This is a genomic window from Sinorhizobium sp. RAC02, from assembly GCF_001713395.1.
Classification (GTDB): domain Bacteria; phylum Pseudomonadota; class Alphaproteobacteria; order Rhizobiales; family Rhizobiaceae; genus Shinella.
Genome location: NZ_CP016450.1, coordinates 2,660,466 through 2,775,211, shown reverse-complemented (window position 1 = coordinate 2,775,211; position 114,746 = coordinate 2,660,466). Strand labels below are relative to the sequence as shown.

Below are 114,746 nucleotides of genomic sequence, written 5' to 3'. Positions count from 1 at the left end.
TCGAGCACCGTGCCGAGGATCATCGCACCCGTGGCGCCGAGCGGATGGCCCATGGCGATGGCGCCGCCGTTGACGTTAATCTTGTCGTGCGGGATGTCGAAGGCCTGCATGTAGCGCAGAACCACGGCGGCGAAGGCTTCGTTGAGCTCGAAGAGGTCGATGTCGGAAAGCGTCATGCCGGCGCGGGCGAGCAGCTTTTCCGTGACGTCGACCGGGCCGGTCAGCATGAGGGCCGGATCGGAACCAATATTGGCGAAAGCCTTGATGCGGCCGCGCGCCTTCTTGCCGAGGATGTTGCCACCCTCTTTCGAGCCGAGCAGCACGGCGGCAGCGCCATCGACGATGCCCGACGAATTGCCGGCGTGGTGGACGTAGTTGATGCCTTCGATTTCCGGATGGGCCTGGATGGCGACGGCTTCGAAGCCGCCCATCTCGCCGGGCATCTGGAAGGAGGGGTTGAGCGAGGCGAGCGCCTGCATGTCGGTGCCGGGGCGCATGTGCTCGTCATGGGCAAGGATCGTCAGGCCGTTGATGTCCTTCACCGGCACGACGGCGTTCTTGAAGTAGCCTTTCTCCCAGGCGTGCGCCGCCCGCTTCTGGCTCTCGACGGCATAGGCGTCGACGTCGTCGCGGGTAAACCCGTATTTGGTGGCGATGAGGTCGGCCGAGACGCCCTGCGGCATGAAATAGGCGGGGAAGTTGACCGAGGGGTCCATGAACCACGAGCCGCCCGACATGCCGAGGCCGACGCGGGACATGCTTTCAACACCGCCGGCGATCACGATATCATCAGCGCCCTGGGCGATCTTCGCCGCACCAAGGTTGACGGCGTCGAGGCCGGAGGCGCAGAAACGCGACAGCTGAATGCCCGGCGCCTTGGTCGAATAGCCGGCTTCGAAGGCGGCGGCCTTCGGGATGACAGAGCCCGCATCCATGACGGGATCGACGCAGCCCATCACGATATCGTCGACCTTGGCCGTATCGAGCCCGTTGCGGTCACGCACCGCTTCCAGAACCTTGGCGGCGAGACGGACGGACGGCACTTCGTGCAGCGAACCATCCTTCTTGCCGCGCCCGCGCGGGGTGCGCACATGATCGTAGATGAAGACGTCGGTCATTGATTTCTTCTCCCTAGCGGCGCGAAGCGCCTTAGAATTCGTGGCTCGCGGCTTGCGACTTTAGCCCCTCGCCCCGCAATGGGGGAGAGGGCGAAGCATCAGAATGCTTCGGCAGCCAGTTCCATCGTCGTGTCTGCGCCGGCCTCGATGCGGGTCTTGCGCAGCGTGGTTTCCGGCATCAGACGCTCCATGAAGAATCTTGCCGTGATCAGCTTGTTCTTCAGGAAATCCTTGTGCTCGCCAGCACCATTGGCAAGGCCTGCTTCGGCAGCCTTGGCGATCTTGGCCCACATGTAGCCGACGACGACGAGGCCGAAGAGGTGCATGTAGTCGGTCGAGCCGGCACCGGCATTGTCGGGCTTGGCCATGGCATTCTGCATGAACCACATGGTTCCGGCCTGCAGGTCGTTCAAGCCCTTCTTGAGGCTCTTTGTGAACGTTGCGAGCTTCTCGTCATTGCGATTCTCCTCGCAGAAATCGCCGATTTCCTTGAAGAGGGTCATGACGGCGCGGCCGCCGTTCATGCCGAGCTTGCGGCCGACGAGGTCGAGTGCCTGAATGCCGTTGGCGCCCTCGTAGATCATGGCGATGCGCGCATCGCGCACATACTGGCTCATGCCGTGTTCTTCGATATAGCCGTGGCCGCCGAAGACCTGCTGGGCCATGACGGCGTGGTCGAAGCCCTTGTCGGTGAGCACGCCCTTGAGGATCGGGGTCATCAGGCCGAGGATGTCGTCGGCGGCCTGGCGTTCCGCCTCGTCGGTGGAGCGGTGGGCGATGTCGGATTTCAGCGCGGTCCACAGCGTGAAGGCGCGGCCGCCCTCGGTCCAGGCCTTGATGGTCATCAGCGTGCGGCGGATGTCCGGGTGCACGATGAGAGGATCGGCCTTGCCATTGGGGTTCTTCACGCCGGAGAGCGAGCGGCCCTGCAGGCGTTCGCGGGCATAGCTCGCGGCGTTCTGGTAGGCGACTTCGGCAATCGACAGGCCTTGCAGGCCGACGCCGAGGCGGGCCTCGTTCATCATGACGAACATGGCGTTGAGGCCCTTGTTCTCCGCGCCGATGAGGAAGCCGGTCGCCTCGTCATAGTTCATGACGCAGGTGGCGTTGCCGTGGATGCCCATCTTGTGTTCGATCGCGCCGCAGGAGACGCCATTCTTGTCGCCCGGCGTGCCATCGTCCTTGAGCATGAACTTCGGCACGATGAAGAGTGAGATGCCCTTGGTGCCCTCAGGTGCGCCCTCGATGCGGGCAAGCACGAGGTGCACGATATTTTCCGACATGTCGTGGTCGCCGGCGGAGATGAAGATCTTCTGGCCGGAAATCTTGTAGGAGCCGTCGCCCTGCGGCACGGCCTTGGTGCGGAGCAGGCCGAGGTCGGTGCCGCAATGGGGCTCCGTCAGGTTCATCGTGCCGGTCCAGGTGCCTTCCACCATCTTCGGGAGATAGGCGGCCTTCTGCTCGTCGGAGCCGTGCACGAGGATCGCGGCGATCGCGCCCTGCGTCAGGCCCGGATACATGGTGAGCGCCATGTTGGCTGACGACATGTATTCGCCGACGGCGGTGTGCAGCACATAGGGCAGGCCCTGGCCGCCGAATTCTTCCGGAACGGCAAGACCCATCCAGCCGCCCTGGCGGTAGAGGTCGTAGGCCTCCTTGAAACCCTTGGGCGTCGTCACCGTGGCGTCGTCTTTGCGCACGCAACCTTCCTGGTCGCCCGAGAGATTGACCGGGAACAGCACTTCCTCGGCGACCTTTGCGGCCTCGCCGGCAATTGCCTCCACCATGTCTCCCGTCGCGTCGGCAAAGCCAGGCAGGTTGTTGTACCGCTCGAGCGCCAGAACGTCGTTCAGGATGAAAAGCGTGTCATTCACGGGGGCCTTGTAGATCGGCATTTTTCGCGTTCCTCACCTATCCCACGGACATGAGTCCGGTCCTTGGCGAGGGATACTATAAAACTTTGACGTTTGCGTAAACGTCAAAACGCAAAGAGCGGCGACTTTTTCATCGGAAGCGCGAAACGCGAGGGGGAGCGACGGGCGCCAGCGCGCCGGATGTACCTCCCATCAACGACGGCTGCTGTGCCGCAACCGGCCGTCTTCCCCTCCAAAGAGCACTCTATGAGTAAATCGTTAAAAAATTTCCGGGATAGTTAACCCCTTGTTTACCACGTTTCATGAATTGTGGCGCTTGAGGGCGTGGGATCGGGAATCATTCGTTTCCCTCTGTGAACCCCGGGCGGCAAGTCCGGATTTGACAGGGACGATACTGTTTCCAACTGCGCATGCGGTGTTTGACGGCGGCGACGAACCTCCCGCTGAAAATGGAATAAGGGCGCAGCCGGGCGGCAGTGCCTTCAAGGGTATCTCCCGGCAGCCGGACGGCCGCCAAAGTGAGGCAAAAGATGAACGGATAGCGAAACCCGCAACGCCCAGGCGAAAGATCCTCGCTGGATGCGCTCAATCGCACGATCGAAGGGCTCGAGGCCCGCATCGAGGGACTGATGGCAAACGGCCGCGACACGCGCGGACGGGGCGAGGAGCGTCTTGCACCGCGCGGTGAACCAGCGCGTTACGAACCCTCGCGCACCATTCCGCTACGCGAAGACCCGGTCTCCGAAATCATGCAGCGCCAGCGCGCCATCGAAGGCGGCCGCGAGCGTGTCGCCCAGCGTGTCGAGCGCCGCCCGGTTTCCGGCGACCACTACGCTGCAGCCCAGCAGGCCCATGCCGCCTATGGTAGCCACCAGACCGCCGCGCCCGCCCGCGCTGAAGGCTCTGTCGAGGACATCGCCAAGGCGCTCGTTTCGCTGCGCCAGGACCTGAAGAAGGACATTGCCGACGGCCTTGAGCGCGAGATGCAGTCACTGCGCTCGGAAATCCGCGGCATCCGCCAGAGTGCCGAAGGCCGTGGCAACAATGACGACCTGCGCGAGGAGCTGCTCAGGCTCTCCACCGGCATCAACCAGCTCGGCCGCCAGTCGGGCCAGACGGAAGGGCTGCGCGTCGAATTCGACGAACTGCGCTCCGTGCTCGACGGGCTTGCCCGCGAGGATTCCGTGCGCCGCATGGAAGATCGCTGGACCGGCGTCGAAAAGAAGCTCTCGGCCTTCGACCAGACCCGCGACGACGAACTGGTGGCGCTTGCCTATCGGCTCGATGAACTGAAGAACCAGATCGGCGCGGTCAGCGCCACTCCGGCGATCCATGCGCTGGAAGGCAAGATGGAGACCATCGCCCGCGCCATCGACATGCTGGCGCGCCAGGCCAAGCCGGACGACGGCCGTTTCGCCTCCGCCGTCACGACGCAGTTCGAGGGGCTGGATATGCGCCTCGACGAGATCAGCCGCGCGATTGCCGCCGCAGGCCGCATGCAGCAGTCGTCGGTTACCGACAATCCGATGATGCAGCGCCTCGAAAGCCGCATCGCCGACCTCGCCAGCCAGCTCGACGTGATGGCGCACCGCCCGGCGCCCGTGCAGGAACAGGGCCTTGGCCTGCGCCTGGATGCGCTCGCCGGCCGTATCGAGGAACTGTCGAACGAGCGTGCAGCGTTGCGTCTCGAAGAGCGCATCGAGCAGCTTTCGCTGATGCTGGAACAGAGCCAGCAAGCTGCCCCGGTTCGCGAGAACGAAGACCTCGCCTTCTATCTCTCCGACATTTCCCGCAAGATCGACGCGCTCGACCAGGGCAGCGTCAACGACCTGCTGGCCGAGCGCCTGGACGCACTCGCCCGCCGCATCGATGGCCTCGATACGCCCGTCGGCACGCCATTCCAGGAAGACCGCTTCTCGCATATCGAAGGCCGGCTCTCGGCAATCGCCGACCGGCTGGATGCGACCCGCGTCGCCCCCGTCGGCGATCATGAAGCGCTGCGTGGCCTCGAAGCACAGATCGCGCATCTCTCCACGCTGATCAGCACGCCGTCTTCCACGGTCGCAGCCATGCCCGCCGAGGTCGAGAACCGTCTTGCGACGATCGAGGACTATATGGCGACCAACGACGAATATATCGTCGAGGCCGCCCGCCAGGCCGCGGAAGCGGTTATGGAAGCCTACCGCCATGCCGGCCCCGCGGCCTCCGCTTCGACCGACATGGACGCGATCGCCGGCCTTGCCGACGACCTGCGCGCTCTGGAAGAGCTGACCCGGTCGAGCGAGGACCGCACCGCCCGCACGTTCGATGCACTGCACGACACGCTGGTGCAGATCGCCAGCCGCCTGGAACAGCTCGACGCGCCGCGCGAAACCTTCGGCCGCCGCGAGGCCATCCAACCCCGTGCAGAAATGCCGCGCGCCGAAATGCCGGCCATGGATTTCGGCCGCGACGACGAGCGCGCCTCCAACCCATACGGTAACGACTACCCTTTTGACGATGACGGCTTCGGCACGCGCGAGATCCGCCAGGCCGAAGTCGAGGAGCCGCGCGAGGAAAGCCGCTACGCCGAGATCGAGGTCGAGAACATCCCGGTTCCCGAGCGTGCCGCGCCGGCCGAGGAAATCGCGGGACAGGCTGTTGTGCCGACCGGTGACGAGACGGCAAACGTGCAGCCCAAGGTCGGCCTGCTGGCCGGCTTGAAGCGCCGCCTCGTGCCGGGTCGCAAGGACGCCACGGTGCCGACCGAGCGCCGACAGATCGATCCGACGCCGTCGATCGACCCCACTGACGAGCTGGCGCCTGAAGAAGCCAACCAGCTGCTGGAGCCGGGCTCCGGCGTGCCCGACGTCCGCCGTATCCTGGAGCGCGTGCGCGCCGGCCAGGCTTCGGGCAACCGCCCGGCAACCGGCGTCGACGGCGACAAGGCGGCCCAGCAGATCGCGGCCGCCCGCCGTGCCGCTAAGGTTGCCGCCGAGGAAACCGACGCGATCTCCCGCGTTGCCCCGGCCAAGAAGGACGATAAGGTGGCAAAGGGCGAAAAGCCGGCCTCCGCCCTGTCGCGTCACCGCCGTCCGATCCTGCTTGCCGTCGGCGCCGTGCTTTTGGCGATCATGTCCTATCCGCTGGTCAGCACGCTGGTGACGGGTGACGAGGCACCGGTCGTCGTTGAGCAGACCGCGATCAATACGAACGAGGCCGCACCGGTCGAAACCACGACGGGCTCGGGCGAAGCCGTGACGGCCAACACCGCCGCTGCACCTGTTGTGGGCAATGAGGCGGTGACCGATCCGGCACCTGTCGAGAGCGCCGACGAGCGCGGCCTTGCTGGCAACGAGATGGAGCAAAGCGCTGACACGGACCCCGTTATCGAGACCCCGCCGACGCACACCTCCGCGACCGGCTCTGATGCGCTGACGGCTCCGGCCACGACCGACGACAATGCGACCGCAGGCTTCGAGCCGGTCACCACGCCGGAAGCCGAGCCGCTTACGGACGCCAAGGACACCAGCGCTGCTACGGAGACCGCGCCGGTCGACCAGACCCAGACGGCGGCGATCGTCGTTCCCGACGTCATCACCCCGGCCTCGCTCTCCAAGGCGGCGACGGAGGGCGACCCGCTGGCGCTGTTCGAAATCGGCGCGCGCTACACGGACGGCCGTGGCGTTGCCACGGATCTCGCGGAAGCCGCCCGCTGGTACGAGCTTTCCGCCGCTCGCGGCTTTGCGCCGGCTGAATACCGCCTTGCCAACCTCTATGAAAAGGGCCAGGGCATCGAGCGCGACCTTGCCCGCGCTCGTGAACTGTACGAAGTCGCCGCCAACAAGGGCAATGCGAGCGCCATGCACAACCTCGCGGTTCTGCTCGCGACCGGCATCGGCACGGCGCAGCCCGACTTCGACGGCGCGGCAAAGTGGTTCCAGAAGGCATCCGAGTTCGGTGTGCGCGACAGCCAGTTCAACCTTGCCATCCTCTATGCACGTGGCAACGGCGTGAAGCAGGACCTGGAAGAATCCTACAAGTGGTTCGCCATCGCCGCCCGCGACGGCGACAAGGACGCGGCCGAGAAGCGCGACGAGGTGGCGAACGCCATGCGTCCGGAACAGCTGACGAGCGCCAAGGCGAAGATGGAACTGTGGAAGCCGCAGCCGCTCGACGAAAAGACCAATTCCGCCGACCTGCCGGACGAATGGGTCGGCAAGCCGACGAAGACCGCCAGCGTCGACATGAAGAAGGCGATCCGCAACATCCAGGCGATCCTCAACAACAATGGCTTCAATGCCGGCACGCCGGATGGCGCGATGGGAAAGAAGACGGTTGCCGCGATCAAGTCCTTCCAGAAGTCGGTCGGCCAGAAGGAAACCGGCGAGATCGACGATGCGCTGGTGACGGAATTGCTGAAGCGCAACAAGCAGCCGAGCTGATCGGTCACATGCCGGGAACCCGCGCAAGCGGGTTCTCCGGTTGACTTGACCATACCCTCACGGGCATGACGCTCACCACAGCACCGCGCGTCGTTAATGATGCGCAAAGGTCGCTGTGGCATTTTGTATGCGCTGCACGTCTTATCCTTAAATCGGCCCTGATTTCAGGAATTATGCAGTAGAAAAATTATGTGTCGCTCCAAGATGATACGCGTCCGTCAGACGTCTTATCCTAGAGGGCGGCAACGGCACGCCGCATTGGCTGCGCCGACAGGACCGATCCTTGCGCGATGCAAGGCGCGACCGGCCGATGGAGGGGGCCTCCCTTCCCGCGGCGCGGCGCTTCCGTGCATCCGCAGCTTGCCGATGGCGTGTCTCGTCGGGAGGTAACGAAGGTGAATGCGACTGCGAGAATAAGCCCGCTCGTGCGGGGAAAATTGCCGATCGGGGTATCGTTGTGACTGTTTATCTGCCCATCGCAGAGCTCTCGGTGAATATCTTCATTATTCTCGGCATGGGCGCGGCCGTCGGTTTTCTGTCCGGCATGTTCGGCGTCGGCGGCGGCTTCCTGATCACGCCGCTGCTGATCTTCTACAACATCCCCCCAATCGTCGCGGTTGCGACCGGCGCCAACCAGGTCGTCGCCTCGTCGGTATCCGGCGCGCTCTCGCATTTCCGGCGCGGCACGCTCGACATCAAGCTCGGCACGGTGCTGCTTGCCGGTGGTCTTGCGGGTGCGACCGTCGGCATATGGATCTTCGCGGCCCTGCGCAGCGTCGGCCAGCTCGACCTCGTCATCTCGCTGCTCTACGTCGTGCTGCTCGGCACCGTCGGCACACTGATGCTGCTCGAAAGCATCCGGGCGCTGCGCCGCGCGGCCACCAATCAGCCGGTCTCGCTGCGCCGCCCCGGCCAGCACAGCTGGGTACACCGCCTGCCGCTGAAGATGCGTTTCAAGAAGTCGAAGATCTATCTCAGCGTCATTCCGGTGATCGGGCTCGGCTTCGGCATCGGCATCCTCACCTCCATCATGGGTGTCGGCGGCGGCTTCATCATGGTGCCGGCGATGATCTATCTGCTGCGCATCCCGACCAATGTCGTCGTCGGCACCTCGCTGTTCCAGATCATCTTCGTCACCGCCTACACGACGATCGTGCAGGCGACGACGAACTATTCGGTCGATATCGTTCTGGCCTTCATCCTGATGGTGGCGGGCGTGATCGGCGCGCAATATGGCGTGCGGGTCGGCCAGAGGCTGCGCGGCGAACAGCTGCGCGCGCTGCTGGCGCTGCTGGTTCTGGCCGTCGGCGCCCGTCTGGCGGTCGATCTCGTCGTCACCCCGCGGGATCTCTACTCCGTCGTCAGCGAGGGGGTCTATCGATGAGAGCGATAGCAGCCCTCCTGCTGGCGCTTGGTCTTGCTTTTCCCGCCGCCGCGCAGGTGCTGGAAGACAGGCCGGTGGAGTTTCCCGAAAAGCTCGAGATCGGCATTTCGACGGACGAGATCGCGATTTCCTCGGATTTCCGCGGTGCCGACCTGACGATCTTCGGGGCGATCGAAAACTATGATCCCGCCCTGCTGGCTCAAGGCAAGTACGACATCGTCGTGGCGCTCGAAGGGCCGAAGGACAACAATACGGTGCGCGTGAAGGAGCGCATCTTCGGCATCTGGGTCAACCGCCGCTCGATGACCTTCGAGCTGGTACCGGAATCCTATTCGCTGTCGAGCACGCGCGATGTCGAGACGATCGCCGAGCCCGCTATGCTGAACGGCGTCGGTGTCGGCATCCAGCATATCCGCCTGTCGCCCGTCGGCTATCTCGGCGACGGCAGCAACCTCACCGAGTTCCGTGACGCGTTCCGGCGGCTGAAGGAGAGCGGCGGGTTCTACCAGAAGGATCCGGGTGGCGTGCAGTTCATCAGCGCCAGTCTGTTCAAGGCGACGGTGCGGCTGCCGGCGAGCGTGCCGAACGGCACCCATGTCGTGCGTGCGCATCTCTTCCGTGATGGCGTGTTCATCGCCGAGAAGGCGCTGCCCCTGCGCGTGATGAAGACCGGCATCGAGCAGATGATCTCCAATGCCGCTTACAACAATTCGCTCGCCTATGGCGCCTTTTCCGTCTTTCTCGCCCTTCTTACAGGCTGGCTCGCCAGCGTCGTCTACCGCAAGGATTGAGGTCAGGAACGGTAGACGAGCACCGGGATGGTCGAGTGGCTGAGCACCTTGGTGGTGACGCTGCCCATCAGGAAGGCGCCGATGCCCCGCCGGCCGTGCGAGGCCATGGCGATGAGGTCGCAGCCGCGCTCCGTGGCCGTATCGATGATCGCCTGCCAGGCATCACCCGCCGTCACCTGCACCGTCGCCGCCGAAACGCCCACTGTAACGGCCCTGTCTTCCGCCGAGCCAAGAATGCGCAGGCCCTCCTGGCGCACCTGTTCCTCGTATTCCGCCCGCACGTTGATCACCTTGTCGGGCGTAATCGGCAGGATGTGCAGCGGCTCGGCCACCGTCATGACCGACACTTTCGCACCAAGCGCCTTGGCAAGCTGAAGCGCCTGCTCGACGGCGGCCGAGGACAGTTCCGAACCGTCCGTCGGAACGAGAATATGCTTGTACATGACGCGATCTCCTTTTTGCCCAATCTAGGGTGCGAACCGGCTGTGGCCTTGATGGAAATCAACAGGCCGGCATCCGTCAAGCCGGCGCTGTCGATTTGACGCTGCGCGCGACCGTCGCCGCGTAGGCGGCCTGCAATTCTCCGAAGACCGAGCGGGCCGGCGGCGGGCTGCCCATATGGATGGCACGCAGCTCCTCCATGAAGGCGTCCCACATCTCCGGGCCGCCATCCTCCAGCAGCTCCGCGCGGATCGACAGGTCCTCCGTCACCGACAGGAAGCGCCGGCCCCAGGCGCCCATCATGGCGAAGACCGGCACCAGCGCGATGCCCATTTCGGTGAGGCTGTAGAGCGCCTTCTGCTTGTGGCTCGGATCGTCTGCCTTGCTGATCAGGCCTTCATCGACAAGACGGCGGAGTCGGTCCGCGAGAATGTTCGAAGCAATACCTTCTTCCGATTTCGTCAGCAGTTCGCGAAAATGCCGGCGGTTGCCGAACATCATGTCGCGCAGAATGATCAGGCTCCAGCGGTCGCCGAGGATTTCAAGTGTCAGGTTGATCGGGCAGCCGGAACGATGGGTGTCTTTCATCAGGATCTCCAAAACTGCTTGCAGAGTACAATCGGTTTTGCTATCTATCAACCAGTTGCAAATCGCAACTGGTTAGAAAAGCGGCACCACCACGGAGGAAATGGAGATGGCAAAGGTAATCGTCTGGAACCTCGTGACGCTCGACGGCTTCTTCGAGGGCGAGAAGAAATGGGACCTCGACTTTCATAACCGAGCCTGGGGACCGGAGCTGGAAAAGCTCAGCAGCGACTTCGGCGCTTCCGCCGGTCTGCTCGTCTTCGGCCGTGTCACCTATGAGGGCATGAAGGCCTACTGGACGACGGCGGAGGACGAGGGCGAGGGCGAGGTGAAGGCCTACATGAATGCCCTGCCGAAACTTGTTGCCTCGCGCACGATCACATCGTCCGACTGGAACAACACCGAAATGACGGCCGACATTGTCGGCGAGATCACGAGGCGCAAGCAGGCGCTCGACAAGACGATCTACGTCTTCGGCAGCGCCGACCTGACGGATTCGCTCCTGAAGGCCGGTCTCGTCGACGAGGTGATGCTGGCGATCGTGCCGGTACAGCTCGGCAAGGGCACGCCCTTCTTCAAGGAAGGCGCGCGGCGCGATTTCGATCTGGTCGAAGCCAAGCCGCTTTCGAATGGTGCAATTCTCGCGCGCTATGCACCGGCTACGGCCTGATAAACATTTCTTGAAGAGATGTGTTGAAACAAACCACGGTGTTGACCCCTTGCGGCGCTAGGGTGGGTTGCGGACGCGGCCCGCCGTCTCGTTTGCGATCGAACAAGGGAAACCACCATGCGCACGAACGCACTTCTCGCTGGAACCATGCTCGCCGCCACACTTCTGGCTGCTCCGACTTTCGCCCAGACGGCAAAGACGGCCGAAACCGAAAATGCCAACGCGCCTGACCAGAAGCCGGCCTTCGAAAATCAGACCCGCGCGGCTCTTCCCGATGCGGTGCCTGAGATCAGCGTCGATGTCGTGGCGGAAGGCCTGCCGCATCTCTGGGCCATGGAATTCCTGCCCGACGGGCGCATCCTTGTGACGACGAAGGAAGGCGCCATGCATGTCGTCTCGCAGGAAAACGGCGAGGCAAGCCCGCCGATCGAGGGCGTTCCAGCGGTCATGTCCGAAGGGCAGGGCGGCCTGCTCGACGTGGCGCTGGCCCCCGATTTTGAAAGCTCCAACCGCATCTACTTCTCCTTCTCTGAACCGCGCGAGGGCGGCAACGGCACGTCGGTCGCCTCAGCGCGGCTGACAGAAGAGGATGGCAAGCTGGCACTCCAGGACCTGAAGGTGATCTTCCAGCAGATGCCGACCTATGACGGCGACAAGCACTTTGGCTCACGGCTGGTTTTCGGCCCGGAAGGTCAGCTCTACGTGACCGTCGGCGAGCGCTCGGACCGCGAGACGCGTGTCGGAGCACAGGATCTCGGCAGCGGCTTCGGCAAGGTTTTCCGCATCGACGCGGAGGGCAAGGCGCTTTCCGACAATCCCTTTGCCAAGCAGGACGGCGCGTTGCCGGAAATCTGGAGCTATGGTCGCCGTAACCTGCAGGCCGCCACGCTGGATGGCCAGGGCCGCCTGTGGACCGTCGAGCATGGGCCGAAGGGTGGCGACGAGTTGAACCGCCCGGAGGCGGGCAAGAACTACGGCTGGCCGAAGGTGACCTATGGCATCGAATATAGCGGCAGCCCGGTCGGCGAAGGCATCACCACGCTGCAGGGCACGGAACAGCCGGTCTATTACTGGGATCCGGTAATCGGCCCCTCCGGCATGGCCTTCTACAACGGCGACGCCATTCCGGAATGGAAGGGCGCCTTCCTGATCGGCGGCCTCGTCAGCCAGGGCCTCGTCGTCTTGCACATGGAGGGCGACAAGGTGGCCCGCGAGGAACGCGTGCCGCTCGACGCCCGCATCCGCGACGTGAAGGTCGCGCCGGACGGCACCGTCTTTGCGTTGACGGAAGGGCGAGGCGGCGGGGAATCGACGATCCTCAGGCTGGTGAAGGCAAGTTAGCGCCGGGAAGCAATCAACCGCGCAGGTTCGCGAAGCGCACCGAATAGATGCGGTCGCGACCGAGCATATGGGCGATGAGGTTTGGCCGGTCGAAGAGACCGATCATCGCCTTGTGGCGCAGATCGAGGCCGCCGGTCATCAGACCGAAGGCGGGCATCAGCATCCGCTTCCCATCGGTTGCAAAGCAGGGGCGGCGCACCGCCTTCTCGCGGCGGACGACGGTGGCGGCCGGATGTAGGTGTCCGGCGATCTCGCCCGCGGGGGAAATCAGCGACGGCTCGTGGCGGAAGGCAAGGCCGGCATAGTGCAGTTCGTCGGCGGATTGGCCGGGCAGGTCGACAGTGCCGTCCGGATCATGGTTGCCGTTGATCCAGATCCAGTCGCGCCCGCGTGCAAGGTCCGTGATCTTGCTGCGGAAAATCTCCGGAAGATGGGCGGAGCCGATACGATCGTGGAAATTGTCGCCTAGGCTGACGACGATTGCCGGATCGTGCCGGGTGATGACGGCTTCCAGCACCTTGAGCGTTGCCAGCGTATCGTAGGGCGGCAGCATCATGCCGCGGCGCGCGAAGGCCGCGCCCTTTTCGAGATGCAGGTCCGAGACGACGAGCAGGCGGGTTTCCGGCAGGTAGAGCGCGCCGAGCGGATCGCACACGGCTTCCACGCCCGCGACGACGGTGCGCGCCGAGACGGCGTCGAAATCCTGTATGCCCATCGATGCCAGAGCCAACCTCTGCATGCGCGTTCTATTCCTAAATCTGCGTCTCGCCCATCGCCTCGGCGATCAGGTCTTCGGCTGCTTCTGCCAGCAGCGAATCCTGCGCCTCGCCCGCCACCGGTTCCTTGCCGATTTCCAGCATGATCGGCAAGGCGAGCGGTGAAATGCGGTCGAGCCGCCGGTGCGTGATGTGGCCCTTGATTCGCATCAGCATATCGCCCAATCGCTGAATATCCAAAAGCCCCGCCGCTGCATCGCTGCGCGTAGCTTCAAGCAGGATATGGTCCGGCTCATGGCTGCGCAGCACGTCGTAGATCAGGTCGGCGGAAACGGTGACCTGCCGCCCGGTCTTTTCCTTGCCCGGATGGCGTTGCTCGATCAAACCCGCAATCACGGCGCAATTGCGGAAGGTGCGCTTGAGCATAAAACTTTCGTCGAGCCAGGCCTCCAGGTCGTCGCCCAGCATGTCCTCGTCGAAGAGGTTTTCGAGCGACGGGCGTTCGACTGCGAATGTGTAGCCGAGATCGTCGAGCGCCCAGATGGCGAGCGAATAGTCGGTCGCGACGAAACCGAGCGGCCGGCGGCCGGCGCGCTCCAGCCGGCGCGTCAAAAGCATGCCGAGCGTCTGATGCGCCAGCCGTCCCTCGAAAGGATAGGCGACCATGTAGTGGCGGCTGCCGCGCGGGAAGGTTTCGATGAGCAGTTCGTCGCGCTTCGGCAGGGCTGAAACATCCCGTTGCAGGGCGAGCCAGTCGCGCACCTGCTCGGGCAGTGCGCCCCAGCGCTGCGGGTCGTCCAGCATGCTGCGCACCTGATCGGCGAGGTAGGTAGAGAGCGGGAATTTGCCGCCGGCGTAGGCCGGAACCTTCGGGTCGAGCGAGAAGGCCTGGGAAACGAGACATTCGTTTTCGCGGATACCCTCGAAACGCAGCACCTTTCCGGAAAACAGGAACGTGTCGCCGGGCGCCAGCATTTCGAGAAAATATTCCTCCACCTTGCCGAGTGAGGCGCCGCCGCGGCCGATGGTGCCCTTTGCGCCGCGTTTGACCATGCGCACGTTCAGCATCGGCATTTCGACGATCGTGCCGAGGTTCAGGCGGTATTGCTGGGCAACGCCCGGATTGGAGACGCGCCAGAGCCCGTCCACCGTCTTGCGGATGCGGGCATAGCGCTCGTAGGTTTTTAGCGCATAGCCGCCGGTCGCGACGAACTGCACGATCCGGCCGAACTTTTCGCGGGGCAGATCGGTATAGGGCGAGGCGGAGGTGATTTCGGCAAACAGCACGTCTTCGTCGAAGGGCGCGGCGCAGGCCATGCCGAGCACGTGCTGGGCGAGCACGTCGAGCGTGCCCTGGCCGACCGGCGGCGTATCCTGCGCGCCGAGGTAATTGGCGTCGAGGGCCGCCTGGCATTCCATCACCTCGAAACGATTGGCGGGAACCAGGATCGCGCGGCTCGGCTCGTCCATGCGATGGTTGGCGCGGCCGATGCGCTGCGCCAGCCGCGAGGCACCCTTTGGCGCGCCGACATGGATGACGAGATCGACGTCGCCCCAGTCGATGCCGAGATCGAGCGTCGAGGTGGCGACGACGGCGCGCAGCTTGTTTTCCGCCATGGCCGCCTCCACCCTCCGGCGCTGGCCGACATCCAGCGAGCCGTGGTGCAGTGCGATCGGCAGCGTGTCCTCGTTGATGCTCCAGAGCGCCTGGAAGAGAATTTCCGCCTGGCTGCGCGTGTTGACGAAGAGCAGCGACGTCCTGTGCGCCTTGATCGCCTCATAGACCTCCGGCATGGCGTACTTCGCCGAATGGCCGGACCACGGCACGCGATCCTCGCTCTTGAGGATGGTGATGATCGGCTTCGCGCCAGAGGGTGCGGTGACGAGGCCGGCATGGGTTTCCCTGTCCGGCTGCTGCGCGACCAGCCAGCGGCGAAGGTCCATCGGCTCGGCGACCGTCGCCGAAAGCCCGATGGTGCGCAGCCCCGGCGCAAGACGGCGCAGCCGGGCGAGGCCAAGCGACAGCAGATGGCCGCGTTTGGAGGTGACGAGCGAATGCAGCTCGTCGAAGATGACGTATTTCAGGTCCTTGAAGAACCGCTCCGCCTCGCCGTTGGCGATCAGCAGCGCCACCTGTTCCGGTGTCGTCAGCAGGATGTCCGGCGGGCTGAGCCGCTGGCGCTGGCGCTTGGCCTGCGGCGTGTCGCCGGTGCGGGTCTCGACCGAGATCGGCAGGCCCATCTCGGAAACGGGCTTCATCAGGTTGCGCTCGATATCGACGGCAAGCGCCTTCAAAGGCGAGATGTAGAGCGTGTGAATGCCGGTGAAGGGACTGCCTGGCGGGATTTTTCCGCGACGCGTGAGATCGGTCAGGGCAGGGAGGAAACCCGCCAGCGTCTTGCCCGCGCCGGTCGGAGCGATGAGGAGAAGGCTTTCACCGCCCGACGCCCGCGCGAGCAGCTCCAGCTGATGCGCACGCGGCTGCCAGCCCTTGGCCGAAAACCAGTCGGTGAAGGGTTTTGGCAAAAGAGCAAGGCCGGCGGCAGAATCGAATGTGTTCACGCGCCTAAGCTAGTGACGGGCAACCGAATGTGAAGCGGCTTCGGCAAAAATAGGTTCACATGGCGATGTAGCGGTCGGCGCGGTGGTTGACGGTAAGGAACAGGTTCAGCACCACGGCGCCGACGACCGAGCAGAGCACGATGAAGGGCGGGGCGACCAGGAAGGCGGCGGCCAGCACGAAAAGATCGAAGGCAAGTTGGACGAGACCGGCGCGGATGCCGAAACGCTCCTGCAGGTAGACCGCGAGTACCCCGACGCCGCCAAGGCTGGCGCGGTGGCGGTAGAGGCCGAGCAGGCCGAAGCCGAGCAGGATGCCGGCCAGCACCGCCGTCCACATCGGATCGATGCTCTCGATGCGCACGAAATGGGGTTGCAGCTCGGTGATGACGGAGGTGAGCGAGACGGCGATGATGGTCTTGATCGTAAAGGCCCAGCCGAGGCGCTTCAGCGCCAGCACGTAGAAGGGGATGTTCACGACGGTGTAGAAGAGGCCGAAGCTGTAGCCGGTGAGATAGTGCAGGATGAAGGCGACGCCGGCCGTGCCGCTTGCCACCAGCCCGGCGCTACTCATCAAGGCGAGGCCGAGTGCGGCGATCATGCTGCTCGCAAACAGGCCCTGCGCATCTTCCAGCGGGGTATGGCGGGTCGGGGTGGGGTTCCAGAAGCCGTAACGCCGCTTGTCAACGTCCATGCCTGATCTCCGATGGTCTTTGTGTTGTATAGGGCGCCGCCGCCCGTGCAAGCTTATCCCTGCCGCCGCGCGAGGAAGAGCAGGCCATGCACCGGCTGGCCGGCATCCCGCCGGATCACGCTCTTTTCCAGCGCGACGAGGTCGAAGCCGTTTTCCACCATCCGTCGGCGGATGAAGGCTTCCGGATGGGCGTAGCGCAGCGACGGGCGCAGCAGGGGCGCATCGCCCTCGCCGCCGTCCTCGACGGAAAAGGCGAAGAGGCCGCCGGGTTTGACAAGCCGGGCGACGCTCGGGAAAACCTCTGCGAGATCGCCGAGATACATCAGCACGTCGGCAGCGCTGACGAGGTCGGCGCGCGCGTCCACTGCCGCGGCAAAGAGGCCACTTGTTTGCGCCGGCAGCGACAGGTCGACCTGCGCCAGATGATCGTAGACCGCCTTTTCCCCTGCTTTCGCCAGCATGCCGGCGGACAGGTCGAAACCTTCGAGACTGCCGGCATGGGCACGGATTTCCACGCCGAACAGGCCGGTGCCGCAGCCGATATCCGAAACGAGGTCGAACCGTGCGTCTTCGTCGGCATGCTTGCGCACGAGGCGGGCGAGCGTCTGCGGCACGGTGTAGTCCAGCCGCTCGACGAGAGCCGTGTCGAAGCGGTTGGCATAGTCGTCGAAGAGGCGTTCCACATAGGAGCTCGGGGGCGCGGCGGGGGCTTCTGCGGCGCCCAGCACGGCAAGTTTCAGGCCGGCGCCGAAAATGTCGGTCGGGTCGAGGGCCACGACTTTTTCGAGTGCGGCGGTCGCCGCCTCCTTGCGGCCCGATTTCTCGGCATATTCGGCGAGCCGGAACCAGCCGGCGGCCCAGGTCGGTACCTGTTCGAGCGCCTGTTCCATGACCTCGTATGCCTCCGCGAACTCGCCCGATTCCGCAAACATGCGGGCATAGTCGGCGCGACGGTCGGCGATGAGATCGCCGGAGGAAAAATGCGGGCTCGTCATCGGTGCTTGTCGGGGGGCTCGGAAACGGGGAACTGCGACGCTACATGGCAGGGCCGCGGCAAAAGGCAAGCGAATTCTCGGACCGGCGACCATTGCTTGCGGCGCAAGGGTTGAGCGCTTATCTGAAGGACACGAATTTTTGGAGAATCAGCGGATGTCGAATGGCGTGAACGGGTTTCTTGGCGACAGCCCCCTGCGCGTGCTCATCAAGCTCCTGATCCTGTCGGTGGCGGTGGGCTTCCTGATGTCGATCTTCGGGCTTTACCCGGACGATATTCTGTTTGCGGTGCGCGATTTCTTCCTCGACCTGTGGAACACCGGCTTCAAGACGCTCGGGCGCCTCGGTGATTACCTGCTGCTCGGTGCCGTCATCGTCATACCGGTCTTCATCCTCATCCGCCTCGTGAGCTATCGCCGCTGATCATGCTGTCCCGCCGTTCTTTTCTCACCGCCTCCGCCGTGGCCGCCGCAGCGCTTGCCGCGGGCTGCTCCACCACCAGCGTTTTGAGCCCGTCGGCCGGCACTGGCAGCGACCAGACGCCGACCTCGCTTGCTCTCGTCAACAAACTGAGGGCCGACCGCGGCCTGCCGGCGCTTTCTATCGACAAGGCGGCGCAGCGTGCGGCGATGGACCAGGCAAGCCGCATGGCCTCTGCCGGCAAGATGGAGCACAATATCGGCTTCGGCGCCAATTTCGCCAAGCGCATGAAGGGCATGGAGGTGGCGCTGCCGGCGGCGGAAAACATCGCCGCGGGGCAGGATAGTGCGACAGAAGCCTTCGATGCCTGGTATCGTTCACCAAAACATCTGGAAAACATGTTGGGGAAGAGTTTTCAGGGCCTCGGCGTTGCGGTGGTGTCCAATCCCTCGTCCGGCAACCGGCCTTACTGGGCGATGGTGCTTTCGGGCTGAGTTTCCATATTCGTAGCAATTGGAGCGGCGCGTGGACCGAAATCGAGATCAGCAGATCGTCCGGATTGCCGAGCTTGAAATCGATCCCGCGCAGCTCGATGCGTACAAAGCCTTGCTTGCGGAAGAAATCGAAGCATCCGTTCGGCTCGAACCGGGCGTCCTGATGCTGCATGCGGTTTCCCTTGTCGAAGCGCCGGAGAAGATCCGGCTGCTGGAAGTCTATGCCGATGAAAGCGCGTATCAGGCCCACCTCGCCACGCCGCATTTTCAGAAGTACAAGATGCTCACGGCCTCCATGGTTCGCGCGCTCCGCCTCGTGCCGGTGACGCCGATCCTGATGAGTGCCAAGTAGAGGGCAGGGCATGAGCGCGACGGCAGCAAGCGAAAACGAGGGCGCAGGTCCCTTCAAGGTGACGCACCGGCTGGTGCTGGCGATCGCCATTCCCATGACGCTCGGTTTCCTGACGACGCCGCTGATCGGGCTGACCGACACGGCGGTTGCCGGCCGGCTCGGCTCGGCGGATGCGCTTGCCGGCATGGCCATCGGCGCGGTGATCTTCGATCTTCTGCTCGGCAGCTTCAATTTTCTGCGCGCCTCCACCACCGGCCTCGTGGCGCAGGCCTTCGGCCGCGGCGATCGGCGCGAGGAACAGGCGGTCTACTGGCGCTCTCTGATCATCGCGCTCTGTTGCGGGCTTGGAATCGCATTGCTCTCGCCGTTGCTGCTGTCTGCCGGGCTCTTCCTGATGGCGCCGTCGCCGGGTGTCGCGGAGGTCACGTCCACCTATTTCACGATCCGCGTGCTGGCCGCCCCCATGGCACTTGCCAACTATGCGCTGCTCGGTTTCGTGCTGGGGCGCGGACAGGGCATGACGGGACTGTTGCTGCAGGCGATCATCAACGGCATCAATATCGTGCTGTCGATCACGCTTGGCCTCGGGCTCGGCTGGGGCATTGCCGGCATCGCCTGGGGTACCTTTGCCGGCGAGACGATCGGCATGCTGGCGGGGCTCCTCATCGTCGTGTCGCGCTTCGACCGGGCTCATCGTCCCGCGCGGGCCGAAATTTTCGCACGCGAACGGCTGCGGGCGCTGTTCTCGCTCAACCGGGACATCATGATCCGCACCTTCGTGCTGATCGGCGCCTTCGCCATCATGACGCGCATCGGCTCGTCGATGGGTCCGCTGGTGCTTGCCGCCAATGCGGTGCTGATGAACATTTTTCTCGTCGCCGGCTATTATCTCGACGGCATCGCCAATGCGGCCGAACAGCTGGTTGGCCGGGCCTTCGGCGCGAATTTCCGGCCGGCCTTCGACCGCGCGGTGAAGCTCACCATGCTCTGGTCGTTCGGGCTCGGCGCGATCACGACGGCGCTCTTCCTCGCCTTCGGTACGGATGTGATTGGCCTGTTGACGACGACGGAAAGTGTCAGGGCGGAGGCGGCAAAATACCTGCCCTGGGCGGCGCTGACGGCGATCACCGGGGCACTTGCCTTCCAGATGGACGGCGTGTTCATCGGCGCGACCTGGTCGTCGGCGATGCGCAACATGATGCTCGCAGCCTTCGCCGGCTATCTGATCGCGCTTGCCCTCTTCGTGCCGCTCTTCGGCAATCACGGGCTCTGGCTGGCGCTCAATCTGTTCCTGGCGTTTCGGGGGATTTTTCTTGCGCTGCGCCTGCCGGTGCTGACGGCGCGGCAGTTTTCCGGGGTGGGCCGGAGCTAGGCTCCGACCCCTGCCATTCAGAACGGCTCGTCAAGCTGGGCGTCGATGTCCCGGGCATCCAGCGGCTTTTTCACCTGTTTCGGCTTCAGCCGGACGATGCGGTCGGGATTTTCCGCCGTCGGATTTTCCGGCACGGTGCCTGGCGGAAGCGCATTGAGGGCGATATCGGCTTTGCTGGTCCGCTCGATGGCCTCGCCCGAAGGTTGGTCCCGGCGCTGGACAAGACCGCTGACCTTGCCGTCTTCTTCTTGAATTTCCGCACGGGCGCGCAGCCAGTGCGAATATTCCCGGCCCTCCGGACGGCCTTCTTCCTCCCAGATGTCATGGGCTTTTTGGCGGATTCGTTCGTCGTGATCATCCATCGTATCGTCCCTTCCCGGCTTTTTTGGCCGTTTCGGCGGGATCGGTGCAGGCTACCGTCGATGCGAATCGGCTTTTGCCGGACACTCCACCCGCAGGGACGTAACCCGGAGGGAGGCCTTTGGTTCCCGTGGGATCAGAGGGGACGGTCCGCCCAATGGGCGGTGCGCGTGCCGCGAAGCGCGGAAATCGAGGCGATCTGCTCGCGATCACAAAGGCGCGATAAGCCGCTCACGATCTCGCCCGGCAAGGTAGGACCTGCATAGACCATGCAGGAATAGAGCTGCACGAGGTTCGCACCGGCGCGGATCTTTTCCGCCGCCGTCTCTGCCGAGGAAACGCCGCCGACGCCGATGATCGGCAGGCTTTCGCCGACGCGCTTGCGCATCTTGGCAAGCACGATCGTCGATTTTTCGAACAGCGGCTTGCCGGAAAGGCCGCCCGCCTCGCCGGCCTGGCTGGTATTGCGAAGGCCGGCACGCGACAGCGTCGTGTTGGAGACGATGAGGCCGTCCAGCGGATGGGCAAGCGTCACTTCCGCGATGTCGTCGAGGCCTTCTTCCGTCAAGTCCGGTGCGATCTTCAGGAAGATCGGCACATGGCGACCACTGCGGGCCGCCTCCTCCGCACGGGCAGCCAGAACGGCGGACAACAGCGCATGGAGACTGTCTTTTGCCTGAAGGTCGCGCAGGCCCGGTGTGTTGGGCGAGGAAATGTTGGCGGTGAAATAGCGGGCGACGTCGTAGAAGGTGTGGATGCCCGCAACATAGTCCGCGACGCGATCGGTGCTGTCCTTGTTGGCGCCGATATTGACGCCGATCAGCGCATCGCGTCGGCAGGCCTTCAGCCGTTCGAGTGCTGCTGCATGGCCGGCATTGTTGAAGCCGAGGCGGTTGATGACGGCATCGTCCTCCACGAGGCGGAAGATGCGCGGCTTCGGATTGCCCTCCTGGGCGCGCGGCGTCACCGTGCCGATTTCCGTGAAGCCGAAGCCGAGACGCAGCAGGGCTTCCGGCACCTCGGCATTCTTGTCGTATCCCGCGGCCAGGCCGAGCGGGTTGGGAAAGGTGAGGCCGGCAATGGTCTGTGCAAGGCGCGGATCGGGCTTTGCCGGGCAGGCCGGCACGATACCGGTCTTCAGCGCGGCGATCGACATGCCGTGCGCGGTTTCCGGGTCGAACAGGAAGAGGCCCTTGCGGCCAAGGGTCGAAAGCAGCGACATCAGAGGGACATCTCCGGAAACTGGTGGGTGCCGTCGGGGCCAAGCGGCAGGGGCTTTTCCCAGAGCACGGCGAACAGCGGCAGGGTGGCATAAAGGTGCGGGAAGAGATCGCCGCCACGCGATGGCTCGTAGACGAGTTTTTCGCCAAGGGAGCCGCCATCAACGGCGATGAGGAGAAGATCGCTCTGCCCGGCGAAATGACGGGCCGCTGTCTCCCGCGCCTGGGTCGCGGTGGAGAAATGGATGAAGCCGTCAGCGAGGTCGATCGCGGCGCCCTCGAAAATCCCGGTCTCCCTGGTTTTTTGCCACAGACTTGCCGGAACGATCTTGTAGATTGTTTTGGCCATCTCGCCCGTTTCTCCCAAGGCTACCGCATTCAACGGTAGCGCTTGCCGCAAAGAACGGCGAATGTCCACCGGCGACAGGCCCGGAAACCGGCTCTTGGAGGATTTTGCATGCGAATCTGCTCTCTGCCAGTGATTGTCGCCGCCACCCTTCTGGCGGGGTCCGCCCATGCCGAGGGCGAGGGGCGTTATCGCATGGAGAAGACCGAGGGCGGTTTTGTCCGCCTCGACACCACGACCGGCGAGGTTTCGCTGTGCCGCGAGCAGGATGGCCAGATCGTCTGCCGCATGGCCGCCGACGAGCGCGCGGCGTTCGAAAAAGAACTCGATCTGCTCACCAAGCGCGTCGAAGCCCTCGAAAAAGGGGGTGCAACCGCACTGAGCGATGCAAAACCCGCACTACCGACGGATGAAGAGATTGACCGGACGATGAGCATCATGGAAAAGATGATGCAAAGGTTCATGGGCATCGTGAAAAACCTGGAGGACGGCGAGGAGGAAACCGCCCCCGGGAAAGACACGATCCCGCAGAAGACCTGACGGAGTATTCCGCGCCGGCTGAGACCGTGCCGCCTCCGTCACGAGGTCCATATACTCTTGGGAGGGAGCGCATGGCATCGGCACTCACGATCATCATCGCGGATGACCATCCGCTGTTCCGCGGCGCGCTGAAACAGGCGCTGACCGGAATGGACGGCAATCCCGATATCGTCGAGGCGGGGGATTTCGAGGCGGCGCGCAAGTCGGCCGAGAGCAATCCCAATGCCGATCTGCTGCTGCTCGACCTCGCTATGCCGGGCGTCAGTGGCCTTTCCGGCCTCATCTCGCTCAGGGCCGAATTCCAGAGCCTGCCGGTCGTCATCGTTTCGGCAAGCGACGACCCGGCCACCATCCGCCGCGCGCTCGATCTCGGTGCCTCCGGCTTCATCTCCAAGTCGGCCTCCATCGAAGACATCCGCGAGGGCATCAGCCTAGTGCTGGAGGGCAATATCTATACGCCTGGCGGTTATGTGCGCGGGCCGGAGCAGGACAGCGAGGTGGCAGACCTCATCGCGCGGCTGCGCACGCTGACCCCGCAGCAGTCCCGCGTGCTTGCCATGCTCGCCGAGGGCCTGCTCAACAAGCAGATCGCCTATGAACTCAGCGTCTCCGAGGCGACCATCAAGGCGCATGTCTCGGCAATTCTCCTGAAACTCAATGTCGACAGCCGCACCCAGGCGGTTATCCAGCTCGGCAAGATCGGCGCCGCACAGGCGGCGGCCTGATCCTACTATTCCGCGGCCTCGCGCTGTATCGTTGAAAGCTGCGTCAGCCAGGCCCGCATGGAGGCGGGGCGGACGGGCTTGTTCTGCACGATGATATTGTCGCGTTCGGCTTCGGCGCGCACATCCGGTGTGCGGTCGGCGGTGACGAGCAGGGCCGGCACCTCGCGGCCGCGCGCCGCGCGCAATTTCCCGATCGCCGCAATGCCCGTGCCGTCGCCGAGATGGTAGTCGGCAATGACGGCATCGACTGGGGGTGCGCCACCCGCAACCATCGCCTCGACCGCCGCCATTGATTCGGCGAGCGTGACCGTGCAGCCCCAGCCGGAGAGCAACAACCGCATGCCGTCGAGGATTTTTGGTTCGTTGTCGATGCACAGCACCCGCAGGCCCTTCAACGGCTCGTCGCTTGCCGGCACCTCCGCGGGTTTGTCGGCCACGTGGCGGCTGGCGGCGGCGTCGATCGGCGCGCGCACCTTGAAACTGGTGCCGCGGCCGGGCGTCGATTGCAGTTCGACCGGGTGGGAGAGCACGCGCGAGATGCGGTCGACGATCGAAAGGCCGAGCCCGAGTCCGGGGGCGGTGCGCGCGCCCTCGTCGAGACGGGCGAACTCCTTGAAGACGGTGCGGAATTTCGAGGCGGGAATGCCGATGCCGGAATCAAGCACCTGGATGATGGCATGGCCGCCCTTGCGCCGCACACCGACCAGCACTTTGCCGGAGTTGGTGTATTTGATGGCGTTGGAGACCAGATTCTGCACGACACGGCGCAGCAGGTTCGGGTCCGTGCGTATGGCAAGCGACGAGGACAGCACGGTGAACTTGAGGTTCTTTGCGCGTGCCATCGGCGCGAAGTCGGTCTCGATGCGCTTCAGGAGATCCTTGAGCGGGACCGTCTGCACGCGCGGCTTCATCGCGCCCGTGTCGAGGCGGGAAATATCGAGCACTGCGCCGAGGATGGCTTCCACCGATTCGAGCGAGGAATCGATATTGTGGATCATCTCGCGGTTCTCCGTCTCACCGAGCCGTTCCACGAGGGTGGACGAGTAGAGGCGCGCCGCATTGAGCGGCTGGAGAATGTCGTGGCCGGCAGCGGCGAAGAAGCGCGTCTTGCCGATATTGGCCTCTTCGGCGGCCGCGCGGGCCTCGGCAAGCTCTGTGTTGACGCGGGTGAGTTCGACGGTGCGTTGTGCGACGCGCTGCTCCAGCGTTTCGTTGACCTGTTTCAGCGCCCGGTCGGCGGCCACCCGATCGGTGATGTCGGTATAGGTGGAAACAAAACCCTTTTCCGGCATGGCGTTGGTGCGGATTTCGACGATGCGCTCGCCGCCGCCCAGCACCAGCGCGAAAGGCTCGTCAAACGTCATGGTGCGGGTGATCGCCGCCTCGCGATCGGTCTCCGCGATATCGCCGCGTTCGACGAGGATTTCGACGATATCGGAGAGCGGAAAGCCGACCTGGCCGACATATTCCGGCAAATCGAGCAGATGGCGAAAGCGGCGGTTCCAGACGGTGAGGTTACCGGCGCTGTCGAAGACGGCGATGCCCTGGTCCATCTGGCCAAGTGCCGTCTGCAGCATGTCCTGATTGTATTGCAGGGCTTCGCTGGCCTGGTCGAGCAGCCAGTCCGTATCCGTCGGCGTGTCGTCGATGCGCTGCAGCACGAGCGAGAGCACGAGGCGGGCGGAAGAGGAGCCGATGGCGCTGCCGAGCAGCTGTTCGGAAAAATGCACGATGGCGGCATCCGCCGGTGCATTGTCCTCCAGCCAGCGGCCGACCTGTCGCTCATAGGTGTGGAAGGAGCGCTGCATGCGCTCCTCCCCGAGATACTTGGCAATGGTGGTCTTGAGGTCGCGCACGGTCACTTTCGTGCGGCGACCACGAAAGGCGCGTTCGAGGCGTGGTTTCGAGCGAATGAAGGTGCCGGCCTGAAGGCGCTCCAGCGAGGTCGGGTTGCGCGTCAGCGAGCCGATCACATAGGCGCCGATATTGACCATCATGGAAAGCAGCGTCGCGTTGACCAGCGGATCGGCTGCCTCACCGGTAAAGATGGTGGAGCCGGGAAACAGGAAGCCGAGCACGGTTTCGGCGACATAGGCATTGTCCGCAACGCCGATGCTCGGCAGAAAGAGCAGATAGGCCCAAATGACGAGGCCGCAGATCATGCCGGCCATGGCGCCGCGCGCATTGGCATTGCGCCAGAACAGGCCGCCGAGCAGTGCAGGCGCCACCTGCGCTACGGCGGCAAAGGCCAGGAGGCCCATCGAGGCAAGCCCCGCATTCGCCGTCGCCGCGCGATAATAGGCATAGCCGAGCAGCAGCACGAAGAAGATGGCAAGGCGCCGGATGCGCAGCAGGATGCGTGAAAGATCGTCCTGCTGCTCGACGCCGCCGATGAGGTTGCGGCGCAGCACCACCGGAATGACGATGTCGTTCGACACCATGATGGAAAGCGCCACCGATGCGACGATGACCATGGCGGTGGCGGCGGAGAAGCCGCCGATGAAGGCGATGAGCGTCAATAGCGGCTGGTCGAGCGCGAAGGGCAGGGTCAGCACGTAAAGGTCGGGATCGCCCGTGCCGTTGAAGGTCAGCACGCCACCGATGGCGACGGGCAGCACGAAGAGGTTGATGGCGATCAGATAGAGCGGGAAGAGAATGCCGGCTGTGCGCAATTCGCCGGCCGTGCGGTTTTCCACCACCGTGACGTGAAACTGGCGCGGCAGCATGACGATAGCGAAAGCGGAGAGCGTGATCAGCAGGATCCACCGCGCGATCGGCGTCTCATAGGACAGCGCCTGCATCATACGCTCGTTTTCGGATGCGCGCTGCCACAGGTCGCCCGGTCCGTCGAACATCACATAGATGACGTAGAGGCCGACCGAGGCGATGGCGATGAGCTTGACCAGCGATTCCATCGAGATGGCGAGGATGAGGCCGTCCTGGTGCTCGGTCGCGTCGGTGTGGCGTGTGCCGAAGACGATGGCGAAGCAGGCAAGGAATAACGTCACGACGAGTGGCAGATCGATGAGCCCGCCCGAGGCGGCGATGCCGAAGCCCGTCGTGTCGACCATGGCCGAGACGGAGCTGGAGACCGCCTTCAATTGCAGCGCGATATAGGGAATGTAGCCGATCAGCGAAATGAGGGCGACGACAGCGGCGACACCAGGATTCTTGCCGTAACGTGCGGCGACGAAGTCGGCAATCGAGGTGAGGCGTTCGGATTTGGCGAGTGTGACGATGCGGCGGAGAAGCGGCATGCCGAGGGTGAACATCACGATCGGGCCGATATAGATGCCGAGAAACTCAAGGCCATGTGTGGTGGCGAGACCGACTCCGCCGAAATAGGTCCAGGAGGTGCAGTAGATGGCCAGGCTCAAGGCATAGACGAGCGGCCGGCCCTTCGACGTGTGCCCGGCGCGTTTGGCCTTCCGGTCGCCGTAACTTGCTACCGCGAAGAGCAGGAGCAGATAGGCGAGTGCCAAGGCGAATATCAGTGAGCCCGGCATGCTTCCCCCCCGCAGTCCTTCGGCCGTCTTTCGGCAGAATAGGCCAAAGCGTTGCGGAAGGAAATTGCAGCTAAGGTCGGGGGTGAAAAGTCCCCCTGTGTAAACCCCTAAATATTGATGGATCGCAGTTTCCTAACGCGAAAAACTAAACTAGGTTGCTTCTGCGTCGCAGCAAAAGGAGACCCGTATGCTCAATGAGTTCAAGGCGTTCATCGCCCGCGGTAATGTTATGGACCTCGCCGTGGGTGTCATCATTGGTGCAGCTTTCAGCAAGATCGTCGAATCGGTCGTCAACGACCTCGTTATGCCGATTGTCGGTGCTCTGACGGGCGGCGGTTTCGACTTTTCCAACTACTTCATTGCGCTGTCGGGCAATGTGACGGCGACGTCGCTTGCGGCGGCTCGCGAACAGGGTGCAGTCTTTGCCTATGGCAGCTTCATCACCGTCCTGATCAACTTTCTGATCCTCGCCTGGATCATCTTCCTGATGATCAAGGGTGTGAACCGTATGCGCGCGTCGCTGGAGAAGGAAAAGGCTGCCGGTGCCGCCGAACCTGCACCGCCGCCGGAAGATGTGCTGCTTCTCACCGAAATTCGCGATCTTCTGAAGAGCCGCCCGGCCGCCTGAGGCGCTGCTCTCCCGTTTTCGAACGAAAGGCCCGGCTCGTCGGGCCTTTTATTTTATCGCCCAGCCCTTCAGGCGGGCGCGTTCGATTGTTGCAAGCAGGGCTTCTTCCGGAGAAAGTCCCAGGCGCTCGGACCGCCGCAGCAACCAGCCGGCGTGAACGAGGCGGATTTCGACGGGAACACTATCGATGCCTAGGGCAAGTGCTGCCGCCATGCGGTGCTTGCCGCTCGTGTGGCGCACAAGACGCCCGCTGGCATTGATCGCAACGCCGATATCGCGTTCGGCCAGATCCTGCCACAGCGAACGTGTCCAGCGGTGCCATTGCCCGGTCTGGTCCTTCAGGCCAAGATCGCCACGCGACACGATCCCGTTCTCCTCGATGTTCTCGATGAGGGCGAGATAGTACTCGAAGTAGCTGTCCAGCTTGTCGATCGTATCGATAGCCACGCGATTTCGCTGCACCGCAACGCCGTTGTTGATACTGCTGGCGTAGTGACGGTAGTGACGACCTTCGCGAAAACGCCGCCGCAGCTGGCAGATTTCCACGATCTCGCCGTGGGAGAAGGATCTGTCGATCGGCTGCAGGATCGGTCTCCAGTCGCCGCCATCGAGAAAATGTCGACCGATCCACCGTGGACGATTGCCGTCCAGAAAGTTGTCGCGCAGCCGCGTGCGCACGATTTTCGGATTGATCGTCAGGAACAGGGCATCGCCGAAATGGAAGTGGCTCTGCGTGGTGGAAAGCCCCGATCCGCCCTCCGTGGCAAGGTGCGCGACGGTTCGATTGAAGCGGCTGGTAAAACCGAACTTCGCCGCCAGAAAATCATGCACCGGGATCCAGTCGAGAAAACGCCGGGCAAGCGACGGCGCTGGCGGCCGCATGTCGGGCGGCAGCCGTTGGTAGACGGGTCCTGGAAACGTGTACCGGTTGGCCAACCCTGTATCCGACTTGCTTTCGATCACCGCGCGCGCGGTTGGGCGGCAGACAGTGCCGCATCCATGACAAATAAAACACGGTTTGCAAAGGCTCAGGTGAAGTCGCCAACAGGGTTTACCGCCTTCACGGGGTATTCCTGGCGGGTTCATGCCCTCTTATACAGATGGCAGCCGTGGGCCGCCGGCTGTATAAGGGGTTGCAGACTACGCCGTCGCTCCGACTGTTTTTGTCTGGTGGATTTCGACCAAACTCGGCCCCGTTCGAGCCGCGGCCCGCTCCAGTGAGGCCGGGAGATCGCGCACGTCGGCGAGGCGTTCGGAGGGCAGGCCATAAGCGGTGCCGATGGCGATGAAATCCGGCGCCGAGGGTTTTACGCCCTCCGGCGTGATGCCGGCATCGACCATGAAATTCTCGATCTCCTGGTAGCCGTCATTGTTCCAGACGAGGAAGACGACACGGGCATTCGCATCCGCTGCCGAGCCGATTTCCGACAGGGAGAATTGCAGGCCGCCATCGCCGACCAGGCAGATGATCGGCGCATCGGGTTCGGCAAGTGCCGCGCCCACGGCCGCAGGCGGCGCGAAGCCGAGTGCACCGTAACCCGTCGCGGCATTGAACCAGCTGCGTACGCGCGGCGCATCGCAATAGTAGTTGCCGGCATAGACGGCCTGCGTGGAATCGCCAACGATGATCGCCTTCGGCAGCGTCTTCCAGATCGCATCGATGATGCGGACTTCCGTCTGCATCTTCGGCGTCAGCTCGTTCCAGGCATTTTTGCGTACAGTCTCGGCGCGTGCTGCACCGTTGCTGATCGGCTTGTGGCCTTCCAGAAAGCCCAGCATGCCGGCCGCTGCCGTCTTGGCGCTGGAGAAGATCGACAGGCCAGACTGTGGCGTGCGAGCGAGCTGGGCCGCGTCGATATCGATGCGGATCAGCGTCTTGAGGCGCGGGAAGCCGCCATCGACATTGATGTCATAGTCCGTCGGGCCGAATTCGGTACCGAAAGCGACAACGAGATCGGCATCGGAGAGTAGCCGCCGCACGGCCTTGAGGCTGGGGCTTGCCGGAATGCGCAGCGGATGGCCGCCGAGCAGGCCGCGGCCATTGACTGTGGTGACCACCGGTGCGCCGATCCGTTCGGCGAGTTCGCGGATTTCCTCTTCCGCCGTGATCGCGCCGCCACCCGCTAGAATGACGGGGCGGGAGGCATTGGTGCAGAGGATTGCGGCACGCTGAAGCGTTTCCGCATCGGCGCGCGGGCGGGTCGCGACGGCGGCCGGGAAGCTGCCGGTCTCGATGGGTTTTGCCATCACGTCGGTCGGTATTTCGATATGCACGGGGCCTGGGCGACCGGAGAGCAGCACCGCGAAGGCGCGCTCCACGACAAGCGGCAGGTCGGCGGGGTTGAGCAGCGTGTGCGAATAGAGGGCCAGCGTCTTCATCATGCCCTGCTGGTCCGGCAACTCATGCAACAGGCCGCGGCCGTGACCCAGCGAATCGCGCCGGTTGACGCCTGAGATCACCAGCATCGGCACGGAATCCTGCCGCGCCTGTGCCATCGCCGTGATGGTGTTGGTGAGGCCGGGGCCGGTGATGACGAGGGCGACGCCCGGCTTGCCGGAAACACGGGCGTAACCGTCCGCCATGAAGCCGGCGCCCTGCTCGTGGCGCGGCGTGATGTGGCGGATCTTCGAGGCGGCGAGCCCGCGATAGAGCTCGACCGTATGCACGCCCGGAATGCCGAACACGACCTCGACGCCATTGGCTTCGAGCAGGTCGACGAGAACTTCGCCTACGGTTTTCGTGGTCATGCACGGCGCTCCTTGGGGCTTGCCGATCGGGCGGCGAGCGCTGCGATGCGTCGGCAGGCCTCGTCGATATGATCGTCGGGTACGGTCAGGCTCAGGCGGATATAGTCTTCGGCCGCATCGCCGAAGGACGACCCCGGCATGACGGCGACCAGTTCCTCGCGCAGCAGTGCCCAGGCGAAGTCCTCGCCGCTCAAGCCAGTCCCGGCAACATCGACGACGATGAACATGCCGGCTTCCGGCGGCAGCGGCAAAAGACCGGGAGCCTTGGCGAGGGCCGTGGCGAACCGGGTGGCGCGTGCCTGGTAGGTCCGGCGCATCGTGGCGGCGGTGGCGATCGGGTTGTCGAGCGCATAGGCCGTCATGTCGGCGATGAAGGGTTGGCCACCGAACAGCATGGTTTCGGAAACCGAGAGCAACCGCGTGCAGAATTCGGCCGGCCCGATCGCCCAGCCGCTGCGGAAACCGGGTGCGGCGTGGGATTTCGAGATCGAGGAGACGACGATGGTGCGCTCGGCGAGGCCCGGATTGTCGAAGGGCGAGGCGAAGGTGGCGCCGAAGACGAGCTGTTCATAGACCTCGTCGCAGACGATCCACAGGTCGTGCTTGCGGCAGACGGCGCCGATCTCGGCGATTTCTTCCGCGCTCAGCACCGCACCGGTCGGGTTGTGCGGTGTGTTGAGCAGCAGCACGCGGCATTGCGGCGTGATCGCGGCTTCAAGGTCGGCGGCCTTCATGTGAAAACCGTTTTCCGGGCGCAGCGGCACGGCAATGCGGTCGGCACCGGTGGAGCGGATGACGCCTTCATAGGTGGCATAAAGCGGATCGCCGACGAGCACGGCATCGCCCGCTTCGACGAGGCCGAGCATGACGGCAAAGAGAGCGGTCTGGGTTCCCGGGAAGCACAGCACGTTTTCGGCCGTCACATCGCTGCGGCGCTTGCGGTATTTCCGCACAAGGGCATCCACGACGGAGGGCTCTCCCCGGCCGTTGGAATAGCGGTGGCGGCCGGCATGCATGGCGCGTACGGCTTCGTTCAGCAGCATCGGGTCAGGGGCCACGTCCGGCTCGCCGATGGTGAGTTCGATGACGGCCTTGCCTTCTTTCTTCATCCGCCGGGCTTCGGCATGGATGGCCCATTTTTCTGAGCCGAGATTGGCAAGCCGGTCTGTGATGGATGCGTAGCGCATGGCCGTCCTCTGCATTTCATTTTGGTGTGGTTTAGCGATCGGCGCCCGCGGCGTCGACCGGCTTGAGACGTATTCCGACAATCGCCTCGATGGATGTCAGCGCGATCTCGACAAGTTCGCTTTCCCCGAAAAGTTCGCCCGCGAGGCAACCCTCCAGCCACAGGCCGTCGAGCAGGCCATTGACCGCGATGGCGAGCGTTCGGCAGCGCTCCGGCGAGGCATCCTCGCCGCGGGCGGCGAGGAAATCGGCGAGCAGGCTTTCCAGCGTTTCGCGAAAGCTCAGATAGCCTTCGCGGTGGATCGCGGCGAGTTCGGGATCGACGCTGACCCGGCTAATGAACGAGGCCCAGAGCGAGAGGCTGCGGCTGTTGGCGACCGGTTCCGTCAGGTTGATGACGATGAAGTCGCGCAGCCGCGTTTCCGGATCGCCCGTCACCCGCTCGGCCTTTTCGGTCAGCCGCGCGATGACGAGGCGATAGGCCTCCTGGAGGATATGCTCCTTGGACTGGAAATAATGCCGGATAAGCCCCGCCGTGACGCCCGCCTTGATGGCGATCTGCCGGACCGTCGCGCCCTGCAGGCCATATTCGGCGATGCAGTCGAGCGTCGCCTCGATCAGATCGTGGCGGCGTTCGGCCTCGGGGGCGCGATGGAAGGTTCGGCGGGCCATGGTCCCCCTCGTTCGTTGGTGCCTCAGGCGGCGCGGCGCAGCACCGGTCGCGTCAGGCAGGTCGGGCCGCCTTCGCAGGCGATGCAGAGCGCGTCGGCCTCGAAGGTCTGGACCGTGCAGCCGGCCGCTTCCATCGCCGCTTTGGTGGCCGGGAAACCCTCCACCATGATGACCTCGTAAGGCCGGGTCGGCAACACGTTTAGCGACAGGCCGTTGCTGGCATGGAATTCGTCGGCCGGCGCCTCGATGAGGCGGATGCCGCGCTTCTTGAGCAACTGGTAGAAAGCGGCCGGCAGAAGCGGTGCGAAGACCAGCGCCAGATCGTCGGCAAGCGGGCTCATCACGCTCATCAGGTGAAGGCAGGCTTCCTCGCCGTGCCAGAGCGGCAGGTCATAGGCAAGTACCGTGACGCCATGCGGCGCGAGGATCTTCGAGATCTGGTCGATGCCTTCCTGATTGGTGCGCACGCCGCGGCCGATGACCAGCGTCTTGGCGTCGAGCCAGATGCAATCGCCGCCTTCCACCGTGCCGTCGCCCTCGATGCGCCCGAGGATCGGAATCTGGCGCTCGGCATAGGCCTTTTCGTGCAGGGCGGTCTCGGCGACGCGCAGCGGCTTACCCATGCGCAAGAGGATCGCGCCATAGTCCGACATCAGCGACGGATCATGGGTGAACATGGCGTCGGCAAGACCATCGCCCTCGTCCTCCAGCCAGATGATCTCGCTGCCGGACTTTTCGACCAGGTCGGCGAAGGCCTTGTACTGGTGAACGGCGCGCGCGCCATCGAAGGTCGGGCCATAGTGCCACTTGGCGGGATCGGCGGCCTTCAGGCTTGCGCCTGGGCGGCGCATGAGAACGCGCATCAGGGGGGCCGACATTTCCTGCGAACCGTAGGCGGTCATTCAATGCTCCTGCTGGAAAATGGATCATGGGCGGGCGCTGCCGGAAAAGTCAGCGATTGGCCTATTATACGCTTGAATAATTTCTTAACAAGTGCCACGATGCTTTCAACAAGACGACACGACGGGCCGAAGATGCCCGCGGGAACGCTGAAAACAGGGGAAGTTTGGCATGATCCATGCATCGATTTTCCGTGCGCTGGAGACCTCTCCACGATGACGGAACGTGCCGAGGCAATCGCGGTCCGGGACCTGCACAAGCGCTTCGGGCCGCTTGAAGTTCTCAAGGGGGTTTCGCTCACCGCGCATGAAGGCGACGTCATTGCCATCATCGGCGGTTCGGGTTCCGGCAAGTCGACATTTCTGCGCTGTATCAACATGCTGGAACTGCCGAGTGCCGGCTCGGTGACCATCCATGGCGAGACGATTGCCATGAAGATGGACGGCCATGGCGGCATGATGCCATCGGACCGCAAGCAGGTGCAGCGCCTGCGCTCCCGCCTCGGTATGGTGTTCCAAAGCTTCAATCTCTGGCAGCACATGACCATCCTCGAAAACGTAATCGAGGCGCCGGTGCATGTTCTCGGCATCAGGAAGGATGAGGCAATCGCCCGCGCCGAGACGCTGCTGCGCCGTGTCGGGCTCCATGAGAAGCGCGACGCCTATCCCGCCTTTCTCTCCGGCGGCCAGCAGCAGCGCGCCGCAATCGCCCGGGCGCTCGCCATCCAGCCCCATGTCATGCTTTTCGATGAACCGACCTCCGCGCTCGATCCTGAACTGGTCGGCGAGGTGCTCTCCGTCATCGGCGACCTCGCCAAGGAGAAGCGCACGATGATCCTCGTCACCCACGAAATGAAGTTTGCCCGCAATGTCGCGAGCCACGTCGTCTTTCTCGCGAACGGCGTCATCGAGGAACAGGGCCCGCCGGACGAACTGTTCGGAGCGCCGAAATCGGAGCGGCTGAAGAAGTTCATCAGCTCCATTCACTGAGACCCAAAAAAACCAACAGAGGGAAAATCATGAAGAGTGCCTTGAAGACAATCGCCCTTGCCGCCGCGATCGGCCTTGCCGCCGTCTCCGGTGCCTCGGCCCAGCAGGTTCGCGTCGGTTTTGCCGCCGAGCCCTATCCGCCGTTCACCTCGCCGGACGCCTCCGGCAACTGGCAAGGCTGGGAAGTGGACTTCATGAAGGCGATCTGCGCCGAAGCGAAGCTCGACTGCGTCGTGACACCGGTCGCCTGGGACGGCATCATCCCGGCGCTCACCACCAACAAGATCGACATGATCATCGGCTCCATGTCGATCACGGCGGAACGCCAGCAGACGATCGACTTTTCCGACAAGTATTACAACTCGCCTCCGGGCATCATCGGCGCCAAGGACGTGAAGTTCGACGCGACGCCAGAAGGCCTTGCCGGCAAGACGCTCGGCGTGCAGGTGGCGACCATTCACCAGGTCTATGCCAACAAGTACTTCGCGCCCGCCGGCGTGACGGTGAAGGAATACCAGACGCAGGACGAGGCCAACAACGACCTCGCTGCCGGCCGTATCGATGCCGTGCAGGCGGATTCCATCGCGCTCACCGACTTCACCAAGACGGAGCAGGGCGCCTGCTGCGACCTCAAGGGCACTGTGAAGGACGATCCGGAAATCCTCGGTCTCGGCGTCGGCGTCGGCCTGCGCAAGGGCGAGACGGAGTTGAAGGACAAGATCAACGCCGCGATCAAGGCGATCCGCGCCAACGGCACCTATGACACCTTCTCGAAGAAGTATTTCGACTTCGACATCTACGGCGGCTGATCGCCTGCCTTGTGCCTGATGCCGGCGGCGCACGTCGCCGGCAGTTCCCCTCGAACGGACACGAGACCCTATGGCCGATGCCGGATCGCTGATCAACTGGAGCCTGCTTGCCTTCGACCCACCCGGCTGGGGCGGGGTCATGCTGGCGGGGCTCTGGCAATCGCTCCAGATTGCTGTCGGCGGTTATACGCTCGGCCTGATTCTCGGCACCGGCGGCGCCATGGGCAAGCTCTATGGCGGCCCGGTCACCAAGGACCTGCTCGAAGTCTACACGACCCTGGTGCGCGCGGTGCCGGAACTCGTGCTGATCCTCATTCTCTATTATGCCGGCACGGATGTGCTGAACCAGCTTTCCGCGCTTGTCGGCTTCGGCCCGGTCGATATCAGCGGCCTTGCGGCCGGTATCTTCGTCATCGGCGTCGTGCAGGGCGCCTATTCGACGGAGGTGCTGCGCGGCGCGATCAAGGCGGTGCCGGCGGGACAGATGGAGGCGGCGCGCGCCTATGGCATGTCGCCCACGCAGATCATGCGCCGCATCACGCTGCCGGCCATGCTGCCGCATGCCATTCCCGGCCTCTCCAATCTCTGGCTGATCGCCACCAAGGATACGGCACTGCTTGCCGTCGTCGGCTTCAGCGAATTGACGCTGGTGACGCGCCAGGCGGCGGGCAGCACCAAGGCCTATCTGCTGTTCTTCTGCGCGGCCGGCGTACTCTACCTGATGATTACCCTGGTCTCCAACGTGCTGATCGGCTTCATCGAGCGCCACTATCGGCGTGGCATGGCGAGGACCAGCTGATGAGCGATCCGACCATTTCCGCCCTCGCGCTGACCGAACTGCCGACGAAAGCGAGCATGTTCAAGCCGCATCGCATCGTGCTGATGGCGATCGCGGCCCTTCTCGTCTTCTGCATCGTCTGGTTCATGCGCTGGGACTGGGTGCCGAAATATTCCGGCCGCCTTGTCCACGGCATCGGTGTGACCTTGCTGATGCTTTTCAGCACCTCGATCCTCGGCTTCTTCCTCGCCGTGCCGATCGGGCTGGTGCAGGTGACCGGCCCCTGGCCGCTGAAGGTGCTGGCCCGCGTTTTCTGCACGATCATCCGCGGCACGCCGCTGCTGCTCCAGCTCTGGCTGCTCTATTACGGCCTCGGTTCTCTCTTTCCGCAGTTTCCGGGAATCCGCAGTTCCTTCCTCTGGCCCTATCTGCGCGAGGCCTGGCCCTATGGCGTGGCGGCGCTGACGCTGTCCTTCGCCGCCTATGAGGGCGAGGTGATGCGTGGCGCCTTTGCCGGCGTTCCGCCCGGCGAGCTGGAAGCCGCCCGCGCCTATGGCATGAGCCCTTTCACCGTCTTTCGCCGCATCTGGCTGCCGCGTGCCGTGCACCGTGCTCTGCCGACGCTGAACGGCGAAACCGTGCTGCAGTTGAAGGCGACGCCGCTGGTGGCGACGATTACCGTCATCGACCTTTATGCCGTCATCTCCAAGGTGCGGCAGGAAACCTACATCACCTATGAGCCGCTGCTGCTGCTTGCCCTCATCTATCTCTGCCTGACCGCTATCCTGGTGGTCGCCTTTCGCTATTTCGAAAGCAGAATTCCCACACGCGGTGCCTGAAAACGGACAATGACATGACAATCCATACGACTCTCAAGAACTCCATGCCTGAAATGGTGGCGATCCGCCGCGACCTGCACGAACACCCGGAACTGGGCCTGGAAGAAGTGCGCACCTCTGATGTCATCGCGCGCCATCTGGAAAGTTATGGCTACAAGGTCACCCGTGGGCTCGCCAAGACCGGCCTCGTCGCGACGCTAACGAACGGCACCAGCCGCAAGTCGATCGGCATCCGCGCCGATATCGATGCCTTGCCGATCTTCGAGGAAACCGGCCTTCCCTATGCCAGCAAGACGCCCGGCAAGATGCATGCCTGCGGCCATGACGGGCACACGACCATGCTGCTCGGTGCCGCCAAGGCGATCGCCGAAAGGCGCAATTTCGATGGCACCGTGCACCTGATTTTCCAGCCGGCGGAAGAGAATTTCGGCGGTGCAAAAATTATGGTGGAGGAGGGGCTGTTCGACAAATTTCCCTGCGATGCCGTCTTCGCCCTCCACAACGAGCCCGGCCTGCCCTTCGGCCAGTTTGCGCTCCGCGAAGGCCCGATCATGGCGGCGGTCGACGAGGCCCGCATCACCGTGAACGGTGTCGGCGGCCACGGTGCGGAGCCGCAGGAGACGCTTGATCCGATCGTCTGCGGCGCCTCGATCGTCATGGCGCTCCAGACCATCGTCTCGCGCAACATCCACCCGATCGATCCGACGGTGGTAACGGTCGGCTCGTTCCATTCGGGTTCGGCGAGCAATATCATCCCGAGCCGAGCGGAAATCGTCGTCGGTATCCGCTCCTTCGATCCGAAGGTGCGCGACGAGCTGGAGCGTCGCGTCCGCCTCATTGCGGAACGCCAGGCTGAAAGCTATGGCATGAGCGCCACGGTGAACTACCAGCGCTTCTATGACGCGACGGTCAACCACAAGGCCGAGACCGATCTGGTGCGCGAACTTGCCACGCGCTTTGCCGGCGCCGACAAGGTCGTCGACCTCGAACGCCCCTTCATGGGCAGCGAGGACTTTGCCTATATGCTGAAGGAACGACCGGGCACCTATTTCTTCCTTGGCGGCAAGAGTGGCGAAAACGACCATTCGCTCCACCACCCCGCCTACAATTTCAACGACGACCTGCTGCCCGTCGGTGCGGCCTTCTGGACGGAACTGACGGAACATTACCTGCGGGCGGCCTGACGCCCGTGCAGCCGTTTCGGCGACGCGAGTGGGACCCGGTCCACAGAGCGGTTTCACCACAATTTTGCCACGATTCATTCCGTGTTTTGGCGGCTTTCGGCTCTGATTTTTTGAGTGTCACACATTCGTGAAACTCTTGAAATCGGTGCCGAGCCGTTTAGTGCCTCAATCCTTAACGCTCCTGCCGTTCGCTGCATCCTCGGCGTGCTTGCGTGGATTCGCATATTTAAAATCCCCGCCAAATCAATACCTTGAGATGTCATTTCCCTTTTGACAGAAACCGTCCTGATGGACGGTTTCTTGGTTTTTGGCGCCCCCGGTTGTGCGCGGGAGTAACGATTTTCATTGTTCGAAAAACGTTGACGACTGTTTCCAATTTGAGACCCTTGCGGCCCACAAAATGAGGGACCATCTTTATTTGACGAAAGCGGCAATACCCGCTTCCGGAGATAAGCGAAGGGAATGGCGATGTCGTAACCGATGCCGAAAAGCCTGGCTGAAACTCCCTTCAAGCTTTGATGCAAAGCACATATGAAAAGGACCAAGACAATGACCAAGACCATTAACGCAGCTTTCGCAACCGCTCTTTTTGCCGCTTCCGTTTTCGGTGGCTCGGCCGCTCTCGCCGGCGGGGACTACTATAAGGGCGCCTATCCGGAATCGGAGCAGAACCAGAAAATGGATAGCCAGAGAATCGATCGCGTCCGCACCAACAGCATCGGCAGTGGTTATGCCGCCGACGGTGGCTACCGCCAGAGCGTGAAGGTCGGCCGGGCGAACGGTGACTATTATCAGGGCGCGAACCCCAATGCCCGCTAAGGCATAGTGCCACGTTCGACGCCTTCGCGAAGCTCCCGGTGTGCCCCCGCCGGGAGCTTCGCTCGTTTCGGCCCTGCCAAGGTCGGGGCGGAAATGCCGCACGCGGGCGATTGTCGCGCTGCGGCAACGTGGGTGTACGGACGGAATTGACCTTTGCCTGTTTTGCGCCGCATTCTTTGAGGCGACCGCAGCCTGATTGGGATTGCGGCGGCTTCAGAAAGGTCGTGGCCAATGTTCGAATCGCTGGACGCAACACTGCTTGCCCGCTTCCAGTTCGCCTTCACCGTCTCCTTCCACATCGTCTTCCCGGCCTTCTCGATCGGGCTGGCGAGCTATCTCGCGGTACTGGAAGGCCTGTGGCTCTGGACGAAGGACGAGGTCTATTTTTCGCTCTTCAATTTCTGGAAGACGATTTTTGCGCTCGCCTTCGGCATGGGTGTGGTTTCCGGCATCGTCATGTCCTACCAGTTCGGCACGAACTGGAGCGTCTTTTCCGACAAGGCCGGGCCGGTCATCGGGCCGCTGATGGGCTACGAGGTGCTGACGGCCTTCTTCCTTGAGGCGGGTTTCCTCGGCGTCATGCTGTTCGGCCTCAACCGCGTCGGTCCGAAGCTGCACTTCTTCGCGACCCTCATGGTCGCCGTCGGCACGCTGATCTCGGCCACCTGGATCCTTGCCGCCAATTCCTGGATGCAGACGCCGGCCGGTTTTGCCATCAACGATGTCGGCCAGTTCGTGCCGGTCGACTGGTGGGCGGTGATCTTCAACCCCTCCTTCCCTTACAGGCTCGTGCACATGGTGCTCGCCGCCTATCTCACGACCGCCTTCGTCGTCGGCGGTGTCGGCGCCTACCACCTGCTGCGCGGCGATGCGCCGAAGCGTGCCAGAAAGATGTTCTCCATGGCGATGTGGATGGCGGCGATCGTCGCACCCATCCAGATCTTCGCCGGCGACATGCATGGGCTGAATACGCTGGAGTATCAGCCGGTCAAGGTCATGGCGATGGAAGGGCACTACCAGAGCCATCCGGACGGCGCGCCGCTCATTTTGTTTGGCATTCCGAACTCCGCCGAGCAGCGTGTCGATTATGCCATCGAGATCCCGAAGCTTTCGAGCCTCATCCTGAAGCATGACCTCAACGCCCCGCTTGCCGGGCTGGATTCCGTACCGAAGGAATTGCATCCGCCGGTCGGCATCGTCTTCTGGTCCTTCCGCATCATGGTCGCCATCGGCTTTGCCATGCTCTCCATCGGGCTCTGGTCGCTCTGGTGTCGGTGGCGGGGCACGCTCAGTGAGAACCGCTGGCTGCACCGCGCCGCTGTCCTGATGGGACCCGCCGGTTTCGTCGCCGTACTGGCCGGCTGGGTGACGACGGAAGTGGGCCGCCAGCCCTATACGGTCTACGGTCACCTGCTGACGGCCAATTCCGTCGCCCCCATCGACGCGCCGGCCGTCGCGACCTCGCTGATCGCCTTCATTATCGTCTACTTCTTCGTCTTCGGCGCCGGCACCTTTTACATCCTGCGCCTGATGGGTCGTCTGCCGCGCGATCCGATGCCGGATCTTCAGGACGGTCCGCTCCGCACAGCCGGCATCACGCCGGCCGCCGCCCTTGCTAGCAAATCCGGGAGCCACCACCATGGCGTTTGACCTTCCCTTCATCTGGGCGGCGATCATCGCCTTTGCCGTGCTCGCCTATGTCATCCTCGATGGCTTCGATCTCGGCGTCGGCATCCTCTTTCCCTTCTTCAAGGAAAAACACGACCGCGACGTGATGATGAACTCCGTCGCGCCCGTCTGGGATGGCAACGAGACCTGGCTGGTGCTCGGCGGTGGCGGGCTGATGGCCGTCTTCCCGCTCGCCTATGCGACGATCCTTCCGGCGCTCTACATGCCGCTCATCCTGATGCTGCTCGGCCTGATCTTCCGTGGGGTCGCCTTCGAATATCGCTGGCGCACGCGGCGCGGCGAGTTCCTCTGGGACATCGCCTTTGCCGGCGGCTCGATGGTCGCGGCCTTCAGCCAGGGCGTGGCGCTCGGTGCGCTGGTGCAGGGCATCCCGGTGGAAAACCGCGCCTATGTCGGCGGGTGGTGGGACTGGCTGACACCGTTCTCCATCGCAACGGGTTTTGCCCTCCTCGTCGGCTATGCCCTGCTTGGTGCGACCTGGCTGGTGATGAAGACGAGCGGCGATCTCGCTGCCCGTGCCCGCGGTTACGCGCTCAAGGCCGGCATCGGCACGCTCGCCGCCATGGGCATATTCAGCCTGTGGACGCCCTTCATGGAGCCACTCTACTTCGACCGCTGGTTCGGCTGGCCGACCGTTGCCTTCAGCGTCTTGGTGCCGCTGCTTGTGCTCGGCTGCTTCGCCCTGCTGATCCAAGGGCTGCGCACCGAACATGATTCGCGGCCGTTCATTGCCGCGCTCGGCCTCTTTGTGCTCGGCTTTGCCGGCATCGGCATCAGCTTCTATCCCTATATCGTGCCAGCCTCGCTGACGATCTGGGAGGCGGCCGCACCCGAGGAAAGCCTTTCCTTCCTGCTGGTCGGCGCCTTGGTGCTCGTACCGATGATCCTCGGCTACACGGCCTATGCCTATTGGGTTTTCCGCGGCAAGGTCGATCCGGAGGAGGGTTATCATTGATGGTGGAGAACTCGACAGGGCGGAAATTGCTGTGGTTCGTGGGCCTGTGGGCGGGCGGCGTTCTGGTGGTCACCGTGGTCGGTTTCGCCATCAAACTGGTGATCGGAACGTGACTTCACGTAACGTGACATCATCCAGCTTCGCGCCAGCTTACATGCCTAGGTTCCGCCTCGGCCAGCATGCAGGCCCGCAAGCGAAAGACAGGACCGCACCCTCCTTTCGCTTTACCCCCGGGCCTGCATGTGGCCCCGACCGTGACCTTGTGTCTCGCGACGGAGAGATGCCTTTCCCCCCAAACATTCCTCTGCTATCCGGGTGCCCATGAAGGAGACCGGAATGGCGAAGATTGCGGCAGACTGCACGACGATGGCGGAAATCCGGGAAAACATCGACCGGGTTGACCATACGCTGATGGCGCTCTTTGCCGAACGCTGGAGCTTCATTCGCCGCGCCGCCGAGATCAAGGCCGGCCTCGGCATTCCCGCCGACGTTCCCGAGCGCGTTCGTGAAGTGCGCGACAACGCCCGCCACAACGCCGAGACCCACGCTCTCGACGGCGGTTTCTACGAAGAGATCTGGGCGCAGCTCATAGAGCACGCCATCGCTTACGAGAAGGCGCAGCTCGGCGAGGTTTGAGGGTCAACGCTGATTGCGCTTGCCGAGGTGATCTTCCCAGTCGAGCGCGGTGCGCACGATGAAGGTGAGGTCGTCGTGCTCCGGCTTCCAGTCGAGTTCCTTCATCGCGACCGAGGGATTGGCGACGATCAGAACTGCATCGCCTGGCCGGCGGCCGGCGACCCGCACCGGGAAATCCGTGCCGGATACCGCCTTCACCTGCTCCAGAACCTCCAGAACCGAGAAGCCCCTCCCGTAGCCGCAATTGGCGACGATCGAGCCACCGCCCGCGCGCATGCGCTGCAGCGCCTTGAGGTGTGCATTGGCAAGGTCGCTGACGTGAATATAGTCACGAATACAGGTGCCGTCCGGCGTCGGGTAGTCCGTGCCGTAGACATCCATACCGTCGCGTTTGCCAAGGGCTGCCTGGCTGGCGACCTTGATGAGATGGGTGGCGCCGGCGCTGGATTGGCCGGTACGGCCGCGCGGATCGGCGCCGGCAACGTTGAAATAACGCAGCGCCGTATAGGTGAAGTCATGCGCCGCGGCGGTATCGCGCAGCATGATCTCGGTCATCAGCTTGGAGGAGCCGTAGGGCGATTCCGGTCGCAGCGCGGCCGTTTCCAGCACCGGCTCGGTGCCATCAGGCGTGCCGTAGACGGCGGCGGTCGAGGAGAACACGAAATACGGCACCTTCGCCGCGACGGCGGCGGCGATCAGCGCCCGTGACTTGACCGTATTGTTCTCGTAATAGGAGAGGGGGTCGGCGACCGATTCCGGCACGATGATCGAACCGGCAAAATGAATGATCGCGTCGATGGCGTTTTCGGCGAAGATTTGTGCCAACAGCGCGGCATCGGCGATGTCGCCCTCATAGAACCGCGCTTCCGGCGCCACGGCCCAGCGGAAGCCGGTGGAAAGCCGGTCCAGCACCACCACCTCTTCGCCGGCGTCGATGAGCGCCCAGACCATGTGGCTGCCGATATAACCCGCGCCGCCCGTGACAAGAACCGCCATATAACCCTCCGAATCGCCCGAATTTCAGGCATATCACCTTGCCGACCGGCAGGACGCAACCGCAATCACGCCCCGCCGTTTTCCCGTTCCAGAAAGGCAACATCATGTCCGACCGCTTCATCGTGCTTTCCGGCTGCTCGGGCGGCGGAAAATCGACCTTGCTCGAAGAACTTCGCCGGCGTGGCCATGTTGTCGTCGAGGAACCGGGACGCCGCATCGTGCAGGAGGAACTGGCAAGCGGTGGCCAGGCCCTGCCATGGCTTGATCTCACTGCCTTTGCCCGCCGCGCCATTGCCATGGCGCTCGCCGATCGCGAAGCGGTGCGCGATCACCCGGGGCTCGTCTTTTTCGATCGTGGCCTCGTCGATGCCGCGTCGGCGCTTGAGGTGTCAGGCGGGGAGCCGGTCCTGGCCGGGCCGGCGGCCGGGCATCGCTACAACAGGCGTGTCTTCCTCACTCCGCCCTGGCCGGACATCTATGCCGGCGACGCGGAGCGCCGCCATGGCTTCGACGCCGCCCTGGAAGAATATGACCGGCTCGAAAAGCTCTATCCCGCCCTTGGATATGAGACGGTCATCTTGCCCAAGGTTTCGGTGGTCGAGCGCGCCAACTTCGTGCTCGACCAGTTGTGACCAGCCTCAGCGCGCCGCGATATAGCGCGCCAGCCTGTCGGCCGCTTCTGCGACCTGTTTGGGATCCCGCAGGAAACAGGCGCGCATGAAAAGTTCGCCGCCGGGGCCGAAGGCCGTGCCAGGCGCAAGGCCGACATTGGTGCGGTCGACGATATCGAGCGCCGTCAGGCGCGAATCCGTCACGCCGTCGATCTTGAGGAAGGCATAGAGCGCGCCGTCCGGCTTCAGCGTCTCCACCCGATTGGTGGCAATCAGCGCGTCGCAGAAGACGTCACGGTTTCTGGCCGCCTTGTCGATATTCGCCTGCACGAAGGCATCACCTTCGTCGAGCGCGGCAATCGCACCCTGCTGCAGGAATTGCGGCACGCCGGAGGTGGAATACTGCACGAGGTTTTCCAGCACCTGGCCTATTTCCGGCGGGGCGACGATCCAGCCGACGCGCCAGCCCGTCATGGACCAGTTCTTCGAAAACGAGTTGACGAAGATGACCCGGTCGCCATCCTCCATCACATCGAGGAAGGAGGGCGCGCGTCCACCGGCATAGTGATAGAGCGCATAGATCTCGTCGGCCATGATCCACAGGTCATGGCGCCGTGCGATGGCGAGAAGGTTTTCCAGGTCCTCGCGCGTCGCCGTCCAGCCGGTCGGGTTGGACGGCGTGTTGACGAAGAGCACGCGGGTCTTCGGCGTGATTGCCGCCTCGACGCGATCAAGATCGACTTGCCAGCGCCCGCCGGCAAAATCGAGTTGCACGGTAATCGGATTGGCCCCGGACAGCTCTGCTGCCGCCGCGAAATTCGGCCAGGCCGGCGTCAGATACACCATGTCGCCGCCCGGTGAGACGAGCGCCTCGATGGCAAGCTTGATCGCCTGCATGCCGGAGCCGACGACATAAAAATGCTCGGCCGGCAGTACCTTGCCGAAGCGCCGGGCGTAATAACGCGACAGCGCCGCCCGGAGCTCGGGAATGCCGCGCTGCCACGTATAAAATGTCTCGCCCCCAAGCAGCGCCTCGGACGCCGCGCGCGCAATGAACTGCGGCGTTGGCAGATCCCCTTCGCCCACCCAAAGCGGGATCAGCCCCTCACGCCCGCGCGCATAATTGACGACTTCGACGATCCCGCTCTCCGGCGCCCGGAGCGAACGGGGGCTAAGGCTTTCGACGATGCTCATGAAAACTCCGCAAACAGAAATCCGGCCGTCGCCAGGAAAGGCGAAGCAGCAAAGGTCTATCCGGTTTCGCGGGACCGTTCACGCGAGTTTCGCTGACAGATCTATCGAATTCTGTGATGGAAGGAGGATGTGTCAGAGCGGGAAACCCGAATTCATCGGGTAGTCCAGCTTGCGGCAATAAATGGAAAAAATGGTGCCCGGAGGCGGATTTGAACCACCGACACGCGGATTTTCAATCCGCTGCTCTACCAACTGAGCTATCCGGGCATCTACGTGGATTTCGCTTGGAAATCCGTGGGGCGCTTGGTTTCGCCCCGGGAGCGAGCGGGGTTATAGCATCTTGCAAAAATGTGTCCAGCCCTATGGGCGGTTTTTTGCGGGAAAAATGACGGGTCGTGCAAGCTTTGGAAAAGATTGTGTTTTTGCCGTGCGACAAAGGCGTCACATGTCGTCTTCGTCGGCCTTCGTTTCATCGTCGGCAACGGGAATGGCGTAGGAACCGGAGAGCCAGCGGTTGAGATCGACATCGCGACAGCGCGGCGAGCAGAAGGGATAGTGCTCGCGAGCCGAGGGCCGCTTGCAGATCGGACAGGGGACGGCCTTGCGCAGGGGCGCGACCGTCGCGGCCGGGTTTTTGCTTTCGTCCGCCATGTCAGGCGTCCGCCCAGCCGGCATGCACGTCAAAACCTTCGCCGGAAAGCAAGGCGAGCGTTTCGTAGAGGGGGAGGCCGACGACGTTGGTGTAGGAGCCGGCCAATTTGACGACGAAGCTGCCGGCAATGCCCTGGATGGCGTAGCCGCCTGCCTTGCCGCGCCACTGGCCGGAGGCGAGGTAGCGCTCGATGTCGGTGGTCGAGAGGCGCTTGAAGCGCACCTTGGTGTCGATGACCTTCTGGCGCACGGTGCGGTCCGGCGTGATCAGGCACACGCCGGTAAAGACGCGGTGGCTGCGGCCTGAGAGAAGATGGAGTGCGCTCGACGCCTCGTCGATCATCTCGGTCTTCGGCAGGATGCGGCGACCCACCGAGACGACGGTGTCGGCAGCAAGGATGTAGCTGCCGGCAAAGGCGGGATCGCCCTTGATCGCGGCGAGCGCCGCCTGAGCCTTGCCGGTCGAGAGACGCCGCGCCAGCGAGCGGGGATGCTCGGCGCGCTTCGGCGTCTCGTCGATATCCATGGGCATCAGGCGCGTGGGTTCAATGCCGGCCTGCGCGAGCAGTTCGACGCGGCGCGGCGAGCCGGAGGCAAGGATGAGCGTGTCGGTCTGCGCCATGGGGTCTCCGGGGGCGCCGGTCTTCGCTCTGCGGCATCAGCCGGGCGAGGGCGCGGCCCCTCTGGCTTACTTGAAACGGTAGGTGATGCGGCCCTTGGTGAGGTCGTACGGGGTCATCTCGACCAGAACCTTGTCGCCGGCGAGAACGCGGATGCGGTTCTTGCGCATGCGGCCTGCGGTATGCGCGATGATCTCGTGCTCGTTTTCGAGCTTGACGCGGAACGTTGCGTTCGGGAGCAGTTCCGTCACGGTGCCGGGGAATTCGAGGACTTCTTCTTTTGCCATCTTGTGATGATATTCCTGTAGGTGGATGAGGGCGAGCCGGATGCCCGCCTCGAAAAATTTGCCGGAAACTACACAATCCCCGGTGCTTTGTGAACACCGAAGCGCCGGGTTTCTGCATTTGCCGAAAATCGGGCCCCTGGAGGCTCAGCCCGGGTCTTTCAGGCGCTTCTCTATCAGAGTTTTCAGAAATTCGCGAACCTCGCGGTACGAGCTCAGAATCTGCTCGCGTGTGCCGGTCGCAACCGTCGGGTCGGGTGTCGGCCAATACATGACGTCGACTGCCATCGAGCGGGTGAGTTCGAGGGCTGCATGGTGGGCTTCGGGCGCCAGCGTGACGATGAGGTCGAAATAGTCGTCTTCCAGTTCATCGAGCGACCGCGGCGCATGGCGGCCAAGCGAGAGGCCGACCTCGTCGAGCACCGCATCGACGAAGGGGTCACGCTCGCCGGGACGCACGCCGGCGGAGGCGACATAGGTGCCGGGCAGCAGGCTGCGGGCGATCGTCTCGGCCATTGGGGAGCGCACGGCGTTCATACGGCACATGAAGAGAAGCGAGCGGGGTGTTCGCGACCGGGTTTCCTGAGGTGCCGGGGAAACGCCCTCCATCCGCTCACCCGCGCCAATAGAGAACGCAGACGAGCGTAAAGAGGCGGCGGGCGGTGTCGAAGTCGAATTTGATCTTGCCCGAGAGCCGGTCCACCAGCGTCTGCGAGCCCTCGTTGTGGATACCGCGCCGGCCCATGTCGATCGCCTCGATCTGGCTGGGTGTCGCCGAGCGGATCGCCTGGTAATAGCTCTCGCAGATCAGGAAATAGTCTTTCACGATGCGCCGGAACGGCGTCAGCGAAAGGATGTGGGTGGCGACATCGTCACCGGCCTCGGTGCGGACGGTGAAGACCAGCTTGGAATCGAGAAGCGAAATGTTCAGGCGGTAGGGGCCGCCGGCATGGCCGATCGGCTCGAAGGTGTTTTCCTCGATGAGGTCGAAGATGGCGACGGCACGCTCGTGCTCCACATCCGGCGTGGCGCGGCCGATCGTGTCGTCCAGCACCACGTCGCAGAGGCGGAAGCTGCCCGTCGTGCCCATGGCCTCATGTCTCCAGGTTGAGCCGGATGGCGACGGAGCGGGCATGGGCGCCGAGCCCTTCGGCTTCGGCCAGCGTGACGGCGGCAGGACCAAGCGCCCGCAACTGATCCGGGCCGAGGCGCAGGATGGACGTGCGCTTCATATAGTCGAGCACGGAAAGGCCGGAGGAAAAGCGGGCTGAGCGGGCGGTCGGCAGCACGTGGTTCGACCCACCGACATAATCGCCGATGACTTCCGGCGTGTGGCGGCCGACAAAGATGGCGCCGGCATTGCGGATTTGCGGCAGCAGCGCATCCGGATCGGCTGTGGCGATCTCCAGGTGCTCGGCGGCGATGCGGTTTGCCAGCGGTACCGATTTTTTGAGGTCCGGCACGAGAATGACGGCGCCGAAATCCCGCCAGCTGGCGGCGGCCGTCTCCGAGCGCTCCAGCGTCTTCAGCTGCCGTTCGACGGCGGCCTCGACGGCATTGGCAAGGTCTACGCTGTCGGTGACGAGGATCGACTGGGCGCCGACATCGTGCTCCGCCTGGGCGAGCAGGTCGGCGGCGAGCCAGTCTGGATCGTTGTCGGCATCGGCAATGATGAGCACTTCGGAGGGGCCGGCGATCATGTCGATGCCGACCGTGCCGAAGACATGACGCTTGGCGGCGGCGACGAAGGCATTGCCGGGGCCGGTGATCTTGGCGACGGGTGCGATCGTTTCGGTGCCGTAGGCGAGGGCCGCGACGGCCTGCGCGCCGCCGATGCGGTAGATCTCGTCGATGCCGGCAATACGGGCGGCGGCGAGCACGGCAGGATTGATCGCGCCTTCCTTCGCCGGCACGACCATGACGATACGCGGCACGCCGGCGACCCTGGCCGGCACGGCGTTCATCAGCACGGAGCTCGGATAGCTTGCCGTGCCGCCCGGTACATAGAGGCCGACGGCATCGATTGCCGTCCAGCGCGAGCCGAGGCCGACGCCGATATCGTCCTCGTAGATGTCATCCTTCGGCTTCTGGCGGGCGTGATGCTTTTCGATGCGCTGGGCGGCGAGTTCGAGTGCTGCAATGATCTTGGCATCGACCGCATCGAAGGCAGCGTCGATCTCCTCGAGCGACACGCGCATGGAGGTGACGGCAAAGTCCAGGCCGTCGAATTTTTTGGAGTAATCGGCGAGCGCCTTGTCGCCCCGCGCGCGAACATCGTCGATGATCGTGCGGACAATCGCATTGACGTCTTCGGAGACCTCGCGCTTGGTCGTCAGGAAGGCAGCGAACCGGCTTTCGAAATCGCTGCTCTGGTAGTCAAGTCTGATCGCCAAGTCGTCCGTCCTGTCGTCTCCCGGCGAAAAGCGCCGGATCCATGCCTCAAACCGCCGGATGGCGGGGTTTCAGACTGGTTTCCCACGCTCCGCCGGTATCTGCAAGCTGAACTTCGACGCATTCCACATCGAGCATGATGGAGGCGTTGCCAGACAGGACGAGTTCCAGCGTGCCGTCCGGACCATCGTCCTTCTGGGCGAAGTTCACGGCGAGCAGGGAAAGCACGGCGTCGGCATCCTTGCGGTCAATGCCGAGCGAGCGCACCGCATTGACGCGTTTGAAGGCGACGACGGCGCGGCGCCGTTCGAAGGCCTTGCGGCGGCCGGCGGCCGTTTCCCAGACGAAGCGGTTGACGACGACCGAAAAGACGTGGTGGCGGGCGTCATAGGAGAGGCCGTCGGTCTTGAAGACCGCATCCTGCAGGTGGGCGGAGACGACGGAAAGGTCTTCCGCGTCGAGAGCAAGCAATTTCAGGCTGTCCATAGGGTAGTCCTTCCCGGGGACGCCGCGGATCTGCGGCATCCCGATCTATTCCACGAGATAGGACGGAGTGCGGCGGACTGCAACTCCGCCGCGTTCGAAGATCAATCGCTGACGCGCTCGACGATGGCGCCGCAGCGCGTGAGTTTTTCTTCCAGCCGCTCGAAGCCGCGGTCGAGATGATAGACGCGCGACACCATCGTCTCGCCTTCGGCGGCAAGGCCGGCGATGACGAGGGAGACCGAGGCCCGCAGGTCGGTCGCCATGACCGGTGCGCCGCGCAGCCGCTCGACACCCTCGATCTTGGCCGTCTGGCCGGACAGCGAGATTTTCGCGCCAAGGCGGGCCAGTTCCTGCACGTGCATGAAGCGATTTTCGAAGATCGTCTCGGTAATGTGCGAAATGCCGCTCGACTTGGTCATCAGGCCCATGAACTGGGCCTGCAGGTCCGTCGGGAAGCCGGGGAAGGGGTCGGTCACCACGTCGACCGGCTTGATGCCGCCGCCATTGCGCACGACGCGCAGGCCGCTTTCGGTGGAGGTGACCTCGGCGCCGGAGCGGCGGATCGCCTCAAGCGCGGTGTCGAGCAGGGAGGCGTCTGTGCCTTCCAGCACGACGTCGCCGCCGGTCATGGCGACAGCCATGGCATAGGTACCGGTCTCGATGCGATCGGGCAGGACGCGGTGGCGCGCACCGGAGAGCTGGTCGACGCCTTCGATGGTGATCGTCGCGGTGCCGGCGCCGGTGATCTTGGCGCCCATGGCGTTCAGGCACTTGGCAAGGTCCTGCACTTCCGGTTCGCGAGCGGCGTTGCCGATCACCGTCGTGCCGCGGGCAAGCGTTGCCGCCATCATGAGGACATGCGTGGCGCCGACGGAAACCTTCGGAAAGGTATAACGCGCGCCGATCAGGCCGCCTTTCGGCGCCGTCGCCTCGATATAGCCGCCGTCGATCTCGATATTCGCGCCAAGCGCTGCAAGCGCCTCGATGAACAGGTCGACCGGACGCGTGCCGATGGCGCAGCCGCCCGGCAGCGAGACACGGGCCTTGCCTTCGCGGGCGAGCAGCGGGCCGATGACCCAGAACGAGGCGCGCATCTTCGAGACCAGCTCGTAGGGCGCGGTGGTGTCGACGATGTTGCGCGAGGTGAAATTGACCGTTCGGGAATAACCTTCGCCCTGGCGCTCGCGACGACCATTAACGGAAATGTCGGCGCCGTGGTTGCCGAGGATGCGGATGAGCTGCTCGACGTCGGCGAGATGCGGTACGTTTTCCAGCGTCAGCGTGTCGTCCGTCAGAAGCGACGCGATCATCAGCGGAAGCGCCGCATTCTTGGCGCCGGAAATCGGGATCGTGCCCCTCAGTTCGTTGCCGCCTACAATTCGGATACGATCCATGTGCGATTACGGGCCGGGCCCGCCTTTCTCAAAGAATATCGGCTTTCGGAGATGGCGGCTCTTTAGAACATCGCGAGCGAAAAATGAAGAGCATGCCCGCCGCCCGTTTTTTTCGCGCGCCCGGTTCGCAAACCACCCCCTTGGCCTTCATGGCGAAGACAGGCCTGACTAACCGTCCGATTCGTCTTTTTTTGCGGCAGGCAATCCGGTCGTTTCATCCGCCGCGCCGGAGCGCCGGGCGCGTGCCTGCTGCTTTCGGCGCTGGAGATTGTCGCGCAGCGTCTTTGCCAGCCGCTCCGCACGGATCTCCGCCTCGGTCCTGATCTTCCTGGTTTTCGTCTCTTCCTTGTCGGTCATGCATACTCTCTGAATGAATCCGACCCCGTATAAAAGTGGGTACGCATCACATTTGTTGCGCCAATCGCGAAATCGCCGCTTGCACTGCCGGGTGAGCTATGGCAATAGGCCCTCGCTTACGCGAAGCAGCCTTGTTTCGCCGGACGCTGCTATAGCTCAGGGGTAGAGCACTCCCTTGGTAAGGGAGAGGCCGAGAGTTCAAATCTCTCTAGCAGCACCATTTTTCAGTCCTATTTCCCAACATCCCTTTTATGACTGCGGCAGCGCCCGCCTTCAACCGTCCGTTGCCGCAACGGAAAGGCGCTAGTCATACGACATGAAACACGCGCTGAATCGTTCATAAGCCTTGAATTGCCCAATATTGACTCCCCCGGCAATTTCCGTCAGTGCGAAGAACAGTCATCGAAGGGATAGAAGCATGAAAATCGGAACGCGCGAAATCGGTCCGTCTTTTCCGCCGCTCGTAATTGCGGAGATTGGCATCAACCACGGCGGCAGCCTCGATATCGCCAAGTCGATGGTGCTGGCAGCGGCCCGTAGCGGCTGTGAACTGGTCAAGCACCAGACGCATATCGTCGAAGACGAAATGACCGAGGAAGCCAAGAACATCTTCCCGCCGAACGCGGACGTCTCGATCTGGGACGTGATGCAGTCCTGTGCGCTGTCCCTAGAGGACGAGGCTGAGCTGAAGATATATGCCGAGAGCCTGGGCCTGATCTACATATCGACGCCATTCTCTCGTCAGGCCGCGAATTTTCTCAACAGCATCGACGTGCCCGCCTTCAAGATCGGCAGTGGCGAGTGCGACAACATCCCTTTGCTGCGACACATCGCTTCGTTCGGCAAGCCGGTCATCATGAGCACCGGTATGCAGACGATCGAGACGATCCGCGCCTCCGTCGAGGTGCTCGACAACGCTGGTATCGATTACGCTCTTCTGGAATGCACAAATCTCTATCCATCTCCGCCGGAAATCGTGTCGTTGCGCGGCGTACGCGACCTGCAGGAAGCCTTCCCGAATGCGATCGTCGGATTTTCCGACCACAGCATCGGGCCGGAAATGGCGCTGGCCTCTGTCGCCCTTGGCGCCTGCATCCTGGAGCGTCATTTCACGGATACGCGTTATCGCGTGGGTCCCGACATCTCCTGTTCGATGGATCCGGCTGAACTGCGTTTCCTCATCGATCGCTCGCGCGAAATTCACACCGCCCTGCACAATGAGAAGCGTCGCTCCCAGCTGGAAGAGTCCGTCTACCGCTTTGCAAGAAGCTCGGTGGTGGCGGAGCGCCCGCTAAAGGCCGGCGACGTGATTACCGAATATGACGTATGGGCACGGCGTCCGGGCAACGGTGAAATTCCGGGCTACAAACTGGATGAACTGATCGGCAAGACGATCAAGGTCGACCGGAACCGGAACGAGCAGCTTCGCTGGAGCGATTTCGGTCAATGACATCCGACGCGAAAATGGCGAAGAGCTTGCTCTTCGTGACGGGGACGCGAGCCGATTTCGGCAAGCTCGAGCCGCTTGCGCTGGCGGCGCAGGCGGTGGGCCATAGTGTCTCTTTTTTCGTCACCGGCATGCATATGCTGGAAAAATACGGCGCGACCAAGAAAGAAGTAAAGCGGCTTCCGGGCATTCAGGTTCATGAGTTCATCAACCAGCGGCTCGGCGACCCGCAGGATCTGATCCTCTCCAAGACGGTGCTCGGCTTTTCCGATTGGGTTTACGAGCACAGGCCGGATCTGGTCATTGTTCACGGCGACCGGATCGAGGCGCTGGCGGTTTCCCTGGTCTGCGCGACGAACTACATCCGCTCCGCCCATATCGAAGGTGGTGAGGTTTCCGGCACGATCGACGAAATTTACCGCCACTGCAACTCCAAACTCTGCACCTACCATTTCGTCAGCTCGGAAGCGGCAAAGGGGCGCGTCATGGCGCTCGGCGAGAATCCGGACTATATCTACAATATCGGCTCGCCTGAGCTGGATTTTCATCGCCGGCCGTCCGGCGTGACGATCGAGGACGTGCATCGTCATTACGAAATTCCCTTCGCGGAATATGGAATCGTCACCTTCCATCCTGTTACATCCGAGCGCGATACGATGGGCGCGCAGGCCAAGGCCCTGTTTGATACGCTCGATGCCAGTGGCAGGAATTTCGTCGTCATTTCGCCCAATAACGATCCCGGAAGCGAAGCGATTTTCGCCGAGATTGAACGGTTGGACGACGCTCGGTTTCGGCGCCTTCCCAACATGCGCTTCGCGTATTTCTCCGAGCTCATGAAGAATGCGAAAGCGGTTGTGGGCAACAGCAGTGCCGGCGTGCGCGAGGCGCCGTTCCTCGGTGTGCCCAGCCTGGATTTGGGAACGCGCCAGAGCAACAGGTCGGTGGCCGGGTCCATCACCCACACGTCTGCATTGGATGTTGCCGGGATCGAAAAATTCCTGCGTGACGAGTGGGGTCGGCGCTATGAGCGGAACAACGCCTTCGGCAGTGGAAATGCAGCACTCCTGTTCGCTGACATCCTGGATACGCGGGATTTCTGGGCAGCCCCCATGCAGAAGAACTTCAACGACTAAGCGGTTGCCGGAGAAGCTGACGCTGCTCTTCCTTTGAAGGGCGCCCTAAATGTGGCCTAAAGCATTTTGCAAGTCGAAACAGCACTATTGCAGTGGTCCGTCAGCTTCGCAAAACGGGCAATTCCAGCCTGTTTGCGGCCGCCTGTTCTTTGCCGGCCGGCGCGTCGACATCGCCGGAAAAGGGTGCTAACAGGTGCCTCTTCTCTAGGAAACGTGTGATCTTTACAATCCATGACGATAGCTCCGGCAATTGAGAACGCTATTCTTCAAGCCATCGACTCGATCAACGCCATGCACGGCGAAGAGCTGTTGAAGCGCTCTCTTGACGAATGGTTCATCGCGGAAGAAAGCCCACTCGACTCCGTGAATGTGCTCACCCTGACCATCAATCTCGAGCAATTTGTCAAGGATGCGGGCGGTCGCATCGATCTCTTGTCGGCCCTCGCCGACGAGAAAAACAAAGAGCAGTTCCATAAATTCAGTGGTGTTGCTGCCTATATCGCAGCGCGCGTCTGACGAAGCCCCAGGTGACATCCATGGCTCGCAAATATCGCATTCTGGCGGATTTCACGGCTGACCTCCTCAAGCCGCTCCTTTTGAAACACCTTCCCGGTTCCGAAGTGGCCGTCGCTCCCTATGGACAGGTCTTCCAGGGCCTGAAAGAGCATCCGGCGGCAACAGAAACGCTGGTGGTTTTCAGCCGCATCGAAAATACGCTGCCGTCGTTCCAGGCACTTTCGCAGTTCGATCCCGTCGATAAGGCGGCGCTTGATCGGGATGTCGATTACTTCGCATCCGAACTGCGCGAGGCCGCCCGCCACCAGGAAACGGTCCTGGTCTTTTCCTGGAGCATTCCGCTCGGCATGCGCGGGCACGGCATGGCCGACTATCGTCCGGGCCAGGGCCTGCGCTACGCGGTCAACCGCGCCAACAATCGCCTTGCCGATCAGCTGGCGGACGTAAACAACGTCTTCCTGCTCGATACCGAGCGCGTACTGATCAATTTCGATGCGCCGAAGACGAATGCGCGCTTCTGGTATGCCGGGAAGGTGCCCTTCACCCTGCCGTTCTTTGAAGTCTGTGCCCGCGAGATCGCCGCCGCCATCCATGGCCTCAGCGGAACCTCGCGGCGCCTGATCGTGGTCGACCTCGACAATACGCTATGGGGCGGCATTCTCGGCGATGTCGGTTGGGAAGGCCTCAAGCTCGGTGGCCACGACCATATCGGTGAGGCCCATGTCGATTTTCAGCGCGCCCTCAAGGCCCTGACCCGCAGGGGCATCATTCTCGCCCTCGCCAGCAAGAACTACGAGAGCAACGCACTCGAAGCCATCGAGAAGCATCCCGAAATGGTTCTGCGCAAGGACGATTTCGCCTGCTGGCGCATCAACTGGCAGGACAAGGCGCAGAACATCGTCGAGATCGCCAAGGCGGTCAATCTCGGCCTCGCTTCGGTGGTCTTCCTTGACGACAACTCGGCTGAGCGTGCGCGTGTGCGCGAAGCGCTGCCGGACGTCTTTGTGCCCGAATGGCCCGAGGATCCGACCGACTATACCAGGGCGCTGTATACCCTGACCTGCTTCGATCTTCCTGCGCTGAGCGAGGAAGACAAGAAGCGCGCGGCCATGTTTGTTGAAGAGCGCGCCCGGCAGGAACTCCAGCAGAATGCCGGATCGGAAGAGGACTGGCTCCGCTCCATCGACATGAGGGTGCAGATCGCGCCATTGAACAGCGCCAACCAGGCGCGTATCGTCCAGCTTTTCAACAAGACGAACCAGTTCAATCTGGCAACGCGCCGTGCCAATGAAAACGAGCTTGCAACCTGGGTGGCCGACGGAGACCGTTATCTTTGGGGCTTCCGCGTCAGCGACCGCTTCGGCGATACGGGCCTGACCGGCATCGTCACGCTGGATGTGCGCGGCGAAGAGGCGGAAGTGGTGGATTTCATCATGAGCTGCCGCGTCATGGGGCGGAAGATCGAGGAGGCCATGCTGGGCGTTGCCTTGGCCAAGGCGGCCGAGCGGGGCGCCAAGCTCGGCTTCGCCCGCTTCCAGCCCACCAAACGCAACCAGCCCATGCTGGAATTCCTCAAGCGAAGCGGTCTTTCCGAAGAAGAGGAAAATCTCTACCGCTGGAATCTGGAGAGCGCCTACCCGCAGCCGGATTTCCTCACCATTTCCATGGATGCGTAGGAGCGGATCGTTTTGAACATCGCGCGCGCCAAAGCGGAAGACGCCGCTGCACTGATGGCGTTCATCGATACGCATTGGCGCAAGGGCCACGTTCTCGCGACGCATAAGCCGCTTCTCGACTGGCAGCACTACTGCCCGGAAACCGACGACTACAATTTCCTTCTGGCCCGCAACAGTTCGGGCCGGATCGAAGGTGTGCTCGGTTTCATTCCGACGACCCGCTATGACGGCGCGCTTGCGTCGAACGCTGTGGCCTGGCTTTCCCTCTGGAAGGTGGTCGACGATGCGCAAAGCCCGATCGTCGGCCTTCTTCTGCTGCGGGCGCTCGAAGCACAGGGGAACTGGCAGGCCGTTGGCACGCTCGGTGTGACCGAGGTCGCCGAGAAGATCTATCGCATGCTCGGCTGGCGGACAGGCACGCTCAGCCATTATTATCTGTGCAATCCGGAGCTTTCCCATTTCGCCATCGCCGTCGAGCCGCAGGTCGCAGCGCGCCTGCCCGTGCAACGGCTGCTGACGGAGAAGAATCCAGCGGACGACTGGATGCCACCGCGTCCTCTTGCCGTGAAGTCGGGCACCTATCTGCGCCGCCGCTTCAGCGAGCACCCATTCTACAAATACCGCCTGTTCATGGCCGGCGGCGATCTCTGCGTCGTGCTGCGGATGGTGGAAGCCAACGGCGCGCGGGTGATGCGCATTGTCGATCTAGTGGGGGATGTTTCGCTTCTGCCAGAGATTACCGGTGCCTTGCAGGATCTGGTCGTTCGGGAGGGGTGCGAATATGTCGACCTCACTGTCACCGGCGAGGACCAGGCCACCCTGCTTGCCGCGGGATGGCAGAAGAGGGATGGGGCAACGATCATACCCGGCTACTTCGAGCCGTTCGAAGCCCGCAACGTAGATGTCGGCTACGCTCTCAAGAGCGACGCGCCGTTCCTCCTCCTTCGCGGAGATGCCGACCAGGAACGCCCGAACAGGATACCCGTATGCTAGGCATCATGTATCACTACGTTCGCAAGAGCGAACCCGACCTTCCGTCCTTCCGCTATCTTCATGCGGACGATTTCGCGCGGCAGCTCGACTTTTTCCAGGAGCGCTACGGCTTCGTCGATCGCGAAGCCTTCCACCGCGCGGTTCAGACCGGCGAGCCCGCCAAGGGCGTGGTCCTCACCTTCGATGACGGACTGGTGGATCACTACCGCTACGTCTATCCCCTCCTGAAGGAACGTGGCCTCTGGGGATTGTTCTATGTGCCGTCCGGCCCCTATCGCCGCGGCGCGCTGCTTGACGTGCACCGGGTGCACATGCTGCTCGGCCATCTCGGCGGGGATGCCCTTCTCGAAAAACTGCACGAGCGGATCGAACCCGGCATGCTGATCGAGGGAAGTGAAAAATTCGGCTCGACCACCTATTTGAGCCAGCAGAATGACCAGGCGGCGACCCACGCCAAGCAGCTCATCAATTATTACGTGAGGCCGGCCTTCAAGGAGGCCCTTCTGGCGGATCTTATGGAGAGCGTCTTCGGCAGCGAGCCCGGTCTTGCTACCCGCTTCTACCTCACGCGCGAGCAGATTCGCGAGATGGCGGATGGCGGGATGGGCATCGGAAGCCATGGGCAGAGCCACACCCTGCTCAGCCATCTCGACGCCACCGCCCAGCGGGAGGAAATCACTGAATCTTTTGACTTTCTTCACTCGCTCTGCGGCGAGGCAAAAGAGAACAGCTTCTGCTACCCCTATGGTGGAGACCAAGCCTTCAACCGCGATACCGTCGATATTCTGAAGGGTCTTGGGGTCTCATATGCGTTCAGCGTCGAGCCCCGATCCATTGACGCGGCCGATCTCAACGAGAAGTATCGTCTGCCGCGATACGATTGCAACATGTTCGAACACGGCACAGCCAGCCTGGGGTGAGCCCGGTCTTCTGATATCTGGTACGGCCGGGCGGCGTTCCGGCCATTTGGGAACGATCGATGAATTATGCGGCACTCATTCCGGCGCGTGGCGGCAGCAAAGGCTTGCCGCGCAAGAACGTCATCGATCTGGCCGGCAAACCGCTGATTGCCTATAGCATTGAGGCAGCGCTCGGTTGTGCGGCGGTGGGCAGCGTCTACGTGACCACCGATGACACCGAAATCGCGTCTGTCTCTGTCCGCCATGGCGCGCAGCATATCGCCCGCCCAGCGGCGCTGGCGACCGACGATGCCCCGACCTTTGTGGCGGTAGAACATGCGATTGCAGTTCTGGCCGAACGGGGAGAAATGCCGGAGCATATCGTGTTGCTGCAGCCAACATCGCCCTTGCGCGACGCTCGTCATCTGGCAGAAGCCATTGCCGCCTATGAGGCGGTCGACGTGCCGGCGCTGATCAGCGTGTGCGAAGAAGAACACCACCCCTATAAGAGCTTCCGTGTAGACGACAGCGGCCGGCTCGAACCGCTCTTCGATGCCCCCTCTCTATCAAAACCGCGCCAGGAGCTGCCGAAAATCTATCGCCAGAATGGTGCGATCTACATCATCCGCACTGAGACGCTTTTGCGCGCGAAGAGTTTCTATGTCGCTGGGTGTGTTCCATATGTGATGAGTGCCGCCGCCTCCGTGGACGTCGATACCATCGAGGATCTGCACCGTTGCGAGGAAATGCTCGAGGCGTCCAGGAAAGCCACCGGGTAACGCCAGCATCCTTTCGAAAAGGAGAGCCATACGTTCCTCACAGTCTAAAGATTGTCGCACAAGAGGCGGCAGCGGTCTTGCGCCAACTGCATACGAAAAATCACCCCAAGATCGCAGCGCGCTTCAGTAAGGCGCCTTGCCGAGCGTGCGAATGTAATCTTTGTTCGCCGCTTCGAGCCTTTCAAGAAAGCGTTCCGTATCGTCAAGCAAATGATAGAGGTCGAACGTATAGTCGGAGCGGTCCTGCAAGCCGGAAAAATAGGCGTAGTCCTGCGGAGGCAGCGGACGCACAACCCCCTCGAATACCTCAATTTCCTGGCCTTCGAGGAGTTTATGCCAGAACGGCGCGATAATGGAATGCGTGCGCACCGGCAGGGGCACGAAGCGAACGTTGGCGTGGCCTTGCATGCGCAGCGCCAAAGCGGTCTCGCCCCCTCTGCTGTACTCTGGATAGAGTAGTATCAGAGAAATATTGTTGGCTTTCGCCAACTGGGTACTGTCGCCATAGCGTGCGAGTGCCGAGGCGTATTTTTCGGAATTCTCCCATACCCCCAAGAGGGAACCGGGCAGATACTTGTTGAGTTGGTGCTCATCGTAAAACCGCTTGTCGAGGGTGGTGTACGCGGAGAATGCAAAGACGTTGAATTTTACCTTCGGAAAGCGTCTGGCGAGTTCATCCGCGAAAATGAACGCGCCGGTGCAGGATTTGCTCGTGCCGATGATGTTGACGACGGACAGACTGTGCCTGCGGATATGCTGACTGAGATACTCCGTATTTTCCTTGACGTGATCGAGATACCAATCCCCCTTCATTTGTATGTTGTTTCGCTGGAATCCACGAAACATATACTTGGAAAATCCGAGAAGGATGGTCACTTGGCGCGCGCCATCGATCCGGTTGAAGAGGATTTTCGGCTGGGTCTCGAATTTGGCCGCCTCGGCATTCCTGCGCATGCGCTGGGCGATTTTCTTGCGTAACTGGTCGATTCGCTTTTGCGATGCATCCGCGTCCGGCCGCAGGCGCAGATGCTGCTCAAAGCTCGCCAGAGCGTCCTGCAATAGACCTTGGTCCTGGTAGATCAAACCCAACTGAAAATGCGAGGCAATATGACCGCCACCGAGGGAGAGCGCATGGAGATGCGTGGCCTTGGCCAAATCGAGCTTCCCCTGCAGGCGCTGTGCGGTGCCGAGTTGCGCGTAGCGGGCGGCACTCGGCGATGGGGAATGTGTGATGGCGGCGGCAAAACAATCCTCCGCCTGCGCATAAGCCTTACGATTGAGAAAGGTCAGGCCCCGATGGTACCAGGCGGCGTAATTGTTTTCGCAGGCAACAATGGCTTCTTCAAAGCAGGTTTCCGCTTCCGCCATCTTACCCATTCGATAATAGGCCGAGCCGAGCGCGTAGTGAACTGCTGACAGCTTATAGGTGCTCGCCACCGGAGCCAGCGCGGCGACAACCGCGTCGTCATCCTTGTGGATATAGTAATTTTCAACCGCAGAGTTGATTCTCGACTTGTCCAGGACAGGCAAATCATAGGGCTCCCATTCAAAGGAGGACAAGCCTGAAATGTATTCGTAGAAGCAATCGAGGCGTCCCTCATTCTTCATATGGGCAAGCACATCATGCATGCAGCCCTTCAGCGGCCTATGGGCAACCCCCTCAATGTCCATGGCAGGAAGAGCCTGGTAGAGGTCCACGATATCTTCGGTCCCGTACCAGATCTCCACATCGGTCCGGGCATGACGCGCGGCGACGATTTTGTAGAGGTCCGCGTGCTTTACCGGCATTTTCGGGGCGTAGGGCAGTTGGGGGTGCAAGTGGAATTGCGGCGCGAAAGCCACGATTTTCCCCACACCCAGCCGGCATCCGAACGCCAGGGCTGCGTAGCCCCCCAGGAAGCCACCAGCCACGACGATGTTTTCCGGCGCGAAGCGGCTTGTATAGCGCTGCAGGACCTCTGCCAGCTGATCCGCATTCTTTGACAGGCCGGCGATCGGACCATTGTACGAGGTGCGCTTAGGGTCTCGCAGGATCAGCTTGTTGATTTTGCTACGCGCGAACAAGCCGAAATCTGCCTTCTGTGAACCTATGTCTCCAAAATAGACCAGAAGGCGGTCACTTTCGGGATTGGCTTCGAAGTGCAGAACATCCGGTTTGGCCTGCATATTAGCTCAAGCGCTCGAGCATATCCGCCTTGTTGACCTGCGTAATGGCCCACAAGCGTTCCTTTTGTTCTTGAATGTGGGCGCGCAGCCGGTCTTCGTGGGCGATGAAATAGTTCAATCGGTCGATCATGCTGGCAACGGTTTGCTGTCCCTGTGCGTTCGACCACGGCACCGCCGCACTGAAGGCCGCGTGCTGGAAGTACTCGATCCCCATCGGCCGGCGGATTTCGTTCGGCGACAGGAAAACGGTGGGGGTATTGAAGGCCATGAAGGGAAGGAATGAGTGCAGGCGTGCTCCGAACGCAAATCGATAGCCGTTGAAGCGGGCCGGCAGGCTTTGATAATCCATCCACACGTCTTGGAACTTCTTGTTGTGTTCGGACGAGGCGCCGAAACCTTCCGTGGCAACGATCTTCATGACTTTTTTGTCATGCGTGGTGCCGTCGCACAACTCCAGGACATAGGGGTTAATGTCCATCGGGTGGTTGTCGAGGAAATAAATCTTAAGGCCCTGGGCGTTGGCATATTCCTTGAAGCGCTTGAGCGGATGGTTGGCGACGTTCTCTTTCGTCAGCACCGCGTTCAGCGGAAAGTTTATGGCGATGCGATCGCTGGTTTCCGGCTTGATGTTGAAGAGACGGTCGAGGAAGACCGACGGGCAGGGCTGGAAGACGAACTTGTCGCTGTCCTCGCTGGCGCAGAACGACGAAAGGCGCAGAATGTCGCGCGTGCCGCGCAGATAGAGACGCGTGGCAAGATGGGCAAGCTTCGCGATGTTCTGTTCGCTGACACTTGAGAACGGCTTTGCATTCTTGTGCGCGTCGAAAGGCGTGTTCGTACCCGTGCCGAAGCAGAAGATCTTCTTGCCGGCTTTCTGCCACGCGTCCAAGGTCTTCGCATTCAAGTGCCGGATAACCAACTCGTCGGGAGCGGTATCGGCGCGGTAGGCGCCGGACAGGAGGCCGCCGGGGCCGATTACGACGTTGCCGGTCGGGCAACCCAGCTTGTCCGCGCGGATGTGGCGGTACTGCGTGTCCAGGCTATCCTTGAACAGGGCATTGAAGGTCTGATGAATGAGAACGTCACCGGCATTGGAGCACGGCCCGTATACCAGCAAGTCGACTGCAGTTTTTTTTGTCATAGTTTCACCAATGAGCGCAGCACCGCTGCTGTATCTGTTACGCAAATTGCTTCGCTGCCCGTGGAAGGACGGCGCTCTAAAGTAGCCAAGATCGCGACACATTCTGCGCTTGAATAGACGCTGTGCACGAGACCTTCTTCGATCATCTCTTCGTAGTTTTCAACACCGGTAACATCCCACACGATACTGGGGACGCCAAAGTAGTCCGCCTCCAGCACGACGGTCGATCCAGCTGTCATATGGACGTCAACGAGTGGGAGGAGGTGGCTGAGCACGACATTGTCGACTTCCGGGGAGATAACCACGTTGTCGCGCGCAAGCGCGCCGCGTGCCTTTGGCGAACGTCCTTTCGGGTGCTTTCGCAGCAGCCATAAATAGTCCGAAGGGCTTTGGGCGATCGTCGCTGACAGTATTTCCGGCACGGTATTCTGATGCTGGAGCGTCACAAGGATCACCTTCTTGTAGGCTGCGAGCTTGGCTTTGAACGCGTCACTGAGGGGCGCGCCGAGATCCTTCTGTCTGTCCATCCAGGGAAAACCGCCGATGATCGGCTGATGTTTTGCGCCGGGTATTGTTGTCGAAAGATGGTCGAAGTCACGTTTTCCCCATACGCAAAAATAGTCGGGGAGCATTTTGTACCCTTCCGCCGGCATTTCATCCCACCACTTGTAGAGTGGACCCCAGCCCGTCTGCGTGCCGTGCTGCAGGTCCACGCTCTTGATGCCAAGATCGGCAGCGGCCTGGCTCAGGGCAAGGTGAAACTCAAAACCCATGAAGAAAACGCATTTCGGGCGCATCCGCGTGAGGATCTGGTGGTAGATCTCGTATTGGTGGAAATGCCAGTCCACTATGTCGCTGACATCGTCGTCGCGAAACTGGATTGCCGGGAAGCTGGCTTGCAGTATTTCCACAAAATTTGGCGGCACGTCGAGCAACTGTATGTGCCCGACGCTGCGCAATTGGGGCGGCAGGATGTAGATGGGGGGGTGGACGCGATTCGTGTCCAGTAGACCGCGGCTCTTGAGAAGCTCGATCTTCTGTGCTGTGCCGACGGTGCGCGCCGCTTCGAAAACGGGGTCGGTAATGCGGTTGTAGATGCCTTCCGGTCCCGAAAACTGCTCGACGCCCCGTTGGTTGACGAAAAACAGGAAGTCGAGCGGGCTATTGGTCGCCAGTTCATCGATGGAGATGGCGCCGCACAACTCGCGATATTCCTTTTCCCATTCGGGCGGCAGCATGGGCTTCTGCGGATTGACCTTATTGTCCCGGCCTTCATAGATCGCCCGCAGGGTGCGCCAGAGCGCGAACCGGAAAACCGGCCAGATTTTTTCGCCGCGATACAGGATTTGATTTACGGGAAACAGGCGGGGGAAGGCAAGCAACTGCGCACGCAACGCTACGATATCAGCGGGAGTGCCCCCTCCCATTCCTATCGCCTTGCGCAAACGCCGAAAGTGCTTCTTAATCACTGATGGAATAAGAAATCCCATTTTCTTCAATGGATTAGCGCCTTTTCGTCGCCATTTGTCGATTTCTCTTTTAGGCAAGGCGTTCGATCAAGGCAAGCGCAGATTGATAACGGCGTGCTGAGCCGCACGATGTCTTCGTTTGCAGTCTTTTGTTGCAAGGCCGGCTCAAGGCGGTTGTATGCGTGTGTTGGGGGATTGACTTCAGAGAGCGAAATGCGATCAGTCACCAGAATCCGCCGTCTGACGGCGCAAACGCCTACCTTTGAAAATGTCCAGAAAACCGAAAATCCTATTCGTTATCTCTTATGACGCCTATGCGGACATCGCCGCCAGGCTCGCTCCCGTATTTTTATCAAAAGGGGCCAACGTCCAGTATCTTTTCCTGGAAAGGGATTCGGGGCGAGACATTGTCGTCAACGGCACGCTCACAAAAGCGCTGCGCAAGACCGGAGGGTTCTCCTATGCGTCTGACGGCAATCTTGCGGCCTCCGTGAGGGCAGCCGCTTGTGATGTGGTGTTTTTCTGCTGTTCCGGACGCCGAATCTGGAATGTGACGCGGGAATTCGAACATTCAGATGGCGATCGGCCGCTCTTCGTCAGCTGTTTTGCCGGCGTTACACTCTATCGGCAGGATGTCGGGTTTTCCCATCGGGTTGCCAGCGACATTGTCTTGTTCAATTCGAAGAACAACGTGAGGGACTACAAGAAGTTTTGCAAAAAGCACGGGGCGAGCGACGAAAACGCTTTCCTTCTCGGGTTTCCATCTCTGATGGGCGTTCAGCCACGTGCAGAGGTAAGTCCTTCGCTGCGCACGGTTCTCTTCATCGACCAGAACGTTGTTCCCTACAGCAAGGGGGACAGGACGGCCCTGTCCCGATTTTTGGTTGACTATGCACTCGCCTGGCCAGACAGGGAACTCATCGTGCAGTGCCGGGATCACAGTGGGCACAATTCTGCGCATCCCCCGAAATACCAGCTGCCGAAACTTCTTCTGTCCTCGAGCCCCGGGGGAATGCTGCCCAAGAACCTGGTGGTGAAATACGACGCGCCGCAGGAAGCTTTGGGTAGATGCGATCTGTGCCTGGGCTTTGCGAGCACGCTTCTGATAAACGCCGTCAGCCGAGGGATCCCGACAGCGATCATTGCTGATTTCGGTTGGAAGGCCTCCTTTGGCAATCTCCTGTTTCAGGGCAGCGGATTGGAGGCGACATTTGACGGCATACGCAACGATGTCCTGCCGGCCGGTCCGGATCCGGAGTGGCTGGACGCGAACATAAGCAAGCCCGAAGCCGCGCTTGACGATCTGTTCGAAATTTTCGTCAACGCCGCTGCCTATAAGCGCAGGCCGATCTTGAATGCGTGCTTTGCGGAAAAATACTGGAGCGGCTACAACATAAAGAGGCGTGTCCGGTTTTTCCTGAGAAAGGTGCGAAACTTGTTTGTGGGTGGGTGAAGACGCTCCGCTGCCCGGCAGAGGGTGCCTAACGACCACGAAGGCATATCGATAGGACGAAAGCCAGCAAGGAGGACGCGCGGTGACGGCAGGCAATTTTTCGCAAGGAACGTTTGTCGGGCGCGTCTGGCGGCCGGATGTACAGGGGCCGGCGGTCGTGGTTTTGCGTGACGGCAAGCTCTGCGACATAACCTCAAAGATCATACCCACCATGCGCGATCTTCTGGAGAACGATGACCCCGCGGCGGTCGCGCGCTCTGCGTCTTGCGACCCCCTGGATACGCTGGATGTCGCGCTGGAGGTTTCAGTCGAAGGCGCGGGCGATTTTTCCCGGCTTCATCTTCTGGCGCCCTGCGATCTCCAGGCCGTGAAGGCCTGTGGCGTCACTTTTGCGCGGTCGATGATCGAGCGGGTGATCGAGGAGAAGGCGGCGGGCAATCCGGCTGTGGCGGAGAAGGTGCGCGGTCGTGTCACCGCCATCATCGGCGACAGCCTGCGCGACCTGAAGGCGGGCTCGGAAGCGGCGGCCAGGGTCAAGGCGGCGCTGATCGAGGAAGGCGTCTGGTCGCAATATCTCGAAGTCGGCATCGGGCCGGATGCCGAGGTGTTTACGAAAGCACCGGTGCTCGCCTCGGTCGGATGGGGGGCTTCGGTCGGCCTGCATCCGATTTCGAAGTGGAACAACCCAGAGCCGGAAATCGTGCTGGCCGTCGACAGCAAGGGCCGCATCAAGGGCGCGACACTCGGCAATGATGTGAACCTGCGCGATGTCGAGGGCCGCTCGGCACTGTTGCTCGGCAAGGCGAAGGACAACAATGCCTCCTCCGCCATCGGTCCGTTCATTCGCCTGTTCGACGAGACCTATTCGATCGATGACGTGCGCAAGGCCGATCTCGACCTCTCGATCGAAGGGGAGGACGGCTTCCTGCTGAAGGGCCGCAGCACGATGCGTGAAATCAGCCGCGACCCGCTCGATCTCGTTTCCCAGACGATCGGCAAACACCACCAATATCCTGACGGTTTCATGCTGTTCATGGGCACGCTCTTTGCACCGGTCGAGGACCGCGATGCGCCGGGCCAGGGCTTTACCCACAAGACCGGCGACCGGGTCACCATCTCGAATGCCGAGTTGGGGGCGCTGGTCAACACGGTACGTCTCTCTACCAAATGCCCGCCCTGGACCTTCGGTATCGCCGCCTTGATGCGCAATCTCGCCTCCCGCGGGTTTCTCTAGGTCATGGGCGAGGGCAGCATGGACGAGACGAGCCGCAAGATCCTGCGGCTTTTGCAGAGCGAACCGGAGCTGACGGTCGCCCAGATCGGCGAGCGCGTGGGCCTCAGCCATACGCCGTGCTGGCGGCGCATCAAGGAGATGGAGCGGCTCGGCATCATCCGCGGTCGTATCATTGCGGTCGACCCGAAGCTCGTCGGCTTCGAGGTCTCGGTCTTCTGCTTCGTGCGGCTAAAACAGCATGACGAAGTGACGCTGCTCGAATTCGAGAAGGCGGTCAAGAACATGCCGGAAGTCGTGCAGTGCTACTCGATGACCGGCGAGCACGACTATGTGCTGCGCGTGCTGACCAGCAGTGTGCGCCAGTACGAGGAGATTTTGAAGAAGGCCCTGCTGCGCTTGCCGGGCGTCGGCTTCGTCAATTCGAGCTTCGCGCTCGATGAGCTGAAAAACACCCACCGCGTGCCGATCTGAGGCTCAGTAGGATAGCTTTGCGTCCACAGGCCCGCTTTGCGGATACCATCCCTAAATCGTGATGCTGCAAGGAGAAAATAAGGACCCGCTCCTCCCAATCCCGGCGTAGGCTCCTAGATATGGAGGATGGCTTTCGTGGAGGAGGGCCATCGAGGAGGAAGTCATGCTGAAGCAGAGCTTTTCTCTCGAGGACAAGTATACGGCGGAGGAGGGAAGGGTCTTCCTTTCCGGCATCCAGGCACTCGTGCGCCTGCCCATCGTTCAGATGCGGCGCGACCGTGCCGCGGGGCTGAACACTGCTGCATTCATCTCGGGTTATCGTGGGTCGCCGCTCGGCAATTACGACCAGCAGCTGGCGAAAGCCGGCAAACATCTGGCGGCGCACGACATCGTGTTCCGGCCGGGGGTGAACGAGGATCTGGCGGCCGCCGCCGTCTGGGGCACGCAGCAGCTTCATCTGTCGCCCGGCGCACGCAAAGACGGCGTCGCGGGTTACTGGTACGGCAAGGGGCCGGGTGTCGATCGCTGTGGCGACGTCTTCAAACACGCCAATGCCGCCGGTACCTCGAAACAGGGCGGCGTGCTGTGTTTTGCCGGCGACGATCACTCGGCAAAGTCGTCGTCCATCCCGCACCAGTCCGACCATGCCTTCATGTCGGCGCTGATGCCGGTGCTCTATCCGTCATCCATCCACGAGTTCGTCGAATATGGGCTGCTTGGCACCGCCATGTCGCGCTATTCCGGCTGCTGGGTCGGCATGAAGTTCATCTCCGACACGGTCGAGACCACTGCCTCGGTCGATCTTGCGGGCGAGCGCCGGCAGTTCGTCTTGCCCGAAGATTTCGAGTTACCGCCGGGCGGCCTCAGCCTGCGTTGGCCGGATCCGCCGCTGCCACAGGACGAACGGCTGCAGACCTACAAGGGCTATGCAGCCATCGCCTTTGCCCGCGCCAACAAGGTGGATGAGGTGACGCATGATGTGCCACGCGCCCGCTTCGGCATCATCGCATCCGGCAAGGCCTATGAGGATGTGCTCCAGGCGCTGAAGGAGCTTTCGCTTGGCCCGGCCGAGATGGCCGAGATCGGCATGCGTATCTACAAGGTCCGCATGCCCTGGCCGCTGGAACCGGAAGGCGTGCGCGAATTTTCGCAAGGACTCGAAGAGGTGCTCGTGGTGGAGGAGCGCCGCGAGATCATCGAAAACCAGATCAAGCAGCAACTGTTCAACTGGCATCACGGCGAACGACCCCGCATCATCGGCAAGTTCGACCATGAAGACCATCCCTTCCTACCCCTGTCGCAGGCGCTGACGGTCGGCGTGGTCGCCCGCGCCATCGCCGCCCGCCTGCTGCATTTCGAATTCGATGCCGGCCTGAAGACGGTGATCGCCGACGAACTCGCCTACCTGCTGGAGCGCGAAAAGATCCGCAAGGCGCATGCCGCGCCCATCGAGCGCGTGCCCTATTTCTGCTCGGGCTGTCCGCACAACACCTCCACCAAGGTGCCGGAGGGAAGCCGTGCGGCGGCCGGCATCGGCTGCCATTACATGGTGCAGTGGATGGATCGCGAGACGACGACCTTCACGCATATGGGCGCCGAGGGCGTGCCGTGGTCGGGCATCGCGCCGTTTACCGATGAAAAGCACATGTTCGTCAATCTCGGCGACGGCACCTATTACCATTCCGGCATCCTGGCGATCCGCCAGTCGGTCGCAGCCGGTGTCAACATCACCTACAAGCTGCTCTACAACGACGCGGTTGCCATGACCGGCGGGCAAACGGTCGACGGGCCCATCAGCCCCGAGGCGGTGACGCGCCAGCTGCATGACGAGGGCGTCGGGCCGATCTACCTCGTTTCCGACCATCCCGAAGTCTATTCGCCGTCCATGCTGGCACCGGGTGTCATCATTCGCCACCGTGACGAGATGGACCGGGTGATGCGCGACATAAGGGACGTGACCGGCTGCTCGGCCATCGTCTATGTGCAGACCTGTGCGGCAGAAAAGCGCCGCCGCCGTTCGCGCGGCCTTATGGAAGACCCGCCGGTCCGCCTGATGGTCAATCCGGCGGTCTGCGAAGGCTGCGGCGACTGTTCCACCCAGTCGAACTGCGTCTCCGTCGAACCGCTCGATACGGAATTTGGCCGCAAACGCAAGATCAACCAGTCGACCTGCAACAAGGACTATTCCTGCCTCAAGGGTTTCTGTCCGTCCTTCGTGACGGTGGAGGGCGGCCGCCTGCGCAAGACGGCACGCTCGAACCCGGACCTCACAGGCATTCCGGAACCCGAGATCGTCAGGATTGGCGACCGTTCCTACAACATCGCCATCGCCGGCATTGGAGGCACGGGCATCCTCACGATCAGCGCCATCCTCGGCATGGCTGCCCATCTCGACGGCAAGTCGCCGATGATCCTCGATATGGCAGGCCTCGCCCAGAAGGGGGGCGCCGTGATGAGCCACCTGCGCATTGGTCTCAAAGATCAGGACGTATCCTCGCCGCGCATCATCACCGGCGGTGCGGACCTGCTGATTGCCGCCGACGACGTGGTGGCCTCCTCCAAGGATGCCGTGACGCTCTGCGACCACCACCGCACGACGGGCGTGATCAACACCAGGCTGACACCGGTCGCCGATTTCGTGCGCAAGCGGGACTTCGACTTCCGCCGGCGCGACGTCGAGAACACGGTGCGCGCCGCATTGCGGGCGCCGTCGCACCTGCTCGATTTCACCACGGTCGCCGAAAAGGTTGCCGGCAATGCCATGGCGACGAACATCCTGATGACCGGTTTCGCCTGGCAGAAGGGTTTGATTCCGCTCACCCGCCAGGCGATCGAACAGGCGATCGTGCTGAACGGGGTGGCGGTCGACGCCACGCTCTCCGCCTTCGGCTGGGGCCGGCTGATTGCCGCCGATCCCGCCCGCGCCGAGCGCCTGCTGGAGCCGGGCAAACGGACCGCGACACTGGAGACCATGGCAACGGAAGAGCTGATCGCGCACCGTATGACGCACCTCACGGCCTACCAGAACGCTGCCCTCGCCAGCCGCTACAAGGCGCTGGTGGACCGCGTACGGGAAGCCGAAAAGGCGTTTGTGCCGGATGACCGGCTGACGCGAGCGGTTGCGCATGTCTATGCCCAGCTTCTCGCCTACAAGGACGAATATGAGGTGGCGCGGCTCTTCACCGATCCGGCCTTCAAGGCGGGGCTTTCCGAGCAGTTCGAGGGCAATTACCGCATCGCCTTCAACCTCGCGCCGCCGTTCCTGCAGGGTGAAGATGCGAACGGCCGGCCGCGCAAGCGCCGCTTCGGCCGCTGGATGCTGCCGGCCTTCGGTGTACTCGCCGGCCTCAAGGGCCTGCGCGGCACGGCCCTCGACCCGTTCGGCCGCACCACGGAGCGCCGCATGGAGCGCCAGCTCATCACCGACTATGCGGCGCTGGTCGAGCATGTGCTGAAAAACCTCTGTCGTGAAAACCTCGATGCGGCCGTTGCGCTTGCCTCGCTTTACGGCGAGATTCGCGGATACGGGCCGGTGAAGGAGGATGCCGCGAAGCGGGTGAAGGCGCGTGAAGCGGAAATGCGCGTGGCCTTCGACAGGACGGAACGACAGAAGACGGCCGCCTGAGGCGGCGACAAGGGGAGGATGGACATGTACGACGCCGGCATGAGCTTCGGGCTCGGGGAAGACATAGAGGCGCTGCGCGAAAGCGTGCGGCGGTTCGCGACGGACCGTATCGCGCCGCAGGCGGCCGAGATCGACCGCACGAACAACTTTCCCATGCCGCTCTGGCGGGAGATGGGCGACCTCGGCCTGCTCGGCATTACCGCGCCGGAATCCTATGGCGGCTCGGGCATGGGCTATCTTGCGCACTGCGTGGCGATGGAGGAGATCAGCCGCGCCTCCGCCTCGGTGGGCCTGAGCTACGGCGCCCATTCCAACCTCTGCGTCAACCAGATCATCCGCAACGCGACATCCGAGCAGCGCCAGAAATACCTGCCAAAACTGATCTCCGGCGACCATGTCGGCGCGCTCGCCATGTCCGAGCCGGGTGCTGGCTCCGACGTCGTCTCGATGAAGCTGCGTGCCGAAAAGCGCGGTGACCGCTATGTGCTGAACGGCAACAAGATGTGGATCACCAACGGGCCGGATGCGGATGTGCTGGTGGTCTATGCCAAGACCGATCCCGAGGCGGGTTCGCGCGGCATCACCGCCTTCCTGATCGAAAAGGGTTTTGCCGGCTTCTCGACCGCCCAGAAACTCGACAAGCTCGGCATGCGCGGCTCCAATACCTGCGAACTGGTTTTTGTCGACTGCGAGGTGCCGGAGGAGAACGTGATGGGCACGGTCGGCCGCGGCGTCAACGTGCTGATGTCCGGCCTCGATTATGAGCGCGTCGTGCTCTCCGGCGGTCCACTCGGCATCATGGCCGCCTGCCTCGACGTGGTCGTACCCTACATCCACGAGCGAAAGCAGTTCGGCCAGTCGATCGGCGAGTTCCAGCTGATGCAGGGCAAGGTCGCCGACATGTATGTCGCGCTCAATGCCTGCCGTGCCTATGTCTACGCCGTCGCCAGCGCCTGCGACCGCGGCGAGACGACCCGCAAGGACGCCGCCGGCTGTATCCTCTACTCCGCCGAGATGGCGACGAAACTGGCGCTCGAGGCCATCCAGTCGCTGGGCGGCAACGGCTATATCAACGACTACCCGACCGGCCGCCTGCTGCGCGACGCCAAGCTCTACGAGATCGGTGCGGGCACATCCGAAATCCGCCGCATGCTGATCGGCCGCGAAATCTTTCAGGAGACGCTGTAATGCCGGTCATCCCCTCGGCCGTGAACACCCGCAGCGAAACCTTCGAGACGAACCGCAAGGTCATGCTCGATGCGCTGAGGCTTGTGGAAGAGGCCGCAGGCGCGGCCATGGATGGCGGCGGCGCGAAAGCGCGGGAGCGCCATGTCGCGCGTGGAAAGCTGCTGCCGCGCGACCGCGTGGCGCAATTGCTCGATCCCGGTTCCCCATTCCTCGAAATCGGCCTCACCGCCGGCCACGGCCTCTATGACGGTGCCTCGCCTTCCGGCGGCATGATCGCCGGCATCGGCCGCGTCTCCGGCCGCGAATGCATGATCGTCTGCAACGACGCCACGGTGAAAGGCGGCACCTACTACCCGATCACCGTGAAGAAGCATCTGCGCGCGCAAGAGATTGCTGCGGAAAACCGGCTACCCTGCATCTACCTCGTTGATTCCGGTGGCGCCAACCTGCCGAACCAGGACGAGGTCTTTCCCGATCGCGATCATTTCGGCCGCATCTTCTACAATCAGGCCCAGATGTCCGCCGCCGGCATTCCGCAGGTCGCCGTCGTGATGGGCAGTTGCACGGCGGGCGGCGCCTATGTTCCGGCGATGAGCGACGAGACGGTCATCGTCGAGAATCAGGGCACGATCTTCCTCGCCGGCCCGCCGCTGGTGAAGGCCGCGACGGGCGAGGTGGTGACGGCCGAGGATCTGGGTGGTGGCGACGTGCACACCCGCCTTTCCGGCGTCGCCGACCATTTGGCGCGCGATGACCGGCATGCCTTGTCGATTGCCCGGCAGATCGCCGCGAACCTCAATACGCGTAAGCCGGAAGTTACGAAGTCCGGCAATGGCGATGCACCGCTCTACGACCCGGAAGAGCTGCTCGGCATCGTGCCGGCCGATACGCGCACGCCCTATGATGTGCGCGAAGTGATCGCCCGCGTGGTCGATGGCTCGCGCTTCGACGAGTTCAAGGCCCGGTTCGGCACCACGCTGGTCTGCGGCTTCGCCGCCCTGCACGGCCTTTCCGTCGGCATTATCGCCAACAATGGCGTGCTGTTCTCCGAAGCCGCGCTGAAAGGTGCGCATTTCATCGAGCTCTGCGCCCAGCGTGGTATCCCGCTGGTCTTCCTGCAAAACATCACCGGCTTCATGGTCGGCCGCAAATATGAGGCGGAAGGCATCGCCAAGAACGGTGCCAAGCTCGTCACGGCGGTCGCGACCGCAAATGTGCCGAAGCTCACCGTGCTGATCGGCGGCTCCTATGGTGCCGGCAACTACGGCATGTGCGGCCGGGCCTATTCGCCGCGTTTCCTCTGGACCTGGCCGAACAGCCGCATCGCCGTGATGGGCGGTGAGCAGGCGGCCGGCGTGCTGGCGACCGTCAAGCGCGAGGGCATCGAGCGCACCGGCGGCAGCTGGAGCGCCGAGGAGGAAGCCGCCTTCAAGCAGCCGACCATCGACATGTTCGCCCGCCAGAGCCACCCGCTCTATGCCTCGGCCCGGCTCTGGGACGACGGTATCGTCGATCCGCGCAAGACACGCGATGTGCTGGCGCTCTCGCTCTCGGCGGCGCTCAACGCGCCGATCGAGCCCACCCGTTTCGGCATTTTCCGAATGTAGAGGAGGCAAGTCCATGAAGCGCGAAACAGTCAATGCCAAGAACGCCCCCGCCCCGCGGGGCGGCTATTCGCAGGCCGTGAAGATCGAGGATTTCAAGACGCTGCTGTTCATCAGCGGCCAAATCCCCGTCTCGGACGACGACAAGGTGCCCGAGGGCTTCGAGGACCAGGCGCGGCTCGTCTGGCGCAACATCGACGCTCAGCTGAAAGCTGCCGGGATGTCGAAGGCCGATCTCGTCAAGGTCACGACATTTCTTGCCGACCGGCATCACACTCTGGCCAATCGCGAGATCCGCAGCGAATATCTCGGCGGCGTCGCGCCGGCCATGAGTGTCGTCATCGCCTCGATCTTCGACGAAAAATGGTTGCTCGAAGTCGAAGCGATCGCCGCACAATAGAAAGCCGAAACGCGCATGTTCAGGAAAATCCTCATCGCCAATCGCGGCGAAATCGCCTGCCGCGTCATCCGCACCGCCAGGCGTCTGGGTGTCGCGACGGTCGCCGTCTATTCCGATGCCGACCGTGAGGCGCTGCATGTCGAAATGGCCGACGAGGCCATTCGCATCGGCCCTGCGGAAGCGGCAAAGAGCTACCTGAACATCCCGGCAATCCTCGAGGCGGCAAAGGCGAGCGGGGCGGAGGCGGTGCATCCCGGCTATGGTTTCCTGTCGGAAAACCCCGCTTTCGTGGAGGCGGTGGAAGCCGCCGGGCTCGTCTTCATCGGCCCCTCGGCAAGCGCCATCCGTGCCATGGGTCTCAAGGATGCGGCAAAGGCGCTGATGGAGAAGGCGGGCGTGCCCGTGGTGCCCGGCTATCACGGCGAGAAGCAGGATGCCGTTTTCCTTGCCGGTGAGGCGGATGCCATCGGTTACCCCGTGCTGATCAAGGCGCGCGCCGGCGGCGGTGGCAAGGGCATGCGGCGGGTGGAGCGGCCTGCCGATTTTGCCGTGGCGCTGGAAAGCGCCCGCCGCGAAGCCGAAAGCGCCTTCGGCGACGGGCGGGTGCTCGTCGAAAAATACATGGCCAAGCCCCGCCACATCGAAGTGCAGGTTTTTGGCGATAATCACGGCAATGTCGTGCATCTCTTCGAGCGCGACTGCTCCCTCCAGCGCCGGCACCAGAAGGTCATCGAAGAGGCGCCCGCTCCCGGCATGACGGCGGAAATGCGCGCGGCGATGGGGGCGGCTGCGGTGCGGGCGGCTGCGGCGATCGGCTATAGCGGTGCCGGTACGGTCGAGTTCATTGCCGACGTTTCGGAAGGCTTGCGGCAGGACCGCTTCCATTTCATGGAAATGAACACGCGCCTTCAGGTCGAGCATCCCGTGACGGAGGCGATCACCGGCCTCGATCTCGTCGAATGGCAGCTGCGCGTCGCCGCCGGCGAGCCCTTGCCGAAACGGCAGGAGGACTTTGCCATCAATGGCTGGGCCTTCGAAGCGCGGCTCTATGCGGAAAACCCGGCGCGCGATTTCCTGCCGGCGACCGGCCGCCTCTCCGTTTTCGACCTGCCGGACGGTGCCCGCATCGATTCCGGCGTGCGGGCCGGTGATCTCATCACGCCCTTCTACGACCCGATGATCGCCAAGGTCATCACCCAGGGCAGCACCCGCGCGGAAGCTCTGGCGAAACTGGAAACGGCGCTGGAACAATGCCGCGTTGGTGGCGTGACGACAAATGCCGGCTTCCTCGCCCGCCTGTGCCGTCTGCCGGCCTTTGCCGCCGGTGATGTCGATACCGGGGTGATCGGCCGGGCGGGCGAAGGGCTGCTGGCTGAACCCGATGCCCCCGAGGAGGCTTTTGCACTGGCTGCCCTTTCGGCGCTCGGTTTACTCGCCGCACCGGCCGATCCGGACCCGTGGGCCGATATCCGTGGTTTCCGCTTGTGGGGCGAGGCCGCACAGACGGTTTTTCTGGATCACGGCGGCGCGGAACATGCCCTGCGCGTCACGACGCTCGGCCAGGATCGCTTCCGCATCGAACGCAACGACCTAGCAACGAATATCCGAATTCGATCGTCGAACGGCCGTTCCTTGCAAGTGGACCTTGATGGCCATGTGCTGCCGGCAAGGGTGCACAGCGACCGCGCCGACATCGTCGTCTTCTTCGCCGGCCATAGCCATGCCTTCGCACGCGCGGAAGAGGCAAGCCACCATGGCGAGACGGCTGCCGGCGGTGACCGGCTCTCTGCGCCGATGCCCGGCCTGGTTCGCATCGTCTCGGCGGAACCGGGTGCACGCGTGACGAAGGGCGATCCGCTCGTCACCATGGAGGCGATGAAGATGGAACTGGTGCTGGCGGCCCCCCGTGACGGCGTGGTGGCCGCTGTGCCCGTCGCAGTCGGCGACCAAGTGGCCGAGGGCGCGCTTTTGCTCTCGCTGGAGTCCGAGGAGGCGGCATGAGCCGACACATCGAAATCGTCGAGATGGCCGCCCGCGACGGCTTGCAGAATGAGAAGGCGATCATCCCGTCCGCCGATAAGATCGCGCTGATCGACGTGTTGTCGGATTGTGGCTTCAGGCGTATCGAGGCGACGAGTTTCGTCAGCCCGAAATGGGTGCCGCAGCTTGCCGACGGGGCGCAGGTCATGGCGGGCATCAAGCGCCGGGCCGGCATTTCGTATGCGGCGCTGGTGCCCAACATGAAGGGCTACGAGGCGGCGAAGGCGGCAGGTGTCGACGAGGTTGCAGTCTTCCTCTCGGCCTCCGAAGGTTTTTCGCGCGCCAATCTCAACTGCTCGATTGCCGAAAGCATCGAGCGCGCCCGGCCGGTCGCGGAGGCCGCGAAGGCTGATGGCATTCCGTTGCGTGGCTATGTCAGCTGCGTCGTGCAATGCCCCTATGACGGCCCGGTCAAGCCCCGCGCTGTGGCAGCGGTGACGGAACAGTTGCTGCGCCTCGGCTGCCATGAGGTAAGCCTTGGCGACACGATCGGCCGTGCACGGCCAAACGAGGTCGCGGCCATGCTGGACGGGGTGCTCGCCGTCGCCGCCCCGGAAAATCTTGCCGGCCATTTCCACGATACGAGCGGATTGGCGCTCGACAATATTCGCGTTGCGCTCGATCATGGGCTGTCCGTCTTCGATGCCTCGGTCGGCGGGCTTGGCGGCTGCCCCTATGCGCCCGGTGCGCGCGGCAATGTGGATACGCTTGTCGTCGCCGATATGCTTGCGGTGGAAGGCTACGAGACGGGGCTCGTCCGGGACAAGCTGGCGGCGGCTGCGGCCTTTGCGCGGAAGATCACTGGCAAGGGCGATTCCGGGAAAAATGGTTAGCTGTGTGCGATAGCGCTAGAGGAGGAGGTAGTCATGAATTTCGAGACCATTTCCGTATCCGTCGACCGGCGCGGTGTAGCGGCCCTGACGCTGCGCCGCCATGCGCAGCACAATGCGCTGTCCGGCCTGATGATCCGCGAACTGACCGCCGTTGCCGGCCTGCTCGGCGATGATAGGGCGGTGCGCGTGGTCGTGCTGAGCGGCGAGGGCGAGAGTTTTTGCGCGGGCGGCGACCTCAACTGGATGAAGGAGCAGATCACTGCCACCCGTGAGGAGCGCATCGCGGAAGCGCGCCGGCTGGCCTTGATGCTGAAGGCGCTGCGCGATCTGAAAAAGCCGCTGGTCGCCCGCGTCAACGGCCAGGCCTATGGCGGCGGCGTTGGCCTCATCAGTGTCTGCGATGCGGCGATTGCCGTGGAAGGCGCCCGCTTCGGCTTGACGGAAACCCGCCTCGGCCTCATTCCGGCAACGATCAGCCCCTATGTCGCCGCCCGCATCGGTCCCGCGGCCTTCCTGCGGTTCGCCACCTCCGCCCGCCTGTTCGATGCGCCGACGGCCCGCGACATCGGCCTGGTCAGCGGCATCGTCGCGGCTGACGGGCTGGATACGGCGATCGAGGCAGAGATTGCGCCCTACTTCACGGCGTCGCCAGAGGCCGTTGCCGCGGCCAAGGCGCTCGCCCATGCACTCGCCCTGCCGATCGACGACAAACTGATCGAGATGACGCTGACGCGGCTTGCCGATACCTGGGAAACGCCTGCGGCGGCGGAAGGTATTGCGGCGTTTCTGGAGAAACGCAAGCCGGGCTGGGTGCCGGCGGATTCCGGCAAATGATCGCGGCAACGCGGGTGCTGTTTGGAATTCTGCCTCTCAGCGAACCCTCTGCCCTCAAGTGAGGGCGGTCTCCTGCGGAATGAGACCGTTGAGGGGAAGTCCCCTTCTCCCCCGCGGGGAGAAGGTCGCGGCAGCGGGATGAGGGGGATGCCGCAGGCAAACCCCTTCCACATGCCTAGCCCCCTCATCCGACCCTTCGGGCCACCTTCTCCCCGCTGGGGAGAAGGGAATACGACTCACGTCGCCAATTCCATCGCTATGGTGAAGGCGGCAGGCTGTATTACTCGATAAACACCCGCACACTCGCCGCCCTTCCGGCGGCATCGATCACCGTGAGTGTCGAGAAGCCCGCACCTTCCGGCATCCATTGTGTGGTGCGCCGGCGCGAGGCATCCGGCAGTACCTTCCCGTTGGCAAGCCAGCGGAAGGGGGCGCGGCCGCCCTGGAGCTTCAGAACGAGGGGCGAGAGGTCAGCGCCTGTCGTCGCGCCGAGTTCGACATGGGCGCCTTCCGGCGGATAGATGATTTCCGGTGCCGGCTCGCGCGCCGCGGTGGCGACGAGGCCGTTGGCGGTGATCGCGAAGCGGCGCAGGCTCGCCGGCAGCTCCGATTGTGCGATCCGTACCGCGCCGGCCGGGGCGCGCGGCAGCGCGGTGATGGCAACGCCGGAGCGTGCGAAGGCCTCGAAGAGGATGGGGGCTGCGGCACCATATCCGGTCAGGCCGGGCACGGCGCCATTGTCGGCACGGCCGACCCAGACGCCGAGCACATGGCGGCCGTCATAGCCGACGGACCAGGCATCGCGGTAGCCGTAGCTGGTGCCGGTCTTGTAGGCGATGCCGAGGCGGCGGCTGCCGGTCGGTGGCGTGACGGCGGAGAGCACGTCGGAGACCTGCCAGACGGCGACGGGGTCGAGCAGCGGTTCGCCCTCGATCTGCGCGGCCGCGCGGGAAATGCCGTCCCCAAGGCGGACGGGCATGCCGCGGTTGGCGAGGGCCGCATAGAGCTGGGTAAGATCGCGCAGCGTGATGCCGAGACCGCCAAGCCCGATGGCGAGACCGGGTGTCTCGCCCGGCGGCAGCACGGCCTGCACCTCGGCGCGGCGGAAGCGCACCATCAGTCGCGTCGGGCCGACGGCTTCGAGCAGGCGCACGGCGGGCACGTTCAGCGAAAGCTGCAGCGCCTTGCGTACGCTGACGTCACCCTGGTAGGTCATGTCGAAATTGCGCGGGCGATAGCCGGAAAAATCGGAAGGTCGATCCTCGACGATGGTTTCCTGCGCGACCAGCCCCTCCTCGAAGGCGAGGCCGTAGATGAAGGGTTTGAGCGCCGAACCGGGCGAACGACGGATGCGCGTCATGTCGATCCAGCCGGCGCGGCTGCCGTCGAAATAATCCGCCGAGCCGACCTCGCCAAGAATTTCGCCGGTGCGGGCATCGGCCATCACCATGGCGATGGAGATTTTCGGGCCAAGCCGTTCTGCTGCCTCGCGCGCGACGGTTTCGAGACCGTCCTGCACGGTGCGGTCAAGCGATGTCTCGTGCTTGATCGCCTTCGGGTCCTTGCGCAGCGCCAGCTCGGAAAGATGGGCGGCGTACGATGGGAGCTGGCGGCGGCGATCCGGTACAGCTTCGGCAGACGCGCGTTCGGCCTCGCCTTCGCCGATGATCTCGGAGACAGCAAGACGATTCAGCACGCGCTCGCGGGCCTTTTCCGCAACGGCGCGGTGCCGGTCCGGCCGGCGCTTTTCGGGAAGCTGCGGCAGGGCAACAAGCAAAGCGGCTTCGGCGACGGTGAGCCGCTTCGGTTCCTTGCCGAACCAGGCGAGGCTTGCCGCGCGTACGCCCTCCAAGTTGCCGCCATAGGGGGCGAGCGTCAGGTAGAGATCGAGGATCTCAGCCTTGGAAAGTCGCCGTTCGAGCTGGATGGCGCGCGCCATCTGGCGCAGTTTCGCCAGCATCGAGCGGTTTTCGCGCGGCTCGATCAGCCGGGCGACCTGCATGGAGAGCGTGGAAGCGCCCGAGACGATGCGGCCATTGGTGACGAACTGGCCGGCGGCGCGCAACAGCGCCAGTGGGTCGATGCCGGCATGCTCGCGGAAGCGCCGGTCCTCATAGGCAACGAGCATGCGGATGAATTGCGGATCGACATCGGCGGCCGTGGTTTTCAGCCGCCAGAGGCCATCCGGTGTCGCGAAGGCACGCAGCAGGCGGCCGTCGCGGTCGAGCACTTCTTTGGAGACGGTCTCCGCCACCGCAGCCGGCGGCGGATAGGCCTTGTCCGCATAGTCGAGCCCGAAGGCGAGGGCGGCGATAACTGCCGCCCCGCCGAGGGAGCCTATGAGGAGCTTGCGCCAGAGCGCCATCGATCGGATCCCTTATTCGGCCTTGGCGACCTGCATGCGGCCGGTTGCCGTGCGGGCGGAGTACTGCGGACGATACATGTCCTCCACCTGCGCTGCCGGCAGGTCATAGGTGCCAGGGGTGACGGCGCGCACGACATAGGCGAGGCTGACCTCGCGGTTGTCGCCCGCGTTGCGGTTGAAGGCCGCGACGAAACGGTCGTAGCGGAACTCCGTATGCGCCGCCTCGGTCTCGCCGAGCCAGTCGAAGTTCGAAAGCTTCGCGCTGTCGACGAGGCTCGGATTGTCGATCTCGAAACCAGCCGGCAGCAGGTCGGTGATGATGATGCGCGACGGCCAGTCATTGTGTTCCGTCACCTTCAGCACCACGACGTAGCGCTCGTTCTGCGTCGCCTCCGTGATGTTCGCCTCCTCGCCGTCGAGCGTGTAGTAGGTGCGCTCGATGGCAAAGCCGTCGCCGCCGGCCGGCAGCGGGTCGGCGGGAGCCGCAACCGTGGTCAGCACGGCCGAGACCGGCTCGCCGGTGCGGTTGGCGATGGTCAGCGGGTTTTCCATCAGGGACTTGCCCGTCATCTGCGCGGCGTAGCCGCCGGCGCGCTCGGCGCCGTTGATTTCGAGCTTCAGGTCCTTGTCGGCATCCTTCACGGACCGCGCGGCGAGCAGCATCCAGGTCTGCTCCTGCGTGCTGGTCCAGCGCTTGTCCTCCCACTGCTTGGCGACGAGCTTCGTCAGTTCCGGAATGACATTGGGAACCGGCCGGCTTTCTGCGGCAAGCGCCAGGATGGCGGCGCCGTCGCGCAGCGACGAACCGTAGTCGGTGCGCGAGAGGCTGGCATTCAGGATGCCGTCACGCGAGAGGCCGAGCGCATTGGAGAAGATCGTCATCGAGCGCTGGGCATCGCCATAGAGACCGAGCGCGCCGGCAAGCTGTGCGCGGGCGAGCGGCGAGGAGAACTCCGAGAGCTTCGTGTCCGCATAGTAGCGCAGGTCGCTGATCGCGGCCTTGCGGTTGCGGGCGAGCACGTAGAGCGCGTAGGCGATCTCGGTGCCCTGGGTGGAGACATTGACCTCATAGGAGATGGAGTTCTGCAGGTTGGAAAGTGCCTGCAGCATGGCCTGCTCCGGCACGTCGAACTTCTGTTCGCGCGCCCTTGTGAGGAAGTCCGTCACGAAGGCATCGAGCCAGAGGTCGCCATAGCCCGGCGACCAGAGGCCGAAGCTGCCGGACGAGGACTGGTTGGCAAGCACGCGGTAGATGGCGTCCTGCACGCGCTTCTGCGTTTCCGTGTCCTCCGGCAGGCCGGACTGTTTGGAAAGCTCGCTGAGATAGAGCAGTGGCAGCGCGCGGCTGGTCGTCTGCTCGGTGCAGCCATAGGGGTAGCGGTCGAGCGCCATCAGGAGTGCCGGGATGTCGAAGGCCGCGGCGCGCGAGACGCTGAGGCTGACCGAAGCGCCGGCAAGCTGGCTGTCGGCCAGAAGCTGGTCGTCGATCGTCAGGCTGCCGTTTGCGGCAATCTCGATCGGCCGGCGCGTGGTGATCGGCATGGCGGCCGGGCGTACGGGCACATTGAGTGCCTGTTCAAGCGACATGCCGGAGCCGTTCGACAGTTTGACCGTCACGACGCCGTCGCCTGCCTCACCGCCGATGAGCGGCAAAGTGAGCGCCGTCTTGCCACCGGGCTCCAGCTTGATCGTCTGGCCGGCACCGGTCTGTTCGACCATGACGGAGGCATTGTGCGTGACCTCGACCGTATAGTCGCCGGCAGGCGCATCCGTGTTGACGATGTCGAGCCTGAGATCCGCCCGGTCCCCGGGTGCGAGGAACTTCGGCAGGCTTGCCGTCACGACGACCGGATCGCGGATGATGACGTCCTTTGATGCGCTACCGACGCCCGTCTTGGTCCAGGCAACGGCCATGATGCGGGCCGTGCCGTTGAACTGCGGAATGTCGAAGCTGACCTTGGCCTTGCCGTCCGCATCGAGTTTCACGGGGCCGGCGAAGAAGGCGACCAGCTTTTCTGTCGGAGGCTTGCCCGAGAGCGCGCCTTCGCCGCCGTCACCGCCGGTGCGCAGGCGCCCGGTGGCGCCGAGCGAACCGTCGATCAGGCGGCCGTAGAGGTCGCGGATTTCCATGCCGAGGCGGCGTTGGCCGAAGTACCAGCCGGCCGGATCGGGCGCTTCATATTTGGTGAGATTGAGGATACCGACATCCACGGCGGCGACCGTGATATAGGCCTCCTCGTTGGCGCCCGCACCTGCCACCTGGAGAGAGATGTCGAGCGGCTGACGCGGCAGGGTCTTTTCCGGCACGTCGAGGGCGACATTGAGCTTACGCTCGGCAGGATCGACCTTCAGCCAGGTGATGCCGATGGCGCGCATCGGCATGCGGCTTTCCTGGTCGGAGCCCGGGCGGAAGAGCGTCGCGGTGACGTAGGAGCCCGGTCCCCATTCCTTGGTGATCGGGATTTCCACCTCACCGCCCTCGGCGCCGACCGCGGCGGTCTGGGTGGCGATCAGGCTTTCGGCGCCGACGGTGATCAGCACCTGGCCGGCATGGCGCGGCGAGATCTTCAGCTTGGCCGTGTCACCGACCGCGTAGTTTTCCTTGTCGAGCGAGATCTCCAGCGCGTCGGGTGTTTCCGTAGAGGTTGCGGCGACATACCAGCCCGCGTCGAACTCGACGCTCGTCGCCGGGCCATCCGGTTCGGGGCTTTCGACTTCGAGACGGTAACGGCCCCAGGTGACGGGAACGGAGATCTTGCCGCCATCCGACGCGACGTCGAGGGTGCCGTTGGAGACCTGCTGCGTCGACAGCACCGGCTCATAGCGCCAGGAGCTGCCGTCGCGGTACCATTGATAATTCCGCTCGACGGCAAGCAGCTTCCAGGGCAGGCCCTGCATGGCCAGTTTGGCACCATCCGGGCCGACAGCGACGACGTGGAAGTTCGCGATGCCGTTTTCCGAGAGTTCACCCTTGAATTCCGGCTTCACGCCGATCATCGGGCCGGTCGCCTTGACGGGCAGCGTCAGCGAGCGTTCGACGGCGCGGCCACCGGCCTCCATCATGCGCAGCGTCACCAGCGCTTCGAGGCGCTGCGTGGTCGAGGGGAGATCGGTGACGGTGACGTCGAAAGTCGTCTTGCCCTCGTCGTCGAGCACATCGAGGCCTTCGAGCGGCGTCGTGCTTTCCTCGATCGCTTCCTCGTCCGTCAGGCCGAAGACATATTCCGGAAAGGCCGGGTCCGCGCGTGTCGGTTTCAGCGCGACATCGCCCTCGATCTCAAGGCCCGCACCCGGTGCACCGTAGAGATAACGGCCTTCGACGGAAACGGGGACCGGCACGCCGGTTTCGATGTCCTTCGCCGTGCTCGTCATGTCGAATTCGATGCGGTCCGGCACGAAATCGTCGACGAGGAAGGTTTTTTCGGCAATCGCCGTGCCCTTCGGGTCGGTGTAGATCTGCATCGTCCAGGTGCCGCGCATGCTGTTTTCTTGCAGCGGCAGATCGATGGCATGGCCGCCGAGGGCTGCGCCATCGGAGACGAGGCGGCGGTCTTCCACGCCGTCCGGCCGGTTGAAGACGAAGGTGAGCGGCAGTTTTTCGACCGCATTCGCCTCGATGTCACGGGCGAGTGCGGTGGCATGCACCGTCTCGCCGGCGCGGTAGATACCGCGTTCGGTCCAGGCGAGCACGTCGATGGCGCCGGGTGCCGGGCGACCGGTGACACCACGGTCGGAAAGGTCGAAGCCGGCGCGTGTCATGTCGAGGAAGACGAAGTCGGATTCGCCCTTCTTGGCGAGGATGACGGCGGGCGTCATGGCGGCGGTGCCGCGCATCAGGCCGGCGGTGAAGGTCGCGCGACCCTCCGCATCGGTCGTCGCGGTGCCGAGCACTTCGTTGTTGGTGGCAATCAGCTGGAGGTCGACGCCTTCGAGCGGTGCTGCGCTATCGAGCGAGCGGGCGAAGACGTTGAGGCCGTCCGTGCCGGCATAGGTGGTGAGGCCGACATCCGAGACGACGAACCATTGCGTCGCCTTCGCGTCCCATTCGTTGCTGCGGCCGTTCGAGGCGGCGGCGGTCAGCACATAGACGCCGGGCTTGCGCTCCGGCAGTGCCTCGTCGACCGGGAAGCTGGTGACGACGTCCTTGTTGAGTTCCGGCGAAATTTCGATCTTGCCCTGCCAGACGAGCTGGCCGTTCTGGCTTTCGATGCGCTCGGCGGAGTAGCCGTCGAGCTGGGTCAGGAACCGGCTGTCGGCGAGAAGCCCGGCGATCGCGCGATCACCGACGCGGTAGAGTTTTAGGTCGGCGCTGTCGGTGTTGACCGAGACGATCGGAATGCCGCGGCGCACGCTGCCGGGCAGCACGAAGCCGTCACCGGTGAAGCGCACGGTGGCGGTGCGGTCCTGCACGTAGATGTCGAGATCGACCATGGATTCCAGCGGCTCGTCGACCGCGGACGGCAGGCCGGGGCGGAAGGCGATCTTGTAGCGCTGGCCGTGGTTCAGCCCCTCGACGCAGATCTGCCGGTCCTTGGCCTCGACTGCTTTGGGCGCCGCGCCATCCAGCGTGACGAAGGAGGCGTAGTCGGCACCCGACTTAACGAGCGGCTCGGAGAATTCGACGCAGGCGCGCGGCGTCGCGCTGTCGGAATCGATCGTGTGATTGACAATGCGGAAGCCCTGGCGGGCGCGCAGACCAAGATAGGCCGAACGGACCGCGACATCGTCCTTCAGCTCCAGGCTCGCCTTGTAGGCGTTGATACCGGCGCGGTAATTGCCCGATTTGTCGAGCGTATCGGCGAGCACGGCGAGCGCCCGCGCCCGCGTCTCCGTGGTGCGCGACAGCTGGTAGGCGTTGATCGCCGCAAGCGCGCCCTGGCCGGCGAGATAGCTGTTGCTGACGGCGCGGCCCATGGATTCGGCCGTTTCGATCCAGAGATAATAATCGTCCGGCGCAAGCGAGAGCGCGCCCTTGTAGGCGATGAGCGCCTGGTCGAAGCGGCTGGAAGCGGATTCGATTCGGCCAAGCGAGCCGAGGCTTTCCGCGCCCTGGCCGGTATGCTCGGTTGCAAGCGCCAGGCCGTCGCGGAAGGTGCGGGCATCACTCATCATGTAGTCGCTGATGAAGGGCATGGCCGGCGGCGCGCCGATATCGGCGGCATTGTCAGCCTTGATGATCTTGCCGGCGATCGCGCCCTGGAAATGGTTGAGCTGGTTGAAGTCGCTCTTCAGGAAGCACCACTTCACCTTGGGATTATAGGTAAAGGCGCGGCAGGACAGGTCATCGACGCAGTCGGTCTTGCACTGGTCGAGCGTCACGTCCTGCACGGTGCGCAGGTCGAAGCCGAAATAGTCGCTGTTTTCCGTCGTTACGACGGTGCGCGTCTCTTCGGCATGGGCGGGAAGGGGAGGTGAAGCGACAGCCGCCAGAAGAAGTGCCGAGAAACCGAAGATTGCGCGCATAGACATCAAGTCCTCCTAACGCTGCCCGTCTCTTTGCTGCCCCCACTGTCCAGACCCCGGATCGGCTTGTCAATCGAAAGACGCCATTGTCGGGGAGGTCGGAACGGGGTGGCGCATGGAACCAGGTGGAAGACGTTTCAGCCTCGCCGTTCAATCGCCGGAAACGCAGAAAATTTCAGAAGCGCGTCTGTTAACCTTTTGTTAACCATATGCGCGCAGACTTCACTCCATCAACGAGCGTTCTCGTGTCATACCGCTGTAACAGCGGCTCGCTAGAAACCTCGTCAGACACGAAAGTCGTGTTTCGGCAAACGCAGTGACCACGGATGTACTGGCACTGAGCGAAACACTTCCCTGGCCAAGCCGGGATGAGGAAGCGGGGGTTCGGCCCTCGCTTTTTTCATTTCCGGCCTTTGCCAAGCATCTCGTGCTGGACCCCTCCCGGTGATTGCTCTACCGATGAAACCCGCCCTTTAGACGGTTCACCTGCCGTCCTTCCATTCTCCTCCGGGACGGTTTCATGTCGGATGTCGCTCTCAACGTTTTGCCTGTCTTCGCGCTGATCCTGATCGGCTGGGTGCTGGTGCGCACCGGTTATCTTCGGGAGGAACTGGGCGAGGGGCTCGGCGAGTTCGTCTTCCGGGTCGCCGTTCCGCTGCTGCTGTTTCGCACCATCGCGGAAGCGGATTTTGCCGGCGAATCGCCGCTGCGCATCTGGATCGCGTATTTCGGCGGCGTCGCCGTCACCTGGACGGTGGCGCATCTCGTAGCGACGCTCGGCTTCAAGCGCGACCGGCGCATCGGAGTTCTTGCCGGCGTTTCCTCGGCCTTCGCCAACACCGTCTTCATCGGCCTGCCGCTCGTCGCGCGCATCGTCGGCGACGAAGGGCTGGTGGCGATCTCGGTGCTGCTTTCGGTGCATCTGCCGGTCATGATGATTGCCGGCACCATTCTCATGGAGAGGGCGGAGCGGAAGGAAGGCACGCGCGCGCCGCAGAGTTTCGCAGCCCTTCTGCTCGGCATCGGCAAGAGCCTCGTGCGCAATCCGCTGGTGACCGGCCTCGCCGCCGGTGCGCTGTTCCATGTGGGCGGCGTGCCGCTGACAGGCCCGGTGAAGGTGGTGGTCGACCAGCTGGCGGCGATGGCGGCACCGGCGGCCCTCGTTTCCATCGGCATGGCGCTCAACAAGTACAAGGTCGGCGGCAATGCCGGCATCGCGCTGGCGATGACCTCCCTTAAGCTCGTCGTGCTGCCCGGCTCCGTCTATGTCGCCTGCCGCCTGCTTGGCCTCAGCCCGGAATGGACAGCCGCGATGGTGCTGACTTCCTCCGTGCCGACAGGCGTCAACGCCTGGCTGCTCGCCAACCATTTCGGCGTCGGTCACGCGCTCGCCTCCTCGACGATCACCATGACGACGGCGCTCGGCGTCTTCACCGTCTCCTTCTGGGCCTGGTTGCTCGGCTGAAACGGTAGGCATGCATATGGTGCGGAAGCCAGATCTCTACGGCTGACGAACGACGATTCGTGGCTACCGCCTCCATCCGGCCCTATGGGCCACCTTCTCCCCAGCGGGGAGACGCTGGCAGCAGGCGGATGAGGGCGCTTCCAACAACAAAAAACCCGGCGCGAAGGCCGGGTTTTGTTTGTCTGTCTTGCCGCTGGCTTTTTACTGAGCAGCCGGCTGTTCGGTCGTGGTGCCGTGCGTCGTGCCGCCTTCGGCCGGGGTGGAGCCCTCGGTCGTGGTGGCCGCAGCGCCACCCTCTGCCGGGGTCGTTGCACCTTCGGTCGTCGTCGCGGCCGCGCCGCCGTCAGCCGGAGCCGCACCCTCGGTAGCGGTCGCGCCGCCTTCGGTCGTTGCCGCTGCACCTTCGTTCGATGCGGTCGGCAGCGCCACCGGATTGTCGGAAAGCGTGCGCAGATAGGCGATCAGGTTGGCGCGTTCGTCGTTCTTCTTCAGACCGGCGAAGCCCATGGCGGTGCCCGGAACGTGCTTCTTCGGCGCTTCGAGGAAGAAGTTCAGATGGTCGTAGTCCCACAGCACCTTGTGGCCTTCGGAGAAGGTGGTCATGCCGGCGGAATAGCTGAAGCCCTCATGCGAGGCGATCGGGCGGTTCACGATGTCCCAGAGACCGGGTCCGACCTTGTTCGGGCCGCCCTTCTCTGGGGTGTGACAGCTCGCACATTTCTTGAAGACCGTTTCGCCGGCGCCGGCATCGGCAGTGGCCAGCAGGGTTGCGATCGGAACAGCTGCGGGAGCTTCGCCACCGGCTGCTTCGCCGCCAGTTTCCTCGGCAACGATCGCGAAACCTTCCTTCTCGGGATGGCCCGAATGGAAAATGCCTTCAGAAGCGATCGACACGGACATCAGTACGAAGACGGTGCCCAATAGGGCACCTACGCCCATGTTCACATAAGAGTTCATCCAAACGCTCCCCTAGGGACCGGCGGACATACGCCGGCCAGTCTTGAAATCGCGCGGAACCTATGTCTTTTGCTGCTTCGTTGCAACAGTGATTGTAGCCCCCGCACTGAGACGTTTTGACACTTTTCCCGGGGGTTTTGAAGGGCCTGAGATGAATCCCGCCAATTTTGACAAGACCCTCGTGCTCATTCCGGCGCGCATGGCTTCGACCCGTCTTCCCGGCAAGCCGCTCGCCGATATTGCCGGCCTGCCGATGATCGTCCAGGTGGCGCGCCGGGCTGCGGCTGCCGAGGTCGGGCGGATCGTCCTTGCCGTCGATCATACGGATATTTTTGACGCGGTCGTGGCGGCCGGCTTCGAGGCGGTGATGACCCGCGTGGATCACCAGTCCGGCTCCGACCGTATTCACGAGGCGCTGACGAAGAGCGACCCTGAGGGCCGCGCCGAGTTCATCATCAACGTGCAGGGTGACCTGCCGACCATCGATCCGGAAACGATCCGTGCCGCCCTTCGCCCGCTGGAGAATGCCGCGACCGACATCGCAACGCTGACCACCGAAATTCGCGACGAGGAAGAGAAGACCAATCCCAACGTGGTGAAGATCGTCGGTTCGCCGCTCAGCGAGAGCCGTCTGCGCGCGCTTTATTTTACGCGCGCGACGGCGCCCTACGGCAAAGGCCCGCTCTATCACCACATCGGCCTCTACGCGTATCGCCGCAAGGCGCTCGAAGCCTTCGTCGCGCTTAAACCCTCGACGCTGGAAAAGCGGGAATCGCTGGAACAGTTGCGGGCGCTCGAAGCCGGCATGCGCATCGACGCGGAGATCGTTGACACCGTTCCGCTCGGTGTCGATACTCCCGCCGACCTCGAAAAGGCCCGCGCGATGCTCGCGGCCCACCCTGTTTGATACGGATTCTCCTGCCATGATCATGAAAACCAACAAGATCGCCTTCCAGGGCGAGTACGGCGCCAATTCTGACATGGCCTGCCGCGACATGTTCCCGACCATGGAGCCGCTGCCGTGCCAGACCTTCGAGGATGCCTTCCTCGCCGTCGAGAATGGCGATGCCGATCTCGGGATGATCCCGATCGAGAACACGATCGCCGGCCGCGTCGCCGACATCCACCATCTGCTGCCGGAATCGCGCCTCCACATCGTCGGCGAATATTTCATGCCGATCCGCTTCCAGCTCATGGTGCTGCCGGGTGTCACGAAGGACGAGGTCCGCACCGTGCACAGCCATATTCATGCGCTCGGCCAGTGCCGCAAGATTGTTCGTCTCAACGGCTGGAAGCCGGTGATCGCCGGCGATACGGCAGGTGCGGCAAAACTCGTGTCGGAAACCGGCGACCGCTCCATGGCGGCCCTTGCCCCGCGGCTCGCGGCCGATCTCTACGGCCTGTCGATCATCGCCGAGAACGTCGAGGACACGGAAAGCAACGTTACCCGCTTCGTGGTGCTGTCGCGTGACGAGAAGCAGGCCGAGCAGGGTGGCGAGGACATCGTCGTCACCACCTTCGTCTTCAATGTGCGCAACATTCCGGCCGCGCTTTACAAGGCGCTGGGCGGTTTCGCCACCAATGGCATCAACATGACGAAGCTGGAAAGCTACCAGATCGACGGCAAGTTCACCGCGACGCAGTTCTATGCCGATATCGAAGGACATCCGGACGAGCCGCATGTCCGCCGGGCGCTCGAAGAATTGCGCTTCTTCTCGGAGAAGGTCCGCATCCTCGGCACCTACCGTGCCCATCCGATGCGCAGCGCGTTTTAGGACGGGTTTTACCCTCGGTATTGTCTTGCGTCGTGGCGTGACGGGCATGCGCCCGTCCCGGCAGGGCCTATGCCTCCGGCTTCGGCTTTCGATAGGCCGGGTCCTCGGGCCACGCTGACAATGCGATGTCTGCCAGTTGTTTCAGTTTTTCCCGGCATGCTCCGTCGTAAGCCTGTGCCGACATGCCCTGCACGACCGCCATATAGAAACGCGCGAGCGCATCAGTGTCGGTATCGGTCGGGAGCTCGCCTTCGCTGACAGCGCGGTCAAGGCGTGTTTTGATAGCCTGCATCGCAACTTCACGGCGCGCGGCGACGTCTTGGGCGACAGACTCGCTTTCCTCCGAATGTTGAAGGACAGCGGTGGACACAATGCAGCCACGCGGCTTGTCCGGCTGGGTAATGCCCTGCACGACGTCGTGAAGGTAAAATGCGATCGCCTCGTAGGCCGTTGGCTCGGTCTGTAGCGCCTCGCCCCGGCACTTGCTTTCCCGCTCGATACAGTGGTCGAGCGCTTGCCTGTAGAGCTCTTCCTTCGAGCCGAACGTGGCGTAGAGGGAAGGGGGCGTGATCCCCATGGCCTTGGTCAGGTCCGCGATCGAGGTTCCCTCGTAGCCATGTTCCCAAAACAGCCGCGCCGCGACATCAAGCCCGACATCCCGGTCCAGTAGCCGTGGTCTGCCGCGTTTTCGCGCAGGCGCATCTTCTTTTATATCGATCACTATAATAATCCTTGACAGGCTCTTTTCGGTATTTATTGTATCGATCATTATAAAAATAGCAATGGAGCGGACGATGTCTGGAAAACTGTCGAATAAAACAGCGCTTGTGACCGGAGGATCGCGCGGTATCGGTCGCGCTATCGCGCTTGCCTTCGCGAAGGAGGGTGCGGCCCTCATTGGCGTGCACTACGGCAGCAACGCCGATGCCGCGGAAGCGACCATCCGCGAGATCGAGGCTCTCGGAGCAAAGGGCGTCGCGATCAAAGCGGACTTGAGCAAGGGCAAGGAGGCCGCAGACAGCCTGTGGGACCAGTTCAAGGCTGCAGCGGTTGCAGCGACCGGCGAGCCTGGCCTGGATGTTCTCGTCAACAATGCCGGTATCGCCCAGGCGTTCTCTCTGGCTCAAACCAGCGAGTCTTTCTTCGACGAAACGATGACGATCAACTTCAAGGCGCCGTTTTTCCTGATCCAGGCCGCCGCCGATCATATTCGCGACAATGGACGGATCATCAATATCTCGACGGGTTTCACGCGCATTGCCGCGCCGAGCCATCCGGCCTACGCAGCATCGAAGGGTGCGCTTGAAACGCTGACACTGGCGCTGGCACCGGACTTCGGTCGTCGCGGCATCACGGTCAATGCGGTCATGCCGGGTGTTACCGACACCGACATGAATGCGGAGTGGCTGGCGCAGCCGGAGGCGCGCGCGGGCGCAGAAGCGATGTCGGTCTTCTCGCGTGTCGGCACGGCCGCGGATATTGCCGACGTGGTCGCGTTCATCGCGTCGAACGAGGCCCGCTGGACCACGGGGCAAATGATCGACGCCACGGGCGGCGCCCGTATTTGATCGTATCGTTGACCGAGACACTGTTCACGGCCAAACCCGGGCTCCGTTGATCAGCCCTTCCAGTCGAGCCAGTCGCGCATCAGCCGGTGCGCGATGGCGCCTTTCGGCGGCGGCATCGTGGTGCCGGGGGCGGCGCCCGACATGGCGCTGCGCTCGATCATTGCCGCCGTCTCCGCGCGGGTGAACCAGCGGCAATCTTCCAGCTCCTGGTCGTCCAGACGGATATCGAAGGAGATCGCCTCGCCGTAACAGCCGATCATCAGGGAGTGCGGCATCGGCCAGGGCTGCGAAGCGTGATAGCGCACGCGACCGACCTTGATGCCGGATTCTTCCAAGGTCTCGCGGCGCACCGTGTGCTCGATCGTCTCGCCCGGTTCCAGGAAGCCGGCAAGGCAGGAATACATGCCTTCCGGGAAATGCGGCGAGCGGCCGAGCAGGCAGAGGTCCCGCTCGATGTCGATGACCAGCATGATCGCGACCGGATCGGTGCGCGGGAAGATCGTGTGGCTGCACGCTTCGCAGACCCGGCGATAGCCGCCGATCTCGGAGCGTGTCGGTGAGCCGCACTTGCCGCAGAAGCGGTTGTTGCCGTTCCAGGTCATCAGGCTGGAGGCCTGGGCGAACTGGCCGAGCAGGTCGTCATCGAGCATCTGCTGGCGATAGAGCGTGCGCCCGTCGGCGGCCTTCAGCGGCTCCTGCAACGTCTCGGGATCGGCGCGCACGGGAATGGCCAGCCGCGGCTCGCCGTTCTTCAGGTAGCCGAGCAGGATGGACTCCTCCGGGATCGGATCGAGTTCGGCGAGTTCGTAGGGCGCAAACAGCGGATCGATGATCTTCTCGTCATGCTTGACGACGAGTTTGCCGCCGGCGAGCGCGAAGGCGTGCACCGTCTCGGCTTTGAAGGCCTGTTCCAGGCAATCCGGCGCGCGGTGCTCTGACTGCCGGTCGAGGCTGTTTTCCGCAAAGGCCACCATGGTGCTGGGCTCGGGATGCGGGCGGTAGAGATCGAAAAGCGATGGCTTCATGGTGCGAGTGCGTCCAGCAGCTTGGCGGAAAAGGCCTTGGTTTCGTCTGCCGAGCGCGGCTCGGCGGTGCCGTAGCCCCAGACGGGGCCGGGCCAGTTCGGGTCACCTTCGTTGCGCGCGATGATATGGACGTGAAGCTGGCGGACGATGTTTCCGAGCGCGCCGGTATTGATCTTCGTTGCCCCTGTCACCGTCTTCAGCGCCTCGGAGACCAGCACCGTCTCGAAGGTCAGCATGGTCTGGTCGAGTGGTGTCAGGTCGAAGACCTCGCTGACATTCGGGCGCTGCGGCACGAGCACCAGCCATGGCCAGCGGCTATCCTTCATCAGGCGCAGTTCGCACAGGCCGATCTTCGTCAGGAGATCGCTGTCGCGCACAAGCCGTTCATCGGGTCGAAAATTGCTCACAGGGCTCTCCCGAAATGCTTGTTTCGAAGCAGTTCCAGCAAAACTGTGCCGTGATTTTGCGCCTGGAACTGCATAAGACAATAGGAGTCATGCCACGCACCCGATCCGGCTCCAACAGTTTTTTATAAGCCACGCTTGCATTCGGATGGAATATTGCCGATATGGGGGACGGGAGGTTGGTGGTGGACGAGCCACTCGCCAACCGGGTCAGGTCCGGAAGGAAGCAGCCCCAACGAGCCCGGCACGGGTCATCGTGCCAGCCTCCCACCTTTCCGTCCTGTCGGGACAGACGTTCTATCAACGGCAGGGTCTATGAGCGACGAAACCCCAAAACCGTCCAGCGAAAAGCCCGCCGCCTACCGGGTGCTCGCGCGCAAGTACCGTCCCAAGGATTTCTCCGACCTCATGGTCGGCCAGGAGCCGATGGTCCGCACGCTGACCAATGCGTTCGAGACCGGGCGCATCGCGCAGGCCTATATGCTGACCGGCGTGCGCGGTGTCGGCAAGACGACGACCGCCCGCATCCTCGCCCGCGCTCTTAATTACAAGACAGCCGAGATCGACAAGCCGACGATCGACTTGCGCATTCCCGGCGAGCATTGCCAGGCTATCATGGAAGGCCGGCATGTCGACGTCATCGAAATGGACGCGGCCTCGCATACCGGCATCGACGATATCCGCGAGATCATCGAGCAGGTGCGCTACCGCCCGGTTTCGGCGCGCTATAAAGTTTACATCATCGACGAAGTGCACATGCTCTCGACGCAGGCCTTCAACGGCCTGTTGAAGACGCTCGAGGAGCCGCCGGAGCATGTGAAGTTCATCTTCGCGACGACGGAAATCCGCAAGGTCCCGATCACGGTCCTCTCGCGCTGCCAGCGTTTCGACCTGCGCCGCATCGGCGCCTCCGATCTCGTCGGCCTGTTCACCACCATTCTCGGCAAGGAAGGCGTCGACGCCGAGCCGGATGCGCTCGCCATGATCGCGCGCGCCGCGGAGGGCTCTGCCCGTGACGGCCTTTCGCTGCTCGACCAGGCGATCGCGCACGGCGCGGGCCGCGTCGAGGTCAATGCCGTGCGCTCGATGCTCGGTCTTGCTGACCGCGCCCGCATCGTCGATCTCTTCGAGCATATCGTGAAGGGCGACGCCGCGGCAGCGCTCGCGGAGTTCGCCGCGCAATACGAGGCCGGTGCCAGCCCGCCGGTCGTGTTGACCGATCTTGCCGATTTCACCCATCTCGTCACCCGCATGAAGTATGTGCCCGATGCCACCGGTGACCAGTCGCTGAGCGAGATCGAGCGCGTGCGCGGTGTCGAGTTCGCCAATTCGCTTGCGGTGACCGCGCTTTCGCGCATGTGGCAGATGCTGCTGAAGGGCATTCCGGAAACGGAAGCCTCCAGCCGTCCGGCCGGTGCCGCCGAGATGGTCATCATCCGCCTCGCGCACGCCGCAAACCTGCCGTCGCCGGAGGACGCCGCGCGCCGCCTTGCCGAGCTTTCGACGGGCGAGGGCGGCGGCAATGGTGGACGTATTCCACAATCATCAGGCACGCTCGGTGGCAACAGCGGCGCGTCGGCGTCGGTCTCCGCTGTCTCACGGCAACCGGATGCCCCGGCGCAGCGCGCCCAGGCAGGCGGTGCGACCGTGACCATGCTGCGGCCCGTGCCGCAGGTAGACCCGACGCCCGAGCCCGTAGGGCGCATCGAGCCGGTGGAGGCTCCGCAGCCGGCGGCAACGCCCAAGGTGCCGGTCAATTCGCTTTCGGATCTCGCCGATCTCTGCACCAAGAACCGAGACATTCGCATTCGTGCGCTGCTCCGCGCTTTCGTGCGTCCCGTGAAGATCGAGCCCGGCCGGCTGGAGATCAGCCTGGCCGACGACGCGCCGAAGTCGCTTGTCTCCGAACTCCAGAACCGTCTGCAGGAATGGACCGGTTCGCGCTGGATGGTGATCCTGTCGCGCGAACCCGGTGGCCCGACTTTGTCGGAAGCCGAAACGCAGGCGCAGGAAGCGCGTGTCGCTGATGCGCGCCAGGATCCGGACGTCGCAGCAATCCTGCAGCGTTTCCCGGGCGCCAAGATCACCGACGTGCGCATCAAGGTGCAGGAAACCGAAGACGAACCCGAGACCGTCGAGGCTGCGGCCGTGGCGGAATCCGCCGAGGGCGATATCCTGCCCGGCGACGATATCGAACACTAATAGCCAGATAAAAGAGGAGAGACCGATGCGTGACATCATGGGCATGATGGGCAAGGTCAAGGAAATGCAGGCCAAGATGGAGAAGATGCAGGAGGAGATCGCTGCGCTTGAGGTGAACGGCACCTCCGGCGGCGGTCTCGTCTCGGTCACGCTCGATGGCAAAGGCAACCTCAAGGGCCTGAAGATCGATCCCTCGCTCTTCAAGGAAGACGACGTCGAAATCCTCGAAGACCTGATCGTCGCCGCCCACAAGGACGCCAAGGACAAGGCCGAGGCCGAGACCGCTGAGCGGACCAAGGCGCTGACCGCCGGCCTGCCGATCCCGCCCGGCTTCAAACTGCCGTTCTGATGTTGTAGGGTCGGGGCTTGCGAGGAGAGATTCCGATGAGCCTGATGACCCTGCTAGTCTTTGCCGGCGCGCTGATGATGGCGGCCGGTTCGCCCGGTCCGAGCATCGCGGCGCTGGTCGCCCGCGTGCTGTCGCGGGGAGCCAAGGACGTGCTGCCCTTCCTTGCCGCCATGTGGATCGGCGAGGGCATCTGGCTCACCTGCGCCGTGCTCGGCCTTGCCGCGATTGCGGAAAGCTTCCACGCCGTCTTCGTCGCCATCAAATGGTTCGGCGTCGCCTATCTGCTCTATCTTGCCTGGAAGATGTGGTTCGCGCCGACTGATACGGGCGACGCGGCGCTGCCGGAGGCGCGTTCCGGCCTGAAACTGTTCTTCGCCGGGCTGACGGTGACGCTCGGCAACCCGAAGATCATGATGTTCTATGTGGCACTCCTGCCGGCGATCATCGATCTTGGCGCGGTTACGCTCGTCGGCTGGGCGGAACTGGTGGTCACCATGTTCGTGGTGCTGGTGGCGATCGATCTCGCCTGGGTCTTCCTCGCCTCGCGCGCCCGTCTCTTCCTGAAGAGCCCGCGCGCCGTGCGCATCGCCAACCGCGTCAGCGCAGGCACCATGGCCGGGGCTGCGGCGGCCATCGCCGCCCGCTGATCAGCCGGTGAGGGCAGCGCGCAACTTGTCGTTGATGGGTGCTGCGAGATAGCGGATCCGGTCTTCCTCGGAAATGTTCTTGCCGTAGGTGCGCAGCAGTTCCGGCATGCTGACCGGCTCGCCGTCGAAGGGGGTGTAGGTCACCGCGTCGCCGGCCTGGATCACGCCGTCGTGGAGCACGCGACAGTAGAAGCCTGGGCGGCCGGCCTGCATGAAACGCCGGGCAAAGGCCGGGTCGCCCATGCGGGCGGTCAGCGTGTTGCAGGGAATGCGCGTCGAGGTGACTTCGAGAAGCACGCTTTCAGTTTCGAATCGGTCGCCGACCGAGACCGCACGGCTGTCGACGCCCTCGATGACAAGGTTTTCGCCGAAGGTGCCGGGTTCGATCGTACGGCCGAGTTCCTTCGACCACCAGTCGAGGTCAATGGAGCCGAGGCCATAGACCGCCTGCTCCGCTCCGCCGTGATGCTTGCGGTTGCAGATCGCGTCGCCAAGCAGTCCCTCGCGATCGACGACGATCGCCGCATCGGTCGGCGTCTTGAAAATGCCGGTCTTGTAGCTTTTGCCGGGGACTGGACGGGCAACACCCGTGCACACGGCGAGGATTTTGATCAAGCGTTGGCCTCCCTGAGCATGTCGCGCGAAAAGTGCGGCACGCGGTTTTGCGGTAACGACATGCGATAAACCAAAGGCCAGAGCGACAGAGCAGATCTGGAAGATCGCGATGCGCTTTGGATTCCGTTTCCCCTTGATATGGGCTAGATACCGGCAATGGCAAAACGAGTCACCGGCCCCGAAATCGAAAAACTCATCCAGCTTCTGGCGAAGGTGCCGGGGCTCGGGCCCCGCTCGGCGCGCCGGGCAGCACTCCATCTCGTCAAGAAGAAGGACCAGTTGTTGGGTCCGCTTGCCGAGGCGATGGGGGAAGCGTATCGCAAGGTGCGCATCTGCTCGTGCTGCGGCAATGTCGATACGAGCGATCCCTGCACGGTCTGCACCGACGTGCGCCGTGACCATACGATGATTATCGTGGTCGAGGATGTTTCGGATCTCTGGGCGCTGGAGCGTGCGGGTGCGATGAACGCCGCCTATCATGTGCTCGGCGGCACGCTTTCGCCGCTCGACGGGATCGGGCCGGACGACCTCAACATCCGCGGCCTCGTCGATCGCGTGGTGAAGGGCGGCGTGCGCGAGCTCATCATCGCCGTCAACGCCACCGTGGAGGGCCAGACGACGGCGCATTATATCACCGACCAGCTTTCCGGTCTCGACGTGAAGATCACGCGGCTGGCCCATGGCGTGCCCGTCGGCGGCGAGCTCGATTATCTCGACGAAGGAACATTGACGGCCGCGTTGCGCGCCCGCACGGTAATCTGAGGGAGACGCATGTTGACCATCCGCAATGCTATCAAGGGCGCGCTCGGTGCCGCGCTGATCTCGCTTGGTCTCTTCGCGCCGGCCGAGGCTGCCTCCAAGGCTGAGGTCGAAAAGATGTTCCGGACGTGGATCGACAAGGATCTCTGGCCGGTGGCGAAAAAGACCGGCGTCGGCGAAAAGACCTTTCGCGCGGCGATGGAGGGCGTGACGCTCAACTGGGACCTGCCCGATCTCGTGCCGCCCGGTTCCAAGCCGACGAAGGATCAGGCGCAAAGCCAGGCGGAATTCTCCTCGCCGGGCGCCTACTTCTCCGAAAAACGCCTGCAGGGGCTCGCCGGAAAGGGCAGCAGCCTCGCCAAGACACATGCCGCGACGCTGCGCAAGATCGAGCAGCGTTTTGGCGTGCCGGGCGAGATCGTCGTTGCCGTGTGGGGCCGCGAATCGGGCTTTGGCAGTGCGAAAATCCCCTATTCGGCGGTGGAGGTGCTGGCCACCAAGGCCTTCATGTCGACGCGCAAGGACATGTTCCGCAAGGAGCTGATCGCGGCCCTCCACATCGTTGATGGCGGTGACCGGACGGTCGAGCAGTTGAAGGGCTCGTGGGCGGGCGCGCTCGGCCAGCCGCAGTTCATGCCCACCAGTTTCCTGCAATATGCCGTCGATTTCGATGGCGACGGCGTGCGCGACATCTGGGGCTCAGTGCCGGACAGTCTCGCCTCGATTGCCAACTATCTCGCCAAGAAGGGCTGGCAGGCCGGCCGTGGCTGGGGTTACGAAGTGACGATCCCGGCGGGTGTCTCCTGCGCGCAGGAAGGGCCGGACCTCGAAAAACCGATCTCCGCCTGGGCATCAACGGGCATCACGCGCATTTCCGGCAAGGGGTTTCCATCCGGCGAGGCGAAAGCCTCGGGCATGATGCTGGTTCCGGCCGGCACGCACGGGCCGGAATTCATCGTCACGCCGAATTTCTACGTGCTCAAGGAGTATAACAACTCCGACCTCTATGCCCTGTTCATAGGCAACCTCGCCGATCGCATCGCCTATGGCAGCGGGCCGTTCCGCGGCGAATGGGGTAACGTCGGCAAGATGCTGCGCTCGGACGTGCTCGCCATGCAGAAGGCGCTCGTCGCCAAGGGCTACGATGTCGGCAAGGTCGATGGCTTGCCCGGCTACAAGACGCGCCGCTCGCTCGGCGACTGGCAGGCGAAAAGCGGCATGACGCCGACCTGCTATCCGGATGCATCGCTGAAATCCAAGCTGAAGTAAGGGTTAGTGGATTTCCACCTGCTGCTTGAACCGCTCGTATTCGTGCGGGATGATCGTCTGTCGCTCGATCATGCGGTGGACCCGCGGGTCCTCCGCCCCGCTGTGCAACTGGCGTAGTTTCTCGCCGTTTGCGGCATCGGCATGGGTGCGGCGCTGGTTGTGGCGGACATACTCCACCCAGGTCGGCACGTGGTAGGTCTCGGTCCAGATCGTCGGGTTTTCCAGGTCGCGCATCAACGCCCACTGGCCCGCGCCGTCACGAATGCGGATGCGCCGCCGCTCGGTCATCGCCTCCAGGAATTCCGGAATGTCGCCTTCCGCAATCTCGTAGTCGATCAGGACAACGATCGGACCGCTGCGCGGTTTCAGGTCGAGCGGCAGGTCCGGTTCGCTGAAGCGGTTGAGCGGATCGACATTGAGGCTCTGCAATTCCGGCAGGCCGAAGCGCAGGCCGAGTGCAGCCCCCGCAATCATCACCACGGCGGAGGCGAGAAGGGCGGTCTGCGCGCCATGCGTATCGGCCGTGGTGCCCCAGATCCAGCTTCCTGCCGCGATGCCGCCGAAGGTGGTCGTCTGGTAGAGCGAGAGTGCGCGCGCCACCACCCAGCGCGGCGTCGAGAGCTGCACGGTCGTGTTGAACAGCGACAGTGCCATCACCCAGGATGCACCGGCGATCGAGAGGACGGCACCGGTTAGAAGGGCCGTCGTGCTGAGCGCCGAGACGGTCGCGCTGATGGCAAAGCCGGTGAAGGCGAGGCGGGCGATGGTCTCGCTGGTGAAGCGTTCGCGCAGCCACGCATTCATCAGTGCGCCGCCGATGGCGCCGAGCCCGAAACAGCCGAGCAGGATGCCATAGGTCAGCGGCCCGCCGGAAACGAGGTCGCGGGCAATCAGCGGCAGCAGGGAAAGGGTGGAGCTTGTCGCAAGGCCGAACGCGAAGCCGCGCAAAAGCACCTTGCCGATGTTCGGCGACATCGAGACATAACGCAGGCCCGCCGAGACGGCGCGGCCAAAGTCTTCGCGGGGCAGGGTGCGCGGCGAAACGGTGGGTTTCCAGCGAAACAGCACGAAGAGCAGGGCGAAATAGCTGAGCACGTTCGTGGCAAAGGCTGCTGCGGCGCCGGCCGCTGCAACGATGGCGCCGCCGATGGCCGGGCCGACGCTGCGGGTCAGGTTGAAACCCATGCTGTTGAGCGAGACGGCGGCGGGCAGGTCTTCGCGCGGCACCATGTCGCCGACCGAGGCTTGCCAGGCGGGATTGTTGAGCGCCGTGCCGCAGCCGAGCAGGAAGGTAAAGGTCAAAAGCAGCCAGGGCGTGATGACGCCGTACCACGTACAGAGTGTCAGCGCGATCGCGACCGTCAGCATGAAACACTGGGCCGTCAACATCAGCTTGCGCCGGTCGAAATTGTCGGCGAGCGCGCCGGCGGCGACGGAAAACAACATGATGGGCAGCGAGATCGAGGCCTGCACCAGCGCCACCATGTTGGCCGAAGGCGAGATGGAGGCCATCATCCAGGCCGCACCCACCGCCTGGATGAGCCCGCCGAAATTCGACACCAGGCTCGCTGCCCAGATCACCCGAAAGGTTTCGTTTCGGAAGGGGGCGAGGGGGGATTTTCGGTCTGGCACGGCAGGCACTCATTCTCGACGCAGCGTTGTCAGCAATCTAGTCCATAGGACAAAAGGGGCAAGGCGGTGACGGCGAAAGTGGACGTAAAACATCGCCCACAGGCAGACGTGGTGGCCGACCTTGCAATTCCGGCGGAGTGCGTCTATATCAACCTCAAATTCTTGATCGTCAGATGAAGAGTGGGCCCGCGAGGACCCGCTCTTTTTTATTGCCCCGATCAAGCGCATGATAACGACCATCCCGGGAGGGCATGTCATGTCCGACACGACCCAGACAGAAAATACCGCCGTCGAGCCGCGGCTGATCGTCGAGACCGGTCTCGACCGGCGCGTTGCCGACATCATCGAGCCGGCCATCGAGCAGATCGGCTACCAGCTGGTGCGCGTGCGTCTTTCGGCGCAGAACGGTGCGACCCTGCAGATCATGTGCGAGCGTCCGGACGGCACGATGACCGTTGAGGACTGCGAGAAGGTCTCGATGGCCGTCTCGCCGGTGCTCGACGTTGAGGATCCGATCGACAAGGCGTATCATCTCGAAGTCTCGTCGCCCGGCATCGACCGGCCGATGGTCCGCAAGTCGGACTTTTCACGCTGGCTCGGCCATTTGCTGAAATGCGAGACGTCGATCCTCGTCGACAGCCGCAAGCGCTTCCGCGGCAAGATCGTCGCGGCGGACGAAAACGGCTTCACGCTGGAGCGCGATCAGCCCGCAGCCGGCGAAGAGCCGACGGTCGTCATCCCCTTCACGGCGCTGGCCGAAGGCAGGCTGATCCTGACCGACGAGCTGATCCGCGACGCGCTGGCCGCCGACAAGAAGGCGAAGGCCGCGCAGGCCGCCAACCAGAACGACGAAGACGGCGACGAAGAAGAATAAGTTTTGCGTGCGTTCCGTCCCGGGGGCGATTGCCCTGATCGCGGACGGAGCGGAGAGGACGGAACCGGAGCGAGCAATCCGCTCCCCAGCGCCGGCGGCAATTGCCCCGGCCAGACCATGGAGACCTGAGACAATGGCAGTCAGTGCGAACCGGCTTGAGCTTCTGCAGATCGCGGATGCCGTGGCCCGTGAAAAGGTCATCGACCGCGAGATCGTGCTTGCCGCGATGGCCGACGCCATCCAGAAGGCAGCCCGCTCGCGTTACGGCACGGAATCGAACATCCGCGCCGACATCAATTCCAAGACCGGCGAAATCCGCCTCCAGCGCCTGCTGGAAGTCGTCGAACACGCCGAAGACTATTCCACCCAGATCCCGCTGGAGCTTGCCCGCGACCGCAACCCGGACGCCAAGCTCGGCGACTTCATCGCCGACCCGCTGCCGCCGATGGATTTCGGCCGCATCGCCGCCCAGTCGGCCAAGCAGGTCATCGTGCAGAAGGTGCGCGAAGCCGAGCGTGACCGCCAGTTTGACGAATACAAGGATCGCATCGGCGAGATCGTCAACGGCACGGTCAAGCGTGTCGAATACGGCAACGTCATCGTCGATCTCGGCCGTGGCGAAGGCATCATCCGCCGCGACGAGATGATCCCGCGCGAAAACATGCGCTACGGCGACCGCGTTCGCGCCTTCGTCTACGACGTGCGCCGCGAGCAGCGTGGCCCGCAGATCTTCCTGTCGCGTACCCATCCGCAGTTCATGGTGAAGCTGTTCACTATGGAAGTGCCGGAAATCTACGACGGCGTCATCCAGATCAAGTCGGTTGCCCGTGATCCGGGTTCGCGCGCCAAGATCGCCGTCATCTCCAACGACTCGTCGATCGATCCGGTCGGCGCCTGCGTCGGTATGCGTGGTTCGCGCGTCCAGGCCGTCGTCGGCGAATTGCAGGGCGAAAAGATCGACATCATTCCGTGGTCGCAGGATCCGGCGTCGTTCATCGTCAACGCCCTTCAGCCGGCCGAAGTCTCCAAGGTCGTTCTGGATGAAGATGCCGAGCGCATCGAAGTGGTCGTTCCCGACGAGCAGCTTTCGCTCGCCATCGGCCGCCGTGGCCAGAACGTTCGCCTTGCCTCGCAGCTGACCGGCTGGGATATCGACATCCTGACGGAAGCCGAAGAGTCCGAGCGCCGCCAGAAGGAATTCAACGAGCGCACCGCGCTGTTCATGGATTCCCTCGACGTCGACGAAATGGTCGGCCAGGTTCTGGCCTCGGAAGGCTTCGCCGCCGTGGAAGAACTGGCCTATGTCGATCTCGGCGAAATTGCCGGCATCGAAGGCTTCGACGAAGACACGGCCCAGGAACTCCAGACCCGTGCGCGCGAACATCTCGACCGTCTCGAAGCGGCGATGGATGCCAAGCGCAAGGAGCTTGGTGTTTCCGACGAGCTGCGCCAGATCGACGGCCTGACGAGCCCGATGCTCGTCGCGCTCGGCGAAGACGGCATCAAGACCATGGAAGACTTTGCAGGCTGCGCGGCTGACGATCTCGTCGGCTGGTCGGAGCGCAAGGATGGCGAGACGAAGAAGTTCGAGGGCCTGTTCGCGAAGTTCGAGGTTTCCCGTGCCGAAGCCGAAGCCATGATCGTTCAGGCGCGCCTTGCGGCCGGCTGGATCACGGAAGCGGATCTCGCCACCGAAGAGCCGGTCGTCGAAGGCGGCGAGCAGGACGCCTGACCGGCGTCCCGCGGCTTCCAGAAAAAATACGGCTCGCGGTTTTGCGTCCGGAATGGCGGGAACCTATATGAGTAAGAAGGACGACGGCGTGAACGATCGCATGTGCATCGTGACGCGCGAAAAGGGCGAGGCGGATGATCTGATCCGCTTCGTTGCAGGCCCGGACGGCGTTATCGTGCCGGACCTCAAGCGTCAGCTTCCCGGACGTGGTTGCTGGGTGAAGGCGGAACGGGCGATCGTCGACAAGGCAGTCGCCAAGAAGCTTTTCGGGCGTGCGCTGAAGGTGGAAGCCAAGGCGGGGCCGGAGCTCGGAGCCGAGGTGGACCGGTTGATCGCCGCCCAGCTCGGCGGCATGATGAACATGGCGCGCAAGGCGGGTCAGTTCATCACGGGTTCGTCCAAGGTCGACCAGGCGGTGCGCGCATTGGCAGCGCTCGCGGTCTTCCATGCGACGGACGCGGCCGCAGACGGGGTCAGGAAGATAGACCAGGCGCGCAAGGCGGCAAGCTTCCTGCGCGATGATGAGACGGAAATACCCTCCTTCAGGCTGCTGTCGGAGGGTGAATTGGAGGGGCTTTTGGGAAGTAATGCTTTTATCCATGCCGCAGCGCTTGCAGGGCAGGCGGGTGAGGGTGTAGTGAAGCGCGCAATCATGCTCGAAAAATACCGGGGCGGCGACCCGGTTGGAGCACATGGCGGCGCTGGCCAGCCAAACCAATGACGCGGTCACCGGCGTTACGCCGGCCGAAATCGCATTGGATGAACACAATTGAACGACAGGGCCTGGTGATACGCATCCGGCTCTGATCTTAGGAACGGAACGGAATGACCGACAACGAAGACGACAAGACGATCAGTGTGGCTGGCAAGAAGACCCTTAGCCTGAAGCCCTCGGGGGTTCAGCAGGGAACCGTGCGCCAGGACATGGGTCGTGGTCGCACCAAGGCCGTCGTGGTCGAGACCCGCACAAAGCGCCATTTCAGCCGCCCGGGAGACGAACGCCCGGCGCCGACGCCTGTCGCGCCCGTGCAACGTGCACCCGAGCCGCAGCAGGCACGCCCCGTGCAGCAGCAGACGCGTCCTGCGCAGCAGTCGTCGCGGCCCGCGCCGCAGCCGCAGCGGGTCGAGCAGAGCCGCCCGCGGGTCGGCGTCGTGCTGAACCAACTTTCCCCGGATGAGGTCGAGGCCCGTCGTCGCGCGCTTGCAGAAGCGCAGGTCCGCGACGCCGCCGAAGCCAAGCAGCGCGCTGAAGACGAGGCGCGCCGCAAGGTGGAAGAAGAAGCCCGCCGCAAGGTCGAGGAAGAAGCCCGTCTTATCCGCGAAAAGGAAGAGGCCGAGCGCCGCGCCACTGAGGCCGCCGCTCCCGCTCCCGTTGTGGAAGAGGTTGTCGTGCAGCCGGTTGCCGCAAGGCCGGCCGCTGGCGAGACCCGTCCGCAACCCGCGCGCACGCCGCCGGCTGCAACGCCGGCACCCATTGCCGGTCGCGGTCGCCGCGAAACGGAAGCAGAAGAGACCGCCCGTCCGCGTGGTGGTGCTCCTGTCAACCGTGGCAAGGTCGTGCGTCCGGAGCCCGCAAAGGTTCCCGCGCGTCCGAAGACCGATGACGGTCGCCGCCAGGGCAAGCTGACGCTGACGACGGCCTCGACCGACGAGGACGCCACGCAGCGCGGCCGTTCGCTCGCGGCCATGCGTCGCCGTCAGGAGAAGTTCAAGCGCAGCCAGATGCAGGAGACCCGTGAAAAGGTCATGCGCGAGGTCATCCTGCCGGAAACCATCACCATTCAGGAACTGTCGCAGCGCATGTCCGAACGCGCCGTCGACGTCATCAAGTTCCTGATGAAGGAAGGCCAGATGATGAAGCCGGGCGACGTCATCGACGCCGATCTGGCTGAACTGATTGCCGTCGAATTCGGCCATACCGTCCGTCGCGTTTCGGAGTCCGATGTTGAAGAAGGTATCTTCAACATTGCCGACGACGAAGGCGAGATGGTGTCGCGTCCGCCGGTCGTCACGATCATGGGTCACGTCGACCACGGCAAGACCTCGCTGCTCGACGCCATTCGCAAGACCAGCGTTGTTTCGGGCGAAGCCGGTGGCATCACCCAGCATATCGGCGCCTATCAGGTCGAGCATAACGGCCAGAAGATCACCTTCATCGACACTCCCGGTCACGCCGCCTTCACGGCCATGCGTGCCCGTGGTGCGCAGGCGACGGATATCGCGATCCTGGTGGTCGCAGCCGACGACAGCGTGATGCCGCAGACGATCGAATCGATCAACCACGCCAAGGCGGCCGGCGTGCCGATCATCGTGGCGATCAACAAGGTCGACAAGCACGAAGCTGATCCGCAGAAGGTGCGCAACCAGCTGCTGCAGCACGAAGTGTTCGTGGAAACCATGGGCGGTGAAGTGCTCGACGTCGAAGTTTCGGCCAAGACCGGCCTGAACCTCGACAAGCTGCTGGAAGCCGTTCTCCTTCAGGCCGAAATTCTCGACCTCAAGGCCGACGTCGCCCGCACAGCCGAAGGCACCGTCATCGAAGCCCAGCTCGATCGCGGTCGCGGTTCCGTTGCAACCGTTCTCGTTCAGAAGGGCACGCTTCGCCCGGGCCAGATCATTGTTGCCGGCGACCAGTGGGGCCGTGTCCGCGCGCTCGTCAACGACAAGGGCGATCACGTCAAGGAAGCCGGTCCGGCCATGCCGGTCGAGATCCTCGGCCTTTCGGGTACGCCATCTGCCGGTGATCGTTTCGCGGTCGTCGAAAACGAAAGCCGTGCACGCGAAATCTCGGAATACCGTCAGCGTCTCGCTCGCGACAAGGCCGTTGCCCGCCAGACGGGTCAGCGCGGCTCTCTCGAGCAGATGATGAACCAGCTGCAGAACACCGGCATGAAAGAATTCCCGCTGCTCATCAAGGGCGACGTGCAGGGTTCGATCGAAGCTATCATCGGTGCTCTCGACAAGCTGGGCACGGACGAAGTTCGCGCCCGCATCGTTCATTCCGGTGCCGGTGGTATCACGGAGTCCGATATCTCGCTCGCCGAAGCCTCGAACGCGGCCATCATCGGCTTCAACGTTCGTGCCAACGTGCAGGCACGCCAGGCGGCCGAACGGGCCGGCATCGAAATCCGCTACTACAACATCATCTACGATCTGGTGGATGACGTGAAGGCAGCGATGTCGGGCCTGCTCTCGCCGGAACGCCGCGAAACCTTCCTCGGCAATGCCGAAATCCTCGAGGTGTTCAACATCACGAAGGTCGGCAAGGTCGCAGGTTGCCGTGTCATCGAAGGCAAGGTCGAACGTGGTGCCGGTGTGCGTCTCGTGCGCGACAACGTCGTCATTCACGAAGGCAAGCTCAAGACGCTCAAGCGCTTCAAGGACGAAGTCGCCGAAGTGCCGATGGGCCAGGAATGCGGTATGGCTTTCGAAAACTACGAAGACATTCGCGCTGGCGACACGATCGAGTGCTTCCGCGTGGAACACATCACCCGTACGCTGTAAGCGTCCGGCGATCCCAATATCGTGCGAGCGCCGGACCGTTTCGGCGCTCGTATTTTTTTGAAGGTGACGACCATGCCAAGAGCAACAACCTCAGCGCCGTCGCAACGCATGCTGCGCATAGCCGAGCAGGTGCGCGCGGCGATCACCCAGGTGCTTCAGCGCGGCGAGATTCGCGATTCGCTGATCGAGAAGACCGTGATTTCCATCTCGGAAGTCCGCATGTCGCCTGACCTGAAGCACGCAACGGCCTATGTAACGCCGCTCGGCGTCAAGGATCATGACGTGGTGATCGAGGCGCTGAACCGCAATGCGAAGTTCATTCGCGGCCGTCTTGGACCGCATCTCCGCCAGATGAAGTATATGCCGGACGTGCGCTTCCTCGACGATACGAGCTTCGACAATTACAAGAAGATCGACGAACTCCTGCGCTCGCCGGAAGTCGCGCGTGATCTCGCCGCCGATGAAGGCGAAGACGACAAGTAATTCCAGCAAAGTGCGCAGCGGTTTTGCGTATAACAAATAGATAGGGCGGGTGAGCGGGCGACTGCGAGCACACCTGCCCTGACAATTCAGGAACAAGATGTCCAAGCCACGCAAACCCAAGGGCCGGCCGATTTCCGGCTGGCTGATCCTCGACAAGCCGTTCGATTTCGGCTCGACGGAAGCCGTCGCCAAGATCAAATGGCTGCTCAAGGCCCAGAAGGCCGGCCATGCCGGTACGCTCGATCCGCTCGCCTCCGGCATGCTGCCGATCGCGCTCGGCGATGCGACCAAGACCGTGCCCTATGTCATGGACGGCCGAAAGATCTATGTCTTCACGGTCACCTGGGGCGAAGAACGCACGACGGATGACCTTGAAGGCGAGGCCACCCAGAGCTCCGACACGCGTCCGACAGCCGATGCGATCAAGGCGATCCTCGGCGAATATACCGGCGTCATCCAGCAGATCCCGCCGCAGTTCTCCGCAATCAAGATCGATGGTGCACGAGCCTACGATCTCGCCCGCGAAGGGGAAGTTGTCGAGATCCCGTCGCGCGAGGTGGAAATCCATCGCCTGGAGCTGATCGGCTGCCCGGATGAGAACACAGCGGAATTTGAAGTCGAATGCGGCAAGGGCACCTATGTGCGCGCACTCGCCCGCGATTTCGGTCGCCAGCTCGGCTGCTATGGTCACATTTCCGGGCTGCGCCGCACCTTCGTCGCACCTTTCGGCGAAGACGATATGGTGCCGCTGGCTGACCTGGTCGCGCTGGAAAAGATCGAGGACGAGGCCGAGCGGCTGGCAGCCCTCGATGCGTTCCTGATCGACACCGGCGAAGCGCTTTCCAGCTTGCCGCAGATCGTCATCAACGACGACCAGGCGCATCGCCTGCGTCTGGGCAACCCCATCATCCTGCGCGGCCGTGATGCGCCGGTCGAAGCGGACGAGGCCTATGCGACGGCGCACGGAAAACTGGTGGCGATCGGCGAGATCGGCGGTGGCGAATTCCGTCCGAAGCGGGTCTTTGCCGGCTAAATTTGACGGGGCGGAACCAATCGCTGCCGACTTGATTTCACCACAAGCTACAGGCTTTATGGGCCTGTGAGGTTCGCTTGAACGCGGGCCGGGCGGTGCTTTGCCGTCGCGGCCGCCTTCGGGCGAAGGGTGAAAGGGCTGGCTGTTGAGGATTGCGTCGACTGACAGAACGGTGTCCGCCGAGGATGCGGGCGAGGGCACCGGCCCCGTTCTGAGCCGCCGGCGCATGCATCATCCGGTGGTCTTCTACCTCGTCTGCCTCATTCTCGTCATCGTCATCCCTGCCTTCCTCTTCTCGATCGTCGTGTTGAAGCGCACCAACGAGGCGCAGGAACGCATCTTCGAATCGCTGCTGCGCACCTCGACGGGCGCCGTCAACCGCGCGGTCGAGCGTGAAATATCCGGAATGTTCACGACGCTGAATTTTCTGTCGACGTCGGACGGCCTTTTGAAGGGCGATTACGCCGTGCTGCATACGCAGGCGAGCAAGGCGCTGGAAGGCACGGATACCTATTTCCTCATCATCGACCAGACGATGCGCCAGCTTCTCAACACACGCGTGCCCTACGGCACGCCGCTCAACAGGGCCTCCGAACCAGTGTCTGCCGGTCTCGCGCTGGCGCGGGGCGAACGCATGGTCTCCGACATCTTCTTCGGCAAGACCGCGCAGCAATGGGTGTTCAACGTCTATCAGCCGATGCAGCTGGCAAATGGCAGGCGCGTTCTCCTGACGCTGACGAAGAATGCCGAGGCGCTGCGGCGGGCGGTCAACCCGGATATTCTTTCCCCCGGCTGGAATGCCGCCGTGCTCGATAGCCAGGGAACGGTCATCGTCTCGACGGACGAAAATCAGAAAGCGGGCGAAGCTTTCTTCCTGCGTGTCGTGCCGTCGCTGCGCCTCGGGGTCAGCCCGATGCGGCAGGGGGGTGTCGACTATCAGGTCGTTACCGAATTTTCCTCCCTCGCCGGCTGGCGCATGATCGCCTGGGCGAAATCGTCGGATGTGCAGGCGCCTGCCGTCTCCTCCTTCCTGTGGCTGGCGATCGGCGGGGTGGTTTTTGCCCTTCTCGCGGCTGCCAGCGCCGTCGGTATCGCCCGCGTCCTGTCGCGGGACGTCCGGCTGCTCGCGTCCGACGCCCGCCGGCTCGGCCATGGTGAGCGGATCGCGACCCGTCCCTATGCCATCTCCGAACTCGAAACCGTGTCGCGGGCTCTGTCGGAGGCTGCGGATGCGCGCGTCAAATCGGAAAACGAAGTCCGCTTCCTGATGCGCGAGGTGGCGCACCGTTCGAAGAACCAGCTCACCGTCATCCAGGCGATGCTGAACCAGTCGGCGGCGGGTGCGGAAAATGCTGGCGATTTTGCCGAGGCATTCCGCAAGCGCGTCGCCGGCCTTGCCCGCTCGACGGACCTGATGATCGCCAATGCGACGCAGGGCGTGAACCTTGCGGAGCTTGCCAAGAACCAGCTGAAGCCCTTCACGCCCGATGATGCGACGCGCGTGCAGATCGCCGGGCCGGCCGTGCTGCTCGACCCGCAGGCCTCGCAGACACTCGGTATGGCGCTGCACGAGCTTTCCACCAATGCCACGAAATATGGCGCGCTCGCCAACGAGACCGGCGTCGTGTCGCTGAGTTGGGTGGCATCCGGTGAAAACCTGAACCTCGTCTGGCGTGAAAGCCGTGCGACCATCGACAGGGACGTCATCGCTGCCAGCCGCAAGGGGTTCGGCAGCGTGGTGTTGGAGCGCATGCTCGGCATGGCGCTCGATGCCAAGCTGGAGTTCATCGTGCATGACGACGGCATCGAGTGGCGGGTGACGATCCCGCTCGCCCGGCTGCGCGATGAGGACGTGCATCAGCAGGGCGCTGCCGAATGACGGGCTTGATCCTTTCCGGGCATGGTAACGGGTGTATTTCATGAGGTCATTTCTGCTTGCGTTTGCCGCGTCAGCCTGCCTTTCCGTCACCTTGGCCTCGCCTGCGGCTTTCGCCGCCGGAAACACCCAGTGCCTCGTGGACGATCCGACCGGTACGGCGCTCAACGTGCGTTCGGCGCCGAACGGGTCGATCCTGACAACGCTTGCCAACGGCACGGCGGTCGAGGTTGTCGACGAGATGCGGATCGGCACGAAACACTGGCTCTTCGTCGCGCGCCAGGGAGAGCGGCTTGGCTGGATCTTCGGCGCCTATGTTGTCTGCAAGCAGGCCGGCGATGCGCGCGAGGCGGCTCCGAGCCAGCCGGCGGAGCAGCGCTAGGCCCGCAGGAGAGGCCTGCAATCAGGGCTCTTCCCTTTCATAAGGGAATGGTTTATAGGCACCGCCAGCAATGGGGGCTTATGCCTTCTTGCCTTCACGGCCATCGCTGGACGACATCCCGGCTTTTGGCGTCCTCGTTCTCCATTCCTGAAAGGACACACGATGTCGATTACTGCTGAGCGCAAGGCTGCGCTGATGAAAGAATACGCAACCGTCGAAGGCGACACCGGTTCCCCGGAAATCCAGGTTGCTATCCTGACCGAGCGCATCAACAACCTGACCGGTCACTTCAAGGACCACAAGAAGGACAACCACTCCCGTCGTGGCCTTCTGACGATGGTTTCCACCCGCCGCTCGCTTCTTGACTACCTCAAGAAGAAGAACGAATCCCGTTACAGCAAGCTGATTGCTGCCCTGGGCATTCGCCGCTAAACAATTCCGGCGGGCGTTCTTCGTGAGCGCCCGCCGCTTTCTTTTGCGGAAGAGAATTCCGCCAGACCGTTTTGCCTGTGCCGGTTGCGACCGCCTCGTGAAATGGGATTCTCCAGCAGGCCGGATGCGCCGGTCCTGCGGAACCAACCGATGACCTGTCATGGGGCAGGATTGCAGGATGCTTCAGGCGCGCGCCTGTCGTCGGCCGGGCTCACAAAGCCTTCGCCCGCAGATCGCGAGCCGACCGTCGGAAGCCTCCCGTTGTCTTGCCCATGATGTGTCATGAAAGCGGATAGACCACCTGCGCCCTATGGCGGCGGTGCGCGTATCCGCCAAGAAGGACAACACATGTTCGATACCCATACGGTTGAAATCGAATGGGCGGGCCGCCCGCTCAAGCTGGAAACCGGCAAGATCGCCCGCCAGGCTGACGGCGCCGTTCTCGCGACCTACGGCGAAACCGTCGTTCTCGCCACCGTCGTTTCCGCCAAGGCGCCGAAGCCGGGCCAGGATTTCTTCCCGCTGACCGTCAACTACCAGGAAAAGACCTACGCCGCCGGCAAGATCCCGGGTGGCTACTTCAAGCGCGAAGGCCGTCCGTCGGAAAAGGAAACGCTGGTTTCCCGCCTGATCGACCGTCCGATCCGCCCGCTCTTCCCGGAAGGCTACAAGAACGACACGCAGGTTGTCGTCACCGTCATCCAGCATGACCTCGAAAACGATCCCGACGTCCTGTCGATGGTCGCCGCTTCGGCAGCGCTCACGATCTCCGGCATTCCCTTCATGGGCCCGGTCGGCGGCGCTCGCGTCGGCTACATCAATGGCGAATACGTCCTGAACCCGCATCTCGACGAGATGAACGAGTCCGTTCTCGACCTCGTCGTTGCCGGCACGCAGGACGCCGTCCTGATGGTTGAATCCGAAGCCAAGGAACTGAACGAAGACGTCATGCTCGGCGCCGTCATGTTCGGCCACAAGGGTTTCCAGCCGGTCATCGACGCGATCATCAAGCTCGCCGAAGTGGCTGCCAAGGAGCCGCGCGACTTCACCCCGGAAGATCATTCCGCGCTCGAAGCCGAAATGCTCGGCCTTGCCGAAACCGAACTGCGCGCTGCCTACAAGATCACCCAGAAGGCTGACCGCTACGCTGCCGTCGACGCCGTCAAGGCTAAGGTCAAGGCACACTTCTTCCCGGAAGGCGTTGAGCCGAAGTACACGAACGAAGTCATCGGCGCGGTATTCAAGCACCTGCAGGCCAAGATCGTTCGTTGGAACATCCTCGACACCAAGAGCCGCATCGACGGCCGCGATCTGGACACCGTTCGTGCAATCGTGTCGGAAGTCGGTATCCTGCCGCGTACCCACGGCTCGGCCCTGTTCACCCGTGGTGAAACGCAGGCGATCGTCGTTGCCACGCTCGGCACCGGCGAAGATGAGCAGTATGTTGACAGCCTGACCGGCATGTACAAGGAACGCTTCCTGCTGCATTACAACTTCCCGCCCTACTCGGTCGGTGAAACGGGCCGCATGGGCTCCCCGGGCCGCCGCGAAATCGGCCACGGTAAGCTCGCCTGGCGCGCTATCCGCCCGATGCTGCCGACGGCGGAACAGTTCCCCTACACGCTGCGCGTCGTTTCCGAGATCACCGAGTCGAACGGCTCGTCCTCGATGGCCACGGTCTGCGGCACCTCGCTTGCCCTGATGGACGCCGGCGTTCCGCTGGCAAAGCCGGTTGCCGGTATCGCCATGGGCCTCATCCTCGAAGGCGAGCGCTTTGCGGTTCTCTCCGACATCCTCGGCGACGAAGACCACCTCGGCGACATGGACTTCAAGGTTGCCGGCACCGCTGACGGCATCACCTCGCTGCAGATGGACATCAAGATCGCCGGTATCACCGAAGAGATCATGAAGGTCGCGCTCAGCCAGGCGCAGGGCGGCCGCAAGCACATCCTCGGCGAGATGGCCAATGCCATCACCGAAGGCCGCTCGCAGCTCGGCGAATTCGCTCCCCGCATCGAAGTCATGAACATCCCGGTCGACAAGATCCGTGAAGTCATCGGCACGGGCGGCAAGGTCATCCGCGAAATCGTCGAGAAGACCGGCGCCAAGATCAACATCGAAGACGACGGCACGATCAAGATCGCCTCCTCGTCCGGCAAGGAAATCGAAGCGGCCCGCAAGTGGATCCACTCGATCGTCGCTGAACCGGAAGTCGGCATGGTCTACGAAGGCACGGTCGTCAAGACCGCCGACTTCGGCGCATTCGTCAACTTCTTTGGCCCGCGCGACGGCCTCGTGCACATCTCACAGCTCGCTCAGGAGCGCGTTGCCAAGACCTCCGACGTCGTCAAGGAAGGCGACAAGGTCTGGGTCAAGCTGATGGGCTTCGACGAGCGCGGCAAGGTTCGCCTCTCCATGAAGGTCGTCGACCAGGCGACCGGCAAGGAAGTCGCTGCCGACAAGAAGGGCGACGGCGAAGCCGCCGAGTAACCCTACCCTTACGCATCGAGGGGGCGCGGAGCGGCACGTTCCGCGCCCCTTTTCTTTGATCTCTTTGTTCTCTCGCCCGCCGAAAGCCCACCATGACCCGCGACGCCCTGAAAACCCTGTTCCATCCCTTTGCCTCCGGCACGCTCGGCATGCCGGGCGAGGACGAACGTTATCTTTTCCTCGGCGCCGAGGCCGGCCAGCGCCCGCCGGAGGGTTTTGCGGCGACGCTCGATGCCGTGCAGCCGCTGCGCTCGCTGTATCGCGGACTGGAAGCCGTGCGCGCGCCGGTCAAGCCGGTCGTCGAGGGCGAGGATTATGATGGGGCGCTCATTCTCATCAACAAGCACAAGGGCGAGAACGAGAACCGCATTGCCGAGGCACTGCGCCGCGTGCGCACGGGTGGTATCATCGTCGTTGCCGGCGGCAAGGAAGACGGCGTCCAGTCCATGCGCAAGCGCCTGGACCAGCTGGGCCTCACCGGCGACTATATGCCGAAGTATCACGGCCTCGCTATCTGGTTCGCCCGTCCGGAAGATCCTTCCGAGGCGATTGCCAAGCTGGCCGCAAAGCCGGTGCGCATTGTTGGCCGCTTCACCGCTGCTCCCGGCATGTTCTCGCATGACCGGATCGACGACGGCTCCGAACTGCTCGCGACCCGCATTCCGGAAGATTTTCATGGTCATGCCGCCGATTTCGGCGCCGGTTGGGGCTACCTCTCGGTGATGCTCGGTTCCCGCGCGCCTCAGGTGAAGGGCGTCGATCTGTTCGAAGCGCATTACGATGCACTGGAAGCCGCCAAGGAAAACATGGCGGAGAACTGCCCGAACATTCCGGCACGTTACTACTGGTTCGACCTGACGGCTGAAACGCCGCGCGATCACTACGACCTCATCGTCATGAACCCGCCCTTCCATGAAGGCCAGGCGACCGATCACGGCCTGGGCGGCGCGATGATCCGTGCGGCAGCGAAGGCGCTCAAGGTCGGTGGTCGCCTGCTGATGGTCGCCAATCGCGGCCTGCCCTATGAGCCGGTGCTCAAGGAAGCCTTCAAGGAGAGCGGCGAAGTCTGCCGCAATGCGCGCTTCAAGGTGCTGTGGGGCAAGCGCTAAAGCATGTCGCGCAAACATGCGTAGCGATTTTGCGATAACGACATGTGAAAAATCAAGGAGCTAAAGCGCAAGGAGCGAATCTGAAAGATCGCGGCGCGCTTTAGGCTTTCCCTCGCCGTATTGCCGCGCAGCCGCGTGGTGCCCACGCGGCTGCAAATGCTCACAGCGGCAGCGCAAAGGTCTGCTTGATCGTCTCGCTCGGCACGTCCGTCTTGACGGTCTGGATGCCGTTCTTACGGGTAAGGTTCGCCGCCTGGAAGCGGCGATAGTCGGCGAGATCCGAGACGACGACGCGCAGCAGCGCGTCGCTCTCGCCGAGCATGATGTAACACTCCACCACCTCCGGCAGCCGCCTCATCGCCGCGATGAACTGGTCGATCGTCTCGGCATCCTGCGCAGTCAGCGAAACGCGGGCGAACATGGAAAGCTGCAAGCCCACCTTCGCTTGATCGACAACCGCGACATAGCGGCTGATCACGCCCGCATCTTCCAGCAATTTGACCCGGCGCAGCAGGGCGAGGGCGACAGGCCGACGCGTCGCGCCAGCTCGATATTCTGCATCCGGCCATCCTGCTGGAGTTCGCGAAGAATGCGGCGGTCTATATCATCGAGCTGCATTGGAATCCTCACGATCGTTCAAGCCAGTCATCGGCATCGAATGCCAAACTCTTTCCCAAGGCTGGCATCTTGGCAACCCCGTTGCGCTGGAGGTTGGCTAGGCTGTCCCGGTTTCGATGAGGAGAGCGGCATGGATTGGGCTTGGGTTCTGGCAGCAACGGGCTTTGCCTTCGCCATGGCGGGCACGCCGGGGCCGAACAACACGATGGTGGCGGCATCCGGGGCGAATTATGGTTTCCGCCGTACGCTTCCGGTCGCGACCGGCATGGGCATCGGCGTCGCCGTCATCATCTTCGTCGTGGCAGCAGCGGGTGGATCGCTGGTCTCCGGGCCAAGGGTGCATTTCGTGCTGAAATGGCTGGGCGTCGCCTATCTTCTCTGGCTGGCCTGGCGCATCGCCAATGCAGCACCCACCGGGCTTGCCGCAGAGAGCGGAAAGCAGCGGCCGTTTACATTCGTCGAAGGCGCGCTGCTGCAACTCGTCAATCCGAAGCTCTGGGTGATGGTGGCAGGCGCTGTCGTAACCTATGGTAGCGGCAGCTCAGGAGATCTGGCGATCCCCACGGCATTCGCCGCTATCTTCGGCGGTGCAACCATTGCCAGCACCGTGGCCTGGACATGGGTTGGCGTGGGGGCCTCACGCTTCATCAGAAGCGAGCGCAGCCTGAAACGCTTCAATCAGGCGATGGCGCTGCTGCTGGTGCTTTCTCTCGTGCCGGTCGTGCTCGAATAGGAGCCGATTGCCATTTGCCTCAAAGAGGTCCACCATCGCCCGACTGTTCCCGTTCAGGAGACCCGTAATGGCTTTTGGACCAGCAAGACCGCCGATCACGGAAGATGTGGCGGAAGTCATCGCCAAGGAAGTGAAGGAAGGGGAGGGGCATACGCCAACCTCCGAGGTGCCGCTCGCCTTTTTGCGGCGCAGCACGGCCGGCATAACGCCGGAAATGAACAGTCGTGTCCGCACGCTGTTCCTGAGCATTCTTGCCGCTGTGATCCTGCTTGTCGTGGTGCTGATGGCGCTTTGAGCGCGGAACGAAACGGCGCGAAGCGTTTCAGCTTCGCGCGCGCAATTCC

General features: G+C 63.2%; 101 protein-coding genes, 2 tRNA genes, 1 other RNA gene and 1 pseudogene (2 of these 105 cut by a window edge). 63 read left to right on the top strand and 42 right to left on the bottom strand.

All coding sequences use genetic code 11. The features are described 5' to 3' along the window. Together BSY16_RS13330 and BSY16_RS13325 are read right to left on the bottom strand one after the other, a co-directional pair. On the bottom strand, positions 1-1,118 hold the 5' portion of the coding sequence (locus BSY16_RS13330; protein ID WP_069060109.1) for an acetyl-CoA C-acetyltransferase. 91 nt of this gene lie to the left of the window's left edge; the window shows 1,118 of its 1,209 coding nt (coding positions 1-1,118); it begins with the start codon at positions 1,116-1,118; the stop codon falls past the left edge of the window. Between the two features lie 98 nt (positions 1,119-1,216). After that, positions 1,217-3,013, bottom strand: coding sequence for an acyl-CoA dehydrogenase C-terminal domain-containing protein (locus tag BSY16_RS13325; RefSeq protein WP_069060108.1), 1,797 nt, complete (start codon positions 3,011-3,013; stop codon positions 1,217-1,219). 608 nt (positions 3,014-3,621) lie between these two features. On the opposite strand from BSY16_RS13325, the gene BSY16_RS13320 reads away from it, so the two are divergent. The 3 genes from BSY16_RS13320 (at position 3,622) to BSY16_RS13310 (ending at position 9,591) form a co-directional block, all read left to right on the top strand. Beyond that, positions 3,622-7,416 carry a peptidoglycan-binding protein gene (locus BSY16_RS13320; RefSeq protein ID WP_150129958.1) on the top strand — a complete coding sequence of 1,265 codons (3,795 nt, stop codon included), beginning with the start codon at positions 3,622-3,624 and terminating at the stop codon, positions 7,414-7,416. A 457-nt stretch (positions 7,417-7,873) separates the two neighbouring features. Next, complete coding sequence (locus BSY16_RS13315; RefSeq protein WP_069060107.1) at positions 7,874-8,800, top strand: sulfite exporter TauE/SafE family protein; 927 nt, start codon at positions 7,874-7,876, stop codon at positions 8,798-8,800. Beyond that, positions 8,797-9,591 (top strand): TIGR02186 family protein, encoded by a 795-nt coding sequence (locus tag BSY16_RS13310; protein WP_069060106.1) that lies wholly within the window; start codon positions 8,797-8,799, stop codon positions 9,589-9,591. The genes BSY16_RS13315 and BSY16_RS13310 overlap by 4 nt, the downstream gene beginning before the upstream one ends. A gap of 2 nt (positions 9,592-9,593) precedes the next feature. Here BSY16_RS13310 and BSY16_RS13305 read toward each other — a convergent pair whose 3' ends face one another. Both BSY16_RS13305 and BSY16_RS13300 read right to left on the bottom strand, forming a co-directional pair. After that, a complete protein-coding gene (locus BSY16_RS13305) occupies positions 9,594-10,034 on the bottom strand; it encodes a universal stress protein (protein ID WP_069060105.1) in 441 nt (146 codons plus the stop codon). Positions 10,035-10,110: 76 nt separating this feature from the next. Next, positions 10,111-10,620: a winged helix-turn-helix transcriptional regulator gene (locus BSY16_RS13300; protein ID WP_069060104.1), complete on the bottom strand. Its 510-nt coding sequence runs from the start codon at positions 10,618-10,620 to the stop codon at positions 10,111-10,113. A gap of 106 nt (positions 10,621-10,726) precedes the next feature. On the opposite strand from BSY16_RS13300, the gene BSY16_RS13295 reads away from it, so the two are divergent. Further along, positions 10,727-11,287, top strand: coding sequence for a dihydrofolate reductase family protein (locus BSY16_RS13295; protein ID WP_069060103.1), 561 nt, complete (start codon positions 10,727-10,729; stop codon positions 11,285-11,287). A 117-nt stretch (positions 11,288-11,404) separates the two neighbouring features. Beyond that, positions 11,405-12,628, top strand: a complete 1,224-nt coding sequence (locus tag BSY16_RS13290; protein WP_069060102.1) for a PQQ-dependent sugar dehydrogenase — start codon at positions 11,405-11,407, stop codon at positions 12,626-12,628. Positions 12,629-12,641: 13 nt separating this feature from the next. On the opposite strand, the gene pdeM is transcribed toward BSY16_RS13290, so the two are convergent. From pdeM to BSY16_RS13270, 4 genes are read right to left on the bottom strand one after another with little or no spacing between them, the layout of a single operon-like run. After that, a complete protein-coding gene (pdeM, locus tag BSY16_RS13285) occupies positions 12,642-13,367 on the bottom strand; it encodes a ligase-associated DNA damage response endonuclease PdeM (protein WP_069060101.1) in 726 nt (241 codons plus the stop codon). 13 nt (positions 13,368-13,380) lie between these two features. Further along, on the bottom strand, positions 13,381-15,906 hold the full coding sequence (locus tag BSY16_RS13280; protein WP_069060100.1) for a ligase-associated DNA damage response DEXH box helicase: 2,526 nt from the start codon (positions 15,904-15,906) through the stop codon (positions 13,381-13,383). Between the two features lie 55 nt (positions 15,907-15,961). Then, the gene (locus tag BSY16_RS13275; RefSeq protein ID WP_069060099.1) at positions 15,962-16,597 is read right to left on the bottom strand and encodes a YitT family protein; all 636 of its coding nucleotides are present in this window, start codon (positions 16,595-16,597) and stop codon (positions 15,962-15,964) included. A gap of 53 nt (positions 16,598-16,650) precedes the next feature. Beyond that, on the bottom strand, positions 16,651-17,592 hold the full coding sequence (locus BSY16_RS13270; protein ID WP_069060098.1) for a class I SAM-dependent methyltransferase: 942 nt from the start codon (positions 17,590-17,592) through the stop codon (positions 16,651-16,653). A 154-nt stretch (positions 17,593-17,746) separates the two neighbouring features. Between BSY16_RS13270 and BSY16_RS13265 the strand changes: the two genes are divergently transcribed. Genes BSY16_RS13265 through BSY16_RS13250 form a run of 4 tightly spaced genes read left to right on the top strand, consistent with a single transcriptional unit; the run spans position 17,747 to position 20,228 of the window. After that, positions 17,747-18,013 carry a DUF6460 domain-containing protein gene (locus BSY16_RS13265; RefSeq protein WP_069060097.1) on the top strand — a complete coding sequence of 89 codons (267 nt, stop codon included), beginning with the start codon at positions 17,747-17,749 and terminating at the stop codon, positions 18,011-18,013. A gap of 2 nt (positions 18,014-18,015) precedes the next feature. Continuing rightward, positions 18,016-18,504: a CAP domain-containing protein gene (locus BSY16_RS13260; RefSeq protein ID WP_069060096.1), complete on the top strand. Its 489-nt coding sequence runs from the start codon at positions 18,016-18,018 to the stop codon at positions 18,502-18,504. A gap of 31 nt (positions 18,505-18,535) precedes the next feature. Then, complete coding sequence (locus BSY16_RS13255) at positions 18,536-18,856, top strand: putative quinol monooxygenase (protein WP_069060095.1); 321 nt, start codon at positions 18,536-18,538, stop codon at positions 18,854-18,856. A 10-nt stretch (positions 18,857-18,866) separates the two neighbouring features. After that, a complete protein-coding gene (locus tag BSY16_RS13250; RefSeq protein ID WP_069060094.1) occupies positions 18,867-20,228 on the top strand; it encodes an MATE family efflux transporter in 1,362 nt (453 codons plus the stop codon). 17 nt (positions 20,229-20,245) lie between these two features. Here the strand turns inward: BSY16_RS13250 and BSY16_RS13245 are convergent, their stop codons facing one another. The 3 genes from BSY16_RS13245 to BSY16_RS13235 all read right to left on the bottom strand — a co-directional run bounded on the left by BSY16_RS13245 (position 20,246) and on the right by BSY16_RS13235 (position 22,157). After that, complete coding sequence (locus BSY16_RS13245) at positions 20,246-20,590, bottom strand: DUF2934 domain-containing protein (protein WP_069060093.1); 345 nt, start codon at positions 20,588-20,590, stop codon at positions 20,246-20,248. A 134-nt stretch (positions 20,591-20,724) separates the two neighbouring features. Continuing rightward, positions 20,725-21,810, bottom strand: a complete 1,086-nt coding sequence (locus BSY16_RS13240) for a quinone-dependent dihydroorotate dehydrogenase (protein WP_069060092.1) — start codon at positions 21,808-21,810, stop codon at positions 20,725-20,727. After that, positions 21,810-22,157, bottom strand: coding sequence for a DUF952 domain-containing protein (locus BSY16_RS13235; protein ID WP_069060091.1), 348 nt, complete (start codon positions 22,155-22,157; stop codon positions 21,810-21,812). Before BSY16_RS13235 ends, BSY16_RS13240 begins: the two co-directional genes overlap by 1 nt. A 108-nt stretch (positions 22,158-22,265) precedes the next feature. Here BSY16_RS13235 and BSY16_RS13230 point away from each other — a divergent pair, with 108 nt between their 5' ends. Continuing rightward, positions 22,266-22,694, top strand: coding sequence for a hypothetical protein (locus BSY16_RS13230; RefSeq protein WP_069060090.1), 429 nt, complete (start codon positions 22,266-22,268; stop codon positions 22,692-22,694). Between the two features lie 71 nt (positions 22,695-22,765). After that, positions 22,766-23,419, top strand: a complete 654-nt coding sequence (locus BSY16_RS13225; RefSeq protein WP_069060089.1) for a response regulator — start codon at positions 22,766-22,768, stop codon at positions 23,417-23,419. Between the two features lie 5 nt (positions 23,420-23,424). Here BSY16_RS13225 and BSY16_RS13220 read toward each other — a convergent pair whose 3' ends face one another. Then, a complete protein-coding gene (locus BSY16_RS13220; protein ID WP_069060088.1) occupies positions 23,425-26,925 on the bottom strand; it encodes a hybrid sensor histidine kinase/response regulator in 3,501 nt (1,166 codons plus the stop codon). A gap of 187 nt (positions 26,926-27,112) precedes the next feature. On the opposite strand from BSY16_RS13220, the gene mscL reads away from it, so the two are divergent. Then, on the top strand, positions 27,113-27,553 hold the full coding sequence (mscL, locus tag BSY16_RS13215) for a large conductance mechanosensitive channel protein MscL (RefSeq protein WP_069060087.1): 441 nt from the start codon (positions 27,113-27,115) through the stop codon (positions 27,551-27,553). A 48-nt stretch (positions 27,554-27,601) separates the two neighbouring features. Here mscL and BSY16_RS13210 read toward each other — a convergent pair whose 3' ends face one another. From BSY16_RS13210 to BSY16_RS13190, 5 genes are all read right to left on the bottom strand, one after another. After that, positions 27,602-28,489 carry a hypothetical protein gene (locus BSY16_RS13210; RefSeq protein ID WP_150129957.1) on the bottom strand — a complete coding sequence of 296 codons (888 nt, stop codon included), beginning with the start codon at positions 28,487-28,489 and terminating at the stop codon, positions 27,602-27,604. 204 nt (positions 28,490-28,693) lie between these two features. After that, on the bottom strand, positions 28,694-30,301 hold the full coding sequence (locus tag BSY16_RS13205; RefSeq protein ID WP_069060085.1) for a 5-guanidino-2-oxopentanoate decarboxylase: 1,608 nt from the start codon (positions 30,299-30,301) through the stop codon (positions 28,694-28,696). Next, on the bottom strand, positions 30,298-31,488 hold the full coding sequence (locus BSY16_RS13200; RefSeq protein ID WP_069061532.1) for a pyridoxal phosphate-dependent aminotransferase: 1,191 nt from the start codon (positions 31,486-31,488) through the stop codon (positions 30,298-30,300). Before BSY16_RS13200 ends, BSY16_RS13205 begins: the two co-directional genes overlap by 4 nt. Positions 31,489-31,519: 31 nt before the next feature. Next, a complete protein-coding gene (locus BSY16_RS13195; protein ID WP_069060084.1) occupies positions 31,520-32,158 on the bottom strand; it encodes a TetR family transcriptional regulator C-terminal domain-containing protein in 639 nt (212 codons plus the stop codon). Positions 32,159-32,181: 23 nt separating this feature from the next. Next, positions 32,182-33,060, bottom strand: a complete 879-nt coding sequence (locus BSY16_RS13190) for a dimethylarginine dimethylaminohydrolase family protein (protein WP_069060083.1) — start codon at positions 33,058-33,060, stop codon at positions 32,182-32,184. A 213-nt stretch (positions 33,061-33,273) separates the two neighbouring features. Between BSY16_RS13190 and BSY16_RS13185 the strand changes: the two genes are divergently transcribed. From BSY16_RS13185 to BSY16_RS13145, 9 genes are all read left to right on the top strand, one after another. Next, positions 33,274-34,047 (top strand): ABC transporter ATP-binding protein, encoded by a 774-nt coding sequence (locus BSY16_RS13185; protein WP_069060082.1) that lies wholly within the window; start codon positions 33,274-33,276, stop codon positions 34,045-34,047. A 29-nt stretch (positions 34,048-34,076) separates the two neighbouring features. Then, complete coding sequence (locus BSY16_RS13180) at positions 34,077-34,856, top strand: transporter substrate-binding domain-containing protein (RefSeq protein WP_069060081.1); 780 nt, start codon at positions 34,077-34,079, stop codon at positions 34,854-34,856. Between the two features lie 70 nt (positions 34,857-34,926). Further along, positions 34,927-35,655 (top strand): ABC transporter permease, encoded by a 729-nt coding sequence (locus BSY16_RS13175; RefSeq protein WP_069060080.1) that lies wholly within the window; start codon positions 34,927-34,929, stop codon positions 35,653-35,655. Next, positions 35,655-36,473 (top strand): ABC transporter permease, encoded by an 819-nt coding sequence (locus BSY16_RS13170; protein WP_069060079.1) that lies wholly within the window; start codon positions 35,655-35,657, stop codon positions 36,471-36,473. The genes BSY16_RS13175 and BSY16_RS13170 overlap by 1 nt, the downstream gene beginning before the upstream one ends. Before the next feature lie 14 nt (positions 36,474-36,487). Next, entirely contained in the window at positions 36,488-37,657 is a 1,170-nt protein-coding gene (locus BSY16_RS13165) for a M20 aminoacylase family protein (RefSeq protein ID WP_069060078.1), read from the top strand. 549 nt (positions 37,658-38,206) lie between these two features. Next, positions 38,207-38,476, top strand: coding sequence for a hypothetical protein (locus tag BSY16_RS13160; protein ID WP_069060077.1), 270 nt, complete (start codon positions 38,207-38,209; stop codon positions 38,474-38,476). 231 nt (positions 38,477-38,707) lie between these two features. Then, a complete protein-coding gene (locus BSY16_RS13155) occupies positions 38,708-40,126 on the top strand; it encodes a cytochrome ubiquinol oxidase subunit I (protein WP_069060076.1) in 1,419 nt (472 codons plus the stop codon). Continuing rightward, positions 40,116-41,120 carry a cytochrome d ubiquinol oxidase subunit II gene (gene cydB, locus BSY16_RS13150; protein WP_069060075.1) on the top strand — a complete coding sequence of 335 codons (1,005 nt, stop codon included), beginning with the start codon at positions 40,116-40,118 and terminating at the stop codon, positions 41,118-41,120. The genes BSY16_RS13155 and cydB overlap by 11 nt, the downstream gene beginning before the upstream one ends. A gap of 336 nt (positions 41,121-41,456) precedes the next feature. Then, positions 41,457-41,756 carry a chorismate mutase family protein gene (locus BSY16_RS13145; protein ID WP_069060074.1) on the top strand — a complete coding sequence of 100 codons (300 nt, stop codon included), beginning with the start codon at positions 41,457-41,459 and terminating at the stop codon, positions 41,754-41,756. Between the two features lie 3 nt (positions 41,757-41,759). On the opposite strand, the gene galE is transcribed toward BSY16_RS13145, so the two are convergent. Next, positions 41,760-42,752, bottom strand: coding sequence for a UDP-glucose 4-epimerase GalE (galE, locus tag BSY16_RS13140; protein ID WP_069060073.1), 993 nt, complete (start codon positions 42,750-42,752; stop codon positions 41,760-41,762). Positions 42,753-42,856: 104 nt separating this feature from the next. Here galE and BSY16_RS13135 point away from each other — a divergent pair, with 104 nt between their 5' ends. Next, complete coding sequence (locus BSY16_RS13135; RefSeq protein WP_069060072.1) at positions 42,857-43,384, top strand: AAA family ATPase; 528 nt, start codon at positions 42,857-42,859, stop codon at positions 43,382-43,384. Positions 43,385-43,390: 6 nt separating this feature from the next. Here BSY16_RS13135 and BSY16_RS13130 read toward each other — a convergent pair whose 3' ends face one another. From BSY16_RS13130 to BSY16_RS13080, 11 genes are all read right to left on the bottom strand, one after another. Further along, positions 43,391-44,557, bottom strand: a complete 1,167-nt coding sequence (locus BSY16_RS13130; protein ID WP_069060071.1) for a pyridoxal phosphate-dependent aminotransferase — start codon at positions 44,555-44,557, stop codon at positions 43,391-43,393. 191 nt (positions 44,558-44,748) lie between these two features. Continuing rightward, positions 44,749-44,824: transfer RNA gene (locus BSY16_RS13125), tRNA-Phe, on the bottom strand. 174 nt (positions 44,825-44,998) lie between these two features. Continuing rightward, a complete protein-coding gene (yacG, locus tag BSY16_RS13120; RefSeq protein WP_069060070.1) occupies positions 44,999-45,208 on the bottom strand; it encodes a DNA gyrase inhibitor YacG in 210 nt (69 codons plus the stop codon). A 1-nt stretch (position 45,209) separates the two neighbouring features. Next, the gene (locus BSY16_RS13115; RefSeq protein ID WP_069060069.1) at positions 45,210-45,830 is read right to left on the bottom strand and encodes a Maf-like protein; all 621 of its coding nucleotides are present in this window, start codon (positions 45,828-45,830) and stop codon (positions 45,210-45,212) included. Positions 45,831-45,896: 66 nt separating this feature from the next. Beyond that, complete coding sequence (gene infA / locus BSY16_RS13110) at positions 45,897-46,115, bottom strand: translation initiation factor IF-1 (protein WP_069060068.1); 219 nt, start codon at positions 46,113-46,115, stop codon at positions 45,897-45,899. Positions 46,116-46,259: 144 nt separating this feature from the next. Next, a complete protein-coding gene (locus tag BSY16_RS13105) occupies positions 46,260-46,721 on the bottom strand; it encodes an arsenate-mycothiol transferase ArsC (protein ID WP_069060067.1) in 462 nt (153 codons plus the stop codon). Between the two features lie 4 nt (positions 46,722-46,725). Continuing rightward, positions 46,726-47,202, bottom strand: coding sequence for a UPF0262 family protein (locus BSY16_RS13100; protein ID WP_069060066.1), 477 nt, complete (start codon positions 47,200-47,202; stop codon positions 46,726-46,728). A 4-nt stretch (positions 47,203-47,206) separates the two neighbouring features. Next, positions 47,207-48,505 carry a histidinol dehydrogenase gene (gene hisD, locus BSY16_RS13095; protein ID WP_069060065.1) on the bottom strand — a complete coding sequence of 433 codons (1,299 nt, stop codon included), beginning with the start codon at positions 48,503-48,505 and terminating at the stop codon, positions 47,207-47,209. A 46-nt stretch (positions 48,506-48,551) separates the two neighbouring features. Then, on the bottom strand, positions 48,552-48,989 hold the full coding sequence (locus BSY16_RS13090; RefSeq protein ID WP_069060064.1) for a DUF2948 family protein: 438 nt from the start codon (positions 48,987-48,989) through the stop codon (positions 48,552-48,554). A 101-nt stretch (positions 48,990-49,090) separates the two neighbouring features. Continuing rightward, the gene (gene murA / locus BSY16_RS13085; protein ID WP_069060063.1) at positions 49,091-50,383 is read right to left on the bottom strand and encodes a UDP-N-acetylglucosamine 1-carboxyvinyltransferase; all 1,293 of its coding nucleotides are present in this window, start codon (positions 50,381-50,383) and stop codon (positions 49,091-49,093) included. Positions 50,384-50,551: 168 nt separating this feature from the next. Then, a complete protein-coding gene (locus BSY16_RS13080) occupies positions 50,552-50,740 on the bottom strand; it encodes a hypothetical protein (protein WP_069060062.1) in 189 nt (62 codons plus the stop codon). Positions 50,741-50,885: 145 nt separating this feature from the next. Here BSY16_RS13080 and BSY16_RS13075 point away from each other — a divergent pair. From BSY16_RS13075 to BSY16_RS13040, 8 genes are all read left to right on the top strand, one after another. Then, positions 50,886-50,960: transfer RNA gene (locus tag BSY16_RS13075), tRNA-Thr, on the top strand. Between the two features lie 198 nt (positions 50,961-51,158). Next, entirely contained in the window at positions 51,159-52,190 is a 1,032-nt protein-coding gene (locus BSY16_RS13070; protein WP_069060061.1) for an N-acetylneuraminate synthase family protein, read from the top strand. A gap of 14 nt (positions 52,191-52,204) precedes the next feature. Then, positions 52,205-53,320 (top strand): UDP-N-acetylglucosamine 2-epimerase, encoded by a 1,116-nt coding sequence (gene neuC / locus BSY16_RS13065; RefSeq protein WP_069061531.1) that lies wholly within the window; start codon positions 52,205-52,207, stop codon positions 53,318-53,320. A gap of 231 nt (positions 53,321-53,551) precedes the next feature. After that, on the top strand, positions 53,552-53,836 hold the full coding sequence (locus BSY16_RS13060) for a hypothetical protein (RefSeq protein WP_069060060.1): 285 nt from the start codon (positions 53,552-53,554) through the stop codon (positions 53,834-53,836). 20 nt (positions 53,837-53,856) lie between these two features. Further along, positions 53,857-55,512, top strand: coding sequence for an HAD-IIIC family phosphatase (locus BSY16_RS13055; RefSeq protein ID WP_069060059.1), 1,656 nt, complete (start codon positions 53,857-53,859; stop codon positions 55,510-55,512). Between the two features lie 12 nt (positions 55,513-55,524). Then, positions 55,525-56,505, top strand: coding sequence for a hypothetical protein (locus BSY16_RS32435; RefSeq protein ID WP_069060058.1), 981 nt, complete (start codon positions 55,525-55,527; stop codon positions 56,503-56,505). After that, a complete protein-coding gene (locus BSY16_RS13045) occupies positions 56,499-57,425 on the top strand; it encodes a polysaccharide deacetylase family protein (RefSeq protein WP_171902415.1) in 927 nt (308 codons plus the stop codon). The genes BSY16_RS32435 and BSY16_RS13045 overlap by 7 nt, the downstream gene beginning before the upstream one ends. A 59-nt stretch (positions 57,426-57,484) precedes the next feature. Further along, entirely contained in the window at positions 57,485-58,183 is a 699-nt protein-coding gene (locus BSY16_RS13040) for an acylneuraminate cytidylyltransferase family protein (RefSeq protein WP_069060057.1), read from the top strand. Between the two features lie 123 nt (positions 58,184-58,306). Here the strand turns inward: BSY16_RS13040 and BSY16_RS13035 are convergent, their stop codons facing one another. The 3 genes from BSY16_RS13035 to BSY16_RS13025 are packed head-to-tail and all read right to left on the bottom strand — an operon-like array spanning position 58,307 to position 62,989. Continuing rightward, entirely contained in the window at positions 58,307-60,349 is a 2,043-nt protein-coding gene (locus BSY16_RS13035) for a tetratricopeptide repeat protein (RefSeq protein ID WP_069060056.1), read from the bottom strand. A gap of 1 nt (position 60,350) precedes the next feature. Further along, complete coding sequence (locus tag BSY16_RS13030) at positions 60,351-61,490, bottom strand: polysaccharide pyruvyl transferase family protein (protein ID WP_069060055.1); 1,140 nt, start codon at positions 61,488-61,490, stop codon at positions 60,351-60,353. Then, entirely contained in the window at positions 61,487-62,989 is a 1,503-nt protein-coding gene (locus tag BSY16_RS13025; protein ID WP_150129956.1) for a hypothetical protein, read from the bottom strand. The genes BSY16_RS13030 and BSY16_RS13025 overlap by 4 nt, the downstream gene beginning before the upstream one ends. A 238-nt stretch (positions 62,990-63,227) precedes the next feature. On the opposite strand from BSY16_RS13025, the gene BSY16_RS13020 reads away from it, so the two are divergent. The 10 genes from BSY16_RS13020 to BSY16_RS12975 all read left to right on the top strand — a co-directional run bounded on the left by BSY16_RS13020 (position 63,228) and on the right by BSY16_RS12975 (position 76,641). Further along, a complete protein-coding gene (locus BSY16_RS13020; RefSeq protein ID WP_069060053.1) occupies positions 63,228-64,412 on the top strand; it encodes a DUF6716 putative glycosyltransferase in 1,185 nt (394 codons plus the stop codon). Positions 64,413-64,494: 82 nt separating this feature from the next. Continuing rightward, entirely contained in the window at positions 64,495-65,646 is a 1,152-nt protein-coding gene (locus BSY16_RS13015) for a fumarylacetoacetate hydrolase family protein (protein WP_069060052.1), read from the top strand. An 18-nt stretch (positions 65,647-65,664) separates the two neighbouring features. Further along, positions 65,665-66,117: an Lrp/AsnC family transcriptional regulator gene (locus tag BSY16_RS13010; protein WP_069060051.1), complete on the top strand. Its 453-nt coding sequence runs from the start codon at positions 65,665-65,667 to the stop codon at positions 66,115-66,117. A 163-nt stretch (positions 66,118-66,280) separates the two neighbouring features. Beyond that, positions 66,281-69,742 carry an indolepyruvate ferredoxin oxidoreductase family protein gene (locus BSY16_RS13005; protein ID WP_069060050.1) on the top strand — a complete coding sequence of 1,154 codons (3,462 nt, stop codon included), beginning with the start codon at positions 66,281-66,283 and terminating at the stop codon, positions 69,740-69,742. A gap of 39 nt (positions 69,743-69,781) precedes the next feature. Beyond that, on the top strand, positions 69,782-70,930 hold the full coding sequence (locus tag BSY16_RS13000; RefSeq protein WP_171902450.1) for an isovaleryl-CoA dehydrogenase: 1,149 nt from the start codon (positions 69,782-69,784) through the stop codon (positions 70,928-70,930). Continuing rightward, positions 70,930-72,537: a carboxyl transferase domain-containing protein gene (locus BSY16_RS12995; protein WP_069060048.1), complete on the top strand. Its 1,608-nt coding sequence runs from the start codon at positions 70,930-70,932 to the stop codon at positions 72,535-72,537. The genes BSY16_RS13000 and BSY16_RS12995 overlap by 1 nt, the downstream gene beginning before the upstream one ends. Positions 72,538-72,550: 13 nt before the next feature. Continuing rightward, entirely contained in the window at positions 72,551-72,934 is a 384-nt protein-coding gene (locus tag BSY16_RS12990) for a RidA family protein (RefSeq protein WP_069060047.1), read from the top strand. 15 nt (positions 72,935-72,949) lie between these two features. Then, a complete protein-coding gene (locus BSY16_RS12985; protein WP_069060046.1) occupies positions 72,950-74,935 on the top strand; it encodes an acetyl/propionyl/methylcrotonyl-CoA carboxylase subunit alpha in 1,986 nt (661 codons plus the stop codon). Continuing rightward, on the top strand, positions 74,932-75,807 hold the full coding sequence (locus tag BSY16_RS12980) for a hydroxymethylglutaryl-CoA lyase (RefSeq protein WP_069060045.1): 876 nt from the start codon (positions 74,932-74,934) through the stop codon (positions 75,805-75,807). Before BSY16_RS12985 ends, BSY16_RS12980 begins: the two co-directional genes overlap by 4 nt. A gap of 33 nt (positions 75,808-75,840) precedes the next feature. Continuing rightward, positions 75,841-76,641 carry a crotonase/enoyl-CoA hydratase family protein gene (locus tag BSY16_RS12975; protein ID WP_069060044.1) on the top strand — a complete coding sequence of 267 codons (801 nt, stop codon included), beginning with the start codon at positions 75,841-75,843 and terminating at the stop codon, positions 76,639-76,641. A 280-nt stretch (positions 76,642-76,921) separates the two neighbouring features. On the opposite strand, the gene pbpC is transcribed toward BSY16_RS12975, so the two are convergent. Together pbpC and BSY16_RS12965 are read right to left on the bottom strand one after the other, a co-directional pair. Continuing rightward, on the bottom strand, positions 76,922-79,006 hold the full coding sequence (pbpC, locus tag BSY16_RS12970) for a penicillin-binding protein 1C (protein ID WP_069060043.1): 2,085 nt from the start codon (positions 79,004-79,006) through the stop codon (positions 76,922-76,924). A gap of 12 nt (positions 79,007-79,018) precedes the next feature. Beyond that, entirely contained in the window at positions 79,019-84,475 is a 5,457-nt protein-coding gene (locus tag BSY16_RS12965; protein WP_069060042.1) for an alpha-2-macroglobulin family protein, read from the bottom strand. Positions 84,476-84,989: 514 nt separating this feature from the next. Between BSY16_RS12965 and BSY16_RS12960 the strand changes: the two genes are divergently transcribed. Further along, the gene (locus BSY16_RS12960) at positions 84,990-85,934 is read left to right on the top strand and encodes an AEC family transporter (protein WP_069060041.1); all 945 of its coding nucleotides are present in this window, start codon (positions 84,990-84,992) and stop codon (positions 85,932-85,934) included. A 201-nt stretch (positions 85,935-86,135) separates the two neighbouring features. Here the strand turns inward: BSY16_RS12960 and BSY16_RS12955 are convergent, their stop codons facing one another. Next, positions 86,136-86,891 (bottom strand): c-type cytochrome, encoded by a 756-nt coding sequence (locus BSY16_RS12955; RefSeq protein ID WP_069060040.1) that lies wholly within the window; start codon positions 86,889-86,891, stop codon positions 86,136-86,138. 151 nt (positions 86,892-87,042) lie between these two features. Here BSY16_RS12955 and BSY16_RS12950 point away from each other — a divergent pair, with 151 nt between their 5' ends. Continuing rightward, a complete protein-coding gene (locus BSY16_RS12950; RefSeq protein WP_069060039.1) occupies positions 87,043-87,798 on the top strand; it encodes a 3-deoxy-manno-octulosonate cytidylyltransferase in 756 nt (251 codons plus the stop codon). Between the two features lie 16 nt (positions 87,799-87,814). Continuing rightward, positions 87,815-88,666 (top strand): prephenate dehydratase, encoded by an 852-nt coding sequence (locus tag BSY16_RS12945; protein WP_069060038.1) that lies wholly within the window; start codon positions 87,815-87,817, stop codon positions 88,664-88,666. 67 nt (positions 88,667-88,733) lie between these two features. On the opposite strand, the gene BSY16_RS12940 is transcribed toward BSY16_RS12945, so the two are convergent. Further along, positions 88,734-89,387, bottom strand: coding sequence for a TetR/AcrR family transcriptional regulator (locus tag BSY16_RS12940; protein ID WP_069061529.1), 654 nt, complete (start codon positions 89,385-89,387; stop codon positions 88,734-88,736). 73 nt (positions 89,388-89,460) lie between these two features. Here BSY16_RS12940 and BSY16_RS12935 point away from each other — a divergent pair, with 73 nt between their 5' ends. Beyond that, positions 89,461-90,234: an SDR family oxidoreductase gene (locus BSY16_RS12935; RefSeq protein ID WP_069060037.1), complete on the top strand. Its 774-nt coding sequence runs from the start codon at positions 89,461-89,463 to the stop codon at positions 90,232-90,234. A gap of 50 nt (positions 90,235-90,284) precedes the next feature. On the opposite strand, the gene nudC is transcribed toward BSY16_RS12935, so the two are convergent. Further along, complete coding sequence (gene nudC, locus BSY16_RS12930; protein ID WP_069060036.1) at positions 90,285-91,259, bottom strand: NAD(+) diphosphatase; 975 nt, start codon at positions 91,257-91,259, stop codon at positions 90,285-90,287. Then, on the bottom strand, positions 91,256-91,666 hold the full coding sequence (locus tag BSY16_RS12925) for an HIT domain-containing protein (RefSeq protein WP_069060035.1): 411 nt from the start codon (positions 91,664-91,666) through the stop codon (positions 91,256-91,258). Before BSY16_RS12925 ends, nudC begins: the two co-directional genes overlap by 4 nt. A gap of 171 nt (positions 91,667-91,837) precedes the next feature. Here BSY16_RS12925 and ffs point away from each other — a divergent pair. The 4 genes from ffs (at position 91,838) to BSY16_RS12905 (ending at position 94,861) form a co-directional block, all read left to right on the top strand. Then, positions 91,838-91,934: signal recognition particle sRNA small type (gene ffs, locus BSY16_RS12920), an RNA gene on the top strand. 44 nt (positions 91,935-91,978) lie between these two features. Continuing rightward, on the top strand, positions 91,979-93,865 hold the full coding sequence (locus BSY16_RS12915; RefSeq protein ID WP_069060034.1) for a DNA polymerase III subunit gamma/tau: 1,887 nt from the start codon (positions 91,979-91,981) through the stop codon (positions 93,863-93,865). A gap of 25 nt (positions 93,866-93,890) precedes the next feature. Beyond that, positions 93,891-94,214, top strand: coding sequence for a YbaB/EbfC family nucleoid-associated protein (locus BSY16_RS12910; protein WP_069060033.1), 324 nt, complete (start codon positions 93,891-93,893; stop codon positions 94,212-94,214). Positions 94,215-94,249: 35 nt separating this feature from the next. After that, a complete protein-coding gene (locus BSY16_RS12905) occupies positions 94,250-94,861 on the top strand; it encodes a LysE family translocator (RefSeq protein ID WP_069060032.1) in 612 nt (203 codons plus the stop codon). Here the strand turns inward: BSY16_RS12905 and BSY16_RS12900 are convergent, their stop codons facing one another. Then, a complete protein-coding gene (locus BSY16_RS12900) occupies positions 94,862-95,473 on the bottom strand; it encodes an MOSC domain-containing protein (protein ID WP_069061528.1) in 612 nt (203 codons plus the stop codon). A 159-nt stretch (positions 95,474-95,632) separates the two neighbouring features. On the opposite strand from BSY16_RS12900, the gene recR reads away from it, so the two are divergent. Continuing rightward, the gene (gene recR / locus BSY16_RS12895) at positions 95,633-96,238 is read left to right on the top strand and encodes a recombination mediator RecR (RefSeq protein WP_069060031.1); all 606 of its coding nucleotides are present in this window, start codon (positions 95,633-95,635) and stop codon (positions 96,236-96,238) included. A gap of 9 nt (positions 96,239-96,247) precedes the next feature. After that, positions 96,248-97,504, top strand: coding sequence for a lytic murein transglycosylase (locus tag BSY16_RS12890; RefSeq protein WP_069060030.1), 1,257 nt, complete (start codon positions 96,248-96,250; stop codon positions 97,502-97,504). A 3-nt stretch (positions 97,505-97,507) separates the two neighbouring features. On the opposite strand, the gene BSY16_RS12885 is transcribed toward BSY16_RS12890, so the two are convergent. Continuing rightward, positions 97,508-99,136 (bottom strand): MFS transporter, encoded by a 1,629-nt coding sequence (locus tag BSY16_RS12885; protein ID WP_069061527.1) that lies wholly within the window; start codon positions 99,134-99,136, stop codon positions 97,508-97,510. A 256-nt stretch (positions 99,137-99,392) separates the two neighbouring features. Between BSY16_RS12885 and rimP the strand changes: the two genes are divergently transcribed. The 11 genes from rimP to BSY16_RS12830 all read left to right on the top strand — a co-directional run bounded on the left by rimP (position 99,393) and on the right by BSY16_RS12830 (position 113,051). After that, positions 99,393-100,010 carry a ribosome maturation factor RimP gene (gene rimP, locus BSY16_RS12880; RefSeq protein ID WP_069060029.1) on the top strand — a complete coding sequence of 206 codons (618 nt, stop codon included), beginning with the start codon at positions 99,393-99,395 and terminating at the stop codon, positions 100,008-100,010. Positions 100,011-100,143: 133 nt separating this feature from the next. Further along, entirely contained in the window at positions 100,144-101,742 is a 1,599-nt protein-coding gene (nusA, locus tag BSY16_RS12875) for a transcription termination factor NusA (RefSeq protein ID WP_069060028.1), read from the top strand. Between the two features lie 67 nt (positions 101,743-101,809). Then, positions 101,810-102,463, top strand: a complete 654-nt coding sequence (locus tag BSY16_RS12870; RefSeq protein WP_286157135.1) for an RNA-binding protein — start codon at positions 101,810-101,812, stop codon at positions 102,461-102,463. 104 nt (positions 102,464-102,567) lie between these two features. Then, complete coding sequence (gene infB / locus BSY16_RS12865; RefSeq protein ID WP_069060026.1) at positions 102,568-105,246, top strand: translation initiation factor IF-2; 2,679 nt, start codon at positions 102,568-102,570, stop codon at positions 105,244-105,246. A 72-nt stretch (positions 105,247-105,318) separates the two neighbouring features. After that, a complete protein-coding gene (rbfA, locus tag BSY16_RS12860; RefSeq protein ID WP_069060025.1) occupies positions 105,319-105,729 on the top strand; it encodes a 30S ribosome-binding factor RbfA in 411 nt (136 codons plus the stop codon). Between the two features lie 97 nt (positions 105,730-105,826). After that, entirely contained in the window at positions 105,827-106,762 is a 936-nt protein-coding gene (truB, locus tag BSY16_RS12855; RefSeq protein ID WP_069060024.1) for a tRNA pseudouridine(55) synthase TruB, read from the top strand. A 226-nt stretch (positions 106,763-106,988) separates the two neighbouring features. Beyond that, positions 106,989-108,641: a sensor histidine kinase gene (locus BSY16_RS12850; RefSeq protein ID WP_083243001.1), complete on the top strand. Its 1,653-nt coding sequence runs from the start codon at positions 106,989-106,991 to the stop codon at positions 108,639-108,641. A 40-nt stretch (positions 108,642-108,681) separates the two neighbouring features. Further along, positions 108,682-109,020 carry an SH3 domain-containing protein gene (locus tag BSY16_RS12845; protein WP_150129954.1) on the top strand — a complete coding sequence of 113 codons (339 nt, stop codon included), beginning with the start codon at positions 108,682-108,684 and terminating at the stop codon, positions 109,018-109,020. A gap of 162 nt (positions 109,021-109,182) precedes the next feature. After that, positions 109,183-109,452 (top strand): 30S ribosomal protein S15, encoded by a 270-nt coding sequence (gene rpsO, locus BSY16_RS12840; protein ID WP_069060022.1) that lies wholly within the window; start codon positions 109,183-109,185, stop codon positions 109,450-109,452. A gap of 348 nt (positions 109,453-109,800) precedes the next feature. Beyond that, positions 109,801-111,942, top strand: a complete 2,142-nt coding sequence (gene pnp / locus BSY16_RS12835; RefSeq protein WP_069060021.1) for a polyribonucleotide nucleotidyltransferase — start codon at positions 109,801-109,803, stop codon at positions 111,940-111,942. Positions 111,943-112,034: 92 nt separating this feature from the next. Continuing rightward, positions 112,035-113,051 (top strand): class I SAM-dependent methyltransferase, encoded by a 1,017-nt coding sequence (locus BSY16_RS12830; RefSeq protein WP_069060020.1) that lies wholly within the window; start codon positions 112,035-112,037, stop codon positions 113,049-113,051. 160 nt (positions 113,052-113,211) lie between these two features. Here BSY16_RS12830 and BSY16_RS12825 read toward each other — a convergent pair. Next, a pseudogene (locus BSY16_RS12825) lies at positions 113,212-113,669 on the bottom strand (Lrp/AsnC family transcriptional regulator). Positions 113,670-113,799: 130 nt separating this feature from the next. Here BSY16_RS12825 and BSY16_RS12820 point away from each other — a divergent pair. Both BSY16_RS12820 and BSY16_RS12815 read left to right on the top strand, forming a co-directional pair. Then, positions 113,800-114,402 (top strand): LysE family translocator, encoded by a 603-nt coding sequence (locus BSY16_RS12820; RefSeq protein ID WP_069060019.1) that lies wholly within the window; start codon positions 113,800-113,802, stop codon positions 114,400-114,402. 67 nt (positions 114,403-114,469) lie between these two features. Then, entirely contained in the window at positions 114,470-114,697 is a 228-nt protein-coding gene (locus BSY16_RS12815) for a hypothetical protein (protein WP_069060018.1), read from the top strand. A 48-nt stretch (positions 114,698-114,745) separates the two neighbouring features. Here the strand turns inward: BSY16_RS12815 and fabI are convergent, their stop codons facing one another. Beyond that, on the bottom strand, position 114,746 holds a 1-nt sliver of the coding sequence (gene fabI, locus BSY16_RS12810; protein ID WP_069060017.1) for an enoyl-ACP reductase FabI. The gene runs 806 nt beyond the window's last position; only 1 of the gene's 807 nt is visible here; the start codon falls outside the window, past its right edge; its stop codon straddles the right edge of the window (only 1 of its three bases is visible, at position 114,746).

Coding starts and splice junctions, on each gene's coding strand:
- BSY16_RS13325 (WP_069060108.1), bottom strand. CDS start 3,013: ATGCCGATCTACAAGGCCCCCGTGAATGACACGCTTTTCATCCTGAAC.
- BSY16_RS13320 (WP_150129958.1), top strand. CDS start 3,622: ATGGCAAACGGCCGCGACACGCGCGGACGGGGCGAGGAGCGTCTTGCA.
- BSY16_RS13310 (WP_069060106.1), top strand. CDS start 8,797: ATGAGAGCGATAGCAGCCCTCCTGCTGGCGCTTGGTCTTGCTTTTCCC.
- BSY16_RS13305 (WP_069060105.1), bottom strand. CDS start 10,034: ATGTACAAGCATATTCTCGTTCCGACGGACGGTTCGGAACTGTCCTCG.
- BSY16_RS13300 (WP_069060104.1), bottom strand. CDS start 10,620: ATGAAAGACACCCATCGTTCCGGCTGCCCGATCAACCTGACACTTGAA.
- BSY16_RS13295 (WP_069060103.1), top strand. CDS start 10,727: ATGGCAAAGGTAATCGTCTGGAACCTCGTGACGCTCGACGGCTTCTTC.
- BSY16_RS13290 (WP_069060102.1), top strand. CDS start 11,405: ATGCGCACGAACGCACTTCTCGCTGGAACCATGCTCGCCGCCACACTT.
- pdeM (WP_069060101.1), bottom strand. CDS start 13,367: ATGCAGAGGTTGGCTCTGGCATCGATGGGCATACAGGATTTCGACGCC.
- BSY16_RS13275 (WP_069060099.1), bottom strand. CDS start 16,597: ATGGACGTTGACAAGCGGCGTTACGGCTTCTGGAACCCCACCCCGACC.
- BSY16_RS13270 (WP_069060098.1), bottom strand. CDS start 17,592: ATGACGAGCCCGCATTTTTCCTCCGGCGATCTCATCGCCGACCGTCGC.
- BSY16_RS13265 (WP_069060097.1), top strand. CDS start 17,747: ATGTCGAATGGCGTGAACGGGTTTCTTGGCGACAGCCCCCTGCGCGTG.
- BSY16_RS13260 (WP_069060096.1), top strand. CDS start 18,016: ATGCTGTCCCGCCGTTCTTTTCTCACCGCCTCCGCCGTGGCCGCCGCA.
- BSY16_RS13250 (WP_069060094.1), top strand. CDS start 18,867: ATGAGCGCGACGGCAGCAAGCGAAAACGAGGGCGCAGGTCCCTTCAAG.
- BSY16_RS13245 (WP_069060093.1), bottom strand. CDS start 20,590: ATGGATGATCACGACGAACGAATCCGCCAAAAAGCCCATGACATCTGG.
- BSY16_RS13240 (WP_069060092.1), bottom strand. CDS start 21,810: ATGTCGCTGCTTTCGACCCTTGGCCGCAAGGGCCTCTTCCTGTTCGAC.
- BSY16_RS13235 (WP_069060091.1), bottom strand. CDS start 22,157: ATGGCCAAAACAATCTACAAGATCGTTCCGGCAAGTCTGTGGCAAAAA.
- BSY16_RS13230 (WP_069060090.1), top strand. CDS start 22,266: ATGCGAATCTGCTCTCTGCCAGTGATTGTCGCCGCCACCCTTCTGGCG.
- BSY16_RS13225 (WP_069060089.1), top strand. CDS start 22,766: ATGGCATCGGCACTCACGATCATCATCGCGGATGACCATCCGCTGTTC.
- BSY16_RS13220 (WP_069060088.1), bottom strand. CDS start 26,925: ATGCCGGGCTCACTGATATTCGCCTTGGCACTCGCCTATCTGCTCCTG.
- mscL (WP_069060087.1), top strand. CDS start 27,113: ATGCTCAATGAGTTCAAGGCGTTCATCGCCCGCGGTAATGTTATGGAC.
- BSY16_RS13205 (WP_069060085.1), bottom strand. CDS start 30,301: ATGACCACGAAAACCGTAGGCGAAGTTCTCGTCGACCTGCTCGAAGCC.
- BSY16_RS13200 (WP_069061532.1), bottom strand. CDS start 31,488: ATGCGCTACGCATCCATCACAGACCGGCTTGCCAATCTCGGCTCAGAA.
- BSY16_RS13195 (WP_069060084.1), bottom strand. CDS start 32,158: ATGGCCCGCCGAACCTTCCATCGCGCCCCCGAGGCCGAACGCCGCCAC.
- BSY16_RS13190 (WP_069060083.1), bottom strand. CDS start 33,060: ATGACCGCCTACGGTTCGCAGGAAATGTCGGCCCCCCTGATGCGCGTT.
- BSY16_RS13185 (WP_069060082.1), top strand. CDS start 33,274: ATGACGGAACGTGCCGAGGCAATCGCGGTCCGGGACCTGCACAAGCGC.
- BSY16_RS13180 (WP_069060081.1), top strand. CDS start 34,077: ATGAAGAGTGCCTTGAAGACAATCGCCCTTGCCGCCGCGATCGGCCTT.
- BSY16_RS13175 (WP_069060080.1), top strand. CDS start 34,927: ATGGCCGATGCCGGATCGCTGATCAACTGGAGCCTGCTTGCCTTCGAC.
- BSY16_RS13170 (WP_069060079.1), top strand. CDS start 35,655: ATGAGCGATCCGACCATTTCCGCCCTCGCGCTGACCGAACTGCCGACG.
- BSY16_RS13165 (WP_069060078.1), top strand. CDS start 36,488: ATGACAATCCATACGACTCTCAAGAACTCCATGCCTGAAATGGTGGCG.
- BSY16_RS13160 (WP_069060077.1), top strand. CDS start 38,207: ATGACCAAGACCATTAACGCAGCTTTCGCAACCGCTCTTTTTGCCGCT.
- BSY16_RS13155 (WP_069060076.1), top strand. CDS start 38,708: ATGTTCGAATCGCTGGACGCAACACTGCTTGCCCGCTTCCAGTTCGCC.
- cydB (WP_069060075.1), top strand. CDS start 40,116: ATGGCGTTTGACCTTCCCTTCATCTGGGCGGCGATCATCGCCTTTGCC.
- BSY16_RS13145 (WP_069060074.1), top strand. CDS start 41,457: ATGGCGAAGATTGCGGCAGACTGCACGACGATGGCGGAAATCCGGGAA.
- galE (WP_069060073.1), bottom strand. CDS start 42,752: ATGGCGGTTCTTGTCACGGGCGGCGCGGGTTATATCGGCAGCCACATG.
- BSY16_RS13135 (WP_069060072.1), top strand. CDS start 42,857: ATGTCCGACCGCTTCATCGTGCTTTCCGGCTGCTCGGGCGGCGGAAAA.
- BSY16_RS13130 (WP_069060071.1), bottom strand. CDS start 44,557: ATGAGCATCGTCGAAAGCCTTAGCCCCCGTTCGCTCCGGGCGCCGGAG.
- yacG (WP_069060070.1), bottom strand. CDS start 45,208: ATGGCGGACGAAAGCAAAAACCCGGCCGCGACGGTCGCGCCCCTGCGC.
- BSY16_RS13115 (WP_069060069.1), bottom strand. CDS start 45,830: ATGGCGCAGACCGACACGCTCATCCTTGCCTCCGGCTCGCCGCGCCGC.
- infA (WP_069060068.1), bottom strand. CDS start 46,115: ATGGCAAAAGAAGAAGTCCTCGAATTCCCCGGCACCGTGACGGAACTG.
- BSY16_RS13105 (WP_069060067.1), bottom strand. CDS start 46,721: ATGGAGGGCGTTTCCCCGGCACCTCAGGAAACCCGGTCGCGAACACCC.
- BSY16_RS13100 (WP_069060066.1), bottom strand. CDS start 47,202: ATGGGCACGACGGGCAGCTTCCGCCTCTGCGACGTGGTGCTGGACGAC.
- BSY16_RS13090 (WP_069060064.1), bottom strand. CDS start 48,989: ATGGACAGCCTGAAATTGCTTGCTCTCGACGCGGAAGACCTTTCCGTC.
- murA (WP_069060063.1), bottom strand. CDS start 50,383: ATGGATCGTATCCGAATTGTAGGCGGCAACGAACTGAGGGGCACGATC.
- BSY16_RS13080 (WP_069060062.1), bottom strand. CDS start 50,740: ATGACCGACAAGGAAGAGACGAAAACCAGGAAGATCAGGACCGAGGCG.
- BSY16_RS13070 (WP_069060061.1), top strand. CDS start 51,159: ATGAAAATCGGAACGCGCGAAATCGGTCCGTCTTTTCCGCCGCTCGTA.
- neuC (WP_069061531.1), top strand. CDS start 52,205: ATGGCGAAGAGCTTGCTCTTCGTGACGGGGACGCGAGCCGATTTCGGC.
- BSY16_RS13060 (WP_069060060.1), top strand. CDS start 53,552: ATGACGATAGCTCCGGCAATTGAGAACGCTATTCTTCAAGCCATCGAC.
- BSY16_RS13055 (WP_069060059.1), top strand. CDS start 53,857: ATGGCTCGCAAATATCGCATTCTGGCGGATTTCACGGCTGACCTCCTC.
- BSY16_RS13045 (WP_171902415.1), top strand. CDS start 56,499: ATGCTAGGCATCATGTATCACTACGTTCGCAAGAGCGAACCCGACCTT.
- BSY16_RS13040 (WP_069060057.1), top strand. CDS start 57,485: ATGAATTATGCGGCACTCATTCCGGCGCGTGGCGGCAGCAAAGGCTTG.
- BSY16_RS13035 (WP_069060056.1), bottom strand. CDS start 60,349: ATGCAGGCCAAACCGGATGTTCTGCACTTCGAAGCCAATCCCGAAAGT.
- BSY16_RS13030 (WP_069060055.1), bottom strand. CDS start 61,490: ATGACAAAAAAAACTGCAGTCGACTTGCTGGTATACGGGCCGTGCTCC.
- BSY16_RS13020 (WP_069060053.1), top strand. CDS start 63,228: ATGTCCAGAAAACCGAAAATCCTATTCGTTATCTCTTATGACGCCTAT.
- BSY16_RS13010 (WP_069060051.1), top strand. CDS start 65,665: ATGGACGAGACGAGCCGCAAGATCCTGCGGCTTTTGCAGAGCGAACCG.
- BSY16_RS13005 (WP_069060050.1), top strand. CDS start 66,281: ATGCTGAAGCAGAGCTTTTCTCTCGAGGACAAGTATACGGCGGAGGAG.
- BSY16_RS13000 (WP_171902450.1), top strand. CDS start 69,782: ATGAGCTTCGGGCTCGGGGAAGACATAGAGGCGCTGCGCGAAAGCGTG.
- BSY16_RS12995 (WP_069060048.1), top strand. CDS start 70,930: ATGCCGGTCATCCCCTCGGCCGTGAACACCCGCAGCGAAACCTTCGAG.
- BSY16_RS12990 (WP_069060047.1), top strand. CDS start 72,551: ATGAAGCGCGAAACAGTCAATGCCAAGAACGCCCCCGCCCCGCGGGGC.
- BSY16_RS12985 (WP_069060046.1), top strand. CDS start 72,950: ATGTTCAGGAAAATCCTCATCGCCAATCGCGGCGAAATCGCCTGCCGC.
- BSY16_RS12980 (WP_069060045.1), top strand. CDS start 74,932: ATGAGCCGACACATCGAAATCGTCGAGATGGCCGCCCGCGACGGCTTG.
- BSY16_RS12975 (WP_069060044.1), top strand. CDS start 75,841: ATGAATTTCGAGACCATTTCCGTATCCGTCGACCGGCGCGGTGTAGCG.
- pbpC (WP_069060043.1), bottom strand. CDS start 79,006: ATGGCGCTCTGGCGCAAGCTCCTCATAGGCTCCCTCGGCGGGGCGGCA.
- BSY16_RS12965 (WP_069060042.1), bottom strand. CDS start 84,475: ATGTCTATGCGCGCAATCTTCGGTTTCTCGGCACTTCTTCTGGCGGCT.
- BSY16_RS12960 (WP_069060041.1), top strand. CDS start 84,990: ATGTCGGATGTCGCTCTCAACGTTTTGCCTGTCTTCGCGCTGATCCTG.
- BSY16_RS12955 (WP_069060040.1), bottom strand. CDS start 86,891: ATGAACTCTTATGTGAACATGGGCGTAGGTGCCCTATTGGGCACCGTC.
- BSY16_RS12950 (WP_069060039.1), top strand. CDS start 87,043: ATGAATCCCGCCAATTTTGACAAGACCCTCGTGCTCATTCCGGCGCGC.
- BSY16_RS12945 (WP_069060038.1), top strand. CDS start 87,815: ATGATCATGAAAACCAACAAGATCGCCTTCCAGGGCGAGTACGGCGCC.
- BSY16_RS12935 (WP_069060037.1), top strand. CDS start 89,461: ATGTCTGGAAAACTGTCGAATAAAACAGCGCTTGTGACCGGAGGATCG.
- nudC (WP_069060036.1), bottom strand. CDS start 91,259: ATGAAGCCATCGCTTTTCGATCTCTACCGCCCGCATCCCGAGCCCAGC.
- BSY16_RS12915 (WP_069060034.1), top strand. CDS start 91,979: ATGAGCGACGAAACCCCAAAACCGTCCAGCGAAAAGCCCGCCGCCTAC.
- BSY16_RS12910 (WP_069060033.1), top strand. CDS start 93,891: ATGCGTGACATCATGGGCATGATGGGCAAGGTCAAGGAAATGCAGGCC.
- BSY16_RS12905 (WP_069060032.1), top strand. CDS start 94,250: ATGAGCCTGATGACCCTGCTAGTCTTTGCCGGCGCGCTGATGATGGCG.
- recR (WP_069060031.1), top strand. CDS start 95,633: ATGGCAAAACGAGTCACCGGCCCCGAAATCGAAAAACTCATCCAGCTT.
- BSY16_RS12890 (WP_069060030.1), top strand. CDS start 96,248: ATGTTGACCATCCGCAATGCTATCAAGGGCGCGCTCGGTGCCGCGCTG.
- rimP (WP_069060029.1), top strand. CDS start 99,393: ATGTCCGACACGACCCAGACAGAAAATACCGCCGTCGAGCCGCGGCTG.
- nusA (WP_069060028.1), top strand. CDS start 100,144: ATGGCAGTCAGTGCGAACCGGCTTGAGCTTCTGCAGATCGCGGATGCC.
- BSY16_RS12870 (WP_286157135.1), top strand. CDS start 101,810: ATGAGTAAGAAGGACGACGGCGTGAACGATCGCATGTGCATCGTGACG.
- infB (WP_069060026.1), top strand. CDS start 102,568: ATGACCGACAACGAAGACGACAAGACGATCAGTGTGGCTGGCAAGAAG.
- rbfA (WP_069060025.1), top strand. CDS start 105,319: ATGCCAAGAGCAACAACCTCAGCGCCGTCGCAACGCATGCTGCGCATA.
- truB (WP_069060024.1), top strand. CDS start 105,827: ATGTCCAAGCCACGCAAACCCAAGGGCCGGCCGATTTCCGGCTGGCTG.
- BSY16_RS12850 (WP_083243001.1), top strand. CDS start 106,989: ATGCATCATCCGGTGGTCTTCTACCTCGTCTGCCTCATTCTCGTCATC.
- BSY16_RS12845 (WP_150129954.1), top strand. CDS start 108,682: ATGAGGTCATTTCTGCTTGCGTTTGCCGCGTCAGCCTGCCTTTCCGTC.
- rpsO (WP_069060022.1), top strand. CDS start 109,183: ATGTCGATTACTGCTGAGCGCAAGGCTGCGCTGATGAAAGAATACGCA.
- pnp (WP_069060021.1), top strand. CDS start 109,801: ATGTTCGATACCCATACGGTTGAAATCGAATGGGCGGGCCGCCCGCTC.
- BSY16_RS12830 (WP_069060020.1), top strand. CDS start 112,035: ATGACCCGCGACGCCCTGAAAACCCTGTTCCATCCCTTTGCCTCCGGC.
- BSY16_RS12820 (WP_069060019.1), top strand. CDS start 113,800: ATGGATTGGGCTTGGGTTCTGGCAGCAACGGGCTTTGCCTTCGCCATG.
- BSY16_RS12815 (WP_069060018.1), top strand. CDS start 114,470: ATGGCTTTTGGACCAGCAAGACCGCCGATCACGGAAGATGTGGCGGAA.